Genomic DNA, 115343 nt, shown 5'->3' with positions numbered 1-115343 from the left:
CGCGGGGAACTTGCCGGATTCGTCATAGACATAAGCGATCCCGCCGCTCATTCCCGCGGCAAAGTTCCGACCCGTCTCGCCCAAGATGATCACCCGCCCACCGGTCATGTATTCGCAACCGTGGTCGCCGACCCCCTCCACCACGGCGTGCGCGCCGCTATTGCGCACGCAGAAGCGTTCACCCGCGATTCCCCGCACAAACAGTTCACCGCTGGTCGCGCCGTACAGGGCGACGTTGCCGCAGATGATGTTTTCCTCGGCGATGAATGTTGCCTCGCGCGGCGGATAAACAATGATCCGCCCGCCGCTCAGTCCCTTGCCGCAGTAATCATTGACGTCCCCTTCCACCCGGACCGTAATCCCATGCACGCCAAAGGCGAACAGGCTTTGCCCGGACGAACCCCGAAAGTTGAGTTGGATCGTGTTTTCCTTTTCAAAGCCCCGCGCGCCATACTTGCGCGTGACTTCGCTCGACAAAATCGTCCCCGCGGTCCGATTCAGGTTTTTGATAGGCAGCTCTAACACCACCGGCGTCTGGTCGCGCAGGGCCGGTTCGCAACGCGGAACCAGCGTGGTCAGGTCCAGCGACTGCGCCAGGCCATGATCCTGCTCAAACGCGCGATAGGTCAGCACATGTTCGGGCACCTCTGGCTTGTACAAAATCTTGGAAAAGTCCAGCCCCTGCGCCTTCCAGTGGGTGATCGCCTGGCGGGTGTCCAGCAGATCCACCCGGCCCACCATTTCGTTAATGGTCCGCACGCCCAGGGAAGCCATGATTTCGCGTAATTCCTCGGCCAAGAGGAAAAAGTAATTCACGACATGTTCGGGCTTTCCTTCGAATTTTTTGCGTAGTTCGGGGTCCTGGGTGGCAATGCCGACTGGGCAGGTGTTGAGATGGCATTTGCGCATCATGATGCAGCCAATGGTGACCAAGGCCGCCGTGGCAATCCCCCATTCCTCCGCGCCTAAGAGACACGCCACCGCCACGTCCTTGGCCGTGCGCAGCATGCCGTCGGTCTGCACGACAATCCGGCTGCGTAAATCATTTAACACCAGCACTTGGTGGGTTTCGGCCAGGCCCAGTTCCCAGGGGAGTCCGGCGTGTTTGATGGAGGTTTGGGGGCTGGCGCCGGTTCCACCTTCGTAGCCGCTGATGAGCACGACGTCGGATTTTCCCTTGGCCACGCCGGCGGCAATGGTCCCCACGCCAACTTCGGCGACCAGCTTGACACTGATCCGCGCATGGCGATTGGAATTCTTTAGGTCATGAATGAGTTGCGCCAGGTCCTCGATCGAGTAAATATCGTGGTGGGGCGGCGGGGAAATCAGACCCACGCCCGGCGTGCTATGCCGCACGCGGGCAATTTCCTTATCAACCTTGTGGCCGGGAAGTTGCCCCCCCTCGCCTGGTTTGGCTCCTTGGGCCATTTTGATTTGCAATTCCTGGGCGCTGACCAGATATTCGCTCGTGACGCCAAAGCGGCCGCTGGCGACTTGCTTGATCGCGCTTTTGCGGGAGTCGCCATTGGCGTCGGGCGTGTAACGGATGGGATCCTCCCCCCCTTCGCCGGTGTTGCTTTTGCCGCCAATCCGATTCATGGCAATGGCCAAGGTCTCGTGCGCTTCCTTGCTGATGGAGCCAAAGGACATCGCCCCCGTGGCAAACCGCTTGACGATTTCAGTCGCGGGTTCGACCTGGTCCAGCGGAATGGGCTGCGCGGTTTTCTTAAAGTCCAGCAAACCCCGCAGGGTCAACAATTGACGCTCTTGCTGGTCGATGGCCGCGCAAAACTTGCGAAATTCCTCGCGGCTGTTCAACTGGGTGGAATGCTGGAGTTTGGCGACCACTTCGGGGTTCATGACGTGCAGTTCCCCCTTGCGCCGCCACTGGTATTCGCCACCCACGTCCAGGTCCAACAGTTGCGCCGGCTTGATCTTGGGATAAGCGTGTTCATGGCGACGGAGGGCCTCGGCGGCGATTTCCTCCAGGCCGATCCCCTCGATCCGGCTGGGCGTGCCGGTAAAGTACTCTTGGACAAAGGGGGTGTTAAGCCCGACCGACTCAAAAATTTGCGCGCCGCGGTAGCTTTGCTGGGTGGAAATGCCCATTTTGGACATGACCTTTAACAGTCCCTTCACCACGGCCTTGTTAAAGTTTTTGACCAGTAGTTTTTTATTGAGCGTGCTGGGGAGGTACCCCTCGGCCAGCATGTTTTCCAGCGTGGAGTAGGCCAAATAAGGATTGACCGCCCCCGCGCCGTAGCCGGTCAGCAGGGCAAAGTGGTGCACCTCGCGGGCTTCGCCGGTTTCCACAACCAGGCCGCACTGGGTGCGGGTCCCTTCCCGCACGAGGTGGTTATGCACATTGGCCACGGCCAAGAGCGCGGGGATGGGAACCAAGTCGCGGTTGACGCCCCGATCTGAAAGGATGATGATCGACACACCCGCCTGGATCGCGGCGGAAACCTCGGTGCGCAGCTCTTGCAGGCGTTGCCGCATCCCCGCCGCGCCGCTGCTTTTGGGAAAGAGGATCGAGAACGTCTGGTTCCGTAGGCGTTGATCGCTGTAGTGGCGGATCTTGGCTAGTTCGGCGTTGGACAGGATCGGAATTTCCAGCCGCAGCAGGTGGCACTGCTCTGGCGTTTCGGTCATGAGGTTCCCCTCGCTGCCGATCGTGGTGATCATCATCGTGATGATCTCTTCGCGTATGGCGTCCAGCGGAGGGTTGGTCACCTGCGCAAAGAGTTGCTTAAAATAGTTGTACAGCAGTTGCGGCCGGTTAGATAATACGGCCAGCGGCGTGTCATTCCCCATGGAACCGAGTGGCTCGTAGCCATCCGCGGCCATCGGACCCATGATGATCCGCAAATCCTCGAGCGTGTACCCAAACGCGCGTTGCTGCGTCAGCAGGTCGCCATCAATCTGGCCATTGGTCGATTCGGCCTCGGGCAGGTTCTCTAGCCGGATTTGTTGGGTGTTGATCCATTCGCGATAGGGCTGCTTGGCGGCCAGACCGGCTTTGATTTCTTGATCGCTAATGATTCGCCGCTGCGCGGTATCGACCAGGAACATCCGCCCCGGACGGAGGCGGCCTTTATGTTCGACTTGGTCTTGTCGCACATCCAGCACGCCCGCCTCGCTGGCCATGATGACCGTGCCGTCCTTTAACACCCAGTAGCGGCAGGGACGCAGTCCGTTGCGGTCCAGGCAGCCGCCAATGACCGTGCCATCGGTAAAGGCGATGGCCGCGGGGCCGTCCCACGGTTCCATCAGGCAGGCCTGATATTCGTAATAGGCCTTGAGCTCGTCGCTCATTGATTCGTGCCCCGCCCACGGCTCGGGGATCATCATGCTCATGGCCTCCGGCAGGGAGCGGCCGCTGAGGAGCAAGAGTTCCAGGACATTATCAAAAATTTTCGAATCGGACCCGCCGGGGGTGCAAATGGGAAAGATTTTTTTGATGTCGTCGCCGTAGCGCGGATCGGCCAGCATGGTCTCGCGGGCGTGCATCCAGTTGTAATTTCCCTTGAGCGTGTTGATTTCACCGTTATGCGCGATAAAGCGAAACGGATGCGCGAGGTCCCACGTGGGAAAAGTGTTGGTGCTATACCGCTGATGCACGAGCGCCAGCGCGCTATTGAACCGGGGGTCGGCCAAATCGGGGTAGTATTTGAACACCTGCGGTGCCAACAGCAGCCCTTTGTACACCAGCGTCCGCGATGACAGCGAATTGATGTAAAAGTATTTCTTTTTGCCCAGATTGGCCTGGGAGGTGGCCACGCCGACGCGCTTGCGAATGACAAACAGCTTCCATTCGAATAGTTCCGGCGGGGTCTGGGGGCCGCGGGCGACAAACGCCTGGCGAATGCGCGGCTCGACATCGCGGGCCAATTGGCCGATGACGCCGCTATCGACCGGCAAATCCCGCCAGCCCAAAAAGATTTGCCCTTCGGCCTCGATCACTTGGACCAGCCGCGCCTCGCATTCGGCGCGCTCGGCGTCATCCGGCATAAAAAAGATGTTGCCCGCCGCATAATCCCCCACCGGCGGCAGGGTAATGCCAATCTCGGCGGCCTTCGCGCGTAAAAATTCGTCAGGCATCTGCACCAAGATCCCGGCCCCGTCGCCGGTTTGCGGGTCGCAGCCGCAGGCTCCGCGATGTTCCAGGTGCTCCAGGATTTCAATCCCTTGCTCAATGATGCGATGGCTTTTTACACCATGCATATTCACGACAAAGCCCACGCCGCAAGCGTCGTGTTCTTGTTCCGGGTGATAGAGTCCCTGGGGGGCCGGTAATCCGTGATTGGTGATTAATTTCCGCATAAGTCGCTAACCGCTATATATTGTCGTAAAGTAAGGGAAATGAGCGGGGAATCTTCGAGTCAATTTCCGGCGATGGCGTATTCCGCAACCGTGCCATTTAACGGGCCGGGGCTCCCCTTGGGATTGCCCGGGGCGTGGGTTGATCCCGCGGGCGAACTTAACACCACTTCGCTATTCTGACGCAGCAGTTCGATAAATCGGCGAATCGTCACGCCTAGCTCTTTGCCCCGTCGCACCAAAATGCCAATCGGCCGCACCAGTTCTTCCCCCTGGATGGGAATCGCCACCAAACTGCCGGCCGCGACTTCACGGGCGACGGTCGGTTCCGGCAAAATCGCCACGCCAGCGTCAATTTCGATCGCCCGTTTGATGGTTTCGATATTGTCAAACTCCATCGTCACCTTCACTTCGCTTTGGTGCAGGGCCAGCACCCGGTCGATCTCGCGACGGATGGTCAGATCGCTGTCAAAGCCGATCATGGTCACGCCGTTCAGTTCCCCCAGGTCCACCTCGGTCTGGTTGGCAAATTTGTTCCCGGGAGCACAAATCAGGTGCATCGGCTCATCCCGCCAGGGGATCGCCTTTAACGTGCGGGATGCCTTGGGATAGCTGACCAACCCCAAATCCGCCTGGTCGTTTTCTACCGCTTCGTATACCCGATGCGGGTGTAAGTACTCTAACCGCACGTTCGCCTTCGGATATTGGCCCATGTATTCCTGGATGTAGCGGCTCATGTGGGTGAGGCCGATGGAATAAATCGATGCCACCCGGACGCGCCCGGCGACCTCGCCATGCAGAGAGCGAACTTCTTCCTCGAGGGCAAAATAGCGGTCCACCAGTTTACGGCAGCCGTCGTAATACATTTCCCCTTCGGGAGTTAGGCCAAATGGCCGCTTCGAACGGTCGATCAACTTGACCGCCACCCGGGCTTCCAGTTGGTTAATTACCTGGCTGACACCCGACTGGGAAATGTTATTGTCGTCGGCAGCCTTGGAAAAACTGCGGCGGGAAACCACATCGCAGAAAATTTTCAGGGATTTCAAATGCATGAGGGGCCCATCTCAGAATCAGAAATGCAAATACAAAGCTGGAGCACTATTTCAAGTGCGAATGATAAAATAGGAAGAATTATGGTTTTTGTCAAGGACTTGGGTGACAACGACCCACCAGTCTAGGTTCTGGGGGTGGCCTATTCGAGGGTTGATAGAATGAATATAAGTTATTTATTATCAAGTGTTTGTGATATTTTTTCAAAAACGCTAGGAGCTAACTTGAGAATTAAAGCTTTATTAAAATTTCACAAAAGCGTTCTTATTTTGATTAGTATTTCTAATCGTTATGCGTGCTGTATCATTAATTGTTCAGGTTGTGTTCATTTTTGGGGCGGCTTAAGTCTAGGGCCGGATAAGCGAAGCTTGATGTTGCAAGAGTCAGCCCGCCTGATCTTTAGGCCGTGGCGAAAGACGAGCTGACAGATTGCGGCATTCCGCCTCCCCCCTCTCCCGCAAATTTCCCTGTTTTACCTAACCTGTATTAAGGGTGCAGCCGGGGTGTGGGGGGAACTGAACTCTAACATTTCTATGGAAATTTTGTCACACCTCGGTATTCGAACAAAAAAACGCGGTAAAGTAAGCCAGGTTTATTTTGTTTGTTTAGCAACTTGTAATATGCTAAAAATCGTGAAATATCAAAATAAATTTCACTAGATCAACATTTGAAATGTCCGAGCTTACTGGTCTGTTTGCACAAATCGAAGCAGGCGACACAGTTGCGATAGGGCAATTGCTACCTTTGGTCTACAAAGAGTTGCATCGATTAGCCTCTGCCCAAGTGGCGCAGGAGCAGTCTGGGCAAACACTCCAAGCCACAGCACTGGTTCACGAAGCATATCTACGCTTGGTTGGATCCGATAGTAGTCAGACTTTTACAAATCGGCGATATTTCTTTGGTGCCGCAGCGGAAGCCATGCGTCGAATTCTGATCGAACAAGCGCGGCGAAAAAAAACCATTAAACGGGGCGCAAATTGGCGGCGATGCGAATTGCAAGACTTACCTCAGACTAAACCCGTCCCCGACTTGGAGACCCTTTCGACAGCCTTGCAAACCCTTGAGCAGCAAGACCCGCAGGCAGCAGAATTGGTAAAGTTGCGGTTTTTTGCCGGTTTCTCCAATTCGGCCGCCGCCGAAATTTTGGGTGTGAGCGAACGGACCGCCGAAAGAATCTGGGCTTACGCTAAGTCTTTTCTGTATAAAGAGATAAAACAATAAGGGATCGAATTACCAGCTTATATTACATCTACCATGAAGCGAATTTACAAGAAAGCAGTTAAAATTTTGGCGGACCGCGTTGCCATTATTCGCATGATAATCGGAGACTTGGTTACCCTCATGAACTAAGAGGCTGCGATGCGCGAGCAAGAAATCTTTGTAAACGCCTTGGCAATCAGTGAGCCTCGGGAACAGGCCGCCTTTCTGGATCAAGCTTGCGGGGAGGATCATCAGCTACGCGAACATGTGGCGGCTTTATTGGCGGCGCATCAGCAGATGGGAAGCTTTTTAGAGGGCAGGCCCGATGTAGTTCTGGGTGACACGACCGATCAATCGATAGGATTTCGCGAGGGTGAAATCATCGCTGGTCGTTATAAATTATTGGAGGCCATCGGCGAAGGTGGCATGGGGACAGTTTGGGTTGCGGAGCAGGCAAAACCCATTCGTCGTAAAGTGGCGCTCAAGCTTGTCAAACCGGGCATGGACTCTCGGCAAGTGTTAGCTAGATTTAGCGCTGAACGCCAAGCGCTCGCGCTGATGGACCACCCGAATATCGCCAAGGTCTATGACGGCGGTTTGACCGAACAGGGACGACCGTACTTTGTCATGGAGTACGTCAAGGGCGTGCCGTTAATGCAATTTTGTGACGATGCCCAGATGCCGCTCCGAGAAAGGTTGCAGCTCTTTACAGCAGTTTGCCAAGCGGTGCAACATGCCCATCAAAAAGGGATTATTCATCGAGATTTAAAACCGTCGAATATTTTAGTTTGTCTTTACGACGGCAAACCAGTAGCCAAGGTCATCGATTTTGGCTTAGCCAAGGCTATGCACCAATCCCTGACCGAACAGTCGCTGTACACGGCGCACGGTGTGATGGTGGGGACTCCCCTCTACATGAGTCCCGAGCAAGCGGAGTTTAATAATCTGGATATTGACACCCGCAGCGATATTTATTCGTTGGGAGTCATCCTCTATGAATTGCTGACCGGCACGACCCCATTGCAAAAACAGCAATTCCACAAAGCCGCGCTCAATGAGATCCTGCGTCTTATCAAGGAGGTGGAACCCGTCAAGCCGAGCACGCGGCTCAGCGGCAGTGCCAGTCTCCCCAGCATTGCGGCCCAACGGAGACTTGATCCAGGTAAATTGACTCGCTCCATCCGGGGAGATCTTGATTGGATTGTCATGAAGTCGTTGGAAAAAGAACGAAGTCGGCGTTATGAGACGGCTAACGGTCTGGCGCGGGATATAGAACGTTATCTGAATGACGAAGCGGTGGAGGCTTGCCCGCCAAGCATGCATTACAAATTTCGCAAGTTTCTGCATAGAAATAAAAAACTGGTGGGATTTGGCCTGCTGCTTTTCGCTTCGCTGGCGGTTGGGATTGTCGGCACGGCTTGGGGCTTTTATACGGCCCGATTGGAGCGCGATGAGGCAAATACCGCGCGAGAAGCAGAAACTCAGCAACGCCAACTGGCTGAACTGGCCAGCAGGAAGGCGATTAGCAGTGCCAAGCTGGCGAACGAACAAAAACTTGAAGCGATCAAGCAAAGCGCGCTCGCCGTTGAAAATTCTGCCCTTGCCCTCGCGATCAAGGATTTTCTGCAGAATGATCTATTGTTGTTAGCCGATCCGCAAACACAAGAAAGCGCGGGGTTGGCCCCCGATCCCGAGATCAAGCTCCGCGCGCTGCTTGATCGGGCGGCAAGCCGCATCGATCAACGCTTTGACAAGCAACCTCGGGTGCGCGCCGAAGTCCAGGCGGTCTTGGCAAAAGTCTATATGGAATTAGGGTTGGATCAAAAGGCTGTAGACGTCGGGGAGAAGTCCCGAATTTATTTTGAAACGACACAAACAATTGACAACGCGACTTATCGGAATCTCGTGAAATGTTTGGCGGATGCGTATCTGCATCTTAACCAGCCAAATCGTGCGATTAAGCTCATGCGGGAACTGCTGCTGCGGGAAAAATCCAACCCAGCCAGCGATCCGCGGGAAATCCTTGAAATTGAGTGGTTTCTGGCGAGTTGCGGGGGGCTGCAAACCACCGACGATCCCTATGCAAACTGGCCATTAAAGCAAACGAAAGCCGTATATGAAAAGGCAAAAACACTATTGGCGGAGGAAGATCCCTTGCGAATCAGGGCCGCCATCATTTTTGTCGAGGAACTAATCGAAAGAGAAAAGTTCGCGGAAGCCAATGACTTGCTGGAAACCATGCTACCCAGGGCAAATCGCGCGTTTAGCCCGATTAATTTCTGGCGCATCCGCGCGCTACGCAGCCAGGCAAACCTTCAATATGGCTTGGATCATAAGCCAGAGGCGATTGCCTTACTCCAGGATATACTGCGGACTTGGGAATCGATGTACGGAAAAGCGCATACTTATACCCATGAATTGAAACAGGAATTAGCGATCTATTTAGTGAATACGGGACGAAATGAAGAAGCAATTGTCTTGTTGGAGGAAATGCTGGCGGACGAAGGGAAGACACTGAAGAACCCGCAAACGGTCCGTTCGTTATTAATTATGGCCTACCTGGTAACAGGCGACTTGGAGGGACAGGAACGCATGCAACGCGCATTGGTCGCCTACTACCGCGCGGATTTCCTAAAAAATAATATTCATATGACCGTGCTGTGCCAGCATTTGGACGCACATGCGGGAACCTTGCTTGAGCTTTCACAATATGCCCAGGCTGAAACGGCAATACGGGAAATCCTGGACTTACTGCAGAGCGATCCCGCCAATAATCAATTCCTGCCGCAAAGGGAAATACACATGGTCCAATTAGGACTCTCAAGCTGCTTGATTGCCCAAGCCAAGTTTGCCGAAGCGGAACAAATTCTTGTGACACTTGACAAGGAATTCAGAGGCACAGCGCCCAGTGTCGGTAATTTCTTTGGTACCTCTCGTTTATTCAGGTCCATTGTTTTTAATACCGAGGATCTGCAATTAATAGACGAATGCACAATACAACTGGCGTCGCTGTACTGGCAATGGAACCGTCCCGACACCGCGAGTGGCTACCTGCAGAAACTTAACGCGACTCAAATTTTCAACTTCTGGCTGATCGTTAGCAGAAATTATGCCGACCGTGCCCAATATGCCGAAATGGAGAATGCGCTGCGCATGGCGCTGGTGGATGCCAAGCGGGTGAAAGCCAAGACCGAGGAAGTGATGGTATTCCAAGCCTTATTGGGAAAAAATTTGATTCTGCAGGAAAAATACCAGGAAGCACGCGAGATCCTGAAAGTATGTCAAGAATGGCGTGTGCAAAATCAACCTGAGGAGTGGACTACGTACAACGCTCATTCCCTCTTGGGGGAAGCCCTGGTGGGCGAATTAAAATATGCCGATGCCGAACCATTACTGCTAAAGGGTTATGCGGGGCTGAAGGACCGCGCGGAAAAAATCCCTGACAATCTTCGTAAAAAAACCTTGGAAGAAGCCCAGGTGCGACTTTTCAAGCTCTATTCCGCTTGGGAGATGCCAGAGAAAGCAAAACAGTGGGAAGTGCCCGTCCGCAAGAACACAAATCCCGCCAAGCCCCTTCTGGCTAGTACGGCTCCGGTGGATGCCCCGGCCAAACTCCAGTCCGAAGATCGGCAAGCGATTGAACGCTTAATCACAGAGTCCCACAACCTGATGCAGCTCAATTCCTATGCCGAGGCTGAACCATTGCTACGCCAGTGCTTGGCGATTTACAAGGCTAAGTCCCCGGATCACTGGGAAGCTTTTCATGTCCAATCGCTCTTGGGTGCCGCATTGCTGGGACAAAAAAAGTATTCCCAGGCAGAACCGCTGCTGTTGTCCGGATACCGGGGGATGCAAGAACGTGACGCTCATATTCCCGCGTTATCCAAGTCCAGGCTCACGAATGCCTTGGATCATCTTGTCACGCTTTACCAGACACTTGGCGAAGAATCAAAATATACCGAACTATTGTCGGAATTTGCCAAAACGATTCAGAGCGGGTGGGGTGTTGAAGATAAACAATCGGAACTTAAACTATATTTTTTGGTGGAAACCTATAGCGCGCAAAATAAAGATTCTCTCGCGCTAAAGGCGGTAGAGGATGCATTGAAGATCTGTCAGGTTAAATATAGCCCATTGCACCCCCAAACTTTGCGACTCAAAATGCTTCTGGGAAATGTCCTGGAAAGCGCGGGACGTTATGCAGAAGCCGAACGGATCTATCAAGAATTGATCACCCAATCCAAGTCGCCCGGCCAGAATATCGATGCTCGCGTTGGCATGGTTAGTTGTTTTCTCAGGCAAGGCAAATCCCAGGAAGCGTCCCGCCTGGCCAACGACTTGCTACGGGAGAAACTCGCGCGGAGTGATGCTGCCGATGCGCTGGAATTAACAGAGAAGTGGCGAAAATTAGAGGCCGCGGCGACGGACCAAAAGGGCGTCCCCGGACAGGAGGGATTGGAATTCGACGGGGATCTCGACTATGTCATTATTCCGAGTCTGCATTTTGACGGACAGCCACCCTGGACACTGGAAGCCATTGTCAAACCAACTTCTTACTTACCTGGAATCGATTCCTGGATCTCCCTCATTAGTGCGACGGATGCAGGCTCGATGTCGCTGGAAACCCTGGATAATCGGTGGAGTATCGCCCTTTGCACCACCAATTACCATAAGCATAGAAGGTATTGGACCGAAAATTACTCCATGGCCACCTCGCGCGGGGTATTACGACTGCGAAAGTGGCAACATGTCGCTGGCGTTTGGGATGGCAAGGAACTCCGCTTATACCTGAATGGTAAACTGCAAGAAGTTCGTAAGGATGTCAATCGCTGCACGCGGCTTTCTGGACTGTGCATGATGGTAGGCGCGGATCCTGACTCGTATTTTGGTGTGAATCTTGCTCATGGATACTTTCAAGGAACGATGCGCGCGGTGCGCATCTCGCGGGGAGTCGAATACACCGATTCCTTTACCTCTCCCGAGAATTTGCAAAAAACACCACAAACAGCGGCGCTATTCGATTTCACCGTTGATTCTGGAGACTTTGCTTTTGACCAAAGCGGCAACGGCAATCATGGCATCGTTATCGGCGCGCGATATAAGAAACCCACACCTTAAACGCGATCAAAACATTTAGATAAAGTGACAACAACTGTATTCACCAAGTTTTGTTGTTAACTTCCCTATCTGGTTGATATCTGTCCGCGCTCGCCACCCATTTGCATCCTATCGAAAAGCGGCGCTACGCCACTTGTAATCATCACCGCTTGACCCGGGCAAATTTGATCCGGCACCCGCGCGGGGGTTCGCTCGTTTTGATGACTTCCTTCCCCCCCAGCAGCGACTCCACGGCGGCGGTCACATAATTCTCCTTGGCTTGGGCTGGTTCGCTGTTGTCGTCCATCGCCCCCTGGTATGCCACCCGCCGTTCTTTATCCAGCACAAAAAACTGCGGCGTGGTCAACGCTCCGTACGCCCGCGCGACACTCTGGCTGGGATCGGCCAGAAAAGGGTACGCAAACTTGCGCGCCTGGGCGTGGGCGGTCATAGCCGCTAACGAATCAGCCTCACCTTGATTGGAATTAATCGCGATCACCCGGACGCGGGGATGATCCTGACCGGCGGGAATTTGGCCGTGGGTCTGAATCAACGCCTGAATCCGGGCTTCATAATCGGCGGCGGTCGGGCATGTCACACAGGTAAAGACCAGCACCACCACCTCGCTGGCGGCATATTCGGCCAGGGCATGTTCATGCCCGTCAATGCCGGTCAGCTTGCTCCAGTCTGGGGCGGCATCCCCAATTTTTAGCACCTCATTAAAGGCCACCGCTTGCGGCTCGACGGCTCTCGCCACAAGGGGTAAAAAGCAGGCCAAACCCCCGACCAAGATGGCCAAAAGCCGTCCGCCAAACCCCGGGCAATGATTTTGACCCCCAAACAGCGATAAATTTCCCATCATCATCATTCCCCTTGGTTTGTCATTTAAAGTAAGATTTGTTTCGTGGCAAGCGGTATGCTAAAAACCGCACTAGGCCGGAACAACTCCCCAGCCACTTTGGCGGTGTTAAAATACATAATATATCTCCCGGCACACGTCGGGCGAACCTGACTTTTCTGGTTTTTTGGCGATTTCCGCGGGATGTACTATGTTTTGGATCGCGTGGCGAATGCTCATCGGCAATCCCGGCAAATACCTGGGCATTGTGCTGGGCGTGGCTGTTTCGGCGTTTTTGATTGCCCAGCAGGCCAGCATCTTTTGCGGCCTAATGAACATGACGGCCAGCCAGATCCGGGACGTCAAAGGGGTGGATTTATGGGTTTGCGACGAAAGCATCCAGTTTGTCAGCGAGTCCCTGCCGATGACCGACACCGCGCTCAATCGCGTCCGGGGGGTCAGCGGGATTGAATGGGCGGTCAAATTTTATCGCGGAATCGCCAAGGCTCGGCTTCCCAGCGGCAAATTTCAGCAGGTGATCCTCTTGGGCCTGGATGAAAGCAGCTTTGTCGGCGCGCCGCAAACGATTCTGCGGGGGAGCCTGGCCGATTTGAATAAAACCGACGCGATCATCATGGATGACGCGGGTTATAAGCAACTGTGGCCCAATGATCCGGATTACCAGTTGGGCCGCACGATTGAGATGAACGACCGTCGGGGGGTGTTGGTCGGCATTTGCACCGCCTCTCGCACATTTGAGACATTCCCCGTCATTTATACGCGATTCAACAACGCGGTGCAGTACTCGCCGACCGAGCGGCGCACCCTTTCTTATATCCTGGCCAAGGCGGATCCGGATGTGGATATTGCCGCACTATGCCAAAAAATCAACCAGCAAACAGGCCTGGCCGCGTACACCCACGCGCAGTTTATTGACAAAACGATTTGGTATTTTATGAAGAACACCGGCATCCCGATTAACTTTGGATTTGTGGTGGTGCTGGCGTTTATCGTGGGAGCGGCGATCGCCGGGCAGACATTTTATTTGTTTACCGTGGATAATATCAAGCAGTTTGGCACGCTAAAGGCCATGGGCATGACCAACCTGCGCATCTTTTTTATGGTGATGTTTCAATCCTTGCAGGTGGGACTAATCGGCCTGGGGCTGGGCCTGGGAGGAGCCGCCCTGTTCGGCCACATGACCCGCGGCAACACCAAGCTAGCGTTTCTGATGATCTGGCCCATCCCTATTATCACGCTAGCCGCGGTGCTTTTAATCATCATCATCGCAAGTATTTTTAGCCTGTGGCGGGCACTCACCGTGGAACCGGCGATTGTCTTTAAGGGTTAACGGAGAGAGGTGGGTGGTGTGGGACGAGGGTGGCGGGGGGCGAGCCTTGGCGAGGACCCCGCTGGGGGGAAGTGGATGGTGGGTAGTGTGCAGTGGATAGTGGGTGAAAGTCAAAAGCCAAAATTCTTAACATAAAATGATGGTAATGAATTCCACATGTGTAAAAATTCCGCTTGTTTAAAATTTTAGCCAGTCCGCCGCAGCCGAGTCGTAAGTTGCTGGATCATGCTGGTGAACTCTTGCCGACGTTCGGTAAACCCCGTGATATCGCAGGGGCCTTCCCCTTGGACATAATCCAGCATGATCCGTTCGGCCGCGATAAATTCGCGGGCAACGTCAGGAATCTCCGTGGCGATTTCGGCGGGAATCCGGGTAATGCCATTGACATCTCCGTGCAATAAATCCCCCGTAGAGATCGTTAATCCACCCACGTGCACCGGCAGTCCCAGGTGTAATAGGTGGCAGTAGCCATGCGAGCAGACGGTTCCGCCGGTAAAGACGGGATAATTGAGGGCCTTTACCTGTTCGATGTCCCGTCCTGTGCCGCTGGTAATTAACCCGCTCGAGCCAAACGCGCGGTAGGCGCTGCACATCACCTCGCCAAAGGTGGCCGCGACGGATGGATCGTCCAAATCCTGAAACACCACCACCGCCGGACCCGCCAAATCCGCAAATTGTTCCAACTGCCGCTCCAGACTGGCATACGCATCGCCGGTTTGCGGCGGAGTCGCGCTGCGAAACGCGGCAGTCGCCGCATAGCCCACCATCGGCGGTAATTGCGGAAATACAGCCTGAATCCGCCGATCCACATAACCAAAATTTCGCGGCACCACTCCAAACAACTCAATCACATTACAAATTGTGGGCGTGTCAATTTGTGCCAACCGGCTAAGCAACTGGGCCATAAAAATCACCAAATAGGGGATGGGTGGGTGTTTCGGTTGTTTGGGCAAAGTTTAAAAAAGTTTGCTTGGCTGTCATCGGGGCTTTCGTGCGTCAAGCTGTTTGTCCCGTAAAAAGCTGGCCTGTGGGATCAACGGACCCTCGTCCGCGCGACGCTTATTTTGCCCCTAAAACCGTTCTTTAGCATAAAAGAAAGAGACAATTCGGCCAAATACCCCCCGAATTAATGCCACGACTTTGAAAATCTGTCTGTTATCCGTATATTATGGAAAAATCTCCGCCCATTCGCCACAACAGTAACCTCTTTTTTATCGAACCACACCATATTTATGGCCAACGAGTTTGACCCCTACCGTGAAGCGTTGGTGATCGAACAAAACACCAACTGGCCCGATGAATTTGCCGATTGGGACGCCGCTACCCGTCTGCGGGCCGAGGCCGAATTACACGCCGATCCCCAGGCCGCCCTTAACTTGACCTATGTGCGGCAGCACACCGGTTTTGCCCGTGTCATTACAGTTACCACCGCCGATCTCGAACGCTTGGGCGTACTGCAATAGTCCTTGGATCGGGGAATTTCATGCCAAATGTTTCGGTGGCCTTAGGCCCACGCAGTTATGACATTGTGATTGGCCAAAATTTGCTGGCGCATGCGGGGCAGTTTGTCCAATCGCGGTTGCGGGCCAGCCACGTGGTGGTGGTGACCGACGAGAACGTGGAGCCACTTTATGGCGAAGTGGTGCTAAAGTCGCTGGCGGGTGTGACGGAGCGTTGTGACATGGTGGGGATTCCCGCGGGAGAGACAAGCAAATCGGTCGATTGCCTGGCGGCCCTGTGGGAAAAACTGCTCGAGTTCGGAACCGATCGCAAATCGGCAATTGTCGCGCTGGGTGGCGGAGTTGTAGGCGATCTGGCTGGTTTTTTGGCGGCATCCTACGCGCGGGGGTTGGCCTTTTTGCAAATTCCGACCACGCTGCTCGCCCAGGTTGATAGCTCTGTCGGGGGCAAGACCGGGATCAATCTCTCCACGGCAAAAAATCTGGTGGGGGCGTTTTGGCAGCCGCGGGGGGTGCTAATCGACACCAACACGTTGCAATCACAGACGGCGCGGGACTTTGCCAGCGGCCTGGCGGAAGTGATCAAGTATGGCGTGATCCAGGACGCGGAGTTTTTTGAATTTCTCGAGGCGCATCCCGCGCAACTGCTGGCCCGCGACGCGGAAACACTAGGCCAGGTGGTCGCCCGCTGCTGCGAACTCAAAGCGGCCGTGGTGACGCAAGACGAGCGGGAAGAAACCGGCCTGCGGGCGATTTTAAACTATGGGCATACATTTGCCCACGCGCTCGAGGCCGTGAGCGGCTATGGCGAACTGCTGCATGGCGAGGCGGTCGCCATTGGCATGGACTGCGCCGCTCGTTTGGCGATGCGCCTCGGGCGTATCGATGCCAGTTTGGTTGAGCGTCAACGCGCGTTACTGCGGGGGGTCGGTTTACCCGTGACGGTGCCGCCGCTCGATCTTGACGCCCTTATTCAATCCATGAGCCATGACAAAAAAGTCGAGCATGGCCGATTGCGCTTTGTGCTGCCCAGCCGCTTGGGACATGTCGAACTGGTGGGGGATATTCCGCCTGAATTGGTAAGAGAAATTTTGGCGGGCGGGGATTGAGGTTTAGATTTCACAGGATTTAGCAGAGACATTATCAGAATGCCATTCCTGCGCTCTTTCTAGTTACTCTTGTTCAGCAAGAAATGATATAACTAATTAATAGACGTGTACTTCAAGCCCAACTTTTGTTAACTTTGAAATTGCTTGTCTTAATGGCTGCTTGGTTGCACAGCGGTCTCGGTGGCGGGATGTTCCAGTGGTGGGGGCAGCTCGTCATCACAGATGCCCAGGACCATTCGCAGTTCCTCCGGCGAAGCTCCCAACGGATTGGTAATCATAAACTGCAGGGCCTGCACCGCCCGCTTGAGATCGCCAGCCCGATAGTAAAAGGCCAACAGACAACCAGTCAGCAATTGACCGATGGTTAAGAGCGTCATCACCAGGACAAACCAGCAAAAGTACAGCATGGACCACAACTGGAAAAATGATCAAAAAGCCGTTACGGTCGTCCCCGCACAACTCTAGCATATCCTGGGCGGTGTGCCGTTTGATCCCCGCGTACGTATTTTGCCGGGTTTTTCGCAAGATCATCTTTCTGCCAGCAATCACCTGCCCATGATTTTGTATCTGATCCGTCATGGTGAAAGCGTCTCGAACGCCGCGGGGCGGATTCAGGGGCAACTGGATATCCCCCTCTCGGACTTGGGGCAGCGGCAAAGCGCGGCCTTGGCCCGTTATCTTTCGCAAATTCCCCTCGATGCGGTGATCAGCAGTCCGTTGCGGCGGGCGGCGGAGACGGCGGCCCCCATCGCCGCCAGCCAGGGACTTAGCGTGCGGTATGAGCCGCTCTTGCGGGAAATTCACGCCGGGGTGTTTCAGGGATTGCTGTGGAGCGAAATTTCCGAGCGATATCCCGACTATGCTGCTCCGTGGCTGGGGCAGGAGCCGGACTTTATCATTCCCGGGGGCGAATCCCGACGGCAGTTGCAAACTCGAGGGATGGCGGGTCTGGCCGCGGTGCGGGCATTAGGTCTGCGGACAGTGGCGATTGTCGCGCATGGAGGGGTCTTATCCGCCGCGCTCAAAGGATACTTGGAAATTCCTTGCCAGCGACGTTGCATTAGCCTGTGCAATGCCTCTATCAGCAAAGTTCGCTGGGAAGAAGAATTTCAGTTAGTGACGCTGAATCAACTGGAGCATCTGCGCGCCGAAGGGCTGGATCGGGAAGATAACACGGGCAACCTGTAAGTGGCGACAAGAAAGGCAAAGACGGATTAGCCGCAAGAACAACAAGAAAGGCAAAAAGGGGGATAACGTAAATCGTTCTTGTTTATCTTCTTGCTCTTATTGTATTTCTTGCGGCTACGCTGAATTTTTTTGTCGCCGCGATAGCCAATTGTAGCGGGCGAGGGTTTGTAGTTCATCAGTGGAGAATAGCCATTGGGGCCGTGATATCGCCATCCCCGCGATTCCCGCCAGCAGAGCCAACGTCGGCCATAATCCCAGCAGCAAGATGCCCGGCAAGACCGAAATCGCCACGGTTTGCCCATCCAGGCGCATCCCCAGCCAGACGCACAGGCCGTACAACACGCCCAGCATGGCCAGGCTGGCCACGGCGGTGGCCAGCATTCCCCCGGCCAATCCCCCCTGGGGGAGCCAAAGCCAATTCAGCAGCACATTCACCACCAACCCCAGCGCCAGGGCCAGACAACCCCAGCGGGCTTTCTCGGCGCACCATAAATACATTTGCGCGATCACGGCGGCCGCGCTCCAGGCGCAATTCGCCAGGGCCAAATGTAAAATCCGTTCTCCTTCGGGATACTTGCCCCGCAAGGCATATTCAAAGACCCCATGTCCGACAAAGAGCACGCCGGCGGCGGCGGCGACATTCAAAAAGGTGAGCAGTTTGAGTGACAAATTGAGCGTGTCCGAGACCGCCCCCCGGCGACCCGCCTCCCAATCTCGCGACAAATAGGGTAACAAAATCCCGCCGAACATGCTGGCCAGGGTAATGATCAAGCCGGGAACAAGTTGCGCCGCATGGTAATTTCCCACCAAAGCGTCATATTCCGCCAATCCCGAGTGATGCACGATCATGTAGCGACCGGCGCTCTCATAGCTGTTGGTTAACAAATTTGTCAGCCAGATCCAACCGGCAAAGGGGAGCAATTTGGCCCACATTTCGCCATGGCCCAACTGGCCGTGATCCGCTGGAAGTTCCCGCCAGTAATGGCGCAGATACCAGCCACCGCCGATCACCAACAGCAAACAGGAGCCCGCATACGCGACGATGAGCGCCGCGGCATCCGTCCGCCAGCCCCACAATAATCCGATGCTCAGCGCCGCAAAACCAATTGAGGTCAAAAACTGCAAAATGGCATTGACCCGCACCAGCCGCAGGGCGACAAGCGCCTCGCTCAGATAGTTAAACGCGATCACCGCCAATAAACAGGTCGCCGACAAGACTAGCAACCCTTCTTGGGCGGGGCTGCCAAAGACCTGCTCGGCAAAAAACCCCGGCGCGGCCAAGAGCGCCCCCCAGGCCAGCAAACTCAGCCCCCCGCACGCCACCGCCGTGCGAAATAGCACCGTCCGTAGAACCCCCCGTTGACGATAATGTTCCAGGTAGCGGCCAAAGGTTCCCGGCACGCCCAGGACAATCAGCGGTGCCGCCAAAAAGAAAAAGCGATTGGCCAGATCCCACGTTCCCAAAAGCGCGGGGGTTAACCACAAGCAGACTAAAAGTCCCCGCGCCAGTCCCACGACCCGCTGTGCGATCGACATGACCAGCAGGATCACCACGGATTGGGCGAGGGTGGATTCTCCCGTGGATGGCGTTGGTACGGAATATGAAGCGTCGACTTCCACCAGGGCCGCGGTTTGTTCCAATTCGGCATCGCAGGCCGCATATTCCAGGGGCAAAGCTGGCATATCCCATCCCCCCTGTGTTTCCTCCACGGGGGAAAGAGCGCAGGGAAAGTCTTCCAGCTCCGCTGAGGAGCCTAGGTCTGCGTTAACGGGGGTAAGCAATGTGCCGCGACTCATGGACGATGCTGCAACGTTTGCAAAGTTCAACTGGGGAAGGGAATGAGTCAGGGGGGCTAAGCCCGCGCGATGCTAGTCTTTAAGTTGATGAATCGGCTCGTTGGCCCGCAAGGATGAAAGACCGTTGGCCTGTTCTCGCTCCCTTGCTAACGCTGCGGGCTGAATTATGGTGGGGTGAATGTTGGTCCCTTGCTGACGCTGCGGGCTGAAAACGCTGCGGGTAAAAATAGGCCGGGGTGAATATCAGGTGGCGGCGATTTGGCAGCTGTCCGTCAACTCCCGCTCCCCCGGAGAGGCAGAAACTGGTTGGTTCGTGGGTAATTCGTAATGACAAGGAACGGGATTACCCAGTTTGCGCGGGTCCAGCGTCGCCCAATTGCGCAGCACCAGCATGTCATCGGCATGAATCCGGCGGATATGAAAAGCGTCATCCCCGGGATAGTTGTAGTCGCCATAGGCCGAGGTCACGCCGTCATAGCCATGCTCCCGCGCCATCTGGAACGCCGCGCTGGTCATGTTTTTTTGCAAGCCATAGGGAAAGGCAAAATACCGCACGCGCTGACCGAGGATCTGCTCCAACTCTTGTCCGCTGGCGCACACTTCCTCCCGAATCAGCCGGGGATCGTGAATTTTGCCCATATCGGCGTGGGTGCGGGTGTGGGCGCCGATTTCGATTCCCCCCGCGGCCATGTGGCGGATTTGTTCCACGGTATTGGGGGGGAGGCGAAATCCGCGGGCAATATCATGTGGAAAAGGCTGCTGCTCTAAAATGTAATGCGTGCAGACAAAATAGGTGCAGGGAATTTGCTCTTCGATCAGCAGCGGCAGGGCGTGGTCGCAGTTTTCGGCGTAACCATCGTCAAAGGTGATGCAGGCGGCGGGGCGGTCATTTAACCCCGCGCGGATTCGCCGTTGAACCTCCGCCAGCGAGATTAATTCAAAGTTGTCCCGCAGCCAGTGAATTTGCCGGGCAAATTCCTCGTTGGTATGGCTCCAGGGAACGCAGCGATCGTGCGCGATCCGATGATAAAAAAAGACCAAAATCGGCGCGCGTCCCGCCGCGTACAGCCGGGCGTTATTCCACAGCCGGTACGGCAGCGTGCCGCCATAATACAAACCCAACAACACCTTGCGCAGACTTGCGGGCAATTTCATAGCAGATCCTCAATTTGTAAGTGTCGGGGGAGGCTCGGATGCCGCGGGGGGGACGGGGCGCAGGCACGATTTGGCCCAATGGCGAAACCGTTCCCCCGCCACGCGGACCGCGTTGCGCAACTGGGAAAGCGGATTACGCGCGGCAATCCGCCGTTGGGCCAGCGGAATAGGTCGCGCCCCCCAGGAAGCCTTGTAGGCCTCGTTGCCCCGTAAAAAATCAAAAAATTTCAGTTTCGACTCAATCGCCAGCCGTAGCGACGACATCAGGCATAACCAGCCCGGCTTGTCATGGCCTAACTTGGGCTGCATGCCGCTTTGGTAGTAATATTGGCCGTCATCACCCAGCAAACTGTATTCAGCGGCGGCGGGCTGGCCATCTAGCGTGACATAATGCAGGCGCAGCCTTCCCGTGGCGGCCATCCGCTGCATGACCTCGCGGTGAAATCGTAAAAACGCGGGATCGGCGAAACAGCCGGCGTCACCCAGTTCCGCGCGTCGGGCCTGGTGCAATTCGACCAAAATGTTCAGGTATTCATCGATTTGCGCGGGGGATTCCAGGACATGATGCACCGCGCGGCCCGATTTAAAGTAACGTCGCTCCAAATAGCGGACTTTTTCGCGGCGTGATTTCGAGATGCATTCCCGCAAGTAAGCTTCCCAGGTGTCGGGAAGTTCGATCCGCCAGCTATTTTCTAGCTCTTTGCGTTGGAAAGTGGCTCCCTGGGATTCCAGGATCTGGCTTAATTCACAAAGGGCCGAGTCATCCGCCGTTTTGCCCCGCCAGTCCAACAAGTCCCAGCGGTCGCTCCCCTCGGCCAGCAGCCAATGTGCCACTGTCCGACCCACGGCGGGGCCATCCTGGGGGAGTGCCAGCAGGGACTGGTAATCGGTGCAAATTTCGTTATCGCCTAAAAACCGCAGAACTTTGCCGCTGGCCAGGGAGCGGGATTGGTACCAGGGAATAATGCCCCGCACTTGGCGGTCGGTATCATGGGCCACCAAGACACACAGGCGGTCGCGCGTGGTGCGATAATGCCGCCACCACGGTTCGTACCAGTCCCAATCATGCAGCGGCATCCCCGCGGCCAGGCGGCGCCAATCGGCGGCCAGCGCGCTGGGTAGCTCTGGTGTGTCCACGACCGTCAGCGATAAGTTTTGTTGTGTCTGAACCATGAATTCCTGCGACTATGTCCTCTCTGCTTCTCACTACCCACTACCCACTACCCACTACCCGCCTCCTACTACCCACTAAATTGCGTGGTGTCGGTGGTGGCCAGCACCCAATCTTGCCAGCTTTGCTTGAGCCAGCGTTTGACCGAATGCCGCGTGCTTTGCCAACGATAGCGCCACTTGGAAACCAGGCGATTGGGCACGATTCGCAGGGTGACAAGCGGGCGCGGTTCGGCCCGCCAATGGGCCTTGTACGGTTCATCGCCGCGTAAGAGGTCGTAGTAGGCCTCTTCGCGGGAAATCGCCCCTTGAATCGCGGCAATGCCGACCATGCGACCTGGTTCGTGTTCCAGATAGTCAGGGTGAATCCCCGCCTGATAGGCAAACATCCCCGCCGCGCCGCGAAACTGATATTCCGCCGCGATGGGCGTTCCCGCGTAATCCAGGATCAAGAGTTCCAATCGCCCGGCGGCTAGCAACCGTTGCGCCTGCTCCAGGTGAAAATCCGCAAATCGCCGCGATTCAAAGCAGCCTGCTTGCCCCTGCAACTGCCAACGCCGCCGATGCAGATCCACTAATGTTGCCCAATTTTTGTCAAAGTCCGCCGACGTGGCGGTGCGGCGTAATTGATAGTCGGGGTTGTCTTTTAGCAGTCTGTCGACGCGGCGGACGTTTTTACGGTGTGATTTGGACAGGCGTTCCACATACTCTTCCCAGGTTTGCGGCAAGGGAATCCGCCAGCCACTCATCAGGTGGACCGTCTCCACCCAATGCCCCCGGTCCAGCATAAAGACCGCCAGCCCCCGCGTGGCTAGTTCGGACTCTAGCACCCCCGTTAATTCCAGCAGGTCCCACGTCATACCGTCATTTTGGGTTCCCACAGCGCAGCCATGCAGCCAATCGGCAATAGCTTCGTCCACCGCGCGGGCTTGTGGGGGCCGTGACAAGATCGACAGATAATCGCCGCAGACCTCTCCGGAGCCTAAAAAGCGGATCACGTTGCCATAGGCGACTGTCCGTTGGAGATACCAAGGGGCCACCCCCAGCAGTTGGTCACCCTCCCACACGGCCAAGAGTAGCAATTCATGCCCGGAGCGTAGGCGACCCGCTTCGTGGCCATAGTGCCGCCACCAGCTTTCCAGCCATTCCCATTCCAAAAATGGCAATCCCGCCGCCAACTGATTCCAGCAGTCGCGGTGGGCAGCTAATTCGGCAAAGTTATTGTGTGGTGTGACGCGTAATGCGGTCATCCCCGATCTCCCCGACAAAATATCAATTGGATTCTGATTGCATGTGTTCTCAGCCCGCAGCGTCAGCCAGGGGCGCCCTAGCCCGCCGCGCTCCCCAGGGACCTACCTCGCGGTCACATGCCAAGTCGCGCAAAGTCTAGCTTGAAAAACGCCAGCGATTGACCACGTTTTTAACCGAACTCCACTGCCTGGGACCCACAAGCAGTCGCTGGAACAGTACAGTCCGCAAAATCGTATTAATCCGCGGAATCCCCTCTTTTCTTGGGCAAAGTCACGCTCAGATATGTCCTATGTTTGTGCGGGGAGCAAATGCCATAGAATGCCAACGGGCAGGGAGTGTTGTGGAGTTTTTGCTGTTAGTCGCGGTGCTGGCGGGAATTGTCTGGCTGGGGGTGTTTACCCTGCGGGGACCAATTTTGTGGGGCTGCGCGCTGTTTTTATTCGCCACGTGTGTCCTGGGACACGAATTTTTTAATGTCAACATTGGCACGCAAATCACCATCGATCGCGCCTGGATGCTGGTTCTGTGCTTGATCGCGGTCATCCAGCGTTGCCTGGGCTTGCACGAACCAAAACCCTGGGGCAAGGTCGAATGGACGCTGGCGGCGTTTCTATGCCTGTTGACCCTGCATGTGGCGATGCTGGAAGATAGCTTTACCCGGGGAAAACTCTCTGGCGCGGCGTATTGGCATTTGGTGATCGGCTATCTCTTTCCCGTGGCGCTCTACTTTATCGCCCGGCAGTCGGCCTTGACCGAACAACGGGTGCTGGCCTTGCACGGGTTTTTGATCGCCTTTGGGCTTTACTTGGGCGTCACCGGTTGCCTGGAAATGTCCAAACAATGGTGGGCAGTTTGGCCGCGGTACATCGCCGATGAAAAGGTGGGCCTGCACTTTGGCCGGGCGCGCGGGCCGATGGTGCAGTCCGTCAGCTATGGTTTTTACATGAGTGTGTGCGCCTGTGCCGCGTTTCTGGCCGCGTATCGCTGGCCTATCAAAGGGAAACTGCTGGCCTGGCCGCTGGGCATCTTAATGCTGGGGGGGGCGGGTCTGACCTTGACCCGTAGCGTGTGGATGGGAACCGCGGCGGTCGTTGCGCTGCTGACGGGATTTTGTCTGAGAGACCCCTGGCGCAAAATCGTCCTGGCGGGAGGAGCGGCCGCCGCGCTCTTGATCGTGGCCACCAGCCTGGAAAGTATTACCGGCTTTCAACGCGAAGGCTCCGTCGAGGACACCCGCAGCTCCGCCGAATGCCGGGCGCAATTTGCTTATGTCTCGTGGCTAATGTTTCAGGATAAACCGCTGTTTGGGTTTGGCTTTGGCAATTTTCCCGAAGAAAAAATGCCCTATCTGGACCTCCGCAATGTCGACATGAACATGGAACTGATCCGCCCCCTGATTCATCACAACACCTATCTGGATCTGCTGGTCGAGTTGGGGTTAATCGGCTTAGCGTTGTATTTGGCCGTCTTGCTGGGTTGGGCGTGGATGGGCTGGAAACTGGCCACCGGAGCCCGCCAGCCGACCTGGGTCAAATGCCACGGTGTGCTCTTTTTGGGAGCGCTGGCCAGTTATATGATCCAAATGCTATTTCACGAGGTTACCTTTACCAGCCATGACAACGCGCTGCTGTTCACGCTGGCGGGTGTGGCTAGCGGTTTATACGCCCGACCCCCCCAACCAGAGCTGCGCCTGGATCGCGAGCGGACCAGTACGAACCACGAGTGGTGGCTAGCGCATTCCGGCAACCCGGCGGCGGCAACCTTATCCTCCGCTCCATTTTCCCGCAGTATCCCCAATTCTTAATTTTTAATTCCTAATTTTTAATTGGCACGCCATGCCCTCACCCAATTTAATTCCCCTGGCGGATCGCGGACCCTTACGCGTGCTGTTTGCCATAAATAATTTGCAGGTCGGCGGGGCGGAAATGCTGACCTATGAGCTACTGCGCCGGCTGGACAGGGAACACTTTGCCCCCGAGCTGGCCTGCATGCGCGAGGCCGGCCTCTTGGGCGAGAAACTCGCCACGGAAATTCCCGTGCACACGCATTTACTTGCCCATAAGCTGGATTTGCGCATTTTGTGGAAACTGACGGGGTTACTCAGGCGCGGCAAATTTGACGCGATTGTGACCGTGGGGGCGGGGGACCGGATGTTTTATGGTCGTATCGCCGCCCGACTGGCGGGGACGCCGGTGGTGGTCTCGGCCCTGCATTCGACCGGCTGGCCGGATATTATTCACCGGCCGAATCGTTGGCTGACTCCCTGGACCGATGCGTTTGTGGGGTGTGCCGCGCCGCACGCCCGCTATTTGACCGATGTGGAGCAATTTCCCCCCGCAAAGGTCCACTGGATTCCCAATGGCGTCGACACGCAAAAGTTTTGCCCCCGGAATGTTCCGGCGGAGCTACGCGCCAGCCTGCAACTTCCCCCCGACGCGCCGCTTGTGGGGATCGTCGCGCAACTGCGCCCGGAAAAAAACCACGAGTTGTTTTTGCATGTCGCCCGCGCGGTGGTCCAACAAGTGCCGGAGACGCATTTTTTGCTAATAGGGAGCGGGCCGAAACTGGCGGAGTTGCAGTCGTTGGCGGCCAAGCTGGGGATAGCTTCGCAGGTGCGATTTTTAGGGGCGCGCAACGATGTGCCGCAGCTCTTGCCGCTTTTGGATATTTTTGTCCTCTGTTCCAAGATCGAGGCCAACCCAGTGTCGATCCTAGAGGCGCAGGCCTGCGGCGTACCGGTGGTGGCGACGCGGGTCGGTTCGATACCCGAGACTGTCCTGCACGAGCAAACGGGCCTCTTGGCCACGCCGGAAAGCGGTAAGGAACTGACCCAGGGGATTGTGCGGTTGCTCATGGAACCAGCGTTGCGGGCAAGTTATGGCGCGGCCGCGCGGGCCAATGTGGTGGCTAACTGGTCGCTCGAGCGAATGGTCTGCGGCTACGAGGAACTCTTATCGCGGCTGTATGGGGAAAAATGCGGGGGCGGGGCAGAGGTTAGGGGTAAAAGAGTAGGGGTTAGGGGTGAAGAGAAAGTGTCCAGTACGCCACGCGGAGCACCCGGGGAGTTAGAGAGCAGGGGTGAATGTGCTCCTCTCACTCCGTGAGAGGAATCCGCTGGTGTGGTATGAAAAAAGCAAGTTGGTAACAAACAGAGCATTCCAGCACGTAGTTCGTGCATCTACCCGAAACCCTAGGGACTGTTAACTTATTTCGTTGGTCGAAGCGGATAAATCGGGCCGTTGGCCCTGCCATGATGTTCCCCTATTAACCTAGGGCGACGCTACGCTTGCCCTAGGCTGGAATAGGTTGGGCCTTTGGCCCACAAAGTATCAAACGCCCGCGTCCCGCGTCTCGCGCCCCACGCCCCACGCCCCACGCTCCGCACCCCGCACCCCGCGCCTCGCGTCTCGCGTCTCGCGCCCTCCAACTGGCAAAACTACACCAAATATGGTAAGCAAAGGGGGAAAATCCCCTTTCGCCCAATCTACTCGCTTATTTATCATGCCCAGCGATATTTTTTCCGACTTGCAGGCCCGTGGGTTGGTCAACCAGACCACGGACGAGGCACACCTGCGTGAGTGGCTGCTTTCCGCCCCCCGGACGCTGTATATCGGGTTTGACCCCACCGCCGACAGCTTGCACGTGGGGAGCTTTTTACCCTTGATGATGCTGCGGCGGTTCCAACGGGCGGGGCACCGGCCGCTGGCCCTGGTGGGGGGGGCGACCGGCATGATCGGCGACCCCAGCGGAAAATCCGAAGAACGCAAACTGCTCGACCTGGAAACGCTACAACACAATGTGGACTGCATTGGGCGGCAAATGGCCCGCCTGCTGGACTTTGAACCCGCGGGCGGTAAAGACGGTGGCGGAGCCCGCCTGGTGAATAATCTGGACTGGATGAGCCGCTTTGGCTATCTCGATTTTTTACGCGAGATCGGCAAACACTTTCCCGTCAATGTCATGCTGACTAAGGACAGCGTCAAGGCCCGGCTGGAACGGACCGATAGCGGCCTCTCTTACACCGAATTCAGCTACATGCTGCTGCAAGCGTACGATTTTGTGCATTTGTATGACCAATATGGTTGCGAACTGCAGGTCGGTGGAAGCGACCAGTGGGGTAACATCACCGCCGGAATCGACCTGGGCAGGCGGATGCGCGGCGCGTCCCTGTACGGGATGACCACGCCGCTGCTATTGAAAAGCGACGGCACAAAAATGGGCAAGTCCGAGTCCGGAGCCGTCTGGCTCTCCGCCGAACGGACCAGCCCCTACCAGTTCTACCAATATTGGGTCAATGTCGATGACGCCGAGGCTGGCCAATGCCTGCGCTATCTGACGGAACTGCCGCTGGACGAAATTACCGCGCTCGATGCCGCCCGCGCGACGGATCCCGCCCGCCGCGATAGCCAAAAACGCCTGGCGGAGGCCCTCACCCTGCTGGTGCATGGGCCAGAAGGACTAACCGCCGCCACCCGCGCGACGGAAATCCTCTTTGGAGCGGAAATTCGCGATCTGGACGACGCTCAACTGGGGCAGATTTTTGCCGATGTTCCCAGCGCGACAATCCCCCGCGACCGACTGGAGCAAGGGATCCCGCTGACCGATGCAATGGTGGAGACAGGACTCTCCCCCAGTAAGGGAGAAGCGCGGCGGACCATCGAGCAGGGAGGGGCGTACATCAACAATCGTGTCCAAAAAGATCCCAAAGCACTGCTGACAACGGCGGATTTGGCCAGCGCGACGACTTTGGTGCTCCGTAGCGGAAAGAAAAAGTACGCGCTGCTACGGATCGTATGAGATTGAGGGGTGGGACGAGGGACGTGGGTCACGAGACGCGGGAACTTAACAAAGCCGCCGATGTTATTAGCGAGGAGTTGCAGCCCGTAGCGGCGACGTTCCGTCGCCGAACTTGTATTTGCATTCTAGGGGCTAAAATTTGATCAACCGCGACTCTTACAAAGCCGCCGATGTTATTGGCGAGGACTTGCAGCCCGTAGCGGCGACGTTCCGTCGCCGAACTTGTATTTGCATTCTAGGGGCTAAAATTTGATGAACCGCGTCACGTAGTGGAATATGGCTACCTATTTTTAGCCGCTACCATGCCTTACCATGGTAAATCATCCCTTTCTGCAGAATATATCACATAAAGTCCGGGGGTTTTCTGGCTTTTAACCCAGCTAATTTCACATAACTATTTTACTGAATACGCCCAGGTCCACCCAAGATGATAACCGCATCATTCAAAATGTAAGAAAGCACTATTTCTGGCCTGAGAACTACCCCCCAAATGCAATAGAGCCGCTCAGGCTGCGTACAGCCCGGGCGGCTCTTTCTCGTCGTGTCATAAAGGTGCCAAAATGGCAGTTCCCAGCTACCTGACGGTGGGTAGGGAAGGCCGATTTTGCACAGAGCACGTCAAGGAAACTACTTCTTCTTGGCGGCCTTCTTTGCAGCCTTCTTGGGAGCAGCCTTCTTGGATGCGGCCTTCTTGGCAGCCTTCTTCTTCGCTTTAGCCACGGTACATTCCTCCAATGAGAAACCAACGGCGTCAAGCCCACCAGGCACACGCTGCCCAGTCCGAACCTGACGCACAATATCCTGGGACGAAGATCCATTCCTCCACCGACTCCGCGAATAGCATTCCTCCAGAATACCAAGCGCGGGGTAATTGTCGGGGGATCATGGGCGTCGGGACGGGAGGGATCATCGAATAGCCTAAGCCGCGATCATCCAACATCCCAACCAAACGTTTATTGATTGCCGCGACATGTAGTTTTGGCCAACAAGCATGTCCTGACAACCAACAAAATCTCCACACCTGCTAGTAACATTAACGATTCTCTCATTTTTGGCAACATGATTTTTGCATTTATCACAAAGATTTTTTCCCTGCTATGTTTTGTGTCATCCCTGGGTGGTTGATTTTATCGATGCGTAAAAGCTGTTTCAGCGCGCTAATTCTGTTGCCGCGCATGCGCTCCGACAAGAGTGATTAGTACATGATGGACCGCGCGCGGAGTTGAATCGTGGACAGTCCGGCAAGGAACACGTAACGGGCCGGCACAGGCGAGCGGCATCACGCGGGATGTGCGTCACGGATACGTTAATTGCCGTCGGTCAACAGGCGTGGCATCCTGTCGAGAATGATAAAACATCCGCGTTTTCCGCGTTGTTTTGCCACCATCGGGCTGTGTCGTGGTTAATACAATTCCAATGTTGTGCCCGACCGCGAGTCATACGAGGGCTGGGGCGTAAAGCATTCCCGCCCCCAAATAGTTTGTCGCTGTGGCCAGCACCGCCGCCACCAATTCCACAGCGGCAACGTCTCCGCATTGGCATTGTCACTTGCGCGCCGCGGTTCCAGCGACAGTGTCATCGCCCCGCGCGCGGGCACCTGTTGACCAGGTAGTTCGGGGGGTAAGTCGGGCCGATCCCAGGCGGAAAAAATTTTTTCCCAAATTGGAAAATATTGGAACAGTTGGTGGTGGATCGGATCAAATCCGTACCAGTCCACGGGCTGGGGGACTGTCTCGACTTGATAGCGCGCGGCCAGCGCGACTAACCGTTCATTGAGCGCGGCAGCGCGGTCGCCCGCCTCTTTCAGGGATAACCGGCAATGGGGAAAGCTGACCCGGCGCAACAAACCAAACCGCCAAGCCGATATCAGCCGCACATTATCAGCCGGGACCAGCGTGAGGGCGATCCGCGCGCAACGGGGACGCAGCCGCGCCAGACATTCCTCCACCCAAGCTGCGATTTGCGGCACCTCCGCCCCATAAAACAGGTCATTTCCGATATCCGTCAGCAGCGCGGCCGTCGGCAGGTTTGTGCGGGCTGCCCAAGTTTCCCAGATTGAAGATTCTGTGATCGGGCCTAAGACCCGGGCGATAACTCGCGAGTGCAATCCATACGACCGACCCGCCCCCAAGGCGGCCATGATCTCTAGATTTGAGCCAAATTTTTTGGTCAAGAGCCGATAAACGGTGCGGAACGCCCGGGTAAGATTGCTGGCCCCCAATAAAATCACTCGCTGGCGAAGGGTTATCGCCCGCGATACGTCAGGGGGTATTGGTGCCAAGGTAAGTGTCATGGAAGGGGGTATTTGACAGAAAATTGACACTCCGGGATTATCCCGCCCAACATCAAGCCACGCGGCGGCTTTCTTGATCCAGGGCCGCGGCGACAAAGTCGAGCGCGGGACGCGCCATGCGCGAATAATACTCAAAACTATGCCCGCCGCCCGTGGTTTCTAAATCGTATTTTTGCGGGATGCCTAGCGCGGCCAGTTTCATGCGCAGGCGGTCCGCGCTTTCGTGCCAGCGCAAATCGACGGGATCACAGCAGAACCAAATATTGCGGGGCCAGTTGAGGGGATGGACATGCAATGTGGCGGAATCCTGGCGGGCGGCCTCGGGATCGGGGTACATTTGCCAGAGGGGATCGCCATAATCGTCCTTCATCCGTAGCCAATAATCGATAGCCGGACTGATCCCCGCCACCACGGGAAACCTGGCGGGATGCTTAAACGCCAATCGCAAGGCCCCCTGTCCCCCCATGCTGGTCCCCCACAGGCCGATCCCCGGCGGTCGAATGCCCCGCTCTTGCTCTAACCAAGGCAAAACATGATTCAACAGGTAACGCTCGGCTGTCAGATGGGGGTCAAACTCTAAACAAGGCCGATCCGTCCACCAACTTCGCCCGGTTTCGGGACAAAGACACGGGAGTCCGTGCCGGTCCAGCTCCGCGGCAAACGCGGGATACCCGGATAATTTTTGCATATGGACGCCATGCAGGTAAATCATTCCCCGCCCGGGTACGGAACGGACTGGCTGGTACAACTCGCATGGATGTCCCGCGATCACCACCCGCGACCAATTCCCGCTATGATCCATAAAATTCACTGACGATTTACCACTGATGAATTTTGAGTTGCCAAAACACCGGCTTATGCCAGCGCGAAAAACAAAAGTGGAAGTTCAGGCAAAAAATTGACGCCCGGCATTCGCTACCATGTATTTTGTGGCATGAGGCGGGGCTTTGGCAATTGGGACTGGATGTTTTACGGCTTTTTTCAAGATCGGCTGTTTAGTCCCGGCGTTATGGGTGTTAAGATAACAGACCCCACCTTTATCATGATTATCCAGCCCGAGGGAGTCTGTCCGCTTGAAAACCATATTAACCAAAGAACAACTGGACGAGGGTGTCGACCGCCTGGCTTGGGAAACCCAACAGTATTATCAACAACAGCCCCTGACGATAATAGGCGTATTGACCGGCTGCATCATGTTGGTGGCGGATTTGGTCCGGCGGGTCGATCTGCCGGTGCGGATTGGCTTTGTCCAGGCTAGCAGCTACCGTGGCAACGCCACCACTCCGGGCCAGTTGATTATCAAGCTGGAAACCCTGCCCGATATCAAGGATCGACATGTCCTGATTGTCGATGACATTTTTGACACGGGACACACCATGAAGGAATTGCTGGAACGGCTGCGGCAACATGAACCGGCCTCCCTGCGAACAATGGTGCTGTTGCGCAAACATGGCCGCAAGGAAGTCTCGCTCGAGCCGGACCATGTCGGATTTGAAATTCCCAACGAATTTGTCGTCGGTTATGGCCTGGATTATCAAGACATGTACCGCAATCTCCCCTTTCTGGGAGCCCTGGAAGCCGAGGAAATCGCCCGCGGAGCAGTTTAGCGACGTGAATGGCGAGACGCGGGTCTAGAAACGTGGGGGCAAAGTCAGAATTCAGAATGAAGAAGTCAGAATTGCTGCGAACCCATTCATCATTCTAAATTTCATAAATGGGGCTGGCGGCGTTCAAAGGCCCGTTTTTTACACCGCCAACCCCCACCAGCACCCCTCAGTTGAGGTCTCCGGGTTCAAAGCACGCCGGAGACCACCGTATCGTCACACCGCGGACGTGGCCGCGGTGATTGTCATTACCGTCCGCCAACCACGTCCACCCCAACTTTGACCGGTTGCAAGAGCAAACTGGCTTTGCTGGCTGGCAGTAGGTTATCGGCTTCATCCGTTTCGATCACTTCGTTGCGGACATCCGCCACCACGAACAAGTGCTCATAGGCTTGCGGCGGGGTTTGGCCATCGCCAGGCAGGGCCAATGCTTCCACCGGCAGGCGGATTTCCACGGTCTTGATTTCTCCGGCCAACAATTCGTTCAGTTCCGTCCCATTGGCCAGCATTTGCGGGCTGGGTTCTTTTTGCAGACTGGCGTATACGGCCACGCTGAACTTTGTCGCGGCAATGTCGCCGGTATTAGCCACGGTTACCGCCACCAACGGGCCGACATTCTTATTTAAGTCACCCGCTTCCAGCAGCCGCACTTCCTGGAGTGTCAAATCCGCCTTGCCCAGGGCCGGGTCGGTTGTGGCCGTGGGGGCCTCGGGTGCCTGTTCGACGCTGTTGTCGATGACATTGGTTTCCACATTCACCACCGGTGCGGCGGGCACGCCTGCATCAATGATGGCGGGGTTTTCAATGACCACAGTATTGCCGGGGGGGCAAATGGGATACACGGGGTAAGTGGGGCAGGGATAGGGGTACGGATAGGGCTGACAGTGAATTCCGCCCCAGCCAAACCACCAGGGAAAATGGCAATGATGGCCATAGTTGGGGGGAGGAAGGCAAGGGAGCTGCGGAATCACCGGCGGCAGCGGCTTGAGTGGCGGGAGCGTGACAACCGGCGGTAGCTTGCCAATCGGAGTCAAGGTTCCTGGCTTGATGATCGGCGGTACTTTGACAATCGGAGGCGTGATCGGCTTGGGCAGTTTGCCAATCACATTGGGGTTCAAACCGGGTGTGCCGTTGATCGGCAATAGCGGCTTGATCTTACCCAGGTTGGGGTTGGTCGGTTTGGCCACCAGCCCTGGATTAAGCTGAAAGTTTGGCTTGGGTTGTAACTGAATCGGCTGCAATTTTGGCGCTTGCAGTTTACCCAGGGAACTCCCCTGGGGCAGGCGGGCAAAATTTTGCTTGGGCATTTGAAACTGCGGGGATACATTGCGGGGGCTAAAGCTGCCACCCAACGAGCGGGCCGAGGCGTTTCCCCCCACAGCGGGACCGCGGTTCAACTTGGGCGGGGCGGCCAAAGCGGCGGTAGAGACCCCGAGCAAACTGACGGCGAGCAGGAATTTGGTAAAGGACTTTGACATGGAACGGTAACCTCTTGGTAAAAAAGCCAGATGCAACAGTATCAAAAGCGGTTAGGCCGCACATTTTTGATCCAGTGTCGGATAGGATTTCCGATCTAACTGCTAGAGCGTAGCGGCGGGTGAGATGTTACAACGGGGGAGAAATAAATTGCTTTGGCGCGCGAAAATTCCCGGGAAGCGGCTAATTTTGGCGGTAAATGCCCATGGACGCTGGGTGTCCGCAGAACGGATAAGGGGAAAGGAGAGAGTAATGTCTTTTTGACAGAACACGCCTTGCGCGGCGGTATGGTATACATACATATATAATATTTTGTCTTTCTCGCATGCGCAAAATATTAATTTGCCTAGAGGCGGCTATGACAATGTAATATTATTTGCCAAAAAATCGATTTCTTTTTATTTCAGTGCATTGACATTAGCTGTAAAATCAGGAAACTATATCCGTCACTATCTTTTATAACTTTGGTTAAAGAAGATATATGGCTATTGCCCCGCCAGGTCTTTAGTACCTTGAATTTTGTATCAATATTCATGCGGCCTGGATGGGGGCGGACTAATTTATGACCTTTTTTGTTCTAGAGGAGTTGATTTGCATGGCACGACGTAAATCCGCGGAAGGCAAAACCAAAATGTCGGCGGTACAGGAAATCCTGCGGGATAATCCCGCGATCAAGCCCAAGGAAGGCGTCGTCCTGGTCAAGGAGAAATTTAATCTGGATATCAGTCCCCAAATGTTTAGCATGTATAAGTCCAAGAAATCCAATGGCGCACCCAAGAAAAAGCAACGCGTCGCCGCGACGGATGGACCTATCAGTTTTGACGAACTGATGAAAGCGCATAGCATGATCAAGGAATTTGGCAGCTTAAAGCGCTTGCATGATGTGGTGACCGCCCTGACCCAAACTCAACTGCAGGTTGGCTAACGGGATAATTCATCACAAGCTGGAACATATCAACATAAAGGTATTCATCCACACCGTTTTCCGGCGTGGGGGATATTTAATCAGGCCGCATGAATCCCCGTGGATTGATGCGGCCTATTTATTGGTTGATCAACATACGAACGTTGCCGCTGGGCACGGTGGCCGACAGCTATTCTTCCATATGGGGATCGGGCTCGGGCAAAAACGAGCATAAGATCGTTCCCGCCAGATAGACAAACAACGCCACCCCCGCCGCGGTCAAGCTGGTCTTGAGCGGCGCGCTCCAGGTGTCCATCGCTTGGCCGCTCCAATTAAATCCCGCGATAATCGAGGTCACCGCCGCGAACGAGGTGCCAATCATCCGCCCGCCAATGTTCGCGGCAAAGCTCTCCCCCGTCCCTCGCAAATGCACCGGATATACCAGCGGCAGGTAATTGCCCCAAAAGCTAAATTGGGCCACCGTGAATAATCCGGCAAAGAACATCCCCACGGACATCGTCGTGATCGGTAACCGGCCTAAAAAAACGCTCTCCAGTGGAATTTCAAAGAAAGTCGTGTTGGGTATTTGCAAAAAGAAATAAAACAAGAGTGGCACAAAGAGCAGTCCGGGAATCTGAAACACCCGCAACAGCGCGCGGCGGCTAATGAAAATCACCGCCAAATACGCCATCAAAAACCGCCCCACCAACCCTCCTATCTCCTGCACCTTGGTATATTCAGCGGCGATTTTTTGAGTATAAGTTCCGGAAGCGGCCCGGGAACGGGCGGCCACCACTTTATCCGGCTCGCCGGCGGCGGTGAGCTTTTTTGCCGCGGCATCGGCCGCGGCCTGACCACCGGCCTGGACCTCCGTCAGTCCGGGCACAATCTGCGGCATCTGCTGGATAGCGCCAAAGGCCGCCCCATAGCTACAGGCAAACATGAGTGTGGTGACGATGGTGGTTTTTCGCAGTTCCGGGGCAAAAATCGCGGCGATACTGGGCCGCCGGAGCGTGCCCGTGGCCCGCTTTTGGGCCCATACGGGGGATTCCGGCAGAAATGGCCTGATAATCAACAGCGGCAAGGCGGGAATCAGCCCCGACATCAGCGTGTATCGCCACGCCTCGTGCTGGTGCGCGGGATCAATGGTTCCCCACAGGCCGCTAAGGCTTTCAGGAATGCCAATCGGCGGAAAGTAGTTTCCATATGTAATGCAAATACCATTCACCACCGCCACCAACAGCCCACCGATGGATGAAAAAGCCTGGGTGTAGCCCAGGACCTTTTCCCGTTGCTGGGGATTGGGAAACAACTCCGCCAGCCAAGCCACGGCCGCCACAAACTCGATACAAACTCCGATAAACGTGGTACAGCGTAAAAACAGCAGTTGATAGATATTGGTCGAATATCCGGCCAAAAAAGCGGATACCGCATAGAGTAAGATGCTCCAGGTCAATACCCGCCGCCGACCTAACAAATCCGTCAAATACCCCCCCCACAGGCCAAATATCCCCCCTGCGAACGCCGGCACATAAAACAACATCCCCAACCAATAGTTAAATTCCGGCGTGCCGGGCGTGACATTTAATAACTCCAACAGCGCCGGTCGCAAGATCAGCGGCAACATCAGTAGTTCATAAATATCAAACGCAAAACCAATTGCGGCGATAATACAGATCAGCCAGGCGGTAACGGTCAATGGACTGGCGGGAGGAACAACTTTAGCCTGGGGAACTTGGGAAGCCTGGTAGGGATTTTGCGGCATGATATGAAAGAACGATCCGGAGGCGGGCGTGGACGTACAAGGGATGAAAACTGGCGGGAAGGGGAATTTGAGCGCGCAGCAAGGGGAGCGCGGCAAAACCGCGAAATTAGCATACTTTGGAGCCAAGGTCCAGCGATTTCCCCCGCCAAATCGCGGCGTTCCCCACAATTTTCCCCGTCTCGGCGGCGGCACAGATAAGAATCAGGCAACGCCCGCTTACTTCTCTGTCGCTTTTTTCAGCCATTCCTGCAGCACATAGCCGACTTTGGCCAATGACAGGGCCGAGCAATTGGCCGGAGTATCCTGCGTGGTATGCCAATATTTATAATTCATGTCAATAATATCCACGCTGGGGATTTTTCCCACATGGTACAGCATCAAGTGATCATCCTGAATCTCGCGATCAAAAATCTTATTTTGAAATTCGCTCACTCCCAGGTCACGGGCGGTCAACCAGATTTCCTTAATCAGCGGTTGCGATTCGGCCCAACTCCAAGAAGTCGGCTCGACGGGCAACTCGAGGTTTTTATCGGCAATCATATCCAAGAGCACGCCCCACCTGTATTTACAGTCCCATTTTCCCGTGGCGTATTCCTTGGCAAAAAAGCCCGAGCCTAAAAAATATCCCTCGCTGGTATCCGCACCATAAATCAGTTCCTCGGCGTCAAACAACACAAAATCGACTCCCACGGCACCCTTTAGGGCTGGCATCTGCTTGCCCAGTTCCATCAGCAGTGCCACGCCGCTAGCCCCGTCATTTGCGCCGATAAACACGCCCTGGGGATTGCGCGGATCGCGGTCGGGATAGGGACGGGTGTCATAATGGGCACAGAGTAAAATCCGTTCTTGGCGATCGGGGTGCCATTTGATCACCAGGTTGGCCAGGGTGAGCTGCTCACCGGTCAGCGGGTGGCGAGCCAAAAACTCTTGCTTGCTCACCTTGGCTCCCAGTTTTTCAAAATGTTCAATAAGCAGCTTTTGCTGCTTTTCCATCCCGGGCGTTCCACTGACGCGCGGGCCAATGGCACAAATTTGCTTGAGGTATTCATACGCCTTTTGCCCGTCAAAGGGGATCGTGGCCAGCGTGAGAGGTTTGGCGGGATTCTTGGCGGGTTGGGCAAAGGCGACCTGCTCGGCGGGGCCGGCATCTTGCAAAGAGTCGCCCAAGGGAACGGAGGGGGGATTTGCGCCGCTCGATAAATACCACAGGAGTCCCCCGCCAGCCAATATCACCCCGGCCAAGAGCACGTTTTGCCAGTGGGCGTTTAATAACTGTGATGCAAAGCGGGGCTGAGCGGCTTTTCCAGTGGGAGGGGAATTTACCGAAGGGAAGGCGGGGGGAGAGGCGGACATGGGGTGCCGTCAGTGCAAAAAGAGGGGGGCAACGGTATTCATCGGGCGATACTACGGGAGCTGCTGATCTTAAAATTATAACCTGTTTTGAATACTAGGAAAACGGAGAATTCCCAACACAAGAATAGTAGGGAGCCGCAGCATCCAGCGAAAATCCAAAGGGTAAGGGCGCGGCTTATTTCTTTATCGCAACCGGTTTCGCTTGGCTTTGCGGTGAAAATGCGCGAAATTAAAGATGAAGGCCCACGGTACGACGGGCGATATGACTACCACATGCTTATTCATAACTGAATTTAATTTCCATGTCGCGCACCATGCCCCTCCAAGTCGCCGCTACTTCACTAGAACAATTAATTGCCGGAATGATTCCAGGTGAAGAAATCATCTTAACCGTTGAGGGGTTGCCTCAAGCGATTGTAACCAAACCTGTGCGTACCACTTGGCCATGTCAGCCAGGCTCCGCCAAAGATACCGAGCACTGGATGGCTCCTGACTTTAATGGGCCTTTGGATGATTTTGCCCCACAACCGGGTTCGTTGCTGACGATGCAACAACGTAATGAATTAGATAGTCGCCTTAACGACGATTTGGCAAATCCTGATGACGTGATCCCATGGGAAACGATTCAAGCCGCAACTCTCCGGAAAATGCAATCATCGTAAGTTAGCAAGCAGTCTTTTATAGAGTGGTACAACTCCCGGTGCTGTTTACCCCCGGGTAGTCGATGTTGCGGCAACAATCCACAAAAAAAGCCAGCCGTCCGATTACCCGGACGGCTGGCGGTTCTATCATCAATTAGCACAACGGGGCAAACCCGCCTGCTAATCACTACTGAAAGATATACCCTTCTTCGCCGTGCTGGCTGACATCCAGGCCCTGCTGTTCCTCTTGCTCGCTGACACGCAGGCCCACGGTCATGTCCAACACCTTGAGCAGAATAAAGCTCCCGACAATCGCCACGATCCAGGTAATAACCGTGGCGGTGATCTGCCCCACGATCAGGCTGTAATTTCCATCTAGAATTCCCAAGGGCGAACCGGGTTGCACATCCTTTAACCCCGAATCATGCAAGTAGAGGCCCCAGTCGTTGACCGCGCGGGTGGCAAACACGCCGGTCAAGATCGCCCCGAGGGTGCCGCCGACCCCATGCACGCCAAATACATCCAGCGAATCATCATAGCCAAAGCTGTTTTTCAGGCTGGTACACGCGATAAAGCACACCACCCCCGCCGCCAGGCCCATCAGTATCGCCGACATCGGGTCCACAAATCCCGAAGCGGGCGTAATGCACACCAGTCCCGCCACCGCCCCCGACGCCGCCCCCAGGACGCTCGGTTTGCCGCGTAAAATCCATTCCATTCCCGCCCAAGAGAGCGTGGCGGCCGCCGCGGAAAAGTGCGTCGCGGCAAAAGCACTGGCGGCGATGTCGTCGGACGCCAATTCGCTGCCGCCATTAAAGCCAAACCAACCTACCCATAGCATCGCGGCCCCCAGGGCCGTATAAGTCAAATTGTGCGGAGGCATGGGCTTGATGCCATAGCCGACCCGCTTGCCAATAACCAGGGCGCAGACCAGGGCCGACACGCCGGAGCTAATATGCACCACGGTCCCCCCGGCAAAGTCGAGCGCGCCCCCCTGAATGGCATTCGGGCTCCCCCAGGCCAAGATTCCCGTGTCCCAGACCGCGTGGCACAGCGGTGTGTATATCAGCGTCCCCCACAGCAGGCTAAAGAGCACCATCGCGCTAAATTTCATCCGCTCGGCAAAAGCTCCGCAAATGAGCGCGGGGGTGATGATAAAAAACATCATTTGAAACAACATGTGCGTGGGCATGGGGATCAGGTCAATCCCGCCGCCGGAGAAATTAAATGTCTTTCTGGATTTGGTGGCTTCATCCCATTCGGGAGTGACGCCTTTGAGCATGAGATTATCCGTCGTGCCAATATATTTTGTGTAGGCGGGAGCGTCTGCTGCGGTATTGTCCCCGCCAAAGGACAATGTGTATCCATAGATTGCCCACACGACGCTCATCATGCCCATGAGAAATAGACACTGCATAATAACGCTGAGCACATTTTTTTTGCGCACCAGACCGCCATAAAACATGGCCAGCCCCGGCGCGGTCATAAATAACACCAAAGCTGAACTGGTCAGCATCCAAGCGTTATTCGCGTTCATATTCGCCGCATTTTTGGCTGCGGCCACGTCGGCCTGCGTAGCCGGGGGAGAAACCGCCGGCGTTTCCGGCGCGGGGGCCGCCGCCGTGGTTGTCGTTTCGGGATTCATCGGCGCCGCCGCGCTAGTTTCCGTTCCCGTTCCCTGGGCATGTCCCCCCTTCGCCCAACAAATCCCCACCAGGCACGCTAGCACCAAGCTTACACGCACCATCCGCCAAGAAGTGCTCATGAAAAAAACTCCTGCAAAAGCCGCGAATTAAAAAAATCGTTTCGGGGAGCGGCACCTGCGGCTAGCCCGCGTTGGGCGTCGGGTTATGCCAGCTGCTCCTAATGCCAATAACGTGTCCGTATCGTAATCAAAGCCCGAAAAATCGCCTAGTATGAGCGGGAATTTTGATAGAATTTTTAGGTGGAAAAATCATTAGCCGGCGGGGCCGACCTTCCCGTTATAAGAGGTGCATGTCCGATTGATCCTCCGGCGGGCTTAGGCCGTCCCCCTTGACCAATTCCCGCTGGCTAGGGCTTGCATCGCCACCTCGGATCACAACAATAAGGACAGTCGGGGGGTGGCGAAGGAACGTGAAGTTTTTTCGCTCCCCGGGGCCATTTTTTACCTCATTTTGGCAGGAATTCTCCCTTGGGCTTTGGCAAGTACCTGAAAACGGCCTTTCTGAACCATTGGAACCTGCTAGTCATGGGTGCCGGTGTGGCGTTGTCGCTCATGACGGACAACCCGGAAATCGGCCTGTCGCTGGTGGCGGCGGGGGAAGTCGCCTACCTGGGAATGTTGTCCACCAACCCCAAATTTCAAAGTTATGTCGAGGCCCAAGAGGCCAAAGCCACCCGCGCCACGGTGGGCGAGGAATCGCAAAAGGCGCTGGAGCGGATCATGCAGACCCTGCCGCGCGAGTCGCTGGACAGGTTTTTGCAGTTGCGGCAGCGGTGCCTAGAGCTAGAGCAAATCGCGGGGGATCTGCGCCAACCGGGGGAACTACCCGCCGTGGGTCTGGAAAATTTTCAGACCGAGGGGCTGGACCGGCTCCTATGGCTGCATTTGCGGCTGTTGTATACGCATCAATCGCTGGCCCGCTTTTTAAATAAGACCAGCGACGACCAAATTGAGGTGGACATTCGCCGTAGCGAGCAGCGGCTGGCCGAATATCCGGCGGACTCCACCAACCCCCAGGAACAACGTATCCGCCAGACTCTGCTGGAAAATCTGCAAACCAGCCGCGACCGGTTGGAAAATCTGCAAAAAGCGCGGGCCAACTTTGAATTGGTCAAAGTGCAAATCGAAGCACTCGAGAACAAAATCCGCAGCTTGAGCGAATTGGCGGTGAATCGCCACGAACCGGAGTTTATCAGCACCCAAGTGAATCAAATCGCCAATAGCATGGTCGAGACGGAAAAGACCATGAACGAACTGCAATATGTCACGGGTTTGGCGACCGCCGAGGAGACTCCGGGTCTATTAAAAAATAAAATGCTAGTAACGCGGTAGGAGCGGCGATTCTCCCGTAGTGGCGACGTTCCGTCGCCGCTGTATTGTCACGCCGTTCCGTCGCCTCTGTACCCCGTAGTGGCGACATTTTGTCGCCTCTGTATTTTCACGCCCTACTATCGCAGCGCCTTTCCTGGCGACATTTTGTCGCCTCTGTATTGTCACCCTGTCGCTACCTTGCAATTTACCTCTAAGATGATACTTGGCATTAGTTTACAAAAGATTGCAGTCTTTTGGGGTGCAGTTGAATTGAAGTTTCCCATGTGTTTTTTGTGGTGGGACTAATAAACATCATCCGCCAAGTTGCGAGAGGGTAACATGCCGCCACCTAGGGGCTAACCACCACACTCGTGTTGCTCAAAAGACCTGCGCAATTGGCATTATCCCGCAAAGTTAAAAAAAGTTGCGACCGAGGGAGAATTTCGTTTTAATATGTGGGTGTCTTAATTTTTAGCCGATTATCCACGGCGGACTTCACTTTCTTTGAGGGTGTCAGCTAATGAACAATATTCCTGCGGTTCCAACTGGGGTGTTATGCGCGGTTTTGGTTTTAATGCTAGGCGAAAGTGCCAAAGGTGCCGTCGACGTCGTGCGTACCTATGATGAAAATCTCGTGCAAACCAATAGGGTGGATGTCAGCGCAACTTCGTTAACATTTTCGCAAATGCAGGCATCTGCCGCTGCCGCGTTCGACCAAGGGCGGGGAGGGGTTATTGATTTTGATAATGGAACGTTTACTAACGCCCGCACGATCGATGCCCGTTTTCAAGGTGGTGGTAAATCTTTGCGATTGACCAATGCTCGACGAGATTGGCAAATTGGATTTTTAGGAAGTTCCAGTAGTAGTGGAGCTATTTCGGGCGCGCGCGTGATTTTTAATGGGGCACCTGATCCTTTTCCCACTCCATACTTTAACGATATTGTGTTTGGCGAAGTGTTGGATCTGGTATCCAACAAAATACTCCCGGAGCGTGTCACAACTTTTGGGATGACCGTGATCGATGCCAACTTTAATGGAGCGGGCAATAACCTAAGTTTTAACGTTCATTTTTCCAATAACTCCTCCGTTGTGCGAAATTTTACCATTCCCGCCGCCTTTAATACCAACGATACTTTTTTTGGATGGTCCGCCCCAGCCGGCCATTACATTACGCATATTCAGTTTTCGGCCACGAATAATACCGCTAGCGACGATTGGGCGTTCATTACGACTCCCGTGCCAGAACCGACGTTGTTACCTGCCCTGGTGATTGCGACAATCTTGGGCCTGGGGGGGATGTTCAAGAAATTCGTCGTCTAACCCAGTGTAGCGGGGGTCCGCTTGTGTCAGGTTACAGTGCATTGTCAACGATTCGCTTTAGGATGAGCCATAGGGCGCTAGGCCACGTTTAGAGCGGCAAAAACCGTGGGTTAGCGCCCAGCGGCTGATTTGTAAAACACAAATCATTAACTGTGACAAAGAAGTAGGTATGTGATTAACTTTCCAAATGACAGATGCTTGAGCAACACTCTGCCGTGTTGATCCGCTGATTTATAGCAACTCTGTCGAAAGTTATTTGCTTGCTATCTGGTTATTGTGCGTTTTTGGTTCATCGAGTAAGTCGAGCTGTGCCGTTGTCGCGGGCCAAAAATAGCAAATCAAATAGTCGCAGCTCACGCGTCCCGGACCAGTCAAGGTTAGTCCCAGGGTCGAGGCAAAAAACACCGTCCCCAGCAGGCCACTGCCCGAAACATCTCCCTTGTGAAAAATAAACGCCGCGACAAAGGTTGTAACCGCGTTAAAGAATGCCGCTGGGCGGGCCAGCAGGCCGAGCGCCAGTAAAATTCCGCCAAAAAATTCCGCCAGCACCGCGCACCAGGCAAAGAATACCGGCAAAGGAAAGCCCATCTTGGCGACATCGGCGATGAACCAGTCTTGGGGTCCCCAGCGTCCTTCACGGGGTAAAAATTTTTCAAAGACCGTACAGAGCAAAATTCCCGTGGCCAGTCGAATCAACAGGATGCCGAAATCAATGGAGAGGGACCGGGGAAAGGGGGAACCTAGCGCTAACGGTCGAAGAAGTGTCATTTTTCGTAATTTCATGTAGGAAGCCGCGCTGCGCGATTCAGTGGCGGCTCGTTGATGATGGCATTTGTACCGCCGGAGGGACGATTCCCCCCGCGACCGCCGCGGCTGGGGGTTGGGACATTCCCCTGCCTAAGGCTATTTTTGTTTCGCCGCCGGGGGCTGGCTTGCCAAGCCAGAAATGGCTTCGCGCACCCGCTCAGTATTATCACGGGGCATCAAATAACGATGCTTGCCCGACGCATCCTCATCGTGATGGGTGACATTTTCTGCGTCCAGCCGAATTGTGCCGGGTTTGGACAGGTTGAAATAACCGCGATCTGGTCGAATTGCGTGCAGCGTGGCCACTAGATCCCAAGCCATAAATCCATTGGTGCGCCCTCCAAAGGTGGCCAGATTTGCCATGAGCAACGGATGCCCTTCCACGTAGTGAAAGTCGTTATCCAGACTGGGATAATGAATCGCGCTGCCCATTTCAAAGGGACAGGCAATCAACTCGGTTGGCCAGGTTGCCAACACGGTGGCCGCGGAGTCCCGATCGCTGAACACATTGAATTCCGCTTTGGGTCGGCTGAAATCACCCGCCATGACAACTAACAAGCGAACTTTGGCGGCAACCAGTTCCTTGCCGGTCAGATCGCTCGCTTGATCCGCCGGGGAATTCAACAGGCTCGCCAGATTTGTCATCGGCCCCACCGCGATGACCACCACGGATCCATCCCGCTGGGTGGCCAGCGTCTTTCGTAGTACAGTGACCGCCAGCGGAGCGTCACTGAATTTTTTTAAAAGTTGATGATGATCGGAAAACTTGAATTTTCCGGGAGCCATGACTTGCGTAAGGTACGGACCGTCCCCACTCGGTTTGGCCGTTCTTAGTACACCAATCGGGATATTCCCACAACCGTAAAAAGTATTGATGACATCGCAAAACGGCCCGGCCAATTCATGATCTTTGCTCACCGTGACCGCGATAATTTTGCATTCGCCACGGCTTTGGAGTCCATGCAATAGTCCCAAGGCAAAGACATCGTCAATGTCATTCCCCATGTCCGTGTCAAAGATAACAGGGACGGATTTGTTTTCTGGTTCCCCCGCAAAAGACGCGGATCCGCCGATGCACAGAATTGCCATTAGCAGTCTCGAGACCAGCGTGCGGGAAGATGCAAGTCGCGGCATAATTTTACAATGGAGCGGCGGGATTCTGGCGGGGGGACTGTCGTTGATTTTAACTTACCCCCTCTCTCGCGGCTAGCAAATTCCTGGCCGAGGGGAAATTGCTTTCCGGCCGACCGCAAGCCAAGCAATCAAGGCGTGTCATTCCCCAGGATGAGCAGGGCGATCTTACCTCCCACCCAAGATGTTGTGATACAACTCTTGATGGCGCAGGGCCATTTGGTCCGCGGTAAATTTTTCGCGGATGGCGGCCGCCGCCTCCAGGCCCCGGGATGACGCCCCAGCGGGATCAAGCAACAGCTCGCGCAGCTTGGCCGCCAGGTCGGCGGGATTTTCCGGCTCGCACAGGCTGCCTCCGCCGGTTTCGGCAATGTATTCCGGAAACGTTCCATGTCGCGGCAACACCGCAGGCACGCCGCTGGCCAGGGCCTCGAGCACGGAAATCCCTTTGCTTTCGTGATATATGGTTGGTTCGGCGAATAGATCAAGCTCGCTCAGAAACCGCAACTTGGCCGCGCGGTCCAGTTCGCCCTGATGGATAAATTTTTCCCGCAGGCCCAGTTCGGCCACGCGCTCGGTGATCCGTTGAAAATACGGCTGGTCCGCGGCCGACATATACCCGGCAACATGCAGTTCCAGCGGGGGCAAATCCGGTTGCCCGGTTAATAGCGCAAACGCCTCCACCAACTGGTGCAGCCCCTTTTCCACCGCGATCCGGGCAAAATAACCAATCCGCACCGGCTGCGCTTGATTTATATTCCAATGCCGCTGCCGCACGGGAGGATATCCATCCAGATTTAGCCCATGCCGGATCACGCTGATTTTTCCGCGCGGGTATTGCAGATACTCACTCATGTAGTCGGCGTAATAGTCATTCAGCGCCACCATCTGGGCGATCGCTCGGGACTTGGCCCGCAACAGTTCGCGGGCCTGGCTGGCGTGCGGTTCGACCAGCCCATTCAAGAAAATATCCTCCCCCATCAGACTACTCAGGATCGGCACGCCCAGACGTTCGGCCAGTGGTTCGGCCAGTCCCACCAAGAGGATATTGCTAAGGTGGACAATATCGGGCCGAAAGTCCCGCTCTAGCCAGGAAACTAGTTTTTCGACCTCTTTGCGCTGCTTGCCGTCGCGTCCTTGCAGCGTGCTGACGGCCAAGTCCCCCAGGTCCTTGGCTTCCATTCCCGCGCTGCGCCGCGATAGCCAATCGAGCAGCGGTGGAGAATCCAATAACCGGTCCAAAAACCACGGCGTATGCCGAAAGAGAGCCGATTTTTGCTGCAAATACACATTTACGCCGCCAAAGAATATCCGCGAATGGCTGACGTTCTCTTCATCGGTGCGAATGGGCGTATACGTGGGAATCAGCAGCAGGTCTTCTCCCCGGGCCCGCAGCGCCGTGGCCAGGCCGTTGTCATGAAAACACGCGCCGCAGATGCGCCCCGCCGCGCCCGCTCCCAGATAGGCGATTTTCATGCGGCGTCACTCCGGAGAGACAATTTCCAAAAGCTGCAACGCCGGCTGGTGGTCCATGCTGATCATCGCCCTCCGCCCATAGGTGGTGGTCCCCGCGGCGCAGCCAAAAATTTCCGCCAGTTCGGGGGCGCAAATGACTTTGTACAATTGGCACAAATGAATCTGCCGCCAGACATTATGTTGAATGAGGATCCGCCCCAGCGGCAAACGCTGGCTCAAAATTTCCGCTCGCACCCCCTCGCTGACCGCCGCTAATTGCAGCCGCACAATGCCAAACAACACCACCCGCCCATCCGACTGCCGCCGCAGCACAATTTTACGAATGTAGTATTCCCCCGCCTGCCCCGCCGATAATACTTCCACATCCACCAGACAGCCATGGTGGTTCTCCACCGTCACGGTCATGTGATGCTCGTGGGCGAGCAGTTCCTGGTATACTCGGGGCATTTCCGCGGAATCCACCGGTGTAAACTCGGCTAATTGACGGGGGTCCGCATAATACAACTTAAGCAATTCGTCCAATTTTGGAGCGTCAGACATAGTTGCAATATGGCAAGAATTGGCCAAGCAGGCGGGGTGGCGGCCTGGCAAGGGAGGAATAAAACCAGGCAAACAGGTAGGACGTCAAACCATCATGTCAGGGAGTAATGCATTCTATACAACGAAATATTCCAAAGCACTCCCCGTTCAATCAGAAATCTCCGATTTACGGTGGGGAATAACGGAAAATCACCCATTCCTTAGTTCAAATCCCGCCGCAGAATCTCGGCGATGCGGACCGCCGCCTGTCCATCCCACAATTCCGGCACTTGCCAAGGTTTGTCGCTGATATCCAGACAGTCGCGAATAGCCGTCGCTAGGACGCCCGTTTCATGCGACACCAGCCGGTTGCTCCCCACATCGATCGTAATCGGTCGCTCGGTATTGTCGCGAATGGTCAGGCAGGGAACGCCCAGCATGGTGGTTTCCTCTTGCAGACCGCCGGAGTCGGTCAGAACCAGGCGGGCATTTTCTGTCAAACTAAGCATGGAATGATAGGGCTGCGGATCGATCCAACGGTAGCCGTTGAGTTCCGGTTGGTCAGCAAAGCCAAACTCGCGAATTTTGGCCTGCGTCCGGGGATGCATCACAAACAGCACCGGCACCTGGCGGTGCAGTTGGGTAATGGCCCGCAAAATCGATTGCAGCCGCTCCGGTTGGTCAACATTGGACGGGCGATGCAGGGTCAAGACCGCATATCCCCGCGACGGCACATCAAACTGTTCGTATGCCTTGACCTGCCGGGCGCGCCGCAGATTTTCCAGCAGCGTGTCGATCATGACATTTCCCACAAAGTGGATTTTTTCCTCCGGCACCCCTTCCCGCCGCAGGTTGTCATTGGCCGCCGGTTCCGAGGTAAACAACCAATCGGCAATGGCATCCGTTAAAATGCGGTTGGTCTCCTCTGGCATTGATCGGTCCCCGCTGCGCAGGCCTGCTTCCACATGCGCGACGGGGATCCCCAGCTTCACCCCGGTTATCGCTCCTGCCACCGTGGAATTCACATCCCCCACCACAACGACCGCCCGAGGGGGCTGTTTGGCAAATTCGGCCTCCAGACGTTTCATGACCTCGGCAATTTGAAAGACGTGCGAGCCGGAACCGACCTCGAGATTGACGCGCGGTTGCGGAATGCCCAAATCGCGAAAAAACGATTCGCTCATTTTTTCGTCGTAATGCTGGCCGGTGTGGATCACATAGGGATCGAGATTTGCCGCCGTAAACGCCTTTACCAGGGGGGCGATCTTCATAAAATTGGGGCGCGCACCGGCAATACAAGCAAGTCCAGCAGTCATGCGATTTTTTTACAATGAAAAAAGTAATCGGCGGCGACAACCCCTGGTCCGTTATCCGCCCCCATCCCCGCCTCAACGACAATTTACCTCAAACCGATTGGGCCGACTATGATGCGATTGTGAAATCCGCGTGAAATCAAGTGAATTCGCCGCGGATGCACTCTCGGGCGGAGCGAATAAAATGCTATACTAACGTAGCATTTTACTAAATTTAGGCTCGGTCCCTGGCCCCTGGCTTTTTGGGGAACGCCCCCCACGACCGTTATATGCCGTTTATTCGCACCGAAACGCACCTCTACCCGCCGGATTTGTTGGCCAACAGTCACGACGCGCCGACGGTCCCTACCGCGCCGGAAACAACCGCTAACCCCGCGGCGCGGGCGTGGTGGGCCATTTATACCAAAGCCCGCCAAGAAAAATCGCTCGCTCGCGACTTGCTCACCTGGCAGATCCCCTTTTATCTGCCGCTGGTGACGCGCACCCATGTCATCGGGGGAAAGCGGCGCAAGTCGCAAGTTCCGTTATTTGGGGGTTATTTGTTTTTATGGGGAACCCCCGAGGAACGGGGGCGGGCTTTGACCACCAACCGTATTTCCCAAACCTTGGCGGTGCCCGACCAAAGGCAACTGCAATTTGACCTCAGCCAGGTCGAACGGCTGATCACGGCAAATGCTCCCTTGACCGTGGAAAGCCGCCTGCAGCCCGGACAAAGGGTACGCGTCAAAAGTGGCGCGCTCCTGGGCGTGGAAGGGACCGTGGCCGAGCGGCGGACGCAATCCCGCCTCATCGTGGAAGTCCGCTTTTTACAGCAAGGCGTGTCGCTGGAAGTGGAAGATTACTACCTGGAGCCGATTTGAGCGTTATTTAACCGTGGGGTCATACAACCGTGGGCTAGCGCCCGTCGGCTGATGCCATCAGCCGGAACGCGCTAGCGTCCGGTTAAATTTGATTTTTGAGCGTTATTCAACTGTGGGCTAGTGCCCGTAGGCTAATAATCACAGGCCCGATTCATCCTCATTTTTCAACATATTCAGCCGTAAACATTTGGATCGCGGGCTAATGCCCGCGCCCCGAACTACCGCTTGCGCACTCACATTTCCGATACACCATGAAGATCGCAATTATTGGCACCGGATACGTTGGCCTGGTCACGGGAACCTGCTTTGCCGAAAGCGGCAATCAGGTCTTTTGCGTCGATATTGACGAACGCAAGATCGCGCGGCTGAACGCTGGCGAAGTCCCCATTTATGAGCCAGGCCTAGCCGAAATGGTCGAGCGGAACCTGCGCGCGGGGCGGCTGCACTTTACCACCCAGGCCGCAGCGGCCATTCCGCAGGCCAAGCTGGTTTTTCTGGCCGTGGGGACCCCCGCCGCCAGTGACGGCTCGGCGGATTTGCAATACATGCTGCAGGCGCTGGAGGGGCTGGCCCCGCACCTGCAACCGCACGCGATTGTCGTTATTAAAAGCACTGTCCCCGTTGGAACGAACGCCCAGGTGCACAAGCGGCTCATGGAGCTAACCGGCCGCGAGTGCGAAGTGGCCAATAACCCCGAATTTTTGCGGGAAGGGGCCGCAATCGAGGATTTTCTCAACCCCGACCGCGTCGTGGTGGGTGTGCGCAGTCCGCCGGTGGGCGAGATTCTGCGCCTGCTGTATGAGCCCTTCCTGCAAAGCGGCAACCCATTTTTAGTAATGACCCCCGAAAGCGCTGAAATGGCCAAATACGTGGCCAACGCCATGCTTTCGACCAAAATCAGCTTTATCAACGAAGTCGCCAACCTGTGTGAAAAGCTGGAGGCCGACATCGACGAGGTCCGCCGCGGCATCGGCCATGACCGCCGAATTGGGTTTGAGTTTCTCATGCCGGGAGTCGGCTACGGCGGAAGCTGCTTTCCCAAGGATGTGCGGGCGCTTTCGGCACTGGCCCGCGCGTGCGGCATCCAACCCACGCTCTTGGACGCGGTAAACCAAGTCAATCTGCGGCAAAAAGAGACCCTCTTTCGCAAGATCGAGCAATTCTTTGGGCGGGAACTGCGGGGGAAAATCATAGCCGTGTGGGGGTTGGCGTTTAAGCCCCGGACGGATGACATCCGCGAGGCCTCGTCGCTGGTGCTGATCGACCAACTGCTGGGGGCGGGTTGCGTGGTGAGGGTGCATGACCCGGTGGCCACGGCCAACGTGCGAAAAATTTACGGAGATAAGCTGCACTATGCCGTCGATCCGCTGGCGGCCGCGGCCGGTGCCGACGCCCTGGCCATCGTGACCGAATGGGGGGACTACCGCAATCCCGACTGGGACGAGCTTAAACGCGCCCTGGCCCGACCACTGGTTTTTGATGGGCGGAATGTCCTCAACCCCGAAGCAGCCCGCCAATACGGGTTTACATATTACGGTATTGGCAAAGCGCCCGTCCTGGGCGAAGCACGGGGACTGGGCTAGGGAGGAAAGTAGGTCCCGTCCGCCGGACGGGACGTGGCGTTTGGTTTTTGGCGTTTGGTATTTGGTAAGCTGCTCCCGCACAAAGCCGCCGCTCGTATCGGCGGAATGAGGGATGGGAGGCGAGAGTCGCGGGACGCGGGAGTTTTGCTTAGCCGCGACGCGCAGCGGAGCGCGGTATTTGGTTGCTGGTTTTTTTGAATGCTGGGTGCTCGTTAACCACACACAAAGCGGCCGTTGATATCGGCGGTGCGGGGCGCGCAGAATTGTAGGAGGCAACTCCGTTGCCGAATTGGTTGCTTTCTTCCCCAAGGCGGTTTGGTAACTCAGCCCGAGGTTTATGCTCAGTGGCTACTCAGGGAACCCCTAATTAACCCTGACCCACACGAGCTCTGCCGTGTTTTGCGGTGTTCAATGGCCCGTCATCCAGTCTTCCGAGGGCCTGCGGTGCATTTAATTTGCCGTGTTAATATCTATTACCGCTTTTCCCAGAGCGCATACATTAGCACGCCAGCGATGAGGATATAAACCACTCCGGGTACCATAAACACCCAAGTGCGCTCAACCGAGACACGACCAAGCGTGGCCATCTGGGTGGCGGGCCACAAGAAGCAAAGTGCCGCCTTGAAAAGGTAGATGTAGCCGACGACGGTCAGCACGGCGGCTGGTCCCGCCCAGACCTGATGAAACGCCACAACCAGCGAGCCTAGCGCCAAACTGAGAAAGCCATGCACAAAGACGCCCGCATAACCCCGCCCCCGCAGCCAGATAAAAAACTCCGCCCAAGCGCGGGGATAGCAAAAATGCGACAGGCCGACGATCAAAAATTGAATCAAGGCCAGGATTTGGATTTCACGGTGCATCGGGGGTCAACCTGATTCCGGTCAGTCGCATTTGCGGTGCGTTAAGAAGATAAAACGATTAAACACTTGTTTAGGTAAAGTAATATTGAATAAAGAGTTTGATAACAGCACGGCTAACAATTTGCGAATGGACCTAGTATTAATAGATTGTTTACGGATAACGCAACCGCGTTGCGGTAGAATTTTTTGGCTTGCGGTATTCCCAGGGTAGCCGCTACGCGGCAACCCTGGGCTGAGTTCCATAACCGCGTTGCGGTAAATTCCCTCACCCCGGCCCTCTCCCAGAGGGAGAGGGAGTACCGCAACGCGCCCTGTTCATTGGTAATACTGGGGAACAAAGCCCACGGGTTGGAACGCAGCGAACAACCCTGGGTAAAGGGGAAAATCAATGAACTCCTACTCCAACGGAGTTGCGGAATCCTCTGGTATACTGGTAAAAACCGCGCTATGATTACTAGCGATTAGTATAAGGAACTCGATAAATTTACGATTTGCTTGAGAGCTAAAAAATTATCAATAAGAATCCGACCGCAAAATGTGCCGGTTGCCAGCGGGGAACATGCCATTTCCTAGCAGGGTAATCTAGGTAAAATTCAGAAACTTCAAATTATTTCCACCCAGTTGTGTCAGCGGGTTAGAGCCCCCTCCTCCGTCCGCCGTGCCCCGATGGCGGATCAGGTTGTAATCAAACGTCACATTATCGTCCCCCGCGCCATACGCCGCATAAAAATCATCCACCGCGTTGGCCGCCACGTGCGCGGTATCGGTCTGCGCGCCGGTGTCGATGGTGATCTTTTTGGCGGTGCTGCCGCCGTTGGCCAGCGTATTGGGCGAGGTGTAATAGCGCCCGACCAGCAGCGTGTCAAAGCCGCCGCCGGTAAATAACCGCACTTCCTTGGCGGCGACCGACCGCGAAAACAGCAGAAAATCATTCCCCGCGCCGGTATCCGCCTGGACCAACCCGCCGTAATTGTTCACATCCAGCCCAAACAGGTCATCCCCGTCGCCGCCAATTAAAAACGCATCCTTGCGCAGCGAGCTATTGACCAGTTGCAGTTGGTCGTTACCGCCGTCCGTGTTTATATTGACCACGCCGTGCGCCGTATGATTGTAAATCAAGAGCAAATCGTTCCCGCCGCCGGTGCGCACATCGACCGCGCCGCTTGAGGCGTCAAACACCTGCACCCGCGCGAGCGCGCTGGTGGCGTCGAGATCCCACGCCGCGCCGCCAAAGACCCGCTGCAGGCGGACCAGTTCATCCCCACCGGTCCCCAAATCGACCCGCAATGTTTGCGACACGCCCACGGAACCATCGTTGATATTCCCCAAGGCCCCCAGAAACGCCGCCTGGGGCGCGCCGATGCGGACATTGTCGCTGCCGGTTCCCCCTTCGACATGCAGGACCGAAAGCGCGATATTATTGACCCGTAATTCGTCATCGCCGCCGCGCAAATACACATAGAGCTTGTCAACGCCGGTAAATACTTGGGTCCCGTTGGCCACGCCATTAATTGCCGTGGGCTGGTTTTGTTGCAAATCGCCCACGCCCTGAACAAACACCTGCCCGGGAGCGGCCAGGCCGACTTCGACCGCGTTGGCCAGGTCGTCGCCGGCCAGCGTGAGGACGCCATTGTCAAAGCTGGCGGTGATATTGCCAGCCAAGGGGAGGCGGTGTTCCAGGGATTCAAATTGCGTACGCGTGTGCATCTTGATTGCCCCTGCAAATTCGTTATCGGTTGTCAATAAAGTAAATTCCTATGTCGTTATGTTATCCAACTAGGTTGAAAATTTCCAATTATTTATGTGATAAATTATATCTTTCCACAAATGACATTTAGATAACTTCATTCCATTGTCCCGTTTTTGCGCTGGCCAGGACCGCGTCACAAATTTTTTGCGTTTCGAGCGCGTCGCGGAAGGTCGGCGGGCAGGGCTTGCCATCCCCCAGGGCCTGCAAAAAGTCCGCCACCTGGTGCACAAAGCTGTGTTCGTAGCCAATTTGCAGCCCCGGCACCCACCACCGGCCCATGTACGGCTGGTCGCCATCGGTGACATGGATGGATTTCCAGCCGCGCATCTTTCCCTCGTCGCCATATTCAAAATATTGCAGGCGGTGCAGGTCGTGCAGGTCCCATTTGATCGAGGCCTTTTCGCCGTTAATCTCAAACGTATACAACGCCTTATGCCCGCGGGCGTAGCGGGTCGATTCAAACAGGCCCAGCGAACCATTGTCAAAGCGGCACAGAAAAGCGCAGGCGTCGTCGATGCCGACCGGTTCTTTTTTGCCCGTGAGGTTGTGCAGGCGTTCCTTGACAAAGGTCTCGGTCATGGCCGACACGGTGTTGATCCGACCATTGATCCAAATGGCGGTGTCGATGCAATGCGCGAGCAAGTCCCCGGTCACGCCGGAGCCGGCGGCGGCGACATCCAACCGCCAGAGGGCGTTTCCCCCCTGGGGCAGGTCGGCGTTGATGGTCCAGTCCTGCAAAAAGTTGGCCCGGTAATGAAAAATCCGCCCCAGCCGTCCCTCATCGACCAGTTGCTTGGCCATGGTCACCGCGGGAACGCGGCGATAGTTGTACCAAACCGTGTTGGGAACCCCGGCCTGTTCCACCGCCGCGCACATCTCTTCCCCTTCGACGGTGTTCATGGCCAGCGGCTTTTCGCACAGAATCATCTTGCCCGCGCGGGCCGCGGCAATGGCGATCTCCTTGTGCAGGTTATTCGGCACGCAAATATCAATCGCGTCGATGTCCTTGCGCTCGATCAGCTTGCGCCAGTCGGTCTCAATCGATTCATACCCCCATTGGTCGGCAAACGCCTGGATCTTTTCGGCGTTGCGGGCGCAAGCCGCCTTGAGCACCGGCCGATACGGCAGGTCAAAAAAATCATTGACCCGCTTGTAACCGTTGGTGTGGGCCCGGCCCATAAAACCGTAGCCGATCAGGCCCAGATTGAGTGGTTTGGCCGATGGGTGTGCTGTAGCTTGGGACATGGCGCGTGATACTCCTCAAAAACTGCTGCCAATAGCACGGTCCGGGGAGGCCGGTCCGCGTTTGCCAATACGCCGCCGCTGGGCGTAGAATGACTGGAAGATAGCGTATTTTGAGTAAGTCGCGGTGTCAAGGAACGATTACGAACTACGAATTACTAGTGCCAGCCCCCTTGCCCCTATCCCCTGACCCCTTGCACTGTTCCCCGTTCCCTAACCCCTTTTCCCTCTCCCCTCCGGCGGAGGGGAGCTACCATGAATTACCGTATTGGCCTGGGCCATGACACGCATCGACTGACGGATGGTGGGTCACTCTTGATTGGCGGGGTTTCCATCCCCTGGACACGCAGCGCGGTGGGACACAGCGATGCCGATGTGCTCCTTCACGCGATCACCGACGCGCTGTTAGGGGCGGCGGCCCTGGGGGATATCGGGGAACTTTTTCCCGATACCGACCCCGCCAACCGGGGGCGGAATTCGGCGGAAATGTTGCAAGTGGCCGACGCGCGGATCCGCGCGGCGGGTTGGCGGATTATAAATCTAGACTGTATTGTCTTTGCGCAGCGGCCAAAATTATCGCCGTATAAAGGGGCCATCGCCGCGCGCGTGGCCCAGATCTTGCAAATTGACGCCGGTCAAGTCGGCATCAAGGCCAAAACCGGCGAAGGGGTCGATGCCGTGGGACGGGAAGAAGCGATCATGGCCCAATGCGTGGCGCTGGTGTGCCGCGCGGAGTAAGCGCGTTGGGGCAGGAAATACGGGAAGGAGCCGCGGGGTGGGAGTTACTGGCCGACGAGGGATAGCGCGGTTACTCGAGCTTCCATTCTTCCAGCATTTCCGTCCCCAAGGGGCGGGTCAGTTGCACGCCATATTGCTTTTTCAGGTTTTCAAACAGTTGCCGCTCCGACTCGACGCGCTCAAAGGCCCCCACCCGATTGTAAGGAGAAAAAGTTTGTTCGGACCGACTCTCGGTCAAGTATTGCTCGCGCAGTTTTTCCAAATCACGGGCTTTGGTCACTTGCACAATGTACACCTGCGTGCCGGGTTGGTTGCTGGTCACTCCGATACCATTGACCGGCAGGGAAAAGACCGTCTGCATAAATGTTTCACCCGCCTGGTCGATGCCCGGAACCTTGGTGATTTCATAAAGGGGTGGTTCATCAAAGGATGTTAAATTTGTCTGCTGGAGCCAGGCAAAGTCCGACACCGTTATCGCCGCGGGGATCTGCGTATCCAGACCATGTAGATCAATGATCGAGCGATTCTCGGCCCGGGCCTTGGCCGCCCAGGTTTCGGCTTGCTGGGTGGCCAGTTTTTTGGCCTCGATCATTTTCCAGGCGGTGGTAACCTGCTGTTGGATGGCGGACTCGGACCAGTCGGGGACCCGTTCGGGCTGCACGTCCGTCTTCCAAAATAAAAAGTCGACGGTCGCCGATTGGCTGCGCGTGGGAGAGTACGGGGTTAGCATTTTTTGATTAAAGGCCAACTGGCTGAGGGGAAACTGCCGGTTATCGCCCGCGTTGACCAGCGACTGGGCTAGCTCGCTACGGCCAAAGTCCACGGCCGAGACCAAGGTCACGGTTCGCCCCTCAATCGCCATTTCCTGGCCCACGACTTCGACTGCAAAGGGGGTAAAGACGAACGGCTTTGTGGGATCGGTATGGTCCAGTTCTTTGACCTTGCGCAGATTGGCGTGATCCAGCATTTTCTCGGTCAAGGCGTTCAAAATTCGTTCTTTTTCCGTAAATGCCTTTTCCCGTGCCAGACGCTGGCGGATTTCATCCCGCACTTCTGCCAACGGCTGGTATTCCACCGGTTTAGGAGGGGCGGGGCTCGTGGCGGGATTGGGGGGAGTCGTAGTAGAGGGGGTTGTATTACTCGTCGCCGGATTAGTCGGGGACTGGGTGGTCGTGTCCGTGGCCCCGGTGCTAGAGCCATCCGCGGGTGGAACCGCCGCGTCGGTGGTCGCGGGGGGATTCTTTGCCGGGGTGTCTGTGGAATTGCTGTCTGCGGAAGTGGTCTGGGGGGAGGTGGTCACTGGCGGATTATCCGCTGCTGGGGTTGTCGCGGCGGGTGTCGTGGATGTCGTAGCAGGGTCGGTAGGTGTGGCGGCATTCGGTGGTGTATCCGCTGGTGGGGCGTCGGTCCCTTGTGCCTTTGGTGCAGTTGGCACGGCGTCCGGGTTTGGGGGCGATTGCTCTTGTAAAAATGCCGCCGTGAGTACCCGCACTTTCCCTTCGGCACCGCGCAGCCGGGATTGCTTATCCGTGGGGGGGTCGCTGGGCTGTCGGGCTTCGCTGGGCTGTCGGGGGTAGACTTTGCCGGGGGGGCTGCGTCATCCGCAGCGGGCTGCGGATCCTCCGTTGTCTTTGGCTCAGTCGGATTCGCCGGGGGCGTGTCGGATTTTTCAGCTGTGGAGTTATTTTTTGAGGAGTTATCCTCAGCGGGTTTATTTTCGGCGGGTGGTTCCGCCGTTTTTGATTCCGACGCGGGTGGTTCGGTAGCTTTGGCGGAGTCGGCAGGGGGCATCGGCTCGGCGGTTTTTTCAGCTTCGGCGGCCGGGGGTGTGCTCTCGAGACCCGGCAGAAGGCTGGAGTTGCCCGATGCCTCGGCCGGGGGCGCGTTTTCGCCCGGTACCGGATTGCCGCTGGGTGGCAGGTTAAGACCGGGGAGGGCGGGTAACTCCCGCTTCACAAACAAATCTTTATGCTCGTTATAGTACTTTTCGATCTCCGCGTCGGTGATCAAGGGCTTTTGGGCGGCCTCTAGCGCGGCAAAGTCGACGCGAAAATACTGAAACGTTGCCAACTGCGGAACCTTAAAACCGGGTTCACCCGTCAGCGGATTAGGCAAGCGATTTTTGTGCTCTTCAAAGTATTTTTGCAGCACATCCCCCGCCGGTGTCTTTACTTGGTCTAAAAAATTGCCCACCGGGATGGGAATTGCCGCCAGCGACACCCGTTGGTTCAGCCGCATAAAAAAATTCCAGCGGTCCAGCGGGGTAAAATAAAACAGTTGCTTTTGGGTGGCGACGTAGGCCATGTGTCGGGCCAATAAGCGACGCACCAGCGAAAAAATATAGTCATTGGAAAAATACGGCCGCTGCTGCTGCAACAGCCCGCGAATCTCATCAAATTCCGCGGCGGTCACCACGCCCACGGTGGGGGGTTTATCGGGTGCTTGCAGGGCGTTGGTTTGGGCGGTGGCTTCGCGAAAATTGTCCAAGAACTGATTGACCGTGTCATCGCTAACTTCGATGCCCATATCCGTCGCCAAGCGGTCGTAGAGCATGACCAAGAGCGAATCCAACTCGGAAAGGGCCAGGGGTCCGGCCAATTGATTAAATTCCTGTAAACTATACCGACGAAAATTTGGATTCTGGCCAAAGATCTGCTCAAACAAGGGGATTTGCGCTTCGGAGGCGCCACTCGCGAGAGCTTCGGCCTTGGCCTGGGCGCGCAATTTGATCAAATACAAAAAGCGATTGAGCAGCACATCGTCCGACACATAGCCGTACAATTGCGGCGTGGTCAGGGTGCCTTTGTTCCAGGTGCCCACTGTTAGGCTGTCGGATTGCTGGTTATCCAACTGGCGCTCTTGCATCAGTTGCATGAGCGGGGGCAAGACCACAAAGGCCAGCATGGCCATGATCGCCAGCGTCCCCAGCCAAAATTTTTGATTTTTACGAAATAGATCGAAGGGACTCTCCATGGTCCGCGTTTCCTGCATAAATATTGGAATGTGACGTTTGTTAAATTGGGCAATCTGATTGGTGAATTCGCAAGAGTGGCTTGACAGCCAGCGATTTGACCGGTATCCGATTACAAGAAGCCAACTGGCCTTTCACCAGCGGTCCCTCATTTTGCGATTGTAGGCCCGGCAGAGACAATTGCAATCCCAACTTGAAACTATGACAAGAGTTACGTAACGCATCCCGCGTTGGCCGACTCCCTTCCTGCTAGGCTAAAAAAATCCATTCACCTGAACCCTCCGGCTGGCAGGCCGTAACATTTTTACACGGTTTCAACTGGGCAAATGCCCGACGGCAGAATAAAAATCAGCATTCCCGCATCTCCTCCACGATCAACATCCGTCCCCCGGGGGACCACCTGGGTACGCCGCGGATGATTGAGCAATCGTTGGTCCCGGGTTGTGGATTTACCGCAGCCCAACCTTATAAAGAAGTCATTTTTTAAGCCGATGGCCAAAAAATCCTCCAAATCCGCCGCCGCCGGGGTTTCGCTGGTGATTGTCGAATCACCCGCCAAGGCCCGCACGATTGGCAAATTCCTCGGCTCCGGCTATCAGGTCGAAGCCAGCATCGGCCATATCCGCGACCTCCCCCAAGGGGCCAAGGAAATCCCCGCTCAATATCGCAAGGAACCCTGGTCCCGCCTGGGGGTGAATGTCGATCGCGACTTTGATCCGCTGTACATTATTCCGGCGGAAAAAAAGGCGCAGGTGGCAAAATTAAAGGCCCTGCTCAAGGACGCCAAGGATGTCTACCTGGCAACGGACGAGGATCGCGAAGGGGAGGCAATTAGCTGGCATCTCAACGAGGTCTTGCAACCACGGGTGCCGGTCCACCGGTTGGTTTTTCATGAAATCACCAAGGAAGCCATCAACGAAGCCCTGGAAAATCCGCGTCAAATCGACAACGATCTGGTCCGAGCACAAGAAACGCGCCGAATTTTGGACCGCCTGTACGGGTACGAGGTTTCTCCCCTGTTATGGCGCAAAGTCCGGCCTAAGCTATCCGCCGGTCGCGTGCAAAGCGTGGCGGTCCGGCTGATCGTGCAGCGGGAGCGGGACCGGATGAAGTTTGTCTCGGCCAGCTGGTGGGACTTGGAGGGATTATTTCAAAAGGCTAGCGGCGGCACCAACTTTCGCGCGGTTTTGGACAGCGTGGATGGCCGCAAACTACCCGTGGGCAAGGATTTTGACGCGGCGACGGGCAAGCTTAAAAATCCCGACTTGTATTTTATGGACGAGACCGGCGCCGCCAGCCTGCGCGCCCGGTTGGAAAAAGCCCAATTTAAAGTCGTCTCGATCGAGGAAAAACCCTACACCCAAAAGCCCGCTCCGCCGTTCACCACCAGCACCTTGCAACAAGAAGCGAACCGCAAATTGGGCTTTACCGCGCGCCGCACGATGCAAGTCGCCCAAAGCCTGTACGAAAACGGCCATATCACCTACATGCGTACCGATTCGACCAATTTGGCCAGCGTGGCAATCGAGGCCGCGCGCGATCTGGTCCGCTCGGAATATGGCGCGGAATACCTTCCCGGACAGCCCCGAGTTTACCAAAATAAAGTCAAAAACGCCCAGGAAGCCCACGAGGCCATCCGTCCCGCCGGGCATCCTTTTCAAAAACCGGGCGTCATGAACGGCGTGCTGGGCGTGGATGATTACCGCCTGTTTGAGTTAATTTGGAAGCGGACGATCGCCTCGCAAATGGAAGACGCCCGTTTGCGGCGGACCACGATCTTGATCGAAGCGGACGGCTGCATTTTTCGCGTGGCCGGCAGCGTGGTGGAATTTGCGGGATTTTTAAAGGCGTATGCCGAAGGGACCGACGAAGCGGAGCCTTTGCACGGGGGTGAAGAAACCACCCTGCCCCAGGTTGTTCGCGATGAACTACTCAAGTGCCTGGCGCTCGATGCCAAATCCCACACCACCCAACCCCCCGCCCGCTATACCGAAGCCGCCCTGACCAAAGCGCTGGAAGAAATGGGCATCGGCCGACCGAGCACCTACGCCAGTATTATTGACACCATTCTGGCCCGCGAATATGTGTACAAAAAGAGCAACGCCCTGGTCCCCACATGGACGGCCTTTGCCGTATCGCAACTGCTGGAAAACCACCTGACCGACCTGGTGGATTACCAGTTTACCGCCCAAATGGAGGAAGACCTGGACGCCATCAGCCGGGGGGAAGCGAACAGTCTAAATTATTTGACTAAGTTTTATTTTGGCCACGGGACACCGGGACTAAAAAAACACCTAGAGCACAAGGTCGGTGAAATCGACGCCCGCGACGTCAGCCGCATCTTTATCGGCCAACCCGAAAACCAAGAACCGATCCATGTGCGCGTGGGCAAGTATGGGCCATTCCTCGAGCAAGGGGAGCGGCGAGGCTCCATTCCCGATGGCTTGGCCCCCGACGAAATGAGCCTGTCCAAATGCCTGGAGCTGCTCAGCCAGTCGCAGGCGTCCGAGGAACCGCTGGGGATCTGTCCCGAAACAGGCAAACCGATCTTTCTAAAAAATGGCCGGTTTGGTCCGTATATTCAGCGGGGTGCCAACGACGATCCCGAGAAAAAGAACGCCTCCCTTTTAAAGGGGATGACGTTGGAGCAAATCGATCTGCCAACCGCCGTAAATTTGCTGGCTTTGCCCCGGACCGTGGGCCAACACCCGCAGACCGGCGAAGATATCGTAGCCTATAACGGCAAATTCGGACCCTATATCAAAAGCGGCTCCGATACCCGCTCTTTGCCAGCCGATCAGTCCCCGTTGGGGGTCACCCTAGAGCAAGCGGTCGAACTATTGGCCCAACCCAAGTCCACCAAACGTTCGTTTGGCGTGGCGGCCGCGCCGCTCAAGGTACTGGGACTATCCCCAGTCACACAAAAAAACATCGAGCTGCGCAGCGGGCGATACGGCCTGTATGTGGCGGATGGAGTGACCAATGCCTCTCTACCGCGGAATAGCACCGCCGAAGAAGCGACGCTAGAACAAGCGATTCAATTGCTGGCCGAGCGGGCCGCCGCCGGGCCCCCCACCGGTCGCCGGGGCGCGAAAAAGAGCGCGAAAAAAGCCGCCAAAAAAACGAGTGTGGCCAAAAAAGCGGCCAAAGTCGCCACTCCGAAAAAAGCTGCCAAAAAAGCGGCGAAGAAAGCGGCCAAAACTTCCTCCGCGCGGGACGAAGAGGTCTTGTTGGAGGAATAGCCGCGATTCGCGGATGAACTTATTTTTACCAGCGGTAATCTTCTTTTGTGCTTGAATTCAGGCGCCACCGTGGGTCGCGCGGGGGCTGGGCACACAAGTGTCTGATTGGACTCTGACGTCGTTATTCATTACAAAGAAGCCCATCCGGTGTTTGTGGGTTGGTTCTTGACTGCTTCCGTTATTGCGGCACAGTCGTGGTAGTTTCTCCCCTTATGCCTTAGGGGCCCCAGCCTCATGACGCTTATTCCCGCCGAACAACGCCAATTCGCGCTTCACGTTGTCAGCCAATTGCGGGCGAGCGGTTTTCAGGCTCTTTTTGCCGGCGGCTGCGTCCGCGATATGCTGCTGGGCCTGACACCCACGGATTATGACGTGGCGACCAACGCGCAACCGCCGCAAATCCGGCAAGTCTTTGGCAAAAAGCGGACGCTCGAGATTGGCGCCGAGTTTGGCGTGATTGCCGTTGTCGGTCCTCCCTCGGTGGGCATCGTGGAGGTGGTCACCTTTCGCCAGGACCTGGGTTACAGTGATGGCCGGCGGCCGGACGCGGTTGCGTTTTGCACGGCGGAGGAAGACGCCCTGCGCCGGGACTTTACAATCAACGGCATGTTTTATGATCCCGTGGCCGAGACGGTGATTGACTACGTCGGCGGACAGGAGGACCTGCATGGGAAAGTCGTGCGCGCGATTGGCGATCCCTTGGCCCGCTTTACCGAGGACAAGCTGCGCATGCTGCGGGCGGTCCGGTTTACCGCGCGCTTTGGCTTTCGCCTGGAAGATGCCACCGGGGCGGCCATCCGCCAAATGGCCCCCGCGCTGGCCAGTGTCAGCGCGGAGCGGATCGCCGCGGAACTGCGCAAGCTGTTTGTCCTTCCCCGCCGCGCGCAGGGTTTAGAACTGTTACGCTCCACAAAATTGCTAGGGACAATCCTGCCGGAATGGAATCTCGCCCCCAGCGCGACTCCCGCGGAATTATCCGTCTGGGAACAAACATTGGGGGATATTGGCGGACTGTCGCGGCCCAGCTTTCCCCTGGTGCTGGCCATGCTGGTTGTGGGCATGGCGGAAAGCGCGGCATTATCACACAGCGAAACTTTGGGGGGGGTGAGTGGTTCTCCCGGCGCGCGACAAATCGGGGAAACGGTCCTACGGGTGGGCCGACGCTGGAAATTATCCAACGCGGAAATCAGCCAGACCATCTGGCTGGCGGAGCAGTATGTGACGCAAAGCTTAGCACAAGCCAGCAGCCGCCCTTGGTCGCGGGTGCAGCCGGTGTTAATTCAGCCGCATATCGTCGAATTGTTGGATTGGACGCAAACGCGGCCGCGGGGAGTGAGCGAAGCGGACCTGGACTATTGCCGCCAAAAGCTGAACCTGACCGAGGGAGAGCTTAACCCCCCGCCGTTGATCACGGGGCAGGATTTGATCAAACAAGGATTGCGTCCCGGGCCAACATTTGCCAACCTGTTGCAAACATTGCGAAACGCGCAGCTCGATGGCCAGATAGTGACTCAAGCCGAGGCGATCAAATTCGCGTTACAGCTAATGGCACGGGAATGAGGTACCGCGGATAAAGTGAGATGGGAAAAGCCCAATGGATGGCCGCGGAATATTCCCTGGAAAAACGCGGCGGGCTGAAATACGCTGGTCCCTTGCTCACGCGGCGGGCTGAAATATGGGATCCCTGGCTGACGCTGCGGGCTGAAATGCTACGCTATTTGCCGAAAGGATCATCGGGCATGGGGGGCTTAGGATCCTTGGGGGCCTCTCCAAACGGATCCGTATCGGGCTTGGCCGGCATATTCTCCGGGGGGGTGGCCGGATCGCCAAATGGGTCTTCCGCCGGTTTGGCCGGATCGGCGGCGGGTGGCGCATCTGCCTTGCCCACATTCGCATCCGCAAAGGGATCCGCGGCGGGATCGGCCTGGGGCATCGGCATCGGCGCGCCCGGTTCGGCAAAGGGGTCCAAATTGGCGGGATCCTCTTCACTGGGCGTTCCCGGCGTTGCCGGTTTGACCAGCTTGGGTTTGGCGTTTTCCTTTTGTTCCTTATCCGTGAGACGACGTGGTTCAAAGTAATTTTGCCGCTCGGCGCTGGCGGTTTCATGAAACTCTTGAATGACGCCATTGGCACTGACCAAAAAAATCTGATCGGAATGGGGATTCAGCACCGGAAAGGCGAATACCGGTATGGGCAGCTTGCCCAGCACCGCGCCGCTGCTGGCTTGCAGGACGCATAATTCGCGGGTCTCATTGATGACATAGAGCTTGGTTGGCGATACGGACAACACATTGCGATAGCCGTTGATCTGCCACAATTCGCGTCCATCTTGCGCTGATAGCTTAAATAATCGACCATCGACGCTGATGATGTAGATGGCATCCTTGACCACCAGCGGGGTGCTGCGCGGTTTGGCTCCGATGCTATTCATCCATAATGGCTCTCCCGATAAATCGGGGAAAAAAGCCAGTGTGCCATAATCAGAAATGGCATAAACCCCGGCGCCGGTCAATACGGGCGATTGCGAACCCATCCCTTGCATGCGATAGGTAAAAAATACATCCTCTCCCGTGGCATCACACAGGCCGACGGTCCCTTTATCCGTCATCCAGGCCATATTCGTGGCATTGGCGGCCGGCGGACAATTTACCACGCCGTCGGCTTGAATTCCCGTGAGTAGCCTTGTGCTGGCATCGGCCTGGCTGTCAAACCGGTCAATCGTGCCAATAGAAGTCGGCACAAAGACCCCCGCGCTGGTCGCGGCGGGACCGGTTGTGGGCACATGGGGCAACGGGGCTGAAAACACCAACAGGCCAGTCTGCGGCACGGTGCGATAGCGCAAACTTTCGGCCGCGGTGCGGCGTGTGGTGGACTTTTCGGCGAGGGGATCCACGCTATTGTCGATAACCTTGGCGTCCTTACGTCCGACAAAATACAGCCAGGTCGTGTTGCTGACGGCGACGCCTTCTTCGCCCACGCCTAAAGACTGATATTGACGGTTAGGTTCGCCAAGGCGCAGATTCCAATTTACGGCGCCATTGACGCCGTTATAACTGACCAGGTTACCGGTCTCGGTCAAGACAAACAATTCGCCCGAATGAAATTGCGCATCCACAACCTGTTGCCGCCCCACGGATAATGGAGCCTGCGCAAACCATCCCCGGGTCAAACCCAGACGATTGGCCGCGAGTTGGGAAATCAACTCTTGGGCGGTTAGCGGGGCTTGGCCCGCCACCCCTGCCACAAAGCAGATCATTCCCGCGCATAACCGCAATAGTTGCAGTCGTAACATGGAGGTATGTTCCAGAAAAAAATCAATCTCGAAAAATTTGGAGGAGCGCCGCCCGGGTGAAACCAATAGTGCCTCGGAAATTTCCTTGCCACCCTGTTCCACCCAATTCTTTAGGATAATTCAGCCATCCCCGTGGCGAAACAGCTTGAGGCTGGTTTTTAAGAATTCGGGCGGAGGAATTTTATTTTCGCCCCGGGGGGAGCAAGTGGAGTGTTGCGGCCAAATGTATGCACTTTATCAAAACCTGTCAAAATGGCATCCAGACGCCGAAATTGGCACGAAGCAGAGGTGGCGCGAATGGAAAATCCTTGTGGAATTCGCGAGGTTCATATTTCTATAACACTATACTGTGAAGAGACTTACATTTTGTAAAATGAATTTGGCGCACGACTTGCAATAACAGTAACGGTGCCTATGGTCCAACTGCAGAACTGGCAGGAGAACACGCCCCCTAAGGGGTTGATGTATCAGATGAGAAGTAGGCTGTTTTTTAGTAGATTGTTTCGGCTCAACCTTTTACATAGTCGCATTTTTAGGAGGATTGATCGTTCATGTCCACGGCCACCAAAGCACCCAAGAAAAAACCCGCCTCCAGCAATTTCAAGCTTCAACCGCTGGGGGATCGCGTGGTGATTGAACGCGAAGAATCCGAATCCAAAACCGCCGGCGGGATTCTCTTGCCCGAATCGGCCAAAAATAAGCCCGCCCGCGGCATTGTCATTAGCGTGGGGGAAGGGCGTCTGACCAAGGACGGCAAGCGGCACCCCCTGCAGATCAAGCCGGGTGACCGTGTGATCTTTACCAGTTATGCGGGAGAGAATTTTAAGGTTGGCGATGACGAACTGATTTTGATGCGCGAGGACGAAATCCTGGCCGTCATCGAGTAAGCGTTCCACGTAATAACATTCTCCGGGAAGGCGCGCGAGTGTCACGGGCTTGGCAATTTCCCCTGGGATGCCTTAGCCCCATTAACAAAATTCAATTCAATTCGATCCGATTCAAGTTCATATTTTTGGGAGTTGTCTGACATGGCAAAGATGATTGCGTTTGATCAAGAAGCCCGCGAAGCGATTCGCCGTGGCGTGTCCAAACTAGCCAAAGCGGTCAAGGTGACACTCGGCCCCAAGGGGCGGAATGTGATTCTCCAAAAGTCGTTCGGCTCGCCCACGGTGACCAAGGACGGCGTGACCGTGGCGAAGGAAATCGACCTGGAGGACGTCTATGAGAACATGGGCGCCCGCATGGTTCGCGAGGTCGCCAGCAAGACCAGTGATGTCGCGGGGGACGGCACCACCACGGCGACCGTCCTGGCCGAGGCGATCTTTAACGAAGGGTTAAAGGCTGTCGTGGCGGGGGTCAATCCCATCCAAATGAAAAACGGCATCGAACGGGCTGTGGCCGACATCACCGATAAGCTGAAAAAGATGTCGATCAAGATCAAGGACAAGTCCGAAATGTCCAACGTCGCCACCATCGCCGCCAACAACGACCGCGAAATTGGCGATAAACTGGCCGACGCCATGGAAAAAGTCGGCAAAGACGGCGTCATCACCGTGGACGAGGGCAAATCCCTGCATACCGAAATCGATTGGGTAGAGGGGATGCAGTTTGATCGCGGGTATCTTTCTCCCTACTTTGTGACCAATCCTAACGATATGACCTGCGAACTGCAGGACGCGTACGTCTTGGTCTATGAAAAGAAAATCAACAACGTCAAAGAATTGGTGCCGGTGCTGGAAGCCGTGATCAACGCCAATAAGCCCCTGTTGATCGTCTGTGAAGAGGTCGAAGGGGAAGCCCTAGCCATGCTAGTTATCAACCGTCTGCGGGCCGGACTTCAGGTGTGCGCCGTCAAAGCCCCCGGCTATGGCGACCGCCGCAAGGCTATGCTTGAGGACATCGGCATTTTAACCGGCGCGACCGCCGTCTTTGAAAGCCTGGGCATCAAGCTGGAAAGCCTGACGTTGGCCGACCTGGGCCGGGCCAAGAAGGTCGTCATTGATAAGGACAACACCACCATCATCGAAGGGGCCGGCAAGTCCAACGACATCAAGGCCCGTATTGAACAAATCCGCCGCGAGATTGCCGCCAGCACTAGCGACTATGACCGCGAAAAGCTGGAGGAACGCCTGGCGAAGCTAGCCGGTGGCGTGGCCAAGGTGAACGTCGGCGGCGCGACGGAAAGCGAAATGAAGGAAAAGAAAGCCCGTGTTGAAGACGCCCTGCACGCCACCCGCGCCGCCGTGGAAGAAGGCATTTTGCCGGGTGGGGGCGTGGCCCTGTTGCGGGCGGCCAGCAAGTGCAAGCCCGAGGGTCTACAAGGGGACGAAGTCGTCGGTTACAACATCGTGTTGCGGGCGTGCCGCGCTCCGCTGACCATGATCGTGACCAACGCCGGCCAAGATGGTAGCGTCATTTGCGAAAAGGTCCTGGAGGGGAAAGAAAACTTTGGCTATAACGCCGCCACCAGCGAATTTGAAGACCTGGTCAAAGCGGGTGTGATCGATCCGACCAAGGTGACCCGCTCCGCCCTGCAAAACGCCGCCAGCGTTAGCACGTTGCTGTTAACCAGCGACGCGCTCATTGCCGACAAGCCCAAGAAAGACGACAAGAAAAAGGGCCACGGTGGCGACCACGACATGTACTAAGAGCCGGTCGCGGTAAAGTCGATTGATTGGCAATATTTATTTGCAAAAACGCCCGGGAACTTCCCCCGGGCGTTTTTTTGTTATACTGGCGGGACAGCGGATTTTTCCCCCATTACCCTTATAACTTCGCTTATGTCCCTGGCTCAATCCATCGAACAGCGCGCCGCCCAGTTTGTCCAACGTTACCGAGACGTCCGCGCGCAGATCGGCCGCGTGATTGTCGGCCATGAAGAGATCGTGGAAGGCGTCCTGACCTGTCTGTTTGTCGGGGGGCATTGCCTGCTCGAGGGGGTGCCCGGTCTGGGCAAAACCCTCTTGGTACGCACGCTGGCCAAAGCGCTCGACTTGCAGTTTAACCGCATCCAGTTCACGCCCGATCTGATGCCCGCCGACATCCTGGGAACCAACTTGGTGCTAGAGGGGCCCGACGGCAAGCGGTATTTTGAATTTCAAAAGGGACCGATCTTTACCCAAATTTGTCTGGCGGACGAAATCAACCGCGCCACGCCCAAGACGCAGTCCGCCATGCTGGAAACGATGCAAGAGGGGACGATTACTTCCGGAGGTAAACAATACATCCTGCAAAAGCCGTTTTTCGTGCTGGCCACGCAAAACCCCATCGAACAGGAGGGGACGTATCCCCTCCCCGAGGCCCAGCTTGACCGCTTTTTGTACAAGTTGGTCGTGGGCTACAGTTCGCGGGCGGATCTGGCGACCATTGTGGAACGGACCACCAAGAATGAAAAAGTCGAGCCGGACAAAGTCATGACCGGCGCGGAAATCCTGGAATGGCAGCAATTGGTGCGCGAGGTAATCCTAGCCAAGCACTTGCAGGATTATATTGTGCGATTGATTCTGGCGACGCATCCGGGGGGAGCGTTGGCGGCCGCGCCCACGAACCAATATCTGCGCTGGGGGGCCAGCCCCCGCGGAGCCCAAACGCTTGCCCTCACCGCCAAGGTCCGGGCATTGCTAGAGGGACGCTATAACGTGGGCTATGATGATATTCGCCGGGTGTTTCTCCCCTCGCTGCGGCACCGGGTCGTGCTCAACTTTGAAGCCCAGGCCGAGGGGATCGAGGTGGACCAGGTGTTATTGGATATTTTAAAGTCAGTTCCGGAAAAAGCCCCCGACGAGGCCAAAGCCGTTCCTGTGGCACAATTAGCGCGGTAGGGATTCATGTTTAACGATTAAGTAGCGACAATCGACGATTTGTGGTTGGTTTATTACCCCTTCTTCCGCGATCCGCGTCTCCAATTCAATCAGGGGCAAAAGCCAGTGTTGCCCCCGCCACCCCAGATGTCATTCAAAATCAGTTACGTCGCCGAACTAAAAAACGTGGCCGAAGTCACGCTCATCGGCACCGCCGACTTGGACTATTGGCAAACGATCCTGGCGAGGGCAAATTTGCAACCCCGCGCGGTCAATGGCCAGGCGGAAATGTTTATCTCTTGCGCGCGCGGCAAATTTTGGGGGTGTGAATTCACCGAGTGGAGCTGCAGCGTGGCGGTGGAATTTACCACCGGCGCCGAGCGCAAAGAAGGTTACTATCTGGTGGCGGCGTACAATTCTTCCGCTTGGTTTGCCTGGTGCGAAAGGACCTTCTTTGGCACGCCTTATCAATCGGCCACCTGCGTTTTGCAACAGGACGCTTCCCACGGCCAGAATGTTGGCACGCCCGCGGGACAACTGTGGCACGCGCGTTGGGTCCCCGATCATGGCATCCTGCCAATCGCCCGGCAACCCGCCAACTCCGGCGAGGATGGTTGGGCGGGGCCGATCTTTTTACCCGCGTCAAAGGCGGGGGAACAACCTGGCCAAACGGTATTCTTTGCCCGCTTGTGGGGGCAAACAGAGACCTATCCATTTTTATCCGAACAAGACGAGCTGGTTTACACGCCCCAGCCCGGAACGGTTTTTGAACAACTGCGATTGAGCAATTTTCTCGCGCGGGAATGGCATCTTCGCCGCGCGGCGGAACATAGCCGTTCCGCCACTTGGCGGCGGGATCGAGCCTTTCCCCCGCCCGCCAAATAAAATCAGGCGCGGGCCGCAAAGCCCCGCCTGATATGCTATTCGTTCATCCGCTGATCTAACCAACCACGGCAATTAACCGCCCCAGCCATCGTTTTGCAGTTGGGTAAAACGGGGGGCAGCCACAGCGCTAGACCCTTGAGGCTGCGTCGTGGTTCCCGCTCCAGTCACCGGTTTATTGTATTGAGCCGGTGTGATCATATTGGCCGCCGGAGACTGAACCGTCGGACGCTGAGCAACCGTGGCTAACGGCGAATAAGGCACGGTGCTATTTGACCCACTACTATTAGGCACGGTCCACAGGGCGGTTGGATTTTCGGGATTGAGCACGCGCGAGGGACTGGTGGGCGAAGTGGTCGAGCTTTTATCAGCGGGGACCTTATCGGGATCTGGGATCGGCTTGAGGGCTTCCTGGGCGGGCGTGGCGGGAGTAAGTTTTGAACTATTCTCCTGGGTGCCATTGCTAATGACCGACTGCGTTCCCGCGTTGGAGCCGCTAAACGTGCTGGTGGAGCCACCACTCGAGAACGCGCTGGTTGTGGGAACCGCGGTGGAGGAAGTCGCTTCGCAGTTGGAGCAGTTGCTTCCCGTGGTCGAGCCACCGCTGGAAAAACTGCTATTGCTAAAGGTACTGCCCAAAAATGTCACGGTCTCAGTCGGTGTGGCGGTGGGAGTACTACAGGTATTGCAGTTGCTGCTGGACCCCAAAAAAGTCGTAGTCGGTTGCGTGGGCATAAAGCTGGTCACCGGTGTGGCAAACGTGGCGGGCACGACCGGCCGGAACGATGTGTAGGTCGGCATGAACGCCGTTTGTTGCGCTGGTTGCACGGGAGCAAAGGTCGTGGCCGCGATATTGGCCGTGGGGACCGGCACAAAACTGGTCGTGGCCCGCTGGCGAAAGCCAAACAAGGTGGGCCGAAGCGTGGTCACGGGGACCACCGCGGTGGTCGGCATCACCGTGGTAGTCGGCATAAAAGCCGTCTGCTGTACCGCCGTCGTCGGCATGAAACTGGTCGTCGGCATGAAGGTGGTAGTGGGCGTCGCGCAGGTGTTGCAGGGATTGCATGCCGACACCGGCGCGGCAACCACCGGTTGCGGGGCAAAAAACGTCGTTTGCTGCGAGCCGCCACAGCAACCGGTTAACCAGCAAGCGGTGGCCACGCTCGGAGCGGCAACCGCCACGCCCAAACCGGCCAGAGTCAGTGTCATTGCGGAATACTTGCGGGCCATGGGTCTGCCTCTTCTCCAAAAAAATTCAAAAGTTAGGTCTCTATTTCCAGTGAACTCTTCAAGTTTGCTAGCGTCAAGGACCGATAGGGTTAAGTTGGCAATTTGCTAAAAAATGACGCGCGGGCAAAGTGTACGGGGGTCAAATCAATAACGCGTATTAGCGCGCTCGGCGGGAAAATGTGCATATCGCGTGCCGCCAACTGGCTAGCGACCCATGTCGCGGTTACCTGACGCGGGTGATGGTTAACCCACGGGGGAGATAAGGTTATGCAAATCTACGTGCGCAATTAGCTTTTGTGGGCTTTCAACCGCAATAAATTCGGGTTTTTGGCGTAGCGCGCCGTCACAATCGCTACAATCCCATTATTCGCGCCGGGTACCTGAACGGCTTTTTCCGCAACGCTCTTTTGATCCCGACCGCAAAGGCCCTGGCTGTAATTGTAAGACTTACCAAATTCGCTGGAATCAGCTGGGAAAAATGACAATAAAATGTGCTACCTTAGGCCGGGGGACGGGCTGGCCAGACGGACCTGGTCTTCCCACCAATCATACAACCAGAACAGGGCTTCCCGCGGATTTTGGTTTCCGGCGGTCCAGGCTGCGTCAATAACCCTATCCGATATTTCCCACCTACCCCCCACCAATCTTTGTACAACAAGCCCAAAAGTCCGGCGGGAGGGCCGTAGTCGGACCAATTCGGGAAAGTCGCACGGGGCATGCGTGCTGACCAAAATTCCGCAACCCCGCCGCGCCAACCCGCTTAACCACCACCGGCCCCACCAGCTTAATTGTTCATAGCCATCCACGCACACCACGTACGAAGCGCTGTTGTTGATTGGCGGCCAGTTTTGCGGCAAACTGCGCATTGTTGAGCTTAGCCCCGCCCAGTGCACGATTTCTCCCGCTTGGGCCAATGCGTCGGCCAAGTGTCGTAGGAGTGTGCTTTTACCCACGCCGTGGGGACCGATCACGGATCCCCGGCGACCCGCAGATTGCCAACGCGACAACAGCTCCGCGCAGGTAAAGCCGGTATCTTCAGCGGGATCAGCCGTCGGTTCTATTGCATGCGGTAGGGGTGGCATCCGTCGAGCGCGGTCATCCTCCGCTATAAAGAGATACGGCAGCGCCCCCGGCCGCACAAAGCGGGTGGAAAAAGGATTGGTCGGCGAAGCAAAGCTGGCAATCTTTGGCATAGTATCAAGCGAACTGTATCTGGCGAAGGGCGAGTGGAACGACCTTTAGGTTGATGCGCTAGGACGGGGTATCATCCTCGGCGTCGGAGCCCCCCTCTAAATCTTCAGGTGACACAGCCGCCATGGCCAATGCCGGGGGTTGCGGCACCATGCCTAATTGAAAACGCAGTTCCTCAAAAAAATCCTTTCCTCCGCGTAGAAAAACCCGCACCCGCACACACCACACAATCTTTACTAGCCAGCCCTGATAGCTCAGCGGCGACCAGGGGAGCACGGTGGAAAAGCGGCGCATCGTCCCCAGGGACTCGCCAAAGGTGGTCTCTTGGTTTTGACGTTCAAAAAAATGCACGCCCAGGTCTTCGTCTCCCTTTCCTTCGGTATACCACAGGACGGAGAGCTCGACGGCGAGCAGGTCTTCGGTGCGGGCGCCGTCGATCTGGTATTCTCCCAACAGGGTTTCGCCCGGAAAGTATGGTTCGCGCTGATCGATGGTAATGCTGATCAAGGGTGTATTCATGATATTCGCCGCGAATAACGCGATTAGGGGCTTGGTGCATTGTCAACGATTCGTTTTCGGACTAGCGCCCCCGTTTGATCGGCCTAACTCAACTCTTTAACCTTGACACAACACTAGGCTGAATCGGCGGGAAAACTAAATCCGCCGTTCCTGCGGGGCCAGTTGCAAACGGGGAGCTGTCAGGGGTGGCGGAATAAACGGCACGGTGCGCGTCCCCGCGGGCAGCACCATCAGCGAAAACGCGCGCGTCAGGGGCGGCCAGCCGGCAATCACTCCATTCATCAGGATTTTCCAGTAAATTTCGTTATGGGCACCCTGAAATGTGTGCATGGCGGCGCGGGGGATCGTCAGGCAAAAATTGATCTCCAGCGGCGCGCCATCCACCACTTGTAAATCGCTCCCCTCCCACAATAACGAACGATGCACCACCCGGGTCTCGGTCCGCGAATCCGTCCCTTGGCGGTAAGTGGCTGATTCCTCGCATACCAATTCCACGGTCATTCGCGACATGGTAAATCGCCCCCCCTGTGATATCCACACTTCCAGGTCTTCTCCCGGCGATAAGGGATGGCGCGATATCTCGAGTTGGGTCGGTCCGATCCCAAAGCTGATCGACAACTCTTGGACCAGCCGGGTGATCAAAACTCCTCCCGCGAACACAAAGGGCAATAAAAACAGCGTCATGGCCCAACTGCCGGTCCCCACGGTCCAATCCCACAACATCCGCGCGACAAAAAACAGCACGATGCCGTTCCACAAGAACGTGACAATCCCCAGGCCCAACAATTTCCACCAAGAAGAGATTTCAATAGGCAGGCGGTAGGGCAACCGCGTGCCGGGGCTGTTGGTGATATTGTCATCGCGGGGGATCGCGGGAAAAGCCTGGTTTCCCACGCGCAGTTGCTGGCCGACCAAGAGTCGCGCCTGCTGCCAGGTCACAGCCCGCCGCTCGATCGAGTTGCGCCAATGCAATAGCGTCCAGACCAGGCCCACGCCCCCCATGACCAAAAAGGACATTGGTAAAATCAGCATCAGCCAGAGCCACCAGGTATAGCCGCGGACCAGCACCACCTCGGCGGGATCGGCGGGGTTAATCCAGCAGGGGTAGGACTGGCCGATTTCAAAGTGACGCAGGATTGCTTCTTGCGCGACGCGATCCGCATAAGCCCGCCGGGTAATATCGTAGGTAACCGCGGTATAATCACGCTCTTGAAATTGGTAGCGGATATGCAGATCGGCGCGGTACAATTTGCGTTGTTCGTGATCCAGCTCTTCCCACAGACGCTTGTCCACGACGGTGGCCCGCCCTTCCACGAATTCCTGGTTGGCGCGCCATTCCGGACCGACAAACCGCCCCAGGATCAGCACCATTCCCAAGACACCCGCCAATAAAAACACGCCATAGGCAAACGCCTCTCCCGCGCTGGCCCAGCGCTGCGAGCCGGTACGGCGATCTCCTCGTTTTTTGCCTAAAAAGCGGAGCGGACGCATAACACCTACGGCAATTTTTGATGAACCCACCCGCGGCCGCGGATGATCCCTGGCCGACCACATCACTATCCTGTTCCCTGTATCCTGGCAAAAACCCCGTGATTCAACAAGTGTCCGCCCGGCGGGGATCCGCCGTGGCATTGACCGGTTTTCGCTAGCAACACCCCCTCGGTAATTTTTTTCCTTCAATCCATGCCAATTTTATTCTCAACTTCTTTAAGACTTGCTCTGTGTTTCCGAAAAAATAGCGGGCAAATCGTCCGTCGGGAACGGTTTGTCTTTTTCCCCGGCCTTCTCCTGCGCGGGCTAAAGTTGCTTTGCCTCACCCTCTTGATGACCGGCCTGACGGAATGCAAATTCTCGGCCGCCGGCGATTGGCCCCAGATTCTTGGGCCTGCGCGTAATGGCATTTCCACGGGGGAGTCCGTGGCAAAGGACTGGCCCGGCAAACTGACCGAACGCTGGTCAATCGCGGTGGGACAGGGCTATGCCGGCGTGGCGGTGGCGCAAAACGTGGTTTATTTATATGAAAGGGTGCAGAACCAGGAAATTTTACGAACATTGGATACCGCCACCGCCCGCGAAATCTGGCGCGCGGAGTATGCCACCCGCTATCAAAGCACCATTGCTCCCGATAACGGTCCCCGCTGCGTACCCGTGGTGACGGACGACAAGGTAATCATTTTGGGCGCGGGGGGCTATTTGCGCTGCCTGATGCGAAAAAGTGGCGAACTGATGTGGGAAAAATCACTCGCGACCGAATTTAAAGCGCCGGAAGGATATTTTGGATTTGGTTCCACTCCGCTGGTTTGGCGGGACCGGGTCATTGTGAATGTGGGAGGTGCGGGAAACGCGGGAGTGGTCGCATTTGCCCTGGAAGATGGAAAAGTCTTATGGCAAGCGGGCCCCGAACAAGCCAGCTACTCTTCGCCCATTTTGGTGGACGTCGGCGGCCAGCCCCGTGTGGTGTGCGTGACCCGGTTAAATTGCCTATTGTTGGATCCGACCGAGGGAAAGATTTTGTCAAAAATTCCATTTGGCCAGCGAGGCCCGACGGTCAATGGGGCAAATCCGGTGACGGTGGATGAGCGATTGTTCCTGACCGCCAGTTACGGAATCGGCGCCAAATGGATCACGCTGGCCGGGGATCAATTGACGGAAACTTGGGCGAATGACGACACGCTGTCCAGTCAATACACAACATCCATCGCCCACCGGGGACTGTTGTACGGTATTCATGGACGGCAGGATGTCGGCGTGGCGGAGTTGCGCTGCATCGATCCGGCGCGGCCGGGGGTGGTGTGGGGCGTTTCCAACTTTGGCACGGCAAATTTAATTTTAGCCGGAGACTTGCTCATTGCCGTCACCACCGATGGTCAAGTGGTGCTGTTCGAGCCTGCCGGTGAAAAATCGCGGGAACTAGCCCGGACACGGCCGTTTGGCGACGCGCGGGTGACGGTGCAGGCCCTTCCCGCGCTGGCGGGAGGAGCCTTGTATGTACGGAGCGAGAATGAGCTAAAGTGCCTGGAACTACCCACAGGAAAATAATCCCCGTCAACTCCTTCACACGCGGCTATCTCCACCCCCATAGAAACAAAAAACTCCCCACCCAGCGGGAGGGGAGTTGCGGAAACAAGGCCCAGGCGGATTTGAGTCCCGCCGGGCTGTTAATATACCAACCGCACCTGGGGACTGGTGATGATTTCCCTAAACATATCCACCAATCGCTGCTCGTATTCGGTCGGATTGCCGGAGCCGCGCAGGCTTTGGCCATTCTCGTCGGCGGTACCCCCCAGCCGACTCATCCGATCCATAAAAGTGTAATCCGTCCCCAGCCCAAGCCCAACGGGATACACGGCCCAGTTTTGACCTTCCATGATATCCGCCGACATCAGCGCGGCGTTATGGGCGTAGTTGCTGGATCCATAAAAATCCGAACTGGGATTATTGGAGATGTAGTTGTTGATGGTGGAATTGGAGCTTTGGTACAGGTTAGGCATGCCGTCGGTCAACAACACCACGACGCGGTTGGGGCCCGAGCGGCCAGCACCGCCGGAGGTGGTGGGCTTTAGATGGGTGTTTGCCAGGTTCAAACCATATTCTGTGGCGGTGCTGGACGCATTGTCCGCCACTTCCTGCATGGTGGTGCAGCTTTGTTGGACGGAGGCATAATCCCCGGTCAAGGGACACCGCAAATTCGTATTGGAACCTTTGTCAAAAGTGATTAACGACACCCAATCCTTGTTATTGTTCGCAACACCGGCGTTTCGTTCGGCAATCAGCTCGATCGCGGCGATGATCGCCCGGCGGGCCGCGTGGGTCGGCTGGGCGCTCGGGGGAAAACTGTAAGAGCGACCGCTGACGGTTTCATTGTGCATCGGGCAATCAGGGGAGCTGCGCGATAATGGCACAAATATGTTGCCATCCGGCTTGGAATCCCGCCCGTGATCCATCATGAACTGCACATAGGTCAAATAGCCAATCCTGTTTTGATAGGTTTGCGTGATGCTGGAGGATGCGCTGGGCCAACTGGTGCCATTGGGATTGTTGGCCCCGCTATTCAAACGGTAGCTGTTTTGGCTGGGAGGCAAGGCCCCGCGGCTGTTCGGCGGTTTCCCCTTGGGCGAACTGCTGCTAATCGTTTGCGACCGCATGATAAAGTCCAAGTAACGCGACCAATAGTTAAAGTTGGTCGTAATGTTGGGGGTTGGTTTGACGCCTGGCATGACGGTGGCGATCTGGTTCATGATGATCCAGCGGTAGGCCTTGGTTTTGCGGGTGGATTCGCTATCGGTGCTGAGAATTTTGTAGTTGGTATCGGAAAGCGCGGCCAAGGGCCCGTTGTCCTTGGTCATTTCCGCATAGGCGTACTGGTCCGCCGCGACACCCAGCGGCGCGCCGACATACTGCAGCGTGCCGGGATACGACCCATAACCAAAATCGCTATAGACCTGCGTCATCAGGTTGGTTCCCGCGTTCGCCGATTCCGAGGCATATTCGGCGTCGATCAATCCCGTGACCCAGGCCGGTTCGGTGTCGTCGTTCATCGAGCCCGATAGATCCACTACAAAGGCGATCTCGCGGGGATTGGCCATGGCAATGGCCTGGGCCTCTAACCCGATGCTATTGCGGCCAAAGATGCGGGCAAAAAACAGGTTTGCCTCTCCGTTGGTCGTGTTATTGCGGCGCGCGGTGACCCGCACGGCATTGCCAATCTGGCCAGACGGGGTGAATACCCGCGTGTCCTTGTCCCAATTGCCAAATTCAACGTCCGAGGAAGCCAGTGTGACGCTTTTGCCGCCAGCCAGATGATATGCCGAAAACTGTTGGGCGGCGGCGATCACCTCGCTCGATGTTCCCCCCATGGCTCCGGCGGCGGCCATCGCCGCGGAATCGGCCGCGGTTTGCAATTGTGTCCGCACCAGCATGATGTAGCCGGTATCAATGCCAAAGGCCACCATGCCCAACAAACCCACCATTAAAAACGCGGCAAGAACTGCCACGGCCGCGCGGCGGCGCAGTGTTTGAACTGGACGAGACATGGTTGAACTCCTGCACGATAAAAAAACGGCTGCCCCAAGCAAGAAAAGTGACAAAGAAAAGCAGTTAGCAAAAAACCGGAGCCGCGCGGCGATAGTGGCAACTCCAGATTTTCAGCTACTGAAACTTGTGTTAAATTGGAGGGCTGGGCAAATATTTTCTGAGATTATTGCGTCATTGTCGCCAGAATTTATCCAACCCCCCCGCACCGATTGCGATAATTGTCAGAATCCCACCTTTGTCTGGCACTGCCGTGGTTGTCCGGCGGCCAGCCGCGCGCTCGTGCGGGTCGATAGAGTGAGAATGGCGGGGTCGGATAAATGGCAAGGGCCTGCGCGCGATTCAGTTTACTCCTGTCCCCCCAGCGTTGTTCCGGATTCCAGATTTTTGGCCGTGGAGCTGACGCGCGCGCCTTCGACCAGGTTGGTTTCCGGGGCCAGGATGACTTCCTCGCCATTGGCCAATCCCGCCAAAACTTCGGCCGCTTCGTCGTTAATGAGGCCAATTTGCACTTTCTTTAATTTGGCCACGCCGTCGGCGATGGCAAATACCTGCCAGTGATTATCCGCGCCGCGAAAGAGAGCCGAGCGGGGAATCGTAAGCGCGGATTCTTTTTCCGCCGTGATAATTCGCCCCCGCACGCGGTAATCCACGCCCAAGGCCCGTTGGGCCAGCAGCCGTGGCAGCTCCCCTTCCGCAAAACCCACGATCACCTTGACCCGTTGCTGTTCCACGCCCAAGGAACTGACTTTGGTAAAACCGGCGGGATAAATGCGGGTGACGACGCCGACGGCGGGGATGGGTCCGATGGCGGGACCAAAAATTTCCACCCGCTGACCGGGCTTGACGCGGACGACATCTTGACTCAGGACGTCCATTTCCAGTTCCAAATCTTCGAGGTTTCCCAACTTTAGTAATAATGTTCCCGCGGGGATGTGCTGTTCATCGACGATGGGCCGTTCCAAGACGACGCCATCGATGGGGCTGGTCATGGTCCCGCGCTGGCGATCGCGTTCGGCTTCGCGCCATTGGACGACGGCTTCGTCCAGTTGTTTGCGCAGAACGTCGCTGGTTTTTTCGGTCTTGCGGGTCATGTAGGCTTGCAGGGCCACGGGCATCAGCTTTGTCGCGACCAGCATTGCCTCTAGCGAGGCCAGGACCAACTGATCCTGGCGGTAGTCTACGTTGCTTTGGATGGCTTGCAGGCGGGCCTCGTCCAGGTCTTCGTCGGTTTTGGTTTTTTTCTCCCACAGTGACTGCACGCGTTCCAAATTTTTCTTTGCGAATTCGTATTTAGCCTTTCCCGATTCCAGCCGGTTTTTGGCCGCGTCCACGGTCGTCTCCATCGACCGGACCATTTCATACGTTTGCTGCAAGGAGACATTTTCCACGGTGAGGTCGTCGTTTTCCTGGATGGAGGCGTCCATGCGTTCCTTGGCGGCGGTCATGGCGGCCAGTTTTAGTTCTAAATCGCGCGGCACCACGCGGGCGACGATTTGCTCTTTTTTTACCGCGGTCCCTTCCGCCAATTGCTCCAGGGACTCGATCCGTCCGGCAAAAGGCATGGTGATGCTGTAGGTGCGGGGCAGGCGGGTCTTGCCCCGTTCCTCGACAAATTCCCGGATGGGGGTCGCGCGCACCGCCGCGGATTCGACCGGCTGGCCGCCGGATTGCGTGAACAGGTACCCACCGGCGAGCACCACCGCGGCAATCGCCAAAAGACCGATCCAGGTTTTGCCATTCATGGTTCACTATCCTTTACGATGACGGTTATTCCTTGACGTTGAGCGCGTCGCGCCAATCCAGGACAAAAATTTCCCGCAAGACCAAGAGCTGCGCGCTCGAGCCAAACAGGAGCGCGGCCAGAAACGTTTTGATCCAGACGCTGGGGGGCATGACCAGGGGAAAGCGGAACATTTCGGTGTTGTAAACCACGGTCATATACCACACCAGCAAAAAACCAACCGGAAAACCCAACAGGGTTCCCAGGATATTCAGCGTCAGGCTTTCCCGCCAAAAAAAGCCCCCGATTTGCCAGGGCGTATATCCCAACACCCGCAGCGTGGCGATTTCGCGGCGGCGTTCCGCCAGATTAATCAGCGACGTGTTGAGCAAACTGGCAAAGAAAATAATTCCCGCGAAAATGATAATCAAAGAGATCACCACGTCCTGCATTTTAACAAAAGTGTCAAACAGGTTGCGCACATTGGCCGAGCGGGAATTGAACGCCTGCAGCGCGGGGAGCTGCTTTACCTCGCGGCAAAATTCGGCGTAGGAACCGGGATGGCGGTCCATGACCAACTGCACGCCGGTAATGGCGTCCTCTTCGTCGATAAGCCGGTTAAGATACCCCAGGTCGGCGTAGACATTGAGGCCCAGATAGCTGTCGGTGATTTGACTAATGGGGACGCTTTTGGGCGCGCGCAGTCCTTTGTTGGGTATGATGGTGATCCGGTCCCCCGCGCTTACATGCAGGATATCGGCCAATTTACGGGTCATGGTCAGGCCATCCGGGCGGATGGGGCAGGGATTTCCCACCAAATCACGGGGAATGGTCAACCGTCCCCCGGGCCACAGGCCCGAGATCGCCCCCTTGCGGCGGTAGGGGCCATTCACAAAATCGCAGGCGACCGTCAACAGCGGCTCCGCGTCATGGACCCCCGGCAGTTGCCGCGCCTCGTCCAGCGCGCTCCCGTCCCGCTCTTCCTTAAAGCTTAGATCGATGTCGCTGCGCATGATTTTTTCAAATTGAAAATCAATCAAATAGCGCAAGCAATACTGCAGGGTAAATCCCGTAAAGGTCAGCGCGGCCCCCATCATCGCGGCAAAGATCGTTACGCCAGAGCGGGTCTTTTGGCGAAATATATTACGCAGGGACATTCGCCAGCCAAAGCTTAGCCGCGACCACAACCAGGTCCACCGCTCCAACAGGATTTTGCCCCCTTGTTTGGGGGGACGGGCGCGCATCGCCTCGGCGGGGCGCAGGCGAATCGCCGCCCAGGCACCTTGCCCCGCGCCAAACAGCGCGCACCCCAGGCTGATCGCGCCCCCCGTGGCATATAACTGCCAATCCAGCCGATTCGTCAAATTGGGAAACTCAAACAGTGTTTTGTACATTTCGGTCACCAAGACCGACAACAAATACCCGGCCAACCCCCCCACCACTCCCCCCGCCACCCCGATCACCGCCCCAAAGAGCGAATAATGGACAAACAATTGCCCATCGCTGTAGCCCACCGCCTTGAGCGTGCCAATGATAATCCGCTGCTGGTCGATCAGCCGCGTCATCAGCACATACAGCACCAGCGCCCCCACGACCAAAAACATGCTGGGCATGATCGTGGAAAAGACCCCGATGCCGCGTATTTCATCGCTGAGAAAGCGGTTCGAGGGTTGGTCCGCCAGCGGTGTTTTTTGCAGCACTCCGTAACTTTCCAGCCGCCGCTCTAGCTGCGCCAACACATTTTCCGGTCGCGCGCGGTTGGCGGGGGTCAACCGGCCAAGAAGCTGATTGGCGGCCCCCTCCATGCCAAAGACCTCTTCGGCGTAACTGTGCTTGACATAAAACACGCCAAACCGCTGGGGGTCGGGGATGATCGAGCCGGGACTGACGAGATAGACAAATTCACTGGAAATCGCCGTCCCCACGATAAATAATTCCTCGCGGCGATTATTCAGGATTAAACTGAGCCACATGCCGGGGTACAGCTTGTGCTTTTTGGCAAAGGATTCAGTGACCAGGACTTCATTGCGGCGCTCGTCGGTAAAATAGCTGCCGCGTTTGAGCACCACATCGTTAATGACGGGTTGCCGCTGGTCGGGCAACGACACCACATAGGCATTTACCGGTTCGAGCGAGGTGGCGATGTCCACCGTGGCAAAATTGGCAATCCGGGGACGCAGCTCGCTCACACCGGCAATCTGGCCCAGCGGCTCGATCTCGGCCACGGGAGCTTTTTTTAGATCGATCCAAAAATCCGCCATCCGGCACAGCGCGTAATATTCCCGCTGGGCATACAGCAAATTCTGGTACGCCGACTTCATATAAATATAACCCATGACCCCCACCGCAATCAGCGCGGTAATGGCCAAGAGCATCCCTTTGCTCTGCCAAAATTCCCGCAACAGTTTGCGATTTAAAACACTCATGGGCGTCAAACAATCTTAATAGTATGGCCTTGGAATCATTGTTAATTCGATTTGTAATTGAATCGTCACCACTCCACCTCTTCGGGGGGCTTGGGCCGGGTGTTGGCGTGCTGTTCCACGATTTCGCCGCTGCGCAGTTTGACGACGCTATCGGCGATGTCGGCGATCGGCGCATTGTGGGTGATGATGATGATGGTCTTTTGCAGTTGTTGCTTGAGGTCCACCAACAACCGCAAGACTTTTTTGCCGGTTTCAAAGTCGAGCGCCCCGGTCGGTTCGTCGCACAGGACCAATTCGGGATTTTTGGCCAAGGCCCGCGCGATGGCCACGCGTTGTTGCTCTCCGCCGGAAAGCTGGGAAGGAAAATGATGCTTGCGGTCTGCCAAACCGACCAACTCCAGCACTTGATCGACGTCCAGCGGATTGGAGCTAATCTCGGTCGAGACCAGCACATTTTCCCGCGCGGTCAGGTTGGGAATAAGATTATAAAACTGAAACACAAAGCCCACGGTCTGGCGGCGGTAACGCGTCAGTTCAGCCGCGGTCGCCTGGCTAAGGTCGCGCTCCCGGTACCAAACCCGCCCCGCGGTGGGGCTATCCAATCCGCCAATAATATTCAACATGGTTGTCTTGCCCGACCCGGATGGGCCCACCATGACCATCAGCTCTCCATGATGGATCGCGAGATTAATATTTCGCAGGACATTTACCGCGACTTCCCCCATCTGAAATGTCCGGCCCACATCATCCAAATGGAGCAGCGTTCCGCGTTCGGCAAATTCCGGGGAGGCGGACGGCGCGGGGGGCGTATTCACTAAGGGGGACCAATCGGAAAACATGGTTTTTTGGCTCTCCCAGCCGCTCTCAACGAAACGAAAAAATTAATTTAAGAATGATTCCCCGCAGCAACACATCCAGGTTTCATGTAAATATCTACCCCATTCGTATCACCAAGTTGCAAAATTGTGAAATATTTCACAAACATTTTTTCTTATTCTACGCTCAAAACGGAATTATTTCCCCTGCTGACAGACAATTTTTCCGGTTTTGGCCCCGCAGTAGCATTATTTTTTATGTCTGACGCTACAATTTCTTGTGTTTTCACCCTCCATGATCAATTCCCATGTCCCAACCAGCATTTACCACACCCATTTTACGCTTAACCCTTATCATTCTGGCGGGTGTGGCCATTTTGATCACGGCGTGGCGATGGCGGGAGCGTTCGGGGACCACGGGTACAAATCACGCCGCGGTAGGCACGCCCTTGCCGGAAATCACATTACAGCCATTAACAGGCAAGGGGGGGACTCTTTCCACGGCCGATCTAAAACAGCGGGTGGCGTTGCTGAACTTTTGGGGGACTTGGTGCCCCCCCTGCCGGACCGAATTTCCCCATTTGGCGGCGATAGATAAGGAATTTCGTGATCGCCCGGATTTTTTATATGTTTCTGTGAGTTGCGGCGGTTCGTTGGGACCAGAGGATCAGGCGGATTTAACCGCCGAGACCGAGGAATTTTTGTCTGATCAGCAAGTGACCCACCCCACCTGGTGGGATCCTATCGGCCAGGCACGCGCGGCCCTTGCCCGGGCGGAGCTATTTACTGGCTATCCCACGACGATCATTGTCGATCAACAGGGCGTCATTCGGGGAGTATGGCAGGGATACCACCAGGGGGACGAAGTGCGGCAGCGGGAATTGATCAAAAATTTGTTAGCAAAACAGTCCCCCACAGCCGCCTAAGGATAAATCCTTTTGGAATGGGTTGCTGAGATACTTCATATTAACCCGCGGGAAGCGACGCTATCGCCCCCAAGATAAGATGCGGCACATGAATAGCCGCCGGATGCAGGGAGGCGGCCACGGCGGGGGCGGCCCCCCCCGTCAGGAAGATTTGCGGTTGCGTACCGGTCGCGGCCGATAGCTGCGCGATGACTTCTTTCATGCCGCCAATTGCCCCCCAATACAATCCTGAGCGCAGCGCGGCGATCGTGGATTTGCCCAAGGGACCGGGGGGCGCGGCCAACTCGCGTAACGGGACCAACGGCAAGAGATCGGTAAAATCATGCAACGCGCGGGCGGACATGCCAATGCCGGGTAAAATCGCCCCCCCCTGGAACGCGCCCCCCGCATCGACATAATCGATCGTCAACGCCGTGCCCAGGTCAATCACAATCGCTGGCATGTTAGCGGGGCGTAAGCGGTTGGCCCCGACCCCCCCCAACAACCGATCAATCCCCACCCTCTCGGGATGCTCCACCGCAACCACCAGGGGCAAATCTTGATGACTCAACAAACGCAAGTGGGGAGCATGGGTTGCCGAGCTAGCCCGCGCGGGGATGTCCCCTTTTTCTAAAGAGAGGGCCACCGGATTTGAGGAGGTTTCCTCGGAAAATTGACTTTGCAGCCAGCGGAAAAGACTCTCGGTGGCGGGACGGTTGACGCTGGCAACTTCCCAGCGGCAAGAAGCGGGGCTGTGGCCCAACCAGCTCAAAAGCTGGGTTTCGTCCCATTCGCGCGAAGGAAGTTCCAGCATCCGCACGGGGACTGGCAAGGGCGTTGCAGCCTCTTCAAACAGCGCGAATTTACTGCGCGAATTGCCAATATCCACCGCGATAAGAGGAAAGTCGCGCATCTCGCGGTAGCCTTCAACCAAAATACCCATAAATAACCCGCGAAAGCTTCGCCGGTCATGCGCGACGAATCATCCACTGACGCAATTTACGCCCAACCAACGCCCCCCAGCCTAACGTACCAGCGGTAAAGAAAGCAATCCAGGCGGAGGGTTCAGGGATTGCCGTGATGGCCAGGGGGCGCGCGAAGCCCTCCTCCGCCAGCCCGCCTCCCAGGGGGTTGGCCACCCCCGAACCGATGAACGAATCAATAAACAGATAATCGGCGGGTTCCACCACGCCGTTGAAATCGCCATCGCCTAAAATGTACCCCGCCATTCCGCCGGCTGTCTGGCTGCCGAGATTGGTATCGACCACCAGGTAATCGGCCCCGTCCACCTTGCCATCCAAGTTATAGTCGCCGGGATAGGTGTAACGCAAAATTACTTGGTTAAAGCCCGTGCCCAAGTTCGAGTTTCCCAGGGTCTGGTCATAAAAGGGATTCCCCACATTACCAAACTGGGTCTGCATGTTATCCACGGCAATCAGGATGCGCGCGCCCCCCGAATCCGTCAGACTACTACTGCCAATCCTGGGGACGCCGGGTGTGTTGTTAAAAAAGTTGTTCACATAACTGGTTATGGTCGGCAGGGGATTGGGGTCCGCCGTGCCGCCGGAATAATAGATGATCGCGTCGTTGTCGTTAAGATCCCAAAAGGACGACCCCGTCATGGTCAATGCGGGCGTTCCCGCCGCGGTGTTGTTTAAGACCGACAGCCCCCCCGCCCCGCCGTTAACTGGAATCGTCAATCGCGCTCCTGACTGCAAATTTAACCCGTTTTGGCGGACATATCCCGCGGTCAAGGTCGCTCCGGGATTGACGGTAACCGTTCCCGTGCCAAAGATGCGGCTGCTGCGAATATTCCCCGCCAGAATCTGCAAATTCGCCGAGGCGCTCAATAACTCCGCGGCAAGCGCGGGATTTACATCGTCCGACAGCGGATCATTAAATGTGCCATCAATCCGCACCGTGGTCCCCGCGCCAATCACATAGGCGGGAAGCGCGGGATTGAGCGATATCACGCTGCCGGCGGCCGGCGCTAATTCTAGCGTTCCCGCTAACATCCGCACCAAACTACCGGCGTTATAGTTGATATTCCCGGTCAGACGCAGCCCGCCGCCGCCGTTCTTTGACAACGCGATCGCTGGCTGAATCGTCACCGGACCGCTAAACGTCAGCGTGCCGTTGGACATAATCGTGCTGTTAGTCGCCACGGTCACCGGTCCCCCCCAGGTGGGCGTGCCGTTGGGAACTTCCAACGCGCCCCAGGCGCTATGCCCCTCGCCATTCAGGGTCAGCGGCTCGGGAGTGGTATAGTTCACGTTATTGATCAGGCGCAAAGAAGCCCCGTTGTTGACCACGGTGCCGCCGGACGTCGCCCCCAAGGCGGAATTGACGCTGACGCTGAGCTGTCCCGCGTTAATGGTGGTGGTGCCTCCGTAATTGCTCATTCCCCCGAGCGAAATATCCCCCAGGCCCAGCTTGGTCAGGTTGCCTGTGCCAAAGATTCCGCCGCTAAAAACCGCCGAGGCGTTGTTAGAGCCGACCGTCAGATTGCCACTTCCCAGTTGGATGGTTCCGTTTCCGGTGATCCCCCCCAGGGTTTGGTTAAAATTATTTAGATTCAGCGTCCCCGGAGCGTTGATGCTAACATTGCGGCCGCTGGGAAGGGCCTCCGTCACATCCAGGCGGATGCTGCCACCGTTGATGGTGGTGCCGCCGGTGTAAGAGTTGATATTTTGCAGGGCGACCACCGCGGCGTCTGTCTTAATCAGGCTGGTCGTGCCGGTGATCGCCGCGCCGCTGATAACGTAGGTTTTGGTGGCGTTGGCAAAGGTCACTAATCCCGGCGATACCGGTGCGGCTATTTGCACATTGGTCAGGAGCGCCAAATCCGTAAATACCACCTGGTCATCGGTCAGGAATTTGTTGGCGGTGGTCCCCCGCTGCCAGTTAGAGGTGCCATTTACGTCCCACACATTATTAATCGCGCTGGTCCAGACCATATTTGACATGCCATTCCAGGCCAGGCCGTATTGCCAGGAAAAATCGGTCACGCTGGGGGTCGAAACTTCCAACCGATAGCGCCTGCCAGCGACGAGCGTTGTCGCCAAGTTTTCCGAATTTTCCGTCGTGCTGGCCGAGGACTGCACCAGCGTGTTCCCTCCCCCGGTGATGTCATACAAGCTCAGATTCAAGTCGTATAACCGCGCCGCTTGGCTGTATTGGGCCTGCCGCACCCGAATAATATCGATGTCCACATTCCACGCCAATGACGCGGTAAAAGCCTGGCCCGTCCAGGCGGCGTTAAACTCATAGGTTCCCGTCCTTTGGCCTCCCAGCCCCTGCGGACCAAACGCCTGGTCATAGTCAAAACCCGCGGGAAGGATGTCCGCGACCACCACGGCGTCTTGCTGGCTATTTTGTTCGCCAAAGGACTGCATGGTGTAGCTGTTGCGAATATTCAACTGTCCCGCCCCATAACGTTTGTCCAGGCCATTGGTGGATTGATTGGCGGCCGCCGCGCGGTAATCATTGATAAAGGTGCCATCGGTATTTGTCACGCGGCGATCCGCGCCAGCCAGGATCAGGGCTTTGATTACTTCGCTGGTATCCGCCCCGCGAATAACTTGTAGCGTGCGGGGAGAATTGTATTGCGTCAACGACCAGCCAGGATTGGCCTGCGAGGCCTGAATCAGCATCGCCGCCGCCGAGCTGACCACGGGTGTGGACCAACTGGTCGCGCTGGTCGGGACCACCACGTCCGGACGGTTGTGGCTGGTGGCATAGAGTGTGCCGTTCCCCACCGTGGCTGATCCCACGGAATGAAACCCATCCGTCCGCCCGACGGTAATGCTGTTCATGGCGGACATCATCAACGGGTTGGAGTTATCCCCGCCAAACTGCGTGGCGGCGTTATTGACGCCGGCAATCTGCAAATTGTCATCCTGATTTGCCACCCAATCGGCCCGCATCAGGATATCCAGGGTGTTATTGGAGGAACCATTGAGCGTAAACAACCAGCTATGATTGGTAACGCGGCTGACCTGGGGGGAACTTAGTGGATTGGCCAGGGAGTTTGTATATCGCAAAAAATCGCTTCCCAACCATCCCCCCGCGCTGTACACCTCTATCTGTGTAGCCCCGTCCGCTATGCCCAAGGCCAAACCATATGAAAACGCGCCGACCGTCGTGGCATGGTTAGAAGCCGCCCCCACCCCGCTCCGCAGGGCAAAGTTCTTTCCAGCAAAATTAGGATCGGTTGTGTTGGGCGCGTATTGCAGCGCGAGTTCTTCCGCCTCAACCTGGGCCACGGGAACGCCGGCGCCCGTCGGCAAATTCGCACCCAAGACCGAGCTCAGGGCGGTGTATCCGATATCGTCGCGATAATCGGCTAGCGCGGGAGGGTGGGTAGTCAAAACCGCGCCAAAAATCAGGCAGCTAGCACAAAGAAGTGCCAAATACCTCGGAAAGGGGCAAAGTCGCATGTGTACAAACAGGGAAAAGTTAGGACAAAAACCCCTTACGCAAACCTTGCCCCGCACCCGCTTACAACCTCGAATCTGGTGAAGGATCGCTCTTTGCCTTTCCAGCAACGGCCCTGTCCCTGGTGGTTTTCAGGCGTGATCGCGATTCAATCAACAAATAAGAAACGTATCACCGGCCCTATGGAACCAACGGAGAAGCCCCCCTCTGATCGCCATCCAGGCCAATCAGAGACAACGTTCAAATAGCCGGCATTGACCATCACCGGCGCTGACAATTCACTAGCATTGGCGAAAGCCCATAACCTGGGAACAGCCTTACGCAATGATTGCAAAGGAGTGCCACAACCTGGGGCAAAATAACTCAAAGACAAGCTAGGTATAGAGTTACTGCGCAGGCTTTCGTCAAACTTATTTTTCTACCCTTCACCCTCAAAAAAGCTCTCACCGTGTATTTTTGATTCTAGACATAATAATCCAACAGAGCAACAATTAGGCTGCGCTAAAATAACTTAAAATTCCAAGAAATGCGGTTTTGCAATTCCACGATATATGTCCAAGTTTTCTGGGTAATTGCACTGCCAACCAAATGGAAAAAAACGTAATCAAAATCAAATCTTGATCCAGATATTGCAAAATTCACATCTTTTCCGTCAACTTATTCCCTTCCCAGCTCACCTGGGTAAGCTTAATAGCAATCGTTATAATTGACACTGATTTCCTAAATTTACGTTCGGGAGGACCTGCTGGAGTTAAAAGATGGAGGGACCGGCAGGGAGAATTGCCATTTATTATATGGATGTTACAGGGAGACGACCCTGTGACTGTTACTGCAAGGGAGAGCGACAACTTGAAACAGACAGCGACGAGCAAATCCAAAAAATCCAGTTCCACCAATAATGGAAAGGCCCCCCGAGAACCAGTTTTAGAGGCGGCCGCGCGCCCCTCGACCAATGGGCATGCTGGCACGGAATCGGCGACACGGGAGCAAACGGCGGATTCCCCCGTCAAGGGCAAGACCCGCCGGGCCACCGCGCAGTCGATGGCGGCCGCCCAGCGGGATATTTCAGTCAGTGAATTTTTTGCCAAAAATCGGCATTTGTTAGGTTTTGATAATGCGCGCAAGGCCCTGCTCACCACGGTCAAAGAAGCCGTGGATAACTCTTTGGACGCCTGCGAAGAAGCGGGCCTCTTGCCCGAAGTTTGGGTGCACTTGGAGCAAACCGGGCCCACGCGGTTTAAGATTGGCGTGCAGGACAACGGACCGGGGATTGTAAAAAAACAGATACCGCTGATTTTTGGCAAGTTGTTGTATGGATCAAAATTTCACCGTTTGCGCATGAGCCGCGGTCAGCAGGGGATCGGCATTAGCGCGGCGGGCATGTACGGTGTGTTGACCACGGGCAAACCGGTCAAAATCATTTCTAAAATCTCCAAAAAGCAACCCGCGCATTACTACGAAATTCAAATCGATACCAAACTTAACGTGCCGGAAATATTGAATGGCAAGGGGGAAGGGGTCGATATACCGGCAGGACCAAAAATGGCCGAAATGTTGGCCAAGCACGGCATCGAGTGGGAAAGCGTCAACGAACTGGGACAAGAAATCGAGCACGGGACGCGGGTGACGATCGAATTAGAGGGGAAATACCAGCGGGGACGCGGGAGTATCGATGAATACCTGGAGCAAACAGCCATCGCCAATCCGCACGTGCGGCTGCACTTTAAAGATCCCGAAGGGAACGAGCGGCTGTTTGAACGCTCGACCGAGCACCTTCCCGCCGAGCCTAAGGAGATCAAGCCACACCCCTATGGCATCGAACTAGGCCGCTTGATTGTGATGCTCAACGACACCAAGGAATCCACCCTAAGCGGTTTTTTAACCAGTTCGTTCTCGCGGGTCAGTTCGGGAGCGGCCCGCAAAATTTGCGAAGTGGCCAAACTAAGCACCCGGACCAATCCGGGCAAAGTCGGCCGGGGGGACGCGGAAAAACTGTTTCATGCGCTACAGGAGGCCAAGCTGCCCGCCCCCGCCACGGATTGCATTTCCCCGATTGGCGAAGAGCTGTTGCTCAAGGGGTTGCATCAGGTGGTCCCGGGGGAATTTTACGCCGCGGTAACGCGGCCTCCGGCCGTTTACCGCGGGAATCCTTTTTTAATCGAGGCGGCGTTGGCGTTTGGCGGAACTCCCGTGGCGCAGCGCGTCACCCTGGAAATGCTGACCGAACTGATCGGCCAAAGCGACGCCCGCACCCTGCGGCAATTTTTGACCAGCACTTTTGCGGGACTGGGAAGCGACGCGGCGGATAAAATCCTAGCCGAATCAGGCCTGGGAACGCGCCAATCCCCGGGCAAATTGACCAAAGCCGAAATCCAGCAACTCCACGCCGCCATGCATAGCGTCAATCTGGACGAGGGACAATCCATGAATGTCCTGCGCTATGCCAATCGCGTGCCGCTGCAATTTCAGCACGCGGCCTGCGCCATCACCCAAACCGTGATGCAAAATAACTGGCGCGCCTACGGTCTGACCCAATCGCGCAATAGCCTGCCTAATGGGCCGGTTACCCTGATGGTGCACATGGCCAGCGTGTGGGTCCCCTTTACCAGCGAAAGCAAAGAAGCGGTCGCCGGTTACCAGGAAATTCAAAAAGAAATCCGCCTGGCGATTCAGACCATCGGCCGCAAGCTGGGCCTGTTTATGCGCCGCCGCCTGCGGGTAAAGCAGGAAGGTGAGCGGCGCAATATCTTTTTACGTTATTTGGGCGAAGTGGCCGACGCCGTCAGTGAAATCAACGCCACCGACCGCAATTCGCTATACGAGCATCTGCTGGACGTGGCCAAGAAAAAGACCGTGCAGGCCGATGCCAAATACGACGAAATGGGCCGTTTGATCGACGAGGCCGAGGATGAACTGGTTGCTGATAAAAGCGTCCTGATTGTTCCCCCCGAGAGCGCGCCGATCCTGGCAAGTGAAGCCGCGGCCGAAGCGGCGGCCCAGGTCGCGGCGGAAACGGCTCCCTCTTCTTCCCGCCGGAAATCTGCCAAACCAACCGCTAAAAAGCGACGTAAGGAATAAGGCGGGGACGGGATATTGGCCGATTTAACGGCCCGTCGGCATGATCAAGAGATGTTTTGGTTTTGCCACATTCTGGCGGGAATGTGGCTTTTTCTCCCCAAGCGAGCTAACGGGACAGCGGCCGCCAGGCTAAGAAAATTTCTCGCAACATCTTTTCTGGATTGTCTTTAGGGCAAGGCGCTGGAAATTCCGGACCGCTTGGCACAGGGGCTGCTTTTCATTGCCAGCGTATCGTTGGCTATTGCCGCTGTGATCGGCTGGGCTTTTTCCGCGAAGGAGTTACGCTTGTCACGATCCCGTTCTCGACCCGCCGCCACCCGCCGCAATGCCCCGCACCGTCCCACACCGGCAGCCCCCCGCACCCCCCGCAAAACCCCAGGAATTACGCCTATGCCCCGCGCGCTCGAGATGGAGGAAGTGTTGGATGTCGTCGGTGGCGACGAATTTGAAGAAAACACCCTTCCCTGGCGCGATGATGAAACCACTCCGGAAAGCCCCCTAGCCGGGATTGCGGAACCAACGGTCGCCGAACTGGACGAAGAGGATGATGACGCCATACACGCCCTTTTACATACGGGCGAGGATGACCACATCGATGATCCGGTGCGGATTTATCTGATGCAAATGGGCGAGATTTCACTGCTAAACCGGGCGGAGGAAGTAGTCGCCGCCAAGCAGATCGAATGGACGCGGATTCGCTTTCGCCAGACGATGCTGGCCAGCGACTTTTTGCTGCAAGGAGCCGTGGCCCTGCTGCAAAAAGTCCACGCGGGCAAGCTGCGCCTCGACCGCACGATAGAAGTTTCGGTCACAGCCACCGCGGAAAAGAAAAACATCCTCAAGCGACTAACGCCCAACCTACACACGCTAGAGCATTTGTTAAAATCCAACAAAGCCGACTTTGCGGTGGCCATTAGCCGCACCCACACCAAAACCCGGCGCCGCGCCGCCTGGAAGCAACTCATCCGCCGCCGTTACAAGGCGGTCCGCCTGATTGAGGAGATGAACCTGCGTTACAGCCGATTGCAGCCGCTGTGGGAAAAGCTGCAAGAACTGTCGCAGCGGATGTCGTGGCTGTTGCAACAGATTCAGCTTCCCGCCAAGGAGCAACCGCTGAATGTTGGCGAACTGCGGGCCGAGCTGCGGCAATTGATGATCCTCACGCTGGAAAGCCCCAGCACCCTGGCTCGCCGGATCAAGAAAACGAGCGATTTCCAACAGCAATACGATGCCGCCAAGCGCGTGCTATCGGCGGGGAATTTGCGATTGGTGGTCAGCATCGCCAAAAAGTACCGCAACCGCGGGATGTCGTTCCTCGACCTGATCCAAGAGGGAAACACCGGCCTGATGCGCGCGGTGGATAAATTTGAACATGCCCGCGGATATAAATTCAGCACCTATGCGACCTGGTGGATACGCCAGGCCATTACGCGGGCGATTGCCGATCAAAGCCGGACGATTCGCTTGCCGGTGCACATGATTGACAGCATGAGCCGCGTCCGCAACGCCCAACGGGACATCTTGCAGGTAACGGGCCGGGAGGCCAGCCTGGAGGAAACGGCCGCGGCGGCGGGATTGAGCCTGGACGACACCCGCTGCATCCTCAAGATGACCCGCCAGCCGTTATCGCTGGACCAATCGGTGGGAGACCATGACGACAACTTCTTTGGGGAATTTATCGAGGACCACCGCAAGGACGATCCACTGTACGATGTGCACCGTCAATCGCTAAAGGAGCGTATCGGCGAAGTGCTGGAGCAATTGAATTATCGCGAGAGGGAAATCCTGCGGTTGCGGTACGGCCTAGTGGACGGCTACGCCTACACGCTGGAAGAAGTCGGGCAGATATTTTCGGTGACGCGGGAGCGGGTGCGGCAGATCGAATCCAAGGCGGTCCGCAAACTACAACAGCCCCAGCGATCGCGGGCGTTGGCCAGCTTTATCGACGGCCTGGACCCGAATACCCTGCTTAACGGCACCGCGGCGGTGCCCTAAGTCAACGGGATTGATGAAACACGGAAATCGAGGAATGTCGAAAGACAGGAACTCAGATGACGAGGATTGTGTGCGTATACATGGATCAGAATGTTGAAATACGCGACTGTTCAATTTTGAACAAGAGGAAACGAAGGGATTGAAGAAGCAGTTAGAGAGCTGTCCACAACTTCGTTAACTTTTGTAATACCTAGCTGTTGTTTTTTTAACAGGAGGCAGCGAGGAAGCAGAGTCTCGGATTAAACTCTGAATTGAATTTCCTCCGTTTCCTCTGCTAACTCCTGTTAAAAAGTATTTCAGGCTTCTCTTTATTTCTAAAAATGGAACCGAAGGGAACGAAGAAGAGGTTGAGTAACACTTCGCTCCCTTCGTTAACTTTTGTAAAATCTGGCTGTTGCATTTGAACAGCAGGCAGCGGGGGAAGCGGAGTGAAAGCCTCGTATCCGGCCCGCTTCTTTTGCAAGTTCCTGTGACAGTAATTGCACTCCACTGATCCGTGATCAATCCCTTGGTGTCGCTTGCCTTAGCCTTCGTCGTCGGCGCGGAGCCAGGGGGTGATGGTGCCCGTGTAGCTGATCAGCTCCGCCGGTTGAAAATAGAGCCCGATCTCGCGGGCGGCGGCCTCTGGTCCGTCGCTGGCGTGGACAAGGTTCATTTGCCGGCTGCTGCTAAAGTCGCCGCGAATCGTGCCAGCCGCGGCTTTGAGTCCGTTGGTCGCCCCCAGCATCTCCCGCACCACGCGTATCGCCTCCAACCCCTCGAGCACCGCCGCGATCACCGGACTGGCGGTGATAAACTTTTCGAGCGCGGGATAAAACGGCTTTTGCACATGCTCGGCGTAATGTTGCTTGGCCAGGTCGGGCGTGACCCGTAGGAGTTTGAGCGCGATGACGTTCAGGCCTTTATCCTCAAAGCGGCCCAACACGCGCCCCACCAGTCGTCGTTGCACGCAGTCGGGTTTGAACAAAATAAATGTGCGTTCCATAGCGAGTGTGTCAAAAAAAGAGAGAACCGCCGCGCCAGGCGCTCTCTACAAGAAGCGCCACCCGCCGCCGATTTTACCCACTGGCGGAGTGTCCTGGCAAGGAGGTCGCTCGGCGCATGACGCCGCGGATAAATTAAACGCGCTCTAGAATCCCGCCACGTTAAATGCGTAATTGGTGCTGAAGGGAACCACGCCGTAAATTCCGCGTGTAAAGACCAGATTGATATAATCATCCGTCAACAGCAGCGGCCCCTTGGGGACTAGCACCACGTCCGAATCGCTAATCCACAGCTCTCCCGCCGGGCAAGGTTCGCGCGCGAGCAGCGCGGCGTTTTGCAGATTGACCATCGTGGCCAGCAACCGCCAGTCATCACCCCGTCGAAAAATCACCACCTGCCGCAAATTCGCCCCCACATTTTGTCCCCCCGCCAGGGCCAGGGTTTGCATTACCGTCGTCGGCCCCTCCAGCGTGTAACGCCCCGGATTACGCACCTCCCCCAGCACATACACATACCGCGGCGCGCGTTGTTGCAAGACGGGGGTGACCTCGATCCCCTTGATCATGGCCGAATATCGCAAATCGATCTCGCGCTTAAGTTCTTCCAGCGTCAGGCCCTGGGCCAGGACCGACCCGATCGCCGGCAGGCCAATGGTTCCCTCAGGATTGACCCGCACCAGGACCGATTGCCCCCCCACCACGCCGTTGCGATTGTCCACCACATTGCGCAAATCTTCTAATTTGGTGTTGACCCGCAGCGGCGTGACCGTGATTCCCGGCACTTTGTAATACTGTTTGTACAAATCCTCAAATTTTTCCCGCAGTTTCGCCACGGTCAGACCCGTCGCCCGCACCTGGCCCAGCAGGATCACCGTTACGGTGCCATCGGGCTGGACCAGCAGATTACGATCCAATTTGGGGTCGGATAACGATTCGATTTTTAGCTCGTCCCCCACATTGATCAAGTACGGTTCCTTGGTCTCTTCCCGCGTCAGTCGGTACAGGCAGGCCAGTTGATCATCCACCCGCAACCGATATTGGGCGACATGCGCGGTGCGCTCGTGCCCCACGTATTCCCCCTGGCCATAAATTTGAAAGGGGATTGGCCGCATATCCTTCCAGGTAAATCCGCTGGTTTTTCCCCATTGCGTCTGGGGACAAGGTCCCGTCTGGCACGTACCGCACGCGCCATTGGCCGCGCAGTCGATGCCGCAAACCGGCGCGGGATTGGCCGGTGAAAGATACTGGCACGGAACGACGCGGAAAATGTCCCCCCGCGAACGAATCGCCACCGGGCCGTCAGATTTGTTCAACTGATATACCGCCCCATCCAACGGACCCGCGCCATTTTGCCTGGTATAGTTTTGCTGGGCATATAGCGCCACGACTCCCCAGCCCAGGCAGCCTAAAAGGGCGCAGCCCGCTCCGTAAAGGACACAGTTTCGCAACATGGTGGACGGGGCGTGCATCAGATAGCGACCTGCGGAATAATCGTGGGGGAGGAATTGTTGTCTGGGGCTGTGACGGTATTAACGGTGCGAGGCTAAGCGTAATTAACGCTTGATCGCGTTGGTCCCCCAGCCAGCGTTCGCCTGTGGAACGGGACCGCGGGGGGCCGGGGTGGTCCGCGAAAAGGCCGGCTGACCGGGTTGATTGGCGATGACCGTGGTGGGATAAGGTTGCGTATTTACGTCATAGTTAAGCGGTGCCGCGCGGGCAAATGTCTGCTGATCCACCACCCGCACGCCTCCATTGGCCAGTTGATTGGCCTGATCCGGATATTGCCGCCAGCGGGCGGCGGAAATTTTGCTCTCTCGTTCCGCCAATTGCGCTAGTTGGGTCTCCCCCAGGCTTTTATGCACCAAAGCCAGATTTTTCCAGGTCAGGGGATGCGCAGTGATAGAGGCGCTGGTTTGCAAGGCCCGCTTGGCCTGGGCCAGATTTCCCTGCCGGGCCAGGAGCACGCCCAATTCGTTGGCGGCCATGGCGTGTCGCGGTTCGATGACGAGCGCGGTGCGAAAATAGACGGTCGCCTTGGCAATGTTTGCAGCCGAGGGGGTGGGGAGGGTCGCTTGCTGCAACAGTTGAACTTTTCCCAGTCCAAAGAGCGCATCCGCCGCGGGCAAGAGATCTCCGCCCGCCAGGCCTAATTGCGTCTGGGCAAAATCCAGGTACATCTGCCAGAGCTGCGCGCGGGGAATGGCGGCTAATTCCGTGGCGGGAAGCAATTTTGTCTGGTGACCGGCGCAGGTATCCGCCAGACCGGTCGGGAGCGTTTCGCCGGGAGCCAAATCCCGCGCTTCGTCCAAGGCCAGCAAGCCCGCCCGTAACGCCCGCTGATGGGCGTCCGTCCGTTGCTGCGCGTCCAAGGCCCCGGCCGTGATGGTCAACGCGGTTAGGAATTCTTGCTGAGCGCTATAGTACGCTCCGCGTTCAGCCAGTTGCGCTCCGCGGCGCAAATGTCCCTGCGCGGTCAATACGGCGGATTGCAATTCAGGGCGCGGCACGCTGGGGATGGCCAGCTTTTGCTCTTCGGCGGTTCCCACCCCCGACAGTTCCGCACGGGGTTGGGTGGCAAACGCGGCGGCAAAACGTCCCGTCGGATCGGCCAGGCTGGATGTCTTGTCCGGTAGTTCCGTCAGAGTTGGACCTAGGCTTGCTCCGCTAGCGGCCTCATCCGACATGGTGGTTGATGCCAGGGTTTTTTCCGCCGCACGGGGATTCCCCCAGGCTATGCGGGGGTAATTTGACTCGCGGGAGAGGCCTTTTTTGGTCAGGTCCGGCGTTGGGGATAATTCCGCGGGACCGGGTAAAATGACCGACTGTGCGGCGGGGGGTGTTGCGTCGGTGCTGGCCGGGCCGGGGGATTTTGACGCTTCCGCAGGGGACCGCGTCTTATCCGGGGAAAAAAGCTGTAACGCGCTTTGGTCGTCGGTCGCGGATTCAGTAGGGGCCAAACTGACCATCGTCCTGCCAGAGGACCGCGCCACTGCATGCCCCGCCAAGTCTCGATTACGCTGGTCGAGAAAGTCCCGCAAACCCGCATCGACCGTGACCGGGGCCTCCGTGGTTGCATACACGGCTGGCTGATCAGGCGTGGCGGGAGACGCCGTGGTTTCCCCCAGGGGAACTTCACCACAGCCCACGCACCACAGCAGTCCACCGCACAGCGGCGGTAACAAACCGATTTTGGTCCAGCGGGGGGCTGTCATGGCTCATCCGTGAGTGACAGTCGTTCAAGCCAGAGTTTGCACGGGACCGCCCAACAGCGGCCAGCACCCTGTCACAAGTCAGTTTCGTCGCGCCGCGGGGGTGGCATTGACACAAACCACGAGGTGGCGGCGGCGCCAGGGGAGGCAGAGTCCGGATAGCCGTTAAGACCGTCAAGGTGCCCCGGATAACCGCAAAACAGGGGGCGAGCCAAGTGGCTTTTATAGCTGGCGCGGTTTCGCCAAGCGTTAAAATTTACCAAATTCGCAAATCGCTGCTATTGCAGGCGTCCACTGGCCTGCTGCATGATTTGCGCGGCAACCTGATTGGTATTGTAGCCGGCCGGAAGTCGAATCAACGGTTTGTCATAATCATCGCAAAAGCTTTTGACTTCGCCGTAGGAATGGCTGGACCAGCGAATCGCCAAGAGCACCGCCGCCACGTCGGGCCGGGCGACGTACGGCTCAAAATTTTCGTGCGATTCGTGGGCGCGGGTCTCGATCCAAAACAACTCCCGCAGGCCAAAATCATCCCGCAATGCCTGATAGGCCCCCTGCCGTTTATCCCCGCCAATCAGTACCAGCGATTTGCCCTGGAGCAACCTGGAAACTTCCTGGACTTCCGGCGATTGTTTGGTGGGCGAGCTGGTTTCGGGCGGGGGGGTAACCGCCAAAAAGCGGTCGATCTCCGCCAGGACCCGGGAGAGTTCCTCGGGGTACGTCTCCATTTCGGGCAATTCGTCGATAATCGGCAACAATAATTCCCGCAAGTCGCGATTACTGGGGGCCAAGCCCCCCTGGATCAGCTCGCAGATTGTGGCGATCAACGATTCCCACTCCTTGGCGGCTTGCGCTGGATTTTTGAGGATTTGACCCGCCTTATAACGGACCTTGCCCAACAGCCGTTTGCAGTTATTGCGACTCGATTTGCTTTGCTCGGTTCGCTGCTGGATCGCGCCGATGCGATTTTGCAAGTCGTGCCAGCGGGTCGGATCCGCCGGATCGTCCAGCCGCATATACTTTTGCAAAAAGATTTGTTTAGCTGTCGCGGCCCCGCGCAGCCAGTGAAATACTTCGCGCTGGTCGGTATCGGGGGGACCGTCAATCACTTGTATGGCCACCCGCAACGCCGATTGAGCCTCGGCCAATAAATCCAATGCCAACTCCAACGCCGCCTCGTCGGTTTCTCCCCCGTTCTCTAACTGTTGAACCAATGCCAAGCCATCCGCCACCACCTCAAAACATCCCGCTACCTCGTCGTACATCGACATATTGGACGGAGCGGGGGCCGAAGAATGGCACATCCACAAAAAACAGTTGGGTAGTTCCTTGGCCCGCGCGATAATTTCGCGATTCTTGGGTTCGACATCCGTCGCATAATTCGCCCCCTCCCCCAACAGTCGTTGCCGGGTAAACGCCCACCGCGCCGCTTCCGCCTTTAAACGGCAACGGGCCTCAATCAGGGATAGTTCGGGACCGATATCCCGGGGCTGGTTATAAACCGGGCGGGCAGGTTCTGTCTGGGATGACCGGCCAAGGGTCAATTCCGGCAACTCCGCCAGGGGAACGGGGGGATTGGCGGGAGGTTTTGCCACCAAAGAAGGGCCACCCACCTTGTCGGTAGGGGCGGTTTCTCCCGCCTGGGCCTGCGTCACGGCTGATTGTGCCGCCGTTGACGTCGCTGCATCCGCGGAGGCCGCCAGGGGATCCGAAACAAGCGACGAGGCCAATGGCGTGCCATTGGCCCGGGGGGCAAGCTGTTCCTCCGTCGCTGTCAAAAACGCCTGCGCGATCCGCCGTAGTTGAGCCAATATTTCGGGATCGGACGAGACAAAATTAAATGTCCGTTCAACGACTTGGCCTAAAATCTCACCAATATTCTGGGGCATGTCGATCTTCAATTTCCTTTGTGTGCCCCATTCTCCACTATTTTGCCCTCTTTGCCAATCGTTCACCGACGCCCCTTATTCCGCGTTTTCGCGAACATTAAATTCCAGCTTCCACCGCCGATCATCCCGCGTGCTCACGCACCACAATTCAAACACCCCTAACTCCGTGATGACCGACTCAAACGTCACGGGAACATAATCGTCGGGGTTTTCCTGGGCCACGGGCAACGTGGCCTCCAGCGAGTCGGTTTCTTGCAATTCTTCCTCATTCCACCGCGAGAGCAAGTCCCCCGGTTGATCTTGCTTTCGCACTAGCGAACTAAAAAAGCGAAACTGGGCTGGCTCTCCCACGATAAGGCCGATCTCGCCCGAGGGAACGCCGCGGGCGGTCCCTTCTTCCATGCCAAAGGGGACAACACAAAGCGCCCGCAAGGGACGGGGCGCGCTGGGAATGGCTAAGCCGGTCGTTTCGATCCCCACATAATAGGAACGGGCCGTCCCCCCGCGAATCCGCACTCCCCCGTGTTGTTTGCTCCAACCGTACAACACAGCCCCGCGCGCCACCGCGTGATCCAAATCTCGCTGCCCAGGCAATTCTTGCGGCGGAGCGCGCTTGGCCTCGGTCGCCTCGTCGGTAAACCACTCTCCCAACACGTCCAATAATCTTCCCCGCAAGGGCTGGGCTTTGAACACTCCGCCATTGAACAGGACATGCGAAGGGCGGGGAAAGGCGGTTCCCTGGGCCTGAAAAAACGCGGCCAGATGCCGGGTGATGGCGGTGTCCGCCTCAAAGGGGAGGCCAATTTCTTGAAAGCCGCTTCCGCGGCGTTTGAGGGGTTTGGCGGTAGCGGCACAGCGGGGAAAAAAACCCTCAACCAGCAATGCCGAAAGCTCCCCGCGCGTAACTTCCAGCGTTTTGGCTCCGCCAATCAAGCGGCTCCCCCGGCCCAGCACCGCAATGGTATGGACGGGAGGGCCGTTGGCCGAAAGGAGTTCTTCCTTGGCCGCGCGGCACGAATGCCAGAGTGAAATTGCCTGCCAGGGATCGAGATCGACCCCGGTTTCACGGAATTTTTCCGCCACAAAGTGGGCCAAGGCCAGGTCCATATTGTCCCCGCCGACCAATAAATGCGGTCCCACGGCCAGCCGTTGTAACTCTAATTCTCCGTGCGCCTCGGTCACACCGATCAGCGTCAGATCGGTCGTCCCACCCCCCACATCACAAACCAAAAGGACATCCCCCACGCGCAGCACTTTACGCCAGTGGTCACCTTGTTCGGCCAGCCAGGCATAGACGGCCGCTTGGGGTTCTTCCAAGAGAATCAAATCCGCGGGCAAACCCGCCGCCAGGGCCGCCTCGCGCGTGAGTTCGCGGGCACTGGCGTCAAAGCTGGCGGGGACCGTGAGGATCACGCTTTGCTCAGCTAGGGGAGCCGTGGGAAATACCCCCCTCCATGCCGCCGCCAAATGGGCCAAATAGGCCTGAGTGGCGGCCACCGGGGAAACTTTGGGAATCTCGGACGGAGAATTCCATGGCAAAATGGGCGCGCGACGGTCCACCTTGTGATGGGTGAGCCAGCTTTTGGCCGCCACCACGGTCCGTTCCGGGGCCTCCGCGCTACGACGACGGGCGGCCTCGCCGACGACGTGCGGCGCGAAAGGATCGGCGATGGCTAGCGACTCTGGCGGTGTCCATTGACCGGACTGCAGTTCCGGTGGAGGAGGCAAATACAAAAACGACGGCAATTGGGTACGATTTTCGACCGTACCAGGCGCGACAAACTGCGGCAGCGGCAAGAGCTCTATCCGCGGCGCCATACTTTCAGTCGAGGGGACCAACGGGGCATAAGCCACGACGCTGTTGGTGGTTCCCAGATCGATTCCCAGTAGATATTGCGGAGGCATAAATGGAATTTTGGTTTTTTGCCCGGTCTCCGGGGATGGCGGATAACGGCATTTTATCGGAAAGGGGGGCGGGCTTGCAGAGGGGCGGCTTTTCCCGGGGCAAATTATAGGAGCTTAACGGCCAGGATCGTCGAGAGCCAGGGCGCTAAAACGCAAACCGTACTTCCACCTGCCGCTGAACCAGGGGGGGAATTTCCAGTGGTTCGATCAGCGGTTGGTTTTCTTGGACACATTCGGACCAGGGAGGAATCTGATCGGTCTGATAATAACGCTCGACGTAGCGCCAATCCGTCGCCACAAAATCGCTATACCATTGGTCCAAATCCCGTACCCCCGCCTCGTGCAGTAGTTGCAGGCCGAAGCGCGCGGCGGTGTACTCATAATTGTGTAGCACCCGCATAAAGCGGGCCTTGTCCGTGGTATTGACCAAGTCGGTCAATTCCTCCGCCAGCGACGGGGCCACCCATTGGACCGAATGGCCAAACAGGTGCAGCAGAATAAAGCATTGCATTTCAAAATCGACATCCGGGTCTAATACGATTCGCAATCCGTCAAAGATTCCCGTGCGGGGAGGTTCTAAATCGCGGTACTCCAACACAAAACCCCGCTTGATAATCCGGGAAGTGCATTTGAGCCATAGCTCTACCAAAGGCAATGGCGGCATTCGCCCCACCAGCCGCGCACCAATCAATTCTGAGCCGGAAATGAGAGCCATGCAGAGTTAATTAAATTTTGAATAAAACAATTTTTACCTTTCATCATCCTGCGATTTCCCGCGTCACTTTTGCTAAAACAACGTCGGTTGGGAGCTTTCAGGAGGTTTCTCGGGGGGTAAAAGCCCCAGGTGCGTAAATCCCCGGTCAGTCAGTTTGCGCCCCCGGGGCGTGCGAATGACCAACTCGCTGCGCAGCAAAAATGGCTCCACCTCGTCCGCCAGCGTGTCCGGCGCGGTATTCATTGTATGGGCGAGCGCCTCCACGCCCACTGGCCCCCCCTGAAACACGCGGGCCAAGGTCTCTAAGTATTTGCGGTCCTGGCCATCCAGGCCCAGCAGATCGATCGCCTGCATGGCCAGGGCTTCCCGGGTCACGGCCAGGGTGACCGCGCCGTCCGCCCGACTGGTGGCAAAATCGCGCACCCAGCGAAGACGATTGTTCGCCAAGCGGGGGGTTCCGCGGCTGCGCTGGGCGATTTCTAGCTTGCTGGCGGTGTCGATGGGCAAACGGAGTTTGAGCGCATTGCGGCCGATAATTTCGGCCAGTTCCTCAATGCTGTAAAAATCCAGATGTTCGCGCATATGAAAGCGGTCGCGGAGCGGGGCCGATATCAACCCCGTCCGGGTGGTTGCCCCAATCAGCGTGAATGGCCGCAAGGGCATATTCAGCGTGCGGGCGGACATCCCTTCGCCCAGAGTGATATCGATTCGAAAGTCCTCCATCGCGGGATACAAAAATTCCTCGACCGCCTTGGGCATGCGGTGAATTTCATCAATAAACAGGACGGACTGCTCTTCGGCGTTGGTCAAGTAGGGAACCAAATCCTTCGGCGCCATGAGCGTGGCCCCGCTGGCAATTTGCAGGCTTTTGCCCAATTCGCGGGGAATGCAGGTGGCAAAGGTGGTCTTACCTAGTCCCGGAGGGCCATCAAATAGGATATGGCCCAAGGTTTCACCCCGTTTGCGCGCGGCGTCGACGGCGATCATGATTCGCTCAAAGACAGCGCGTTGTCCGACCATCTCCCCCAGTTGCGCGGGGCGCAAGTCAACCTCTGGTCCGTCGGCGGGACCGGATTTGGCGGCGGTAAGGAGGGTCTCGCGGGGCATGGAATACAATTAAGAATTCAGAATTAAAAATGAAGAATGAGCAGCAAATAAAAAATTGTTCATTATGAATTATTCATTGTTGAATGTTACTTTGGTTCCGTCATACTCCACGGATCCAGGGCGGCGGTCAGCGTGTCTGGGGGAAGGATAGCCTGTTCCACGCATAGTTCGCGGATGGTTTTACCGCTGGCAAAAGCTTCTTTGGCCAGCTTGGCCGCTTTTTCATAACCGATATGCGGATTGAGGCTGGTGACCATGGACAGGCTTTTTTCCACGCTGGCGTTGCATGCTTCTTCGTTGGCTTCCATTTCCAGGGCACAAAACTCAACAAAGGCGTTCACTCCGCGGGCTAGCAAGAGCGCGCTTTGCAATACCGCGTGCCCCATCACCGGCATCATGATATTCAACTGAAATTGCCCCCCACTCGCGCCGCATAACGCGACCGTGGCGTCATTGCCAATCACCCAGGCGGTGAGTTGCATCAGGCTTTCGCACATGACGGGGTTGACCTTTCCCGGCATGATGGAGCTACCGGGTTGACGGTCGGGCAGTTTGACCTCATAAAAGCCACAGCGCGGGCCGCTTCCCAGCCAACGGATATTGTTGGCGATGTTAAACAGCGTCACGGCGATGGTGCGCAAATTGCCGCTGCATTCGACCAGGCCATCACGTTGGGCGTTGGCCTCAAAATGATTGAGAGCCTCGTGAAATTGGATGCCGGTCTCTTCTGTCAGTACCTGCGCCACCCTCGTTCCAAATTCTGGATGCGTGTTGATCCCCGTGCCGACCGCCGTCCCCCCCGCGGGCAGTTCGTCCACGCTTTCGATAGCCCAATGCGCCAGTTGAATCGCCCGATCCAGTTGGCGAGCAAATCCACCAAATTCCTGGCCTAGGCGCAGCGGCGTGGCATCGGCCAGATGGGTGCGTCCAATTTTGATGATTTTATCCCAGGCTTGGGATTTTTCCTCCAGCACATCGCGAAACCGCTCGAGCGCGGGAAGCAAATGCGTATTGACCGCCATCGCCACCGCCACATGGATGGCCGTGGGAAACATGTCATTGGTGGACTGGCCCATGTTGACATGGTCATTGGGATGGACGGGCTTGGCCGCGGCCAGACGATCCCCCGCCAGCAGTTCGATCGCGCGGTTGGCGATGACCTCGTTCACATTCATATTGCTGGAGGTGCCAGAACCGGTTTGGAACACATCAATGGGAAAGTGCTCGTCAAATTTTCCCTCGGCCACTTCGCGGGCGGCCTGCAACAGCGCGGCGACCTGCGCGTCGGTCAGGGGATATTTGCCTGTGCCGGTCAGCTTGCCCAGGTCGCGATTGGCAATGGCCGCGGCATACTTGACCAGCCCCAGGGCGTGAATGAGTTCCGGCAGCAGCGGCCAACCACTAATGGGAAAATTTTCGACCGCGCGTTGTGTCTGGGCCGAATAATACGCCTGCGCGGGGACGCGCACTTCTCCCATGGAATCATGTTCCAGCCGAAAATCCGCCATGCCAACTCCCGCAATGATAGACCCAGCACTGACAGTGCCATACCCAAAAAAATATCCCGCCAATTCCCCCTATCGTACCGTTTTTTAGTGTGGGTGGGGAGGGTGGTGGCTCCCGCCAGTTTGAAGTTTTACGGGTGTTATTGTGCAAATATTAGCAAGCGGATTTATTTTACAGGAGTCAGCAAAGGCAAATGCTGCGTAAAATTCCTCTGCTCGCTTTGCTACCTCCTGTTTAAAACAAAAGGTAGTTTTTACAAAAGTCAACGCGGGAAGCGAAGTTAGTATAATCAAAGTGCTCCAATTTCTTGTTTACTTCGTTTCCTTATGCTTAATATGAATTCCTAAAGGCATTGAACAGGAAGTAACGGAGGAAGCGGATAAATATCAAAACACAATCATTTCCTCTGCTTTTTCCTGTTCATATTTTGCACAGTCTTACAGCCGTTCGGTCCAGGACGCTTGTGAATATTTTTCTTGCGCCAATTCTTCGATCAGCCCCAGGGGGGGATTTGCTAATTCCGTCTCGGCGGCAAAGGCTCTTCGCAGAGCCGCTGTCAACGCCGCTCGGTTCGTGGGTAAATTTGTCACGAACTCGCCATGCGCGCGCCCCGCGCGGTAATCAGGCGTGCGGGGAGGCTCGCCCAGATAGCGCGCAATTTGTGCCAAATCAAAATCATAGAGCAGCGTTCCATGATAAAGCAGGTGCGTGCGGCGGCAACGGAGGGAATTGCCCGAAAATTTTTTTCCCACTAGAGTAAGGTCGCTAATCCCCTCGATTTTCACGGTCGACGGCGCCACCCCGCCTGACGGTAGCTCTTGCCCGCCGGTCCTGGCCGCCAGCGCCGCATCGCACGCCGCCGCGACCCGGCCTAGCACATATTGGTGGGCAACGGGGATTGATTGTAATTCTGGACGACATAGCGTGCTTAACACCACCGCGTACATCAGGCATCCCGGCCCCGCGACAATCGCCGCCCCGCCGCTGGGCCTGCGCAAGATCGGCACGCCATTCGCTATGCAAGCGGAGAGCCGCGCTTCGCTGGCAAATTTGGATGATGCCCCCAGGACCACGCAGGGGCGGGGACTTTCCCACAGGCGCAGAGTTTCGGTTGTATACGATTTCCGCGCGGTGAGCTGGTCGTGCAGAGAGAGCCAAGTTAGCGCGGCGGACTCGGCGGATTGTAAAAGCGCTTCATCGGCGGCCAGGTTTTCCGCTGGCGTGTTATATGTAAAATCCCAAAAGTACATGCCACGCGGTGGGTTATAACAAAAAAATTTATTGCCAGATAGCCAGTTGAGAGCCTATATCAATAACGGAAGGTACCTTTTAACCACGAGGTTGGTGCCATTGGCTCATCCTAAAGTTAATGAATCTGATTGCCAAGGGTGGACAAGCGCCCCAACTCCTTGATTAACGGTTGACGTTGTCCCCCCGCCGCCTAAACTAATGGTAACAAGATACCTAAGAATTTGTATCAATCTGATAAATCCGCCGCGCCCCCCATCATGACTGAATTTCCCAAAGCCTCCGGTAATTATTCGCCCGACCGCGCGTTGCCGCCGGTGCAGGCCCCCACGACCGGCTTTTTGGTGCAATTGTTTGTCATTCCGGGGTTGATTGTCTTGGCTATCGTCCTGGTTTGGCTGTTATTTAATTGGCTGGCCCACATGGGGAGCAATCCCCAGGCGGAATTGGCGGCGCTGAAGCTGAATAACGCGGGGCGTTGGCAGTCGGCGTACAACTTATCCGAACAATTGCGCCAGGATCAGGCGGGGATCATTCGGGGCGACCCGAAATTTGCCGCGGAACTGGCGGGCGTGCTGGAAACATCCCTCGCCGCCGAGGATAATTCTGGCGAAGCGGCCAAGCTGCGCATCTTTTTGTGCCAGGCGTTGGGAATGTTCACGGTGGATCAGGGGGTGCCAGCGCTCATCAAAGCCGCCGAAACGGCAGTCGCCAAAAAAGACCCCATGCTGCACAATGTCGCGCTCGAGGCCCTGGCCAATACCATTGTTCGCAACGAAGCCCAACAACAATTGGCAAAAAATGCAAATTCTCCCGCCGCGGCGATCGCCCCCTGGCCACGCCAGGAGCGGATCTTGGGCGTGTTGCAAACTGCCGCGGCCAATGAAGACCTGCGCGTCCGGACCAGGGCGGCCTATGTCTTGGGTGAATTTTCTTCCCCCGCCGCCGCTCAAACATTAACCGGCATGCTGTACGACAAAAGCTGGCAGGTGCGGTTTAACGCAGCCACCAGTCTGGCCAAGCGGGGGGATGTGGCGGCGATCCCCGTGCTGGTGGAAATGTTAGAGATTCAACCGCGGGAGTTAGTCGATGAATTGCCCCCGGCCAATGATAATTGGCAAAGTCCCCCCAGTAATGAGGATTTGCGTCGGATGGTGGTCAAGAACGGCCTGCAGGCCACGTTGGCATTGCGCCAAGCCAACTCCGCCGAGCCCCCTGCCAATTTAATGGCCGCTATCGAACGTTTGACCGCCGACCCGGACCGGGAATTGGCAGATATTGCCCGTGACACCCAGGCCGCCTTACCGCGGGCCGCCCCTGCGGAAGCAAAGTGATTTTTGGAAAACTTGTTGTTGCATTATCCACCTTTTACACAGGAAAAATACCATGGCCGCTACCCCCGCTGAAATCATCGACATGCTCAAGACCTCTTATAATATGGAGCTAGAGACTGTCCTGAATTACCTGAACTACAGCATCAATTTGGATGGCGTTCGGGCCGAGGAAATCAAAAAATCCCTCGCTGGCGACGTTACAGCCGAAATTATGCACGCCCAGCAATTAGGCGCGCGGATCAAGCAGTTGGGCGGACAGGTGGAGGGGGCCATCGGGCTGAAATTTGGCTCGCAAATTCCCCCCAGTACCACCACGACCGATGTGGTCCATGCCATCAAGGCCGTCATCAACGCCGAGGAAGCGGCCTGTGCCCAATACAAAAAAATCATCCAAGCCTGCGAAGGTGAAGATTACATCACCCAAGACCTATGTGTTCGGCTGATGGCCGACGAAGCGGAACATTTGTCGCAATTCCGCGGCTTTTTAAAGGAATACACCCAGGGGTAGGAGGGGGAGTAAGAAGTGAGAATGATGAATGCAGAATGAAATACAAAACATTCATCATTCTGCATCGCCCGCCTCCCGCTTTATGCGGAATATTCCGGGGCAATCAATTTTATCATTTAATCCGCCGCCGCGGGCCGGGCTAAGCTCCCGGTCGTCGGCGGTTCGATAGATTCTATAACACAAGTTATTTTTCGCCCTTCCACGCAATCATTGCCCAAGTACGCGACCTGACGGCTCGCTTTGGATTGTGTTTCGAAGGCGTCATCCCCGCCGCTGACTGGCAGGGGATCGTACGGCAAAACGGTCATGGAGAGCCGGCTTTGCGCACGTCCAGGGGAAAAGGATTTCCCATTCCCTGGTGTCACATCATGCGGATGCACATTCCCCCCCATGGGCGGAAGCTGGCGGAATTTACCCCCGGGCACAAACCGTCCATCCTGGTTATTGACGATGAACCGGACATGGTCGCGGCCCTGGCCAAGGTTCTCTCCCTGGCCGATTACACGTGCCATTGTTGCCATGATGTGGAGGGCGCGATCCAGTGCGTCACCACCAATGCGCCCGATTTGATCATTAGCGATATCAATCTGGGGGGGGATAGCGGATTGCGCCTGTGCGAGCAAATCAAGCGCGATTTGGGCCTTAGTCAAATCCCGGTGATCTTTCTGTCCGGGGCGCAAATTCCCGATATTATCCGCCGCGCGCACGAGGCGGGGGGAACGTATTATCTGCGCAAACCCTTTGATCCGCAGGTGCTGCTAGAGTTAGTCGATAAGGCGCTCTGGATGCCGCATCTGGTCAGCGCGGTGGGTCGGCGGTAGAGAAAACTACAATTTATTACCCACCGAAAAGGTTTGATTTTGTGCCAAGAGCTATGTTAGGGTAACAGATGGTAGCTGTCTGTTCCCTGGGAACTTGCTTCTGATATACGCACTAGCGATTGAGTATTAATGACGAACCACTTGCCGCGCTTTTACTACAGCTGGTAACTGCCTCCCCCCTACTCTTCCGCCGCGCCCCGGATCGCCGCGCTCACGGTTTTGACACCTTGCGGCTGGTAGGTATTCCAGGGACCATCGACGTTACCGTCGGGCCAGGTGGCTGGATCGGCGTACAGGTCGTCTTCGTCCTGATACTGCCGCTGCAGGCGGGCCAGTTCGTCCTTTAGTTCGGCGAACTTGGCGGCGATGGCCGGGTTTTGCGCGTCGCTCGCGGCATGCAATAAATTACGCTGCTCGTGCGGATCGGCCGTCAGGTCGAACAACTCATACGCGTTTTGCTTCCAATAATGGATGAGTTTGTGTGTGGCTGTGCGCACGCCCAGGTGCGCCTTGGTGTTGTGATGCCCGGGGTCGTGGTAGTAGCGGTAATACATGCTAGCGCGCCAGTCCCGCGGCGATTCACCGCGTAGCAGCGGAGCAATGGACCGCCCTTGCATGGACGGCGGCACCGGCAACCCGGCCAAGTCCAGAAATGTCGGCGCCAGGTCGATATTCAGCACGAACTGATCGGGGACGATCCCAGCTTTTACGCCGGGGCCGCGGGCGAGCAGCGGGACATTCAAGCCCGGCTCGTACATAAATCGCTTGTCGTACAGGCCCAAATCCCCCAAATACCAGCCGTTGTCGGCGGAGTAGATCACGATAGTGTTTTCGGCCAGACCGGATTTGTCCAGATAATCGAGAATCTGGCCCACGCTGTCGTCCACCCCTTGGACGCAGCCCAGATAATCGCGCATGTATTTTTGGTATTTCCACCGCGTCAAATCCTGGCCGGTCAGCAGTTTGCCGTCCACCTCAAGTTCGGTTGGCGACTGATGCAGCCAGTCTTGCAGCGCTGGGCCTTGTAGTTCGGCCGGAGGGATAAGTTTAAGATCGTGGCGGGTCAGGTCGCGGGCCACGGTTTGTTCGTTGCTTGGCAGCGCCGCGGGGCGCGTGGCGTAATCATCCCAGAGGGTCGCGGGTTCGGGGATCACTTTGTCCCGAAACATTTCGATATGCCGGGTGGCCGGTTGCCAAGCGCGATGCGGCGCCTTGTGATGCAGCATCAAAAAGAATGGCTGATCCGCCGGCCGCGTTTTGAGCCACTCGATCCCCAATTCCGTCGTGATGTCGGTGCAATGCCCGGTGAGGGTGAGCTTCTTTTTTCCCGGCAGCAGAAACTGCGGATTCCAGTACGCCCCCTGCCCGGGAAGCACAATCCAGCGGTCAAACCCGGTGGGGTCGCTTCCCAGATGCCACTTGCCGATCATGCCGGTATGGTAACCCCCGGCCTGCAGATGACGGGCCACATGGTCGCGGCTGGCGTCAAAGCGGTTAAAGACCGGCACGCCATTGCGGTGCGAATATTGCCCGGTCAGCAGCGTCGCGCGGCTGGGCGTGCAGATGGAGTTAGTAACAAAGCTGTTGGCGAACCGCGCGCCACCGTTTGCCAGCCGGTCCAGATGGGGCGTTTGATTGACCCGGGACCCATAGGCGGAAATGGCATGCCGCGCGTGGTCGTCGGAAAAAATAAACAAGATATTTGGCCGGGAGGGGGTGCCCTCCGCCGCGGTCAATACAGCTGGCAACGCGCACCAAATGGCGGTAAACAAACTGAGTCTGGGTTGCATACGGGACCAGGGTAAAAGAAGATAATTGTAAAGAGCCGCAATCCTGGTGGACAGGAACCAGTATAAAACACTTCCTAGGGCTTTGTCACAGTTAAAAATTTGAGTTAGACAAATCAGCCGCTGGGCGCTAGCCCACGGTTTTTGCCATTCCAACCGTGGGCTAGCGCCCTACGGCTCATCCGCAACGAATCGTTGACAAAGCACTCGTTTTTGTAAAGAAATTTTCCGCCCTATGTGAATAAGTTCAATAGTTTCCGCTGCGCTTTAGCCCAATTCCACGCCGGCCACATCCAAGGGAGAGGGCTTGCAAGATTCGGGAAGCAGAATAAGCATCTGGCCGTTGCTGTGTTGGACTTGCAAGCCGCCAAGAAGTTGCGATTGTTCGAGCAATGACGCCAAATTTTGCTGGGCTTCGCTGACAGTTTGCATGGCTTAGGTAAGCTCCCCCACGTGAACACCCGCTGCTGTCGCAAATTCGTTTAAACGCGCATCTAAACGCAGTAGCGAACAATTTTGTCGAATTGCTCCCAAAATGACATAGGAATCATAAGCATTTATTTTTGCCACTAAGTTGGCAAACTTTGCGGCTTGTGCCGACTTTTGCTCAGGCGGGCGGTATGCCGGTCGATAACCAGAGATGACACGCCCCGCGGTTTCACGGAGGAGACCGCCCCCCGCACGCCGTGCTGCTAGCATTATCCCGCCGGCAACGCCGCCCCACATCCCCCAGGATGCCCTTTCATGGATGGATCCTTTCTTTCCCGCTATAGCTTGTGGATCTTGGCCGTTGCGGTCTTTTTGTTGCCGTTTGCGGCGATTGGCTCTATCCGCGCCAAGCAAGCCAATAAAAACGACGTGCGCAACTGGATTCCCCAGCAATACGAAGAAACCCAGGTCTATGCCGAATTTCGCAAGCAATTCACCGGTGAGGAGTTCCTCTTGGTCAGTTGGGAGGGTTGCACCCGCAAATCCCCCCGCTTGCGCGACCTGGAACTAAAACTGCTGCCGCCGATGGAAATTCTGTATCGGGGCGAAAGTGAACCCCAACGGATCGAGGATTTTGACGAGGCTAAACTGGCTATCGCCGCCCGGCAACAGCGGGATCACGCCCAGACAGCCGCAGCCAACTCTCCCGATTCCCCCGCGAGCGAACCTCTCCCCCTGCTGACATTTACCCCCTGGGTGGCGCAAGTCCCCCCGGAATATCAAACCCAATTGCAAGAACTGGCCCGCACGGTGCCGCCGGAGCAGCTTTTGGCCGCTGCCGCCACCGCGGGGATACCCATTCGCGAATACGCGTATGTCTTTGCGTTGGCGGAAGATGTTGGCGACCCCAGCCAGCCCAATACCGAACTGGCCCTGGCGACGATCGTGCGGGACCAGGCGCGCTATTTTAAGCACGTTCTCAGCGGACCGCGGGCATTGGGCCAGCTTCTCGCGCGGAATGTGGGCCTGGACGAGGAAACCGCCGCCGCCAAGCTGACGGGTTTGCTGTTTGGCCCCCGGCACAAGACTAGCGGCAATCGGTTTGTCCACAAGTATTCACCCGACGGGGAGCCCCTGGACCCGGAGTCGCTGCGTCCGCTGGAGGAGGGAGATTACCAAGAAATCCCCTTGGATGAGCGGCAAACCTGCGTGGTGGTGACACTTTCGGAAAAAGGACTGCTGGACAAAAAAGGGGCGTTAGAGGAATTGCGCCGCATCGCGATCGAGGATTGCTGCATTCCGGAACAAGCGCTGCATATTGGCGGGCCCCCGGCGGACAATGTCACCATTGACGAAGCGGGCAATAAAAGCCTGAACACGCTAGCGGGCCTGGCGGTGGGGATCGGCTTTATTGTGTCGTGGTTTAGCTTGCGCAGTTGGAAGCTGGTGCTGATTGTGATATCGGCGGGGATTTATAGTTCGATCCTGAGCCTCAGTCTGGTCTGGTGGACCGGCGCGCCGGTGGACGCGATTCTGTTTACCATGCCTTCCTTGGTCTATGTGGCCACGACCTCGGGCGCGATCCATCTGTCAAATTATTACCGCGATTTATTGCTGGAGGGGCATCCCCGCGCGGGGGCCGGGACCGCCGCGCTCAAACACGCGGCTCTGCCGCTGGCCCTGGCCACCGGGACCACCGCCGTCGGCCTGGCCACGCTTTGCCTGACGGAATTGGTGCCGATTTACTACTTTGGGCTTTATTCGGCCATCGGAGTGGTGGTAAGCGGCTTGCTGCTGGTGTTTTATATTCCCGCGCTACTGGAATTGTGGCAGCCCGATGTGGCCCGACCCACCCCGGCTCCCCTGCCCGTGACCGCCACGCACACCCACCTGCGCGAGGATGGCTTTTTCTGGCGCGCGGGACAGTGGATTCTGACTCATCACGGCATCGCCGCCGCGACGTGCCTGCTAGTCATGGGCGTGGTGGGTTATGGCATGGTGTACGCGCAGACGTCGGTCCAGTTGATGCGGTTGCTTTCCCCGCGAGAACGGCTGCTGGCCGATTACCGTTGGTTGGAAGAGCGCCTAGGTCCCCTAGTGCCGATGGAAGTGGTGTTACGCTTGCCCAAGCCGACCGACGAGGAGACCGCCGACCTGCGGTTTTATGATCGGCTGGAACTGGTTGATTGCATCCGCGCGAGTATCGAGGAAATTCCCGAAGTCGGCAGTACGATCACCACGCTGACTTTTATGCAAAATCTGGAGGACTTGCCGACGCCGCGCTTTGGCGGAACGGAGTTCAAAGAGTCGTTCCTAAACAAACTGCTGCTGAAACACCGCCCGGAACTTTTGACGGGGGATTTTTTGCGCGATGTGCCGGCCCCCGACAACCCCGGGGCACAAGAGGAAATCTGGCGAATCAGCGCCCGGGTGAGCGCGCTAAAAAACGTGGATTACGCCCGGTTTATCACGGACTTAAAGAGCCATGTCGAGCCGGTGGTCAGCGGGTATCTCATTGGCAAACAAGAGGACGAAGTTGCCAGCCTGATGGAAAAGCTAGAGCGGGCCGATAGCGGCGAAATCGCCGAACTGCAATCGCGCCTGGCCGCCGCCCAAGCCCGCCTGCGGACATCGGAGCTAAACGAGGCGCTGGCCACCACGCTGCCTGCCTGGGCAGACAACCGCAGCCTGCGCGCGGGGGTGTATGTGCAATACACGGGGGTGGTCCCGCTGGTATACAAGGCGCAACATTCCCTGGTGGGAGGGATGCTCTTTGGATTTGTCACCGATTTTGCGTTGATTGTCATCGTGATGATGTTAGTCTGCCGCGATTGGTCGGCGGGAATGGTGCTGCTGCTCCCCAGCGCTTTTCCCGCCGTCTTGGTGTTTGGCGGCATGGGCTGGATGCATGCCATTCTCTCGGGCAATGGCTGGGGAAATATGTTTATCGATATCGGTTTTGTGCTAGCGCCCGCGGTCGCGCTGGGGGTGACCGTGGACGATGTGGTTCACTTTATGTTGTGGTTTCGCAAGGGAACCCTGGAGGGAATGAACCGCAAGGAAGCGACGGAGCTGGCCTATCGCGGCTGTGCCCGCGCCATGTACCAAAGCTGGGGGGTGATCGGCATTGGCCTGGCGGCGTTTTCGCTCAGCCCGTTTATGCCCACGAGAAACTTTGGCCTGATGATGGTTTCGATGCTGACCGTGGCGCTCGTGGGAAATTTGGTATTGTTACCGGCGATCTTGGCCGGTCCGGGAGGGGCGATCTTTGCCTGGGGGATCCTGCGCAAGGCGAACCGGCGGCCAGCGCGCCATGCTGATGCCGAAATGACAAACAACCCGTCCGAGGAGACAATCTTTTTGCCCGTGGCCGAGGCCATTCCTGGACCAGGGATTAGCGATCCCGCTCCGGAAGTTGACCTGCCGCTGTTTTTTCCTTTGGGAACGGATTATCACGACCAGCATTCCTCGGCGGAGCCGCACATCACCGGGCCTTCGATCTCCGAGCCGCACATCATGCCCCTGCCGTTTTCCAGTAATCACAGCCGGGACGACGCCCAACCGACGATCCCGCTGCCGCATTTGCAGTCCGAGCGTCTGCGCCGCGCATTGGAAAAGAGATAACGGGGAATGATGCGGTCGTAGGAAGCATTGTTTTCCCAACTGTCGCAAAAACATTGGCGTGACACAAGGAGTCTACAGGCCGGTCGCTTCACTTTCCCAAATCAGCTCCAGGGCGTCTGATTCACGGAATAAATGATTTAACGACTGATTTGCAATAATTCTGCGCTTGCCTATCCACTATCCCTCCGGGGTTCTCGCTAAGGCTCATCCCCCGAATCAAAGTTAGAAGGAAGAATGCAGAATGATGAATGGGATTGCAGCAATTCCGCCTTCATCGTGCGTACTTCTAACTTCACTCACGAGGTTCTCGCTAAGGCTCATTCCCGCCTCTCTCCTCTCTCCTCCCGCCTCCCGTCTCTCGCCTCTCGTCTCCCGTCTCTCGCCTCCCATCTCCCGCCTCCCGCCTCTTACCCCGGCACGCTTAGCGGTTGGCCGTTATCTTTTGCCCCCAACTGTAGTAAAAATGGCACCGCCCGCGCCGCCCAATTGTCCGGGGATGGATAACGGGCGGCGTCGTCCGCCCAAGCTTGGCGGAGCATGTCGGTGTGGATCACGCCCGGGTTGAGCGGGACGGCGGCCATGCCGCGGGGAAGTTCCAGCGCCAGGGCGGCGGTTAGCCCCTCGATGGCGTATTTACTGGCGCAGTACGGCGCGACACGGGGGGAAACGCCGCGTCCCCAGCCAGAGCTAAGGTTGACAATCACGCCCGACTGGCGGGCAACCATGGCGGGAACCACATGGCGGATCACGTTGGCAACGCCGTTGACGTTAACCGCCATCAGGGTGTCAAACTCCCCGGCGGAGACCTCCCACAAGCTCGCCGGCGTGTTCATCAGGGCCGCGTTATTGATGAGCAAGTCCACGGGACCGGCGTCCAGCACTTGCCGGGCAAATGCGGCCACTGCGGCGTCGGACGTGACATCCACAGCGGCGAATAGATGCGGGGCGGGATATTGCCGGGTCAACTGGGCGATGACTCCCTCGTCCCGCGCGCAACCCGCGACGGTGTGTCCCAAGGAAATAAACGGTTCGAGCAACGCCCGGCCGAGGCCGCGCGAACAACCAGTAATGAGGATACGCATGGGGGGCAGTTTGAATTAAAAATTAGTGTGGATTGTGGGCGCCACCGTAATCATCAGATTGAATCGGTAACTAATTATTGTACTCACTTTTGATTCCACTGATGGCTACTTAATGTAACAGCGGATTTTTACTGATTAGGTTAACGTATAACCCGCAACATCCGCGTTACTGTAACATTGATTTTGGATATTTGTGTTAAAAACATAGCTATCACGTGAGCGTCGTGTTAAAATAAAATTTATTCGACTTTTTTAGTGCCAAATGTGTAGTGGACCCCAAGCGCTGGACCACTTTGCGCTTGGTAAATGTTGTAATTTTTTGCTTCCCCCCGCGGGGGGAAGCAAAAAATTACCCAGTCTTTGCAGCCTGCCTGGGCCGCGTAGGTCAGCCAACCTGCCATCTTGTCGAGTTCTTTCTCACTGCTTGCCGGTAGCGTTCATTCAACCGTTCCTGGTGCATGACATCACTCCTGGCAACGTGCCTGCCCGGGAGATTCTCGCTCATGCCGCTTGATGCACGACCCACGGCGTCCGATAGTTGAGTGCCTGATGCGGGCGCTCGTAATTGTAAAACTCAAAGTAGGCGGTCAAGCCGCGTTCCAATGCCAGTGGCGAAGCATAACAACGCAAGTAAATGTCTTCGTACTTCACACTTCGCCACAGGCGCTCGATGAACACGTTATCCAAGGCCCGCCCACGACGGGGTACCCGCTTGCGGGTCATACTGATCGCGATCTTGGCTTTTGTTAATCGGCTCGTGAAGGCCAGGCTCGTGAATTGGGAACCTTGATCGGTATTAAAAATCTCTGGTGGGCGAAAGTTCTCCAGGGCCTCGTCGAGTGCCTCGCAACAAAACGTTTCCGCCAGCGTGTTTGACAATCGCCAGCTCAACACCTGGCGGCTGAACCAATCGATCACGGCGGTCAAATACATAAACCCATCGCTCAGCGGCACGTAGGTGATGTCGGTGCTCCACACGTGATTGGGGCGCAAAATCTCCACATTTCGTAGCAGGTAGGGGTAAATCTTGTGCCCCGGTTGCGGGACCGTGGTACGGCGTCCGGGCGCTTGACCGGCCAAGCCCATCACCCGCATTAACCGCTGCGCGTGTTTGCGATTCACGTCTAATTCAATCGCCATGCGGCGACTGCCATAAAACGGGGTCCGCAGGTATTGCTCGTCGATCCGGCGCATCAGCGCGAGGTTCTCGGGCGTCTCGGTCGC

81 protein-coding genes and 1 pseudogene (1 of these 82 running past the window's edge) are annotated in these 115343 nt (G+C 56.5%); 32 read left to right on the top strand and 50 right to left on the bottom strand.

Features of this window, described 5'->3' with window-relative positions:
• Together gltB and SFX18_01600 are read right to left on the bottom strand one after the other, a co-directional pair.
• Positions 1–4323 carry the 5' portion of a glutamate synthase large subunit gene (gltB, locus tag SFX18_01605; protein ID MDX1961816.1) on the bottom strand. Its footprint begins 255 nt before the window's first position, so only the first 4323 of its 4578 coding nucleotides appear in the window; its start codon is at positions 4321–4323; its stop codon lies beyond the left edge, outside the window.
• Positions 4324–4382: 59 nt separating this feature from the next.
• Complete coding sequence (locus SFX18_01600) at positions 4383–5372, bottom strand: LysR family transcriptional regulator (protein ID MDX1961815.1); 990 nt, start codon at positions 5370–5372, stop codon at positions 4383–4385.
• Positions 5373–6042: 670 nt separating this feature from the next.
• On the opposite strand from SFX18_01600, the gene SFX18_01595 reads away from it, so the two are divergent.
• Both SFX18_01595 and SFX18_01590 read left to right on the top strand, forming a co-directional pair.
• A complete protein-coding gene (locus SFX18_01595; protein MDX1961814.1) occupies positions 6043–6591 on the top strand; it encodes an ECF-type sigma factor in 549 nt (182 codons plus the stop codon).
• 138 nt (positions 6592–6729) lie between these two features.
• On the top strand, positions 6730–11688 hold the full coding sequence (locus SFX18_01590) for a protein kinase (GenBank protein ID MDX1961813.1): 4959 nt from the start codon (positions 6730–6732) through the stop codon (positions 11686–11688).
• Between the two features lie 142 nt (positions 11689–11830).
• On the opposite strand, the gene SFX18_01585 is transcribed toward SFX18_01590, so the two are convergent.
• Positions 11831–12529 (bottom strand): thioredoxin family protein, encoded by a 699-nt coding sequence (locus SFX18_01585; GenBank protein MDX1961812.1) that lies wholly within the window; start codon positions 12527–12529, stop codon positions 11831–11833.
• Positions 12530–12716: 187 nt separating this feature from the next.
• Between SFX18_01585 and SFX18_01580 the strand changes: the two genes are divergently transcribed.
• The gene (locus SFX18_01580) at positions 12717–13856 is read left to right on the top strand and encodes an ABC transporter permease (GenBank protein MDX1961811.1); all 1140 of its coding nucleotides are present in this window, start codon (positions 12717–12719) and stop codon (positions 13854–13856) included.
• 185 nt (positions 13857–14041) lie between these two features.
• On the opposite strand, the gene SFX18_01575 is transcribed toward SFX18_01580, so the two are convergent.
• Positions 14042–14761 (bottom strand): RraA family protein, encoded by a 720-nt coding sequence (locus SFX18_01575; GenBank protein ID MDX1961810.1) that lies wholly within the window; start codon positions 14759–14761, stop codon positions 14042–14044.
• Between the two features lie 327 nt (positions 14762–15088).
• Here SFX18_01575 and SFX18_01570 point away from each other — a divergent pair, with 327 nt between their 5' ends.
• Complete coding sequence (locus SFX18_01570; GenBank protein MDX1961809.1) at positions 15089–15319, top strand: hypothetical protein; 231 nt, start codon at positions 15089–15091, stop codon at positions 15317–15319.
• A gap of 20 nt (positions 15320–15339) precedes the next feature.
• On the top strand, positions 15340–16425 hold the full coding sequence (aroB, locus tag SFX18_01565) for a 3-dehydroquinate synthase (protein MDX1961808.1): 1086 nt from the start codon (positions 15340–15342) through the stop codon (positions 16423–16425).
• A 149-nt stretch (positions 16426–16574) separates the two neighbouring features.
• Here the strand turns inward: aroB and SFX18_01560 are convergent, their stop codons facing one another.
• The gene (locus SFX18_01560) at positions 16575–16832 is read right to left on the bottom strand and encodes a hypothetical protein (GenBank protein ID MDX1961807.1); all 258 of its coding nucleotides are present in this window, start codon (positions 16830–16832) and stop codon (positions 16575–16577) included.
• A 148-nt stretch (positions 16833–16980) separates the two neighbouring features.
• On the opposite strand from SFX18_01560, the gene SFX18_01555 reads away from it, so the two are divergent.
• Complete coding sequence (locus SFX18_01555) at positions 16981–17613, top strand: histidine phosphatase family protein (GenBank protein ID MDX1961806.1); 633 nt, start codon at positions 16981–16983, stop codon at positions 17611–17613.
• A 114-nt stretch (positions 17614–17727) separates the two neighbouring features.
• On the opposite strand, the gene SFX18_01550 is transcribed toward SFX18_01555, so the two are convergent.
• From SFX18_01550 to SFX18_01535, 4 genes are all read right to left on the bottom strand, one after another.
• Positions 17728–19410, bottom strand: coding sequence for a lipopolysaccharide biosynthesis protein (locus SFX18_01550; protein MDX1961805.1), 1683 nt, complete (start codon positions 19408–19410; stop codon positions 17728–17730).
• A gap of 243 nt (positions 19411–19653) precedes the next feature.
• The gene (locus SFX18_01545; protein MDX1961804.1) at positions 19654–20565 is read right to left on the bottom strand and encodes a polysaccharide deacetylase family protein; all 912 of its coding nucleotides are present in this window, start codon (positions 20563–20565) and stop codon (positions 19654–19656) included.
• A 9-nt stretch (positions 20566–20574) separates the two neighbouring features.
• Complete coding sequence (locus tag SFX18_01540; protein MDX1961803.1) at positions 20575–21738, bottom strand: GNAT family N-acetyltransferase; 1164 nt, start codon at positions 21736–21738, stop codon at positions 20575–20577.
• A 68-nt stretch (positions 21739–21806) separates the two neighbouring features.
• A complete protein-coding gene (locus tag SFX18_01535; GenBank protein MDX1961802.1) occupies positions 21807–22985 on the bottom strand; it encodes a GNAT family N-acetyltransferase in 1179 nt (392 codons plus the stop codon).
• A 341-nt stretch (positions 22986–23326) separates the two neighbouring features.
• On the opposite strand from SFX18_01535, the gene SFX18_01530 reads away from it, so the two are divergent.
• The 3 genes from SFX18_01530 to tyrS all read left to right on the top strand — a co-directional run bounded on the left by SFX18_01530 (position 23327) and on the right by tyrS (position 27783).
• The gene (locus SFX18_01530; protein MDX1961801.1) at positions 23327–24790 is read left to right on the top strand and encodes an O-antigen ligase family protein; all 1464 of its coding nucleotides are present in this window, start codon (positions 23327–23329) and stop codon (positions 24788–24790) included.
• Between the two features lie 31 nt (positions 24791–24821).
• Positions 24822–26090, top strand: coding sequence for a glycosyltransferase (locus SFX18_01525; protein MDX1961800.1), 1269 nt, complete (start codon positions 24822–24824; stop codon positions 26088–26090).
• A gap of 397 nt (positions 26091–26487) precedes the next feature.
• Entirely contained in the window at positions 26488–27783 is a 1296-nt protein-coding gene (gene tyrS / locus SFX18_01520) for a tyrosine--tRNA ligase (GenBank protein MDX1961799.1), read from the top strand.
• 1402 nt (positions 27784–29185) lie between these two features.
• On the opposite strand, the gene SFX18_01515 is transcribed toward tyrS, so the two are convergent.
• Positions 29186–30076 carry an SGNH/GDSL hydrolase family protein gene (locus tag SFX18_01515; GenBank protein ID MDX1961798.1) on the bottom strand — a complete coding sequence of 297 codons (891 nt, stop codon included), beginning with the start codon at positions 30074–30076 and terminating at the stop codon, positions 29186–29188.
• A gap of 52 nt (positions 30077–30128) precedes the next feature.
• Positions 30129–30878, bottom strand: a complete 750-nt coding sequence (locus SFX18_01510) for an alpha/beta hydrolase-fold protein (GenBank protein MDX1961797.1) — start codon at positions 30876–30878, stop codon at positions 30129–30131.
• 271 nt (positions 30879–31149) lie between these two features.
• Here SFX18_01510 and hpt point away from each other — a divergent pair, with 271 nt between their 5' ends.
• Positions 31150–31683: a hypoxanthine phosphoribosyltransferase gene (gene hpt, locus SFX18_01505; GenBank protein ID MDX1961796.1), complete on the top strand. Its 534-nt coding sequence runs from the start codon at positions 31150–31152 to the stop codon at positions 31681–31683.
• 245 nt (positions 31684–31928) lie between these two features.
• Here the strand turns inward: hpt and SFX18_01500 are convergent, their stop codons facing one another.
• A complete protein-coding gene (locus SFX18_01500; protein MDX1961795.1) occupies positions 31929–33158 on the bottom strand; it encodes a CARDB domain-containing protein in 1230 nt (409 codons plus the stop codon).
• Positions 33159–33751: 593 nt separating this feature from the next.
• On the opposite strand from SFX18_01500, the gene SFX18_01495 reads away from it, so the two are divergent.
• Complete coding sequence (locus SFX18_01495) at positions 33752–34081, top strand: hypothetical protein (protein ID MDX1961794.1); 330 nt, start codon at positions 33752–33754, stop codon at positions 34079–34081.
• A 169-nt stretch (positions 34082–34250) separates the two neighbouring features.
• Here SFX18_01495 and SFX18_01490 read toward each other — a convergent pair whose 3' ends face one another.
• Together SFX18_01490 and SFX18_01485 are read right to left on the bottom strand one after the other, a co-directional pair.
• A complete protein-coding gene (locus SFX18_01490) occupies positions 34251–35825 on the bottom strand; it encodes an MFS transporter (protein MDX1961793.1) in 1575 nt (524 codons plus the stop codon).
• A 216-nt stretch (positions 35826–36041) separates the two neighbouring features.
• The gene (locus tag SFX18_01485; protein MDX1961792.1) at positions 36042–37178 is read right to left on the bottom strand and encodes a M28 family peptidase; all 1137 of its coding nucleotides are present in this window, start codon (positions 37176–37178) and stop codon (positions 36042–36044) included.
• A 302-nt stretch (positions 37179–37480) separates the two neighbouring features.
• Here SFX18_01485 and SFX18_01480 point away from each other — a divergent pair, with 302 nt between their 5' ends.
• Positions 37481–37840, top strand: a complete 360-nt coding sequence (locus SFX18_01480; protein ID MDX1961791.1) for a hypothetical protein — start codon at positions 37481–37483, stop codon at positions 37838–37840.
• 166 nt (positions 37841–38006) lie between these two features.
• On the opposite strand, the gene SFX18_01475 is transcribed toward SFX18_01480, so the two are convergent.
• Positions 38007–39584: an ammonium transporter gene (locus SFX18_01475; GenBank protein MDX1961790.1), complete on the bottom strand. Its 1578-nt coding sequence runs from the start codon at positions 39582–39584 to the stop codon at positions 38007–38009.
• Between the two features lie 408 nt (positions 39585–39992).
• Here SFX18_01475 and SFX18_01470 point away from each other — a divergent pair, with 408 nt between their 5' ends.
• On the top strand, positions 39993–40856 hold the full coding sequence (locus SFX18_01470) for a hypothetical protein (GenBank protein ID MDX1961789.1): 864 nt from the start codon (positions 39993–39995) through the stop codon (positions 40854–40856).
• A 499-nt stretch (positions 40857–41355) separates the two neighbouring features.
• Positions 41356–42156 carry a hypothetical protein gene (locus SFX18_01465; protein MDX1961788.1) on the top strand — a complete coding sequence of 267 codons (801 nt, stop codon included), beginning with the start codon at positions 41356–41358 and terminating at the stop codon, positions 42154–42156.
• 252 nt (positions 42157–42408) lie between these two features.
• Here the strand turns inward: SFX18_01465 and SFX18_01460 are convergent, their stop codons facing one another.
• From SFX18_01460 to wecB, 5 genes are all read right to left on the bottom strand, one after another.
• A complete protein-coding gene (locus SFX18_01460; protein ID MDX1961787.1) occupies positions 42409–42924 on the bottom strand; it encodes a DoxX family membrane protein in 516 nt (171 codons plus the stop codon).
• A 135-nt stretch (positions 42925–43059) separates the two neighbouring features.
• Positions 43060–44097 carry a nucleoside hydrolase gene (locus tag SFX18_01455; GenBank protein MDX1961786.1) on the bottom strand — a complete coding sequence of 346 codons (1038 nt, stop codon included), beginning with the start codon at positions 44095–44097 and terminating at the stop codon, positions 43060–43062.
• Between the two features lie 165 nt (positions 44098–44262).
• On the bottom strand, positions 44263–45570 hold the full coding sequence (locus SFX18_01450) for a glycosyltransferase family 4 protein (GenBank protein ID MDX1961785.1): 1308 nt from the start codon (positions 45568–45570) through the stop codon (positions 44263–44265).
• A 6-nt stretch (positions 45571–45576) separates the two neighbouring features.
• Positions 45577–46110 (bottom strand): hypothetical protein, encoded by a 534-nt coding sequence (locus SFX18_01445; protein ID MDX1961784.1) that lies wholly within the window; start codon positions 46108–46110, stop codon positions 45577–45579.
• Positions 46111–46310: 200 nt separating this feature from the next.
• Positions 46311–47405, bottom strand: coding sequence for a UDP-N-acetylglucosamine 2-epimerase (non-hydrolyzing) (gene wecB / locus SFX18_01440; protein ID MDX1961783.1), 1095 nt, complete (start codon positions 47403–47405; stop codon positions 46311–46313).
• Between the two features lie 266 nt (positions 47406–47671).
• Here wecB and SFX18_01435 point away from each other — a divergent pair, with 266 nt between their 5' ends.
• Together SFX18_01435 and SFX18_01430 are read left to right on the top strand one after the other, a co-directional pair.
• On the top strand, positions 47672–48262 hold the full coding sequence (locus SFX18_01435; protein MDX1961782.1) for an antitermination protein NusG: 591 nt from the start codon (positions 47672–47674) through the stop codon (positions 48260–48262).
• Positions 48263–48513: 251 nt separating this feature from the next.
• Positions 48514–49845: a UDP-glucose/GDP-mannose dehydrogenase family protein gene (locus tag SFX18_01430; protein ID MDX1961781.1), complete on the top strand. Its 1332-nt coding sequence runs from the start codon at positions 48514–48516 to the stop codon at positions 49843–49845.
• Positions 49846–50318: 473 nt separating this feature from the next.
• Here the strand turns inward: SFX18_01430 and SFX18_01425 are convergent, their stop codons facing one another.
• From SFX18_01425 to SFX18_01415, 3 genes are all read right to left on the bottom strand, one after another.
• Complete coding sequence (locus SFX18_01425) at positions 50319–50705, bottom strand: hypothetical protein (GenBank protein MDX1961780.1); 387 nt, start codon at positions 50703–50705, stop codon at positions 50319–50321.
• Positions 50706–51287: 582 nt separating this feature from the next.
• Positions 51288–52412, bottom strand: a complete 1125-nt coding sequence (locus SFX18_01420; GenBank protein MDX1961779.1) for a hypothetical protein — start codon at positions 52410–52412, stop codon at positions 51288–51290.
• A 127-nt stretch (positions 52413–52539) separates the two neighbouring features.
• The gene (locus SFX18_01415) at positions 52540–53700 is read right to left on the bottom strand and encodes a Gfo/Idh/MocA family oxidoreductase (GenBank protein ID MDX1961778.1); all 1161 of its coding nucleotides are present in this window, start codon (positions 53698–53700) and stop codon (positions 52540–52542) included.
• Between the two features lie 252 nt (positions 53701–53952).
• Between SFX18_01415 and ispF the strand changes: the two genes are divergently transcribed.
• The gene (gene ispF, locus SFX18_01410) at positions 53953–54435 is read left to right on the top strand and encodes a 2-C-methyl-D-erythritol 2,4-cyclodiphosphate synthase (protein ID MDX1961777.1); all 483 of its coding nucleotides are present in this window, start codon (positions 53953–53955) and stop codon (positions 54433–54435) included.
• Positions 54436–54505: 70 nt separating this feature from the next.
• On the opposite strand, the gene SFX18_01405 is transcribed toward ispF, so the two are convergent.
• Both SFX18_01405 and SFX18_01400 read right to left on the bottom strand, forming a co-directional pair.
• On the bottom strand, positions 54506–55735 hold the full coding sequence (locus tag SFX18_01405) for a hypothetical protein (protein ID MDX1961776.1): 1230 nt from the start codon (positions 55733–55735) through the stop codon (positions 54506–54508).
• Positions 55732–57408 (bottom strand): hypothetical protein, encoded by a 1677-nt coding sequence (locus SFX18_01400; protein MDX1961775.1) that lies wholly within the window; start codon positions 57406–57408, stop codon positions 55732–55734. Before SFX18_01400 ends, SFX18_01405 begins: the two co-directional genes overlap by 4 nt.
• Positions 57409–57897: 489 nt before the next feature.
• On the opposite strand from SFX18_01400, the gene topA reads away from it, so the two are divergent.
• Together topA and SFX18_01390 are read left to right on the top strand one after the other, a co-directional pair.
• Complete coding sequence (gene topA / locus SFX18_01395) at positions 57898–60648, top strand: type I DNA topoisomerase (protein MDX1961774.1); 2751 nt, start codon at positions 57898–57900, stop codon at positions 60646–60648.
• Between the two features lie 234 nt (positions 60649–60882).
• A complete protein-coding gene (locus SFX18_01390) occupies positions 60883–62208 on the top strand; it encodes a CCA tRNA nucleotidyltransferase (GenBank protein ID MDX1961773.1) in 1326 nt (441 codons plus the stop codon).
• Positions 62209–62362: 154 nt separating this feature from the next.
• On the opposite strand, the gene SFX18_01385 is transcribed toward SFX18_01390, so the two are convergent.
• Entirely contained in the window at positions 62363–63940 is a 1578-nt protein-coding gene (locus SFX18_01385; protein MDX1961772.1) for a PQQ-binding-like beta-propeller repeat protein, read from the bottom strand.
• Between the two features lie 551 nt (positions 63941–64491).
• Here SFX18_01385 and SFX18_01380 point away from each other — a divergent pair.
• From SFX18_01380 to SFX18_01365, 4 genes are all read left to right on the top strand, one after another.
• Positions 64492–64827 (top strand): co-chaperone GroES, encoded by a 336-nt coding sequence (locus tag SFX18_01380; protein MDX1961771.1) that lies wholly within the window; start codon positions 64492–64494, stop codon positions 64825–64827.
• Between the two features lie 141 nt (positions 64828–64968).
• Positions 64969–66588, top strand: a complete 1620-nt coding sequence (gene groL, locus SFX18_01375; protein ID MDX1961770.1) for a chaperonin GroEL — start codon at positions 64969–64971, stop codon at positions 66586–66588.
• A gap of 132 nt (positions 66589–66720) precedes the next feature.
• A complete protein-coding gene (locus SFX18_01370) occupies positions 66721–67761 on the top strand; it encodes a MoxR family ATPase (GenBank protein MDX1961769.1) in 1041 nt (346 codons plus the stop codon).
• 126 nt (positions 67762–67887) lie between these two features.
• A complete protein-coding gene (locus SFX18_01365; GenBank protein ID MDX1961768.1) occupies positions 67888–68625 on the top strand; it encodes a hypothetical protein in 738 nt (245 codons plus the stop codon).
• A gap of 72 nt (positions 68626–68697) precedes the next feature.
• On the opposite strand, the gene SFX18_01360 is transcribed toward SFX18_01365, so the two are convergent.
• The 4 genes from SFX18_01360 to SFX18_01345 form a co-directional block, all read right to left on the bottom strand.
• On the bottom strand, positions 68698–69852 hold the full coding sequence (locus SFX18_01360) for a hypothetical protein (GenBank protein MDX1961767.1): 1155 nt from the start codon (positions 69850–69852) through the stop codon (positions 68698–68700).
• A gap of 494 nt (positions 69853–70346) precedes the next feature.
• Positions 70347–71045: a hypothetical protein gene (locus SFX18_01355; protein MDX1961766.1), complete on the bottom strand. Its 699-nt coding sequence runs from the start codon at positions 71043–71045 to the stop codon at positions 70347–70349.
• Positions 71046–71103: 58 nt separating this feature from the next.
• On the bottom strand, positions 71104–71562 hold the full coding sequence (locus tag SFX18_01350; GenBank protein MDX1961765.1) for a hypothetical protein: 459 nt from the start codon (positions 71560–71562) through the stop codon (positions 71104–71106).
• A 135-nt stretch (positions 71563–71697) separates the two neighbouring features.
• Positions 71698–73053, bottom strand: a complete 1356-nt coding sequence (locus tag SFX18_01345; GenBank protein ID MDX1961764.1) for a DUF3592 domain-containing protein — start codon at positions 73051–73053, stop codon at positions 71698–71700.
• 20 nt (positions 73054–73073) lie between these two features.
• Between SFX18_01345 and SFX18_01340 the strand changes: the two genes are divergently transcribed.
• Positions 73074–73211, top strand: a complete 138-nt coding sequence (locus SFX18_01340) for a hypothetical protein (GenBank protein ID MDX1961763.1) — start codon at positions 73074–73076, stop codon at positions 73209–73211.
• A 154-nt stretch (positions 73212–73365) separates the two neighbouring features.
• Positions 73366–74601, top strand: a complete 1236-nt coding sequence (locus SFX18_01335) for a PQQ-binding-like beta-propeller repeat protein (GenBank protein ID MDX1961762.1) — start codon at positions 73366–73368, stop codon at positions 74599–74601.
• Positions 74602–74720: 119 nt separating this feature from the next.
• On the opposite strand, the gene SFX18_01330 is transcribed toward SFX18_01335, so the two are convergent.
• The 4 genes from SFX18_01330 to SFX18_01315 all read right to left on the bottom strand — a co-directional run bounded on the left by SFX18_01330 (position 74721) and on the right by SFX18_01315 (position 81581).
• The gene (locus SFX18_01330; protein MDX1961761.1) at positions 74721–76595 is read right to left on the bottom strand and encodes a VWA domain-containing protein; all 1875 of its coding nucleotides are present in this window, start codon (positions 76593–76595) and stop codon (positions 74721–74723) included.
• A gap of 345 nt (positions 76596–76940) precedes the next feature.
• Complete coding sequence (locus SFX18_01325) at positions 76941–78338, bottom strand: efflux RND transporter periplasmic adaptor subunit (GenBank protein ID MDX1961760.1); 1398 nt, start codon at positions 78336–78338, stop codon at positions 76941–76943.
• A 25-nt stretch (positions 78339–78363) separates the two neighbouring features.
• Positions 78364–80742: an ABC transporter permease gene (locus tag SFX18_01320; protein MDX1961759.1), complete on the bottom strand. Its 2379-nt coding sequence runs from the start codon at positions 80740–80742 to the stop codon at positions 78364–78366.
• Positions 80743–80807: 65 nt separating this feature from the next.
• A complete protein-coding gene (locus SFX18_01315; GenBank protein MDX1961758.1) occupies positions 80808–81581 on the bottom strand; it encodes an ABC transporter ATP-binding protein in 774 nt (257 codons plus the stop codon).
• Between the two features lie 284 nt (positions 81582–81865).
• Here SFX18_01315 and SFX18_01310 point away from each other — a divergent pair, with 284 nt between their 5' ends.
• Positions 81866–82483: a TlpA disulfide reductase family protein gene (locus SFX18_01310; protein ID MDX1961757.1), complete on the top strand. Its 618-nt coding sequence runs from the start codon at positions 81866–81868 to the stop codon at positions 82481–82483.
• Positions 82484–82523: 40 nt separating this feature from the next.
• On the opposite strand, the gene SFX18_01305 is transcribed toward SFX18_01310, so the two are convergent.
• Together SFX18_01305 and SFX18_01300 are read right to left on the bottom strand one after the other, a co-directional pair.
• The gene (locus SFX18_01305; GenBank protein ID MDX1961756.1) at positions 82524–83405 is read right to left on the bottom strand and encodes a type III pantothenate kinase; all 882 of its coding nucleotides are present in this window, start codon (positions 83403–83405) and stop codon (positions 82524–82526) included.
• Positions 83406–83430: 25 nt separating this feature from the next.
• Positions 83431–86874: a hypothetical protein gene (locus SFX18_01300; protein MDX1961755.1), complete on the bottom strand. Its 3444-nt coding sequence runs from the start codon at positions 86872–86874 to the stop codon at positions 83431–83433.
• A gap of 874 nt (positions 86875–87748) precedes the next feature.
• On the opposite strand from SFX18_01300, the gene SFX18_01295 reads away from it, so the two are divergent.
• Positions 87749–89977 carry a DNA topoisomerase VI subunit B gene (locus SFX18_01295; GenBank protein MDX1961754.1) on the top strand — a complete coding sequence of 743 codons (2229 nt, stop codon included), beginning with the start codon at positions 87749–87751 and terminating at the stop codon, positions 89975–89977.
• Positions 89978–90367: 390 nt separating this feature from the next.
• Positions 90368–91972, top strand: coding sequence for a sigma-70 family RNA polymerase sigma factor (locus SFX18_01290; protein ID MDX1961753.1), 1605 nt, complete (start codon positions 90368–90370; stop codon positions 91970–91972).
• A gap of 523 nt (positions 91973–92495) precedes the next feature.
• On the opposite strand, the gene ndk is transcribed toward SFX18_01290, so the two are convergent.
• The 9 genes from ndk to SFX18_01245 form a co-directional block, all read right to left on the bottom strand.
• Positions 92496–92957, bottom strand: a complete 462-nt coding sequence (gene ndk / locus SFX18_01285; protein MDX1961752.1) for a nucleoside-diphosphate kinase — start codon at positions 92955–92957, stop codon at positions 92496–92498.
• Positions 92958–93101: 144 nt separating this feature from the next.
• Positions 93102–94406 carry a polysaccharide biosynthesis/export family protein gene (locus SFX18_01280; protein ID MDX1961751.1) on the bottom strand — a complete coding sequence of 435 codons (1305 nt, stop codon included), beginning with the start codon at positions 94404–94406 and terminating at the stop codon, positions 93102–93104.
• Positions 94407–94508: 102 nt separating this feature from the next.
• The gene (locus SFX18_01275; GenBank protein ID MDX1961750.1) at positions 94509–96167 is read right to left on the bottom strand and encodes a hypothetical protein; all 1659 of its coding nucleotides are present in this window, start codon (positions 96165–96167) and stop codon (positions 94509–94511) included.
• A 275-nt stretch (positions 96168–96442) separates the two neighbouring features.
• Complete coding sequence (locus SFX18_01270; protein ID MDX1961749.1) at positions 96443–98053, bottom strand: hypothetical protein; 1611 nt, start codon at positions 98051–98053, stop codon at positions 96443–96445.
• Between the two features lie 75 nt (positions 98054–98128).
• Positions 98129–99958, bottom strand: a complete 1830-nt coding sequence (locus SFX18_01265) for an Hsp70 family protein (protein ID MDX1961748.1) — start codon at positions 99956–99958, stop codon at positions 98129–98131.
• A 145-nt stretch (positions 99959–100103) separates the two neighbouring features.
• Positions 100104–100673 carry a hypothetical protein gene (locus SFX18_01260; GenBank protein ID MDX1961747.1) on the bottom strand — a complete coding sequence of 190 codons (570 nt, stop codon included), beginning with the start codon at positions 100671–100673 and terminating at the stop codon, positions 100104–100106.
• Between the two features lie 72 nt (positions 100674–100745).
• The gene (ruvB, locus tag SFX18_01255; GenBank protein MDX1961746.1) at positions 100746–101780 is read right to left on the bottom strand and encodes a Holliday junction branch migration DNA helicase RuvB; all 1035 of its coding nucleotides are present in this window, start codon (positions 101778–101780) and stop codon (positions 100746–100748) included.
• Positions 101781–101866: 86 nt separating this feature from the next.
• Positions 101867–103288 (bottom strand): class II fumarate hydratase, encoded by a 1422-nt coding sequence (locus SFX18_01250; GenBank protein MDX1961745.1) that lies wholly within the window; start codon positions 103286–103288, stop codon positions 101867–101869.
• Positions 103289–103723: 435 nt separating this feature from the next.
• Positions 103724–104536 carry a hypothetical protein gene (locus SFX18_01245; GenBank protein ID MDX1961744.1) on the bottom strand — a complete coding sequence of 271 codons (813 nt, stop codon included), beginning with the start codon at positions 104534–104536 and terminating at the stop codon, positions 103724–103726.
• Between the two features lie 258 nt (positions 104537–104794).
• Between SFX18_01245 and SFX18_01240 the strand changes: the two genes are divergently transcribed.
• Positions 104795–105868 (top strand): HEAT repeat domain-containing protein, encoded by a 1074-nt coding sequence (locus SFX18_01240; GenBank protein MDX1961743.1) that lies wholly within the window; start codon positions 104795–104797, stop codon positions 105866–105868.
• Positions 105869–105920: 52 nt separating this feature from the next.
• Entirely contained in the window at positions 105921–106376 is a 456-nt protein-coding gene (locus tag SFX18_01235) for a ferritin-like domain-containing protein (protein MDX1961742.1), read from the top strand.
• Positions 106377–106492: 116 nt separating this feature from the next.
• Here SFX18_01235 and SFX18_01230 read toward each other — a convergent pair whose 3' ends face one another.
• Positions 106493–106684 carry a hypothetical protein gene (locus SFX18_01230; protein MDX1961741.1) on the bottom strand — a complete coding sequence of 64 codons (192 nt, stop codon included), beginning with the start codon at positions 106682–106684 and terminating at the stop codon, positions 106493–106495.
• A gap of 60 nt (positions 106685–106744) precedes the next feature.
• Between SFX18_01230 and SFX18_01225 the strand changes: the two genes are divergently transcribed.
• A complete protein-coding gene (locus SFX18_01225) occupies positions 106745–107197 on the top strand; it encodes a response regulator (protein MDX1961740.1) in 453 nt (150 codons plus the stop codon).
• Positions 107198–107376: 179 nt separating this feature from the next.
• Here the strand turns inward: SFX18_01225 and SFX18_01220 are convergent, their stop codons facing one another.
• Both SFX18_01220 and SFX18_01215 read right to left on the bottom strand, forming a co-directional pair.
• On the bottom strand, positions 107377–108987 hold the full coding sequence (locus SFX18_01220) for a sulfatase (GenBank protein ID MDX1961739.1): 1611 nt from the start codon (positions 108985–108987) through the stop codon (positions 107377–107379).
• Between the two features lie 264 nt (positions 108988–109251).
• Positions 109252–109416 carry a hypothetical protein gene (locus SFX18_01215; protein ID MDX1961738.1) on the bottom strand — a complete coding sequence of 55 codons (165 nt, stop codon included), beginning with the start codon at positions 109414–109416 and terminating at the stop codon, positions 109252–109254.
• 312 nt (positions 109417–109728) lie between these two features.
• On the opposite strand from SFX18_01215, the gene SFX18_01210 reads away from it, so the two are divergent.
• Entirely contained in the window at positions 109729–113037 is a 3309-nt protein-coding gene (locus SFX18_01210; GenBank protein ID MDX1961737.1) for an MMPL family transporter, read from the top strand.
• A 407-nt stretch (positions 113038–113444) separates the two neighbouring features.
• Here the strand turns inward: SFX18_01210 and SFX18_01205 are convergent, their stop codons facing one another.
• Positions 113445–114119, bottom strand: coding sequence for an SDR family oxidoreductase (locus SFX18_01205; GenBank protein MDX1961736.1), 675 nt, complete (start codon positions 114117–114119; stop codon positions 113445–113447).
• Positions 114120–114644: 525 nt separating this feature from the next.
• Positions 114645–115343, bottom strand: a pseudogene (locus tag SFX18_01200) (IS3 family transposase).

Source organism: Pirellulales bacterium, assembly GCA_033762255.1.
In the GTDB taxonomy this organism is placed as follows: domain Bacteria; phylum Planctomycetota; class Planctomycetia; order Pirellulales; family JALHPA01; genus JANRLT01.
This window is presented reverse-complemented; position numbering and strand designations above follow the sequence as displayed.

Coding starts and splice junctions, on each gene's coding strand:
- SFX18_01390 (MDX1961773.1), top strand. CDS start 60,883: ATGACGCTTATTCCCGCCGAACAACGCCAATTCGCGCTTCACGTTGTC.
- SFX18_01455 (MDX1961786.1), bottom strand. CDS start 44,097: ATGCCGCGACTTGCATCTTCCCGCACGCTGGTCTCGAGACTGCTAATG.
- SFX18_01600 (MDX1961815.1), bottom strand. CDS start 5,372: ATGCATTTGAAATCCCTGAAAATTTTCTGCGATGTGGTTTCCCGCCGC.
- SFX18_01290 (MDX1961753.1), top strand. CDS start 90,368: ATGCCCCGCGCGCTCGAGATGGAGGAAGTGTTGGATGTCGTCGGTGGC.
- SFX18_01320 (MDX1961759.1), bottom strand. CDS start 80,742: ATGAGTGTTTTAAATCGCAAACTGTTGCGGGAATTTTGGCAGAGCAAA.
- SFX18_01240 (MDX1961743.1), top strand. CDS start 104,795: ATGACTGAATTTCCCAAAGCCTCCGGTAATTATTCGCCCGACCGCGCG.
- SFX18_01535 (MDX1961802.1), bottom strand. CDS start 22,985: ATGACCGCATTACGCGTCACACCACACAATAACTTTGCCGAATTAGCT.
- SFX18_01475 (MDX1961790.1), bottom strand. CDS start 39,584: ATGAGCACTTCTTGGCGGATGGTGCGTGTAAGCTTGGTGCTAGCGTGC.
- SFX18_01445 (MDX1961784.1), bottom strand. CDS start 46,110: ATGTCTGACGCTCCAAAATTGGACGAATTGCTTAAGTTGTATTATGCG.
- SFX18_01540 (MDX1961803.1), bottom strand. CDS start 21,738: ATGGTTCAGACACAACAAAACTTATCGCTGACGGTCGTGGACACACCA.
- SFX18_01385 (MDX1961772.1), bottom strand. CDS start 63,940: ATGTTACGACTGCAACTATTGCGGTTATGCGCGGGAATGATCTGCTTT.
- SFX18_01220 (MDX1961739.1), bottom strand. CDS start 108,987: ATGCAACCCAGACTCAGTTTGTTTACCGCCATTTGGTGCGCGTTGCCA.
- aroB (MDX1961808.1), top strand. CDS start 15,340: ATGCCAAATGTTTCGGTGGCCTTAGGCCCACGCAGTTATGACATTGTG.
- SFX18_01310 (MDX1961757.1), top strand. CDS start 81,866: ATGTCCCAACCAGCATTTACCACACCCATTTTACGCTTAACCCTTATC.
- SFX18_01245 (MDX1961744.1), bottom strand. CDS start 104,536: ATGTACTTTTGGGATTTTACATATAACACGCCAGCGGAAAACCTGGCC.
- SFX18_01545 (MDX1961804.1), bottom strand. CDS start 20,565: ATGAAATTGCCCGCAAGTCTGCGCAAGGTGTTGTTGGGTTTGTATTAT.
- SFX18_01430 (MDX1961781.1), top strand. CDS start 48,514: ATGAAGATCGCAATTATTGGCACCGGATACGTTGGCCTGGTCACGGGA.
- SFX18_01230 (MDX1961741.1), bottom strand. CDS start 106,684: ATGACCGTTTTGCCGTACGATCCCCTGCCAGTCAGCGGCGGGGATGAC.
- SFX18_01205 (MDX1961736.1), bottom strand. CDS start 114,119: ATGCGTATCCTCATTACTGGTTGTTCGCGCGGCCTCGGCCGGGCGTTG.
- SFX18_01515 (MDX1961798.1), bottom strand. CDS start 30,076: ATGACACTTACCTTGGCACCAATACCCCCTGACGTATCGCGGGCGATA.
- ispF (MDX1961777.1), top strand. CDS start 53,953: ATGAATTACCGTATTGGCCTGGGCCATGACACGCATCGACTGACGGAT.
- SFX18_01345 (MDX1961764.1), bottom strand. CDS start 73,053: ATGCGTCCGCTCCGCTTTTTAGGCAAAAAACGAGGAGATCGCCGTACC.
- SFX18_01315 (MDX1961758.1), bottom strand. CDS start 81,581: ATGTTTTCCGATTGGTCCCCCTTAGTGAATACGCCCCCCGCGCCGTCC.
- ndk (MDX1961752.1), bottom strand. CDS start 92,957: ATGGAACGCACATTTATTTTGTTCAAACCCGACTGCGTGCAACGACGA.
- SFX18_01380 (MDX1961771.1), top strand. CDS start 64,492: ATGTCCACGGCCACCAAAGCACCCAAGAAAAAACCCGCCTCCAGCAAT.
- SFX18_01510 (MDX1961797.1), bottom strand. CDS start 30,878: ATGGATCATAGCGGGAATTGGTCGCGGGTGGTGATCGCGGGACATCCA.
- SFX18_01555 (MDX1961806.1), top strand. CDS start 16,981: ATGATTTTGTATCTGATCCGTCATGGTGAAAGCGTCTCGAACGCCGCG.
- groL (MDX1961770.1), top strand. CDS start 64,969: ATGGCAAAGATGATTGCGTTTGATCAAGAAGCCCGCGAAGCGATTCGC.
- SFX18_01400 (MDX1961775.1), bottom strand. CDS start 57,408: ATGGAGAGTCCCTTCGATCTATTTCGTAAAAATCAAAAATTTTGGCTG.
- SFX18_01235 (MDX1961742.1), top strand. CDS start 105,921: ATGGCCGCTACCCCCGCTGAAATCATCGACATGCTCAAGACCTCTTAT.
- SFX18_01450 (MDX1961785.1), bottom strand. CDS start 45,570: ATGAAAATCGCCTATCTGGGAGCGGGCGCGGCGGGGCGCATCTGCGGC.
- SFX18_01270 (MDX1961749.1), bottom strand. CDS start 98,053: ATGCCCCAGAATATTGGTGAGATTTTAGGCCAAGTCGTTGAACGGACA.
- SFX18_01575 (MDX1961810.1), bottom strand. CDS start 14,761: ATGGCCCAGTTGCTTAGCCGGTTGGCACAAATTGACACGCCCACAATT.
- SFX18_01435 (MDX1961782.1), top strand. CDS start 47,672: ATGCCGTTTATTCGCACCGAAACGCACCTCTACCCGCCGGATTTGTTG.
- SFX18_01215 (MDX1961738.1), bottom strand. CDS start 109,416: ATGCAAACTGTCAGCGAAGCCCAGCAAAATTTGGCGTCATTGCTCGAA.
- SFX18_01460 (MDX1961787.1), bottom strand. CDS start 42,924: ATGACACTTCTTCGACCGTTAGCGCTAGGTTCCCCCTTTCCCCGGTCC.
- SFX18_01500 (MDX1961795.1), bottom strand. CDS start 33,158: ATGTCAAAGTCCTTTACCAAATTCCTGCTCGCCGTCAGTTTGCTCGGG.
- SFX18_01210 (MDX1961737.1), top strand. CDS start 109,729: ATGGATGGATCCTTTCTTTCCCGCTATAGCTTGTGGATCTTGGCCGTT.
- SFX18_01340 (MDX1961763.1), top strand. CDS start 73,074: ATGAACCCACCCGCGGCCGCGGATGATCCCTGGCCGACCACATCACTA.
- SFX18_01495 (MDX1961794.1), top strand. CDS start 33,752: ATGGCACGACGTAAATCCGCGGAAGGCAAAACCAAAATGTCGGCGGTA.
- SFX18_01485 (MDX1961792.1), bottom strand. CDS start 37,178: ATGTCCGCCTCTCCCCCCGCCTTCCCTTCGGTAAATTCCCCTCCCACT.
- SFX18_01595 (MDX1961814.1), top strand. CDS start 6,043: ATGTCCGAGCTTACTGGTCTGTTTGCACAAATCGAAGCAGGCGACACA.
- tyrS (MDX1961799.1), top strand. CDS start 26,488: ATGCCCAGCGATATTTTTTCCGACTTGCAGGCCCGTGGGTTGGTCAAC.
- topA (MDX1961774.1), top strand. CDS start 57,898: ATGGCCAAAAAATCCTCCAAATCCGCCGCCGCCGGGGTTTCGCTGGTG.
- SFX18_01550 (MDX1961805.1), bottom strand. CDS start 19,410: ATGAGTCGCGGCACATTGCTTACCCCCGTTAACGCAGACCTAGGCTCC.
- SFX18_01560 (MDX1961807.1), bottom strand. CDS start 16,832: ATGCTGTACTTTTGCTGGTTTGTCCTGGTGATGACGCTCTTAACCATC.
- SFX18_01265 (MDX1961748.1), bottom strand. CDS start 99,958: ATGCCTCCGCAATATCTACTGGGAATCGATCTGGGAACCACCAACAGC.
- SFX18_01350 (MDX1961765.1), bottom strand. CDS start 71,562: ATGAATACACCCTTGATCAGCATTACCATCGATCAGCGCGAACCATAC.
- SFX18_01580 (MDX1961811.1), top strand. CDS start 12,717: ATGTTTTGGATCGCGTGGCGAATGCTCATCGGCAATCCCGGCAAATAC.
- SFX18_01365 (MDX1961768.1), top strand. CDS start 67,888: ATGTCATTCAAAATCAGTTACGTCGCCGAACTAAAAAACGTGGCCGAA.
- SFX18_01260 (MDX1961747.1), bottom strand. CDS start 100,673: ATGGCTCTCATTTCCGGCTCAGAATTGATTGGTGCGCGGCTGGTGGGG.
- SFX18_01490 (MDX1961793.1), bottom strand. CDS start 35,825: ATGCCGCAAAATCCCTACCAGGCTTCCCAAGTTCCCCAGGCTAAAGTT.
- SFX18_01225 (MDX1961740.1), top strand. CDS start 106,745: ATGCGGATGCACATTCCCCCCCATGGGCGGAAGCTGGCGGAATTTACC.
- SFX18_01275 (MDX1961750.1), bottom strand. CDS start 96,167: ATGACAGCCCCCCGCTGGACCAAAATCGGTTTGTTACCGCCGCTGTGC.
- SFX18_01585 (MDX1961812.1), bottom strand. CDS start 12,529: ATGATGGGAAATTTATCGCTGTTTGGGGGTCAAAATCATTGCCCGGGG.
- SFX18_01250 (MDX1961745.1), bottom strand. CDS start 103,288: ATGGCGGATTTTCGGCTGGAACATGATTCCATGGGAGAAGTGCGCGTC.
- SFX18_01325 (MDX1961760.1), bottom strand. CDS start 78,338: ATGAATGGCAAAACCTGGATCGGTCTTTTGGCGATTGCCGCGGTGGTG.
- SFX18_01525 (MDX1961800.1), top strand. CDS start 24,822: ATGCCCTCACCCAATTTAATTCCCCTGGCGGATCGCGGACCCTTACGC.
- SFX18_01360 (MDX1961767.1), bottom strand. CDS start 69,852: ATGGCCCGCAAGTATTCCGCAATGACACTGACTCTGGCCGGTTTGGGC.
- SFX18_01330 (MDX1961761.1), bottom strand. CDS start 76,595: ATGTCTCGTCCAGTTCAAACACTGCGCCGCCGCGCGGCCGTGGCAGTT.
- SFX18_01305 (MDX1961756.1), bottom strand. CDS start 83,405: ATGGGTATTTTGGTTGAAGGCTACCGCGAGATGCGCGACTTTCCTCTT.
- SFX18_01420 (MDX1961779.1), bottom strand. CDS start 52,412: ATGCACACGCGTACGCAATTTGAATCCCTGGAACACCGCCTCCCCTTG.
- SFX18_01355 (MDX1961766.1), bottom strand. CDS start 71,045: ATGCCAAAGATTGCCAGCTTTGCTTCGCCGACCAATCCTTTTTCCACC.
- SFX18_01480 (MDX1961791.1), top strand. CDS start 37,481: ATGTCGCGCACCATGCCCCTCCAAGTCGCCGCTACTTCACTAGAACAA.
- SFX18_01280 (MDX1961751.1), bottom strand. CDS start 94,406: ATGTTGCGAAACTGTGTCCTTTACGGAGCGGGCTGCGCCCTTTTAGGC.
- SFX18_01425 (MDX1961780.1), bottom strand. CDS start 50,705: ATGCACCGTGAAATCCAAATCCTGGCCTTGATTCAATTTTTGATCGTC.
- SFX18_01370 (MDX1961769.1), top strand. CDS start 66,721: ATGTCCCTGGCTCAATCCATCGAACAGCGCGCCGCCCAGTTTGTCCAA.
- SFX18_01590 (MDX1961813.1), top strand. CDS start 6,730: ATGCGCGAGCAAGAAATCTTTGTAAACGCCTTGGCAATCAGTGAGCCT.
- SFX18_01415 (MDX1961778.1), bottom strand. CDS start 53,700: ATGTCCCAAGCTACAGCACACCCATCGGCCAAACCACTCAATCTGGGC.
- SFX18_01465 (MDX1961788.1), top strand. CDS start 41,356: ATGAACAATATTCCTGCGGTTCCAACTGGGGTGTTATGCGCGGTTTTG.
- wecB (MDX1961783.1), bottom strand. CDS start 47,405: ATGACTGCTGGACTTGCTTGTATTGCCGGTGCGCGCCCCAATTTTATG.
- ruvB (MDX1961746.1), bottom strand. CDS start 101,780: ATGCCCCGCGAGACCCTCCTTACCGCCGCCAAATCCGGTCCCGCCGAC.
- SFX18_01570 (MDX1961809.1), top strand. CDS start 15,089: ATGGCCAACGAGTTTGACCCCTACCGTGAAGCGTTGGTGATCGAACAA.